The following is a 115343-nucleotide window of genomic DNA, read 5'->3' as shown; positions in this document are numbered from 1 at the left end:
TGATACGTGCATCCGGAAAGCGCTTTTTCAGCGCCCGGGCCGTTTCAATCTCCTGCTCGCCGGGCAGCACGCCGCCCTTCAGCTTGAAATCCTTAAAGCCGTAGCGATCCTGCGCGGCTTCGGCCAGCCGGACCACGGCCTCCCCGGAGAGCGCCTCCTGATGGCGCAGGTGATACCATTCGTGGCTGCCCGGAGAGTATTCCAGATAAGGCAGGTCGGTTTTAGTACGATCGCCAATGTAGAACAGGTATCCCAGCACCGTCACCGCATTGCGCTGTTTGCCAGGCCCCAGCAGTTCGCAGACCGGGACATTCAGCGCCTGGCCCAGTAAATCGAGCAGGGCCGCCTCCAGCGCGGCGACAGCGTTGACGCGCAGTTCGAACGTCCAGGCACCTTTACCGAACGTATCAAAGTCTGCCGACTGATTGCCCTTATGCACCCGCTGAACCACCTTGTTCAGACGGCCGATCTCCTGGCCCACCACCTGCGCAATAGCGTCGACCAGCGTCTGGTAAATCACCTCCCCGCCTGGCGCTTCGCCCACGCCGGTATTCCCTGCGCTGTCTTTCAGCACGACGATATTACGGGTAAACCAGGCATTATGGGCACCGCCAATATTGAGCAGCATGCTGTCCTGCCCGGCCACCGGAATGACCTTCATCTCCGTGACGATTGGGCTCGATTGCGTTGTCATCATCCACGCTCCGCAACAGGTTTAAGTTCGACGCGTTTGATATCTCCCACGAGCACCAGGTAACTCAGTACCGCCACCAGCGCATGCACACCTACGTAAATCAGCGCACCATTGAAAGAGCCGGTCGTGCCGACGATGTAACCGATAGCGATTGGCGTAACAATCCCAGAGATGTTGCCGAACATGTTGAACAGGCCGCCGCTCAGGCCGCTGATCTCCTTCGGTGCTGTATCCGCCATCACCGCCCAGCCCAGCGCGCCAATGCCTTTGCCGAAGAAGGCCATCGCCATAAAGCCGATAATCATCCACTCCGCGCTGACGTAGTTACAGAACACCATGGTCATGGAGAGCAGCATGCCGAGCACAATCGGCGTTTTACGCGCGATGTTCAGTGAACCCGTGCGGCGCATCAGCCAGTCGGAAATCACCCCGCCGAGCACGCCACCGACGAAGCCGCAGATTGCCGGGATCGAGGCAACAAATCCTGCTTTCAGAATCGACATACCGCGGGCCTGCACCAGGTACACCGGGAACCAGGTAATGAAAAAGTAGGTTAAGGCGTTAATACAGTACTGGCCCAGATAGATGCCGATCATCATCCTGGAACCGACGAGCTGTTTGATCTGCGCCCATTTCTGACTGAACGGGACTTTAGCCGCCGCGGCTTTCTGATCCATGTTGATCAGCGCTCCGCCCTCAGCGATGTATTCCAGCTCTTTTTTATTTACGCCAGGATGCTGGTTGGGTTCGTGGATCACTTTCAGCCAGACGAAGCTGATGACGATCCCAAGCCCCCCCATGAAGAAGAAGACGTGCGACCAGCCCACCTCATGCGTCAGCCAGCCCATAATCGGCGCAAAGATCACCGTTGCGAAATACTGGGCAGAGTTAAAAATAGCCACCGCCGTTCCCCTCTCCTGCGCCGGGAACCAGGCCGCCACAATGCGGCTGTTGCCGGGGAAGGAAGGTGCTTCCGCTAAGCCCACCAGGAAGCGCAGCGTGAAGAGCGCCACGATAATGCCGAAGCCGTTGAAGACATCGACGAAGCCCTGGAGCAGGGTAAAGGCAGACCAGATAAAAATGGACCAGAAATAGACGCGTTTAGAGCCAAAACGGTCCAGCAGCCAGCCGCCAGGAATTTGCCCGATGACGTAGGCCCATGAGAATGCGGAGAAAACGTAACCCATGCCCACGGGATCAAGGCCGATATCTTTTGCCATTTCCGAGCCGGCAATCGACAGCGTGGCGCGGTCACCATAGTTAAAGGATGTGACGATAAACAGCATCACCACTATCCAGTAGCGGGCATTGGTGCGCTTTTCAGCGCTGCTCGCTGCGTGGCTTAATGTACTCATTGTTGCACTCCTGAAACATAGCTTTCGCCTGGTTCATTCTGTACAGCACCGGTAGGGTAATCAGAATGAGATTTGTGTTTTGTCGTTTTGGTACGGCCTGAAGCCGTTTTATAGTGACCGGGAAAGTATATGAAGGAGTGACACGTTCCCTCACCGTGCAAAAACACAGTATTGAAGGGTGTTTGAGAGGTTGTTTATGGCATAAGCCCAGGGGAGTGGAAGGTGGTTCACGGAATTGGCGTTTGGTGCGGAGTGTATTGCCGGGTGGCGGCTACGCCTGACCCGGCCTGGAAAACTATTTAAGGAGCGTTGCCCAGTTCTCCACCCACGGGTTCGATTCGCTTTCGGGTTCAGGATGCTCACCGGCATCAATTAGCAGCATCTCGCCGACGCGCTGGGCGCTCTGTTCCTGCAGGAGCGCATCGAACTGCTTACCACCGCCGCAGAAGTTGGCGTAAGAGCTGTCGCCGAGGGCAATGATGCCGTAGTGCACGTCCGGCTGATAGCCAAGCTGGTCCTTAATTCCCTGGAATAGCGGCACGATGCTGTCCGGCAGATCGCCCTGCCCGGTGGTGGAAGTCACCACCAGAATGTATTTATCTTTATACTTTTCCCAGTCCGCCAGTTCCGGGTCTTCATAGACCGTGGCTTTATGGCCCTGGCTGGCGAGTATTGCCTCAGCCTCTTCCGCTACCAGCAGCGAGTTGCCGTACATTGTGCCGACAAAAATGCCTACTTCAGCCATGCTATTTTCCCATAATGAATGCGCTTACTGTTCATCCTGAACGTTGCCCGGTACAAACTCAACCCTTTCATTTTTGGGGAGTTGCCCCATCCAGCCAAACTGTGACAGGGCCTGCATCCAGACGTCATCCAGCCCCGCGTGGATAGTCAGCGGTTCACCGGTAAACGGGTGCGTCAGGCTGAGCTCGCTCGCGTGTAGCATCAGACGGCCGCAGCCAAAATGTTCGGCCGCACTGCGGTTCTGACGCAGATCGCCGTGTTTGCTATCGCCAATAATCGGGTGGCGCAGGTGCGCAAGATGCCGCCGCAGCTGGTGCTTACGCCCGGTTTTGGGCAGAAGCTCAACCAGGCTGTAACGTGTGGTCGGAAATTTGCTGGTGGCCACCGGCATTTCGGTCGTCGCCATGCCGCGATAATCCGTCACTGCGGGCTGCGGACCTTTGTCATCGCGGGCAAATTTATCGGCGATTTTGTCCAGCTCCTCTACCAGCGGGTAGTCCAGCGTGGCGGACTCGGTCAGCCAGCCACGGACGATCGCATGGTAGCGTTTCTGGATCTGGTGCTGTTCGAACTGCTGTGACAGCAGACGGCCTGCTTCGCTGGACAGCCCCATCAGCAGCACGCCGGAAGTCGGTCTGTCGAGACGATGAGCGGTAAAAACATGCTGGCCAATCTGATCGCGCACGGTCTGCATCACCACTACTTTCTCGTCGCGATCCAGCCAGCTTCGGTGCACCAGCCAGCCTGACGGTTTATTTACCGCTACCAGCCACTCGTCCTGATAGAGGATCTCAAGCGTCATGCATTTTCACCGGCAAACAGGACATCCAGTTTTTCCAGTTCGACCAGCATCACGTCGCGCGCAGGATGCGTCGCCTCGAGCGCCATTTCATAATAGGGAGAGACAGCAAATGCCTGCGGCAGCGGATGACCGCCCTCAAGCAAGGCGTGCATACGCGGAATTAACACCCACTGCAGCCATTCGAACGGTGCCAGCGTATCCAGGCAGAAGGGCTGAGTGCTCGCGAACGCTTCGGGCTGCGGCGCGGTCTCCTGCCACAGCTGATGTTGGCGCAAAAGGGCTTCGATGGCGTGCAACTGAGCACGAACGCTATCGTGTTGCGTCATGGTAACCTCAACTGAAAAAGTGAACGGCGCGCAGCATAGCATTGCGGACGGCAGAAATAAAAAAAGGGAGCACTGTAAAAACAGTGCTCCCGGTTCGTTTCGCAGCATTCCAGCTACAATTCGTGCTCCCTGCTCATCCGTGACAACTTTTCCTGAGCCCGAAGGCCTGGTCATCCGTAAACCTGTGCGTCATGCACACATCTTCCTGACGTGTTTGTTTCATCCTGAAACGTCCTGGTCTTCCTGACCCACCGACCATCCTGACCGGTTCTCGTTCTCCTTCCTGGAGGTGTCCCTTACGCATCCTGCGTTATCCCTTTGCTTCATCCTGAAGCCTTCCTGCAGCGCCATCCTGACGAGTCCTGAGTAAGAAACGCCATCATCCTGATGTTCGTTTCTCGTGTCGGCATCCTGTCGACGGAGATAGAATCCGCTATTCCGCTTCGTCTTACAACCCACCCTGTCAGCGTTGTGAGCCGTAAGAAACCCCTAAAAAAGAGCGTAAGAGCAAGTAATCCATTGAAAAACAGTGTGATATTAATCTGAATTAAATAAGGCGATACTGAATGTTCCAGCGATCTCTCACAAACCTTGTAAGAGATCTCTCACACGCGCTATAGCATCATGGATTACAGAAGTGGCTCAAGTCGGGTGAGGAAATCCGCAAGAGAGGGGGCGAGGGTCTCGCGATTGCGGGTGCCGATAGTCTCTTTAATGACTTCGCCGGACAGGTTACAGACAGAGATAACATCCAGTTCGCTGTCGAGCGTGGCGATAAAGAGCGTCGGAGAAAGCTTAAGGCGTTTTTGCGTGACCAGGTGACCAATCAGGTTTTCCTGAACACGCTGCAGATCGTCTTCGCTCCAGGTCTGCAACAGCGTCAGCGTGATATCAGCAAAGCGCGCGGGCATATCCCCTGCAAACTGCGTGGCATAAAACGCATGAACCGCTGATTGTACCACAAGGTCCATTGCCCGTTCAACCGCATTTACATTTTGCGCACCAGCATTGGGCTTTGGCTGCCAGATAACGTAATCGTCGGATGAAGAGATAATGCACGGCGAGGGGACGCCATATAAATCAGCGCTTTGCGGCCACGAGCCCTGCTTTTCATGCCATGCATCGCAATATCGGGTTGTGAAGGTAGTGAGGGCATTTGCAGTTTCGATGTCCACCGATTTCTCTCTTCTTGTCAGACAGGATAAACTCAGGCCATAAGTGTACCTGTAAAGTGGCTATGAAACATGTCTTACGAAAATCATCAGGCGTTAACCGGCTTAACGCTGGGTAAATCGACCGACTACCGCGATACCTACGATGCAAGCCTGCTGCAGGGCGTGCCGCGCAGCCTGAATCGCGATCCTCTGGGTCTGCATGCGGACGCGCTGCCGTTTGTCGGCGGTGATATCTGGACGCTGTACGAACTCTCGTGGCTCAACGCGCGCGGACTGCCGCAGGTGGCGGTGGGCCACGTTGAGCTGGATTACGCCAGCCAGAATCTGGTGGAATCCAAAAGCTTTAAGCTCTATCTCAACAGCTTTAACCAGACCAAATTCGCCCACTGGGACGATGTTCAGCACACCCTTGAACGTGATTTAAGCGCCTGCGCGCAGGGCAAGGTGAGTGTTTCACTGTATCGCCTGCACGAGCTGGAAGGCCAGCCGATTGCCCACTTCAACGGGACCTGCATCGACGATCAGGATATCGAGGTGGAGAATTATGAATTCAGCGCCGATTACCTCGAAAATGCGGCAAGCGGAAAGGTGGTCGAAGAGACGCTGGTCAGCCATCTGCTGAAGTCCAACTGTCTGATTACCCACCAGCCGGACTGGGGTTCAGTGCAGATCCAGTATCGCGGCCCGAAAATTGACCGCGAAAAGCTGCTGCGCTATCTGGTGTCGTTCCGCCATCACAACGAATTCCACGAGCAGTGCGTGGAGCGCATCTTTAGCGATATTCAGCGTTTCTGCCAGCCAGAAAAATTGAGCGTTTACGCGCGCTATACCCGCCGTGGCGGTCTGGATATCAACCCGTGGCGGACCAATACCGACTTTGTCCCTGCTACGGGCCGGCTGGTACGCCAGTAATATAAATATTTTCACAATATGCGCGGTATCTTCCGCGCTTTAGGTTGTGAAACGTCACGCGGCAGGGCTATTGTAATCAACAGGGAAAGACGATAATCGTCCCGTAAGGAGCTCACTTGATTACACATATTAGCCCGCTTGGCTCAATGGATATGTTGTCGCAGCTGGAAGTGGACATGCTTAAACGCACGGCCAGCAGCGATCTTTATCAACTGTTTCGTAACTGTTCACTTGCCGTACTGAACTCCGGAAGCCTGACAGATAACAGTAAAGAACTGCTGTCCCGCTTCGAAAGCTTTGATATCAACGTGCTGCGCCGCGAGCGTGGCGTGAAGCTTGAAGTCATCAATCCGCCGGAAGACGCTTTCGTCGATGGACGCATCATTCGTTCACTTCAGGCTAACCTGTTTGCCGTGCTGCGTGACATTCTGTTTGTAAACGGGCAGATCCATAACGCAGGACGTTTCCAGCATCTCGACCTGGAAAGCTCGGTCCATATTACCAACCTGGTGTTCTCTATTTTGCGCAACGCCCGTGCCCTGCACGTCGGCGAAGCGCCGAACATGGTCGTCTGCTGGGGCGGTCACTCCATTAACGAAACCGAGTATCTCTACGCCCGTCGGGTGGGGACGCAGCTCGGCCTGCGTGAGCTGAATATCTGTACCGGCTGTGGACCGGGGGCGATGGAAGCCCCCATGAAAGGAGCGGCGGTTGGGCATGCGCAACAGCGTTACAAAGAGGGGCGATTTATCGGGATGACCGAGCCGTCAATCATCGCCGCTGAGCCACCTAACCCACTGGTTAACGAGCTGATTATCATGCCGGATATCGAGAAACGTCTTGAGGCGTTTGTCCGTATCGCCCACGGTATTATCATCTTCCCGGGCGGCGTGGGCACAGCAGAAGAGCTGCTCTATCTGCTGGGTATTCTGATGAACCCGGCCAACAAAGATCAGGTTCTGCCGTTGATCCTGACCGGGCCAAAAGAGAGCGCCGACTACTTCCGCGTGCTGGACGAATTTATTGTGCACACCCTGGGCGAAGCCGCTCGTCGTCACTATCGCATCATCATTGATGATGCCGCGGAAGTGGCGCGTCAGATGAAAAAAGCGATGCCGCTGGTGAAAGAGAACCGCCGTGATACTGGGGATGCCTACAGCTTTAACTGGTCCATCCGTATTGCGCCGGATCTGCAGATCCCGTTTGAACCCTCGCATGAGAATATGGCGAACCTGAAACTCTACCCTGACCAGCCGGTGGAAGTCCTGGCGGCCGATCTGCGTCGTGCCTTCTCCGGGATTGTGGCGGGCAACGTCAAAGAGATGGGCATCCGCGCGATTGAGCAGTACGGTCCGTACAAGATCCACGGTGACCCGGAGATGATGCGCCGTATGGATGACATGCTGCAGGGCTTTGTCGCCCAGCACCGCATGAAGCTCCCTGGCTCCGCATACATTCCTTGCTACGAAATCTGCACATAACGCTTAGCAACATCTCATCAAAGCCGGGTCGCCCTGTCGCGCGTCCCGGCTTTTTTTATTACTGAGGTAATTCATACGCATCACTTATGTCTTTTACAAACTATGCGCAAACGCAAACGATTACCTGGTTTTTACAACCGTAAATTATCAGCCTTAATCCAAATTACCTGCCAGAAAATACTAAAAACCCATTTCTTTACAGCTAAAGACACCTATATCACTGGTCAGTCTTTCAGCTCACATGTCGTTGGTGGTAGCCTTCGCGCCCGTAAATTCTCTTTGATGTTTTTTTAACAGATAAATGGTCTAAAGATGCCCACATCATAAGTGGATTATTGCATTTGGGATCAGGATCACTGATAGATTCATAACTAGAATGTATCTTTCCGCCCGCCAATAGTTACGGGTGAAAATTATTAAAAAACCGTCACTGAACGAATTTCATATTACCGTCAGGCACTTTTTCATCGGATTTGACTAGAAACCTGACAATTTGCTTCCTCCAGGAGATACAGATGGAAACCACTCAAACCAGCACCGTTGCTTCGATTGAATCCCGAAGTGGTTGGCGCAAAACGGATACCATGTGGATGCTTGGCCTTTACGGCACAGCAATCGGCGCTGGTGTACTGTTCCTTCCTATCAACGCAGGCGTCGGCGGTCTGATCCCGCTGATCATCATGGCTATCATTGCTTTCCCGATGACCTTCTTCGCACACCGCGGTCTGACCCGCTTTGTGCTGTCCGGTAAAAATCCGGGTGAAGACATCACTGAAGTGGTTGAAGAGCATTTCGGCGTTGGCGCAGGTAAACTGATTACTCTGCTCTACTTCTTCGCGATTTACCCAATCCTGCTGGTCTACAGCGTGGCGATCACCAACACAGTTGAAAGCTTCATGACGCACCAGCTGCACATGACGCCGCCTCCGCGTGCGATTCTGTCTCTGATCCTGATTGTGGGCATGATGACCATCGTGCGCTTCGGTGAGCAGATGATTGTGAAAGCGATGAGCGTACTGGTCTTCCCGTTCGTGATTGCTCTGATGGTATTGGCCTGCTACCTGATCCCACAGTGGAACGGTGCAGCGCTGGAAACCCTGTCCCTGAGCAGCGCATCTGCAACCGGTAACGGCCTGCTGATGACCCTCTGGCTGGCGATTCCGGTGATGGTCTTCTCGTTTAACCACTCTCCAATCATCTCTTCTTTCGCCGTTGCGAAACGTGAAGAGTACGGTAATGGCGCAGAGAAGAAGTGCTCCAGCATCCTGGCACGCGCTCACATCATGATGGTACTGACCGTTATGTTCTTCGTCTTCAGCTGCGTACTGAGCCTCGCTCCGGCGGATCTGGCGGCAGCGAAAGAGCAGAACATCTCTATTCTGTCTTACCTGGCGAACCACTTTAACGCACCGCTGATTGCGTGGATGGCACCTATCATCGCGATTATCGCCATCACCAAATCCTTCCTTGGCCACTACCTGGGCGCACGTGAAGGCTTCAACGGTATGGTGATTAAATCTCTGCGCGGTAAAGGCAAGAGCATTGAAATCAGCAAGCTGAACAAAATCACTGCACTGTTCATGCTGCTCACCACCTGGGCGGTAGCAACGCTGAACCCAAGCATCCTGGGCATGATTGAAACCCTGGGCGGCCCGATCATCGCGATGATTCTGTTCCTGATGCCGATGTACGCGATTCAGAAAGTCCCTGCTATGCGTAAGTACAGCGGTCATGTAAGCAACGTCTTTGTGGTTATCATGGGGCTTATCGCTATCTCTGCGATCTTCTACTCCCTGTACACCATGTTCTGATTATCACCCGCGCCGTCCCCGGACGGCGCACTCCTTCCTCTCTGACTGAAAGCAATGGACGCATCATGATTAGCGTATTCGATATCTTCAAAATCGGTATTGGTCCTTCCAGCTCTCACACCGTCGGACCAATGAAAGCCGGTAAGCAGTTCACGGATGACTTGATTGCACGCGGCATCTTGCACGACATCACCCGCGTGGTTGTCGATGTGTACGGCTCGCTTTCCCTGACCGGGAAAGGCCACCATACCGATATCGCCATTATTATGGGCCTGGCGGGAAATCTGCCGGATACCGTTGATATTGATGCGATCCCAGGCTTCATCCAGGACGTCAATACTCACGGTCGCCTGCTGCTGGCAAACGGCGAACACGAAGTGGAATTCCCGGTTGACCACTGCATGAATTTCCATGCCGACAACCTGTCGCTGCACGAAAACGGTATGCGTATCACTGCGCTGGCGGGCGACAAAGCGGTATACAGCCAGACTTACTACTCTATCGGCGGCGGTTTTATCGTTGACGAAGACCACTTTGGTCAAACCAATACCTCATCTGTCGAGGTGCCGTATCCGTACAAAACGGCGGCGGATCTCCAGCGTCACTGCCAGGAGACGGGCCTGTCCCTCTCCGGTCTGATGATGAAAAACGAGCTGGCTCTGCACAGTAAAGAAGAGCTGGAACAGCACTTCACTAGCGTCTGGGAAGTGATGCGCGGCGGTATTGAGCGCGGTATCACCACCGAAGGCGTTCTGCCGGGCAAGCTTCGCGTGCCGCGTCGTGCAGCAGCGCTGCGCCGTATGCTGGTGAGCACCGACAAAACGACAACGGACCCGATGGCGGTCGTCGACTGGATCAATATGTTCGCCCTGGCGGTGAACGAAGAGAACGCTGCGGGTGGCCGTGTGGTCACTGCGCCGACCAACGGTGCCTGCGGCATCGTTCCAGCGGTGCTGGCGTACTACGACAAGTTTATCCGTGAAGTGAACGCGAACTCTCTGGCGCGCTACCTGCTGGTCGCCAGCGCGATTGGTTCCCTGTACAAGATGAATGCGTCCATTTCCGGTGCGGAAGTGGGCTGTCAGGGTGAAGTCGGCGTGGCGTGCTCCATGGCGGCGGCGGGTCTGGCAGAGCTGCTGGGTGCAAGCCCGACACAGGTGTGCATCGCGGCCGAAATCGGCATGGAACATAACCTGGGACTGACCTGTGACCCGGTTGCCGGACAGGTACAGGTACCGTGCATCGAGCGTAACGCGATTGCCTCCGTGAAGGCGGTCAACGCGGCACGTATGGCGCTGCGCCGCACCAGCGAGCCGCGCGTCTGTCTCGATAAGGTTATCGAAACCATGTACGAAACCGGTAAAGATATGAACGCCAAATACCGCGAAACCTCTCGCGGCGGCCTGGCGATGAAGATCGTGACCTGCGATTAAGCCTCTCAGGAAGCCTCGTTTTGCGAGGCTTCTTCCTGTTTTTCCTCACGCTATTCGTTTCCTCCTGCCGACAGTGATACCCTTTACCCATTAGATTTAAGGGAGATTATCTGTGGCTGTTCATTTGCTTATCGTCGACGCGCTCAACCTGATTCGCCGGATCCATGCGGTACAAGGCACGCCCTGTAAGGACACCTGTCTGCATGCGCTGGAGCAACTTATCCGCCACAGCGAACCGACACACGTCGTGGCCGTTTTTGATGATGAAGCACGTAACAGCGGCTGGCGACATCAGCGCCTGCCAGACTACAAGGCAGGACGCGCGCCGATGCCCGATGATTTGCACGCCGAAATGCCCGTTATCCGTGCCGCCTTTGAACAACGCGGCGTTCCCTGCTGGGGTGCGCACGGCAATGAGGCTGACGACCTGGCGGCGACGCTTGCGGTAAAGGTTGCCAGCGCCGGGCATCAGGCGACGATCGTCTCAACCGATAAAGGCTACTGTCAGCTCCTCTCCCCCACGATCCGCATTCGCGATTACTTCCAGAAGCGCTGGCTTGATGCCCCCTTTATCGCCAGCGAGTTTGGTGTCTCACCTGAGCAACTTCCCGACTACTGGGGTCTGGCGGGGATAAGTAGCTCGAAAGTGCCGGGGGTGGCAGGTATAGGGCCGAAGAGTGCTTCCCAGTTACTGACGGATTTTCAGAGTCTGGAGGGGATATACGCCAGGCTGGATGAGGTACCGGAAAAATGGCGCAAGAAGCTGGAAGCGCATAAAGAGATGGCGTTTATCTGCCGGGATGTGGCGACGCTACAGACGGATTTGCAGCTGGACGGGAATTTACAGCAGTTGCGGTTAGAACGCTAAAACGACTATACGGTTTTGTAGGCCCGGTAAGCGCAGCGCCACCGGGCAAAACAAGGCATGTACTATCGCTCGTCGCGACGCCCGCCTACGGCTGCCCACCAGCGACGAATATGCACCGTCACCTCTTCACGATCGTGGTACAGCTGACGCGCCTGAATGACCACGTTAATACCGTGTTCGTCCATCTGCTCCTGAATGTATGCCAGGTTCTGAGAGACTTCCTCGTAGCGCTTTTTCATCGGCAGCTTGAGGTTGAAAATCGTCTCACGACACCAGCCGTTCACCAGCCAGGAGGCCATCAGCGCGGCCACTTTTGCCGGTTTCTCAACCATATCGCACACCATCCACGAGATGTTGTTACGGTTCGGGCGATAGCGGAAGCCGTCTTCACGCAGCCAGGTGACCTGCCCGGTGTCCATCAGGCTTTGCGCCATTGGGCCGTTATCAACGGACGATACCCACATATTGCGTTTCACCAGCTGATAGGTCCAGCCACCCGGGCACGCGCCGAGATCGACGGCGTACATGCCGTTTGCCAGACGCTCATCCCACTCATCCGCCGGGATAAAGACGTGGAACGCCTCTTCCAGCTTGAGCGTGGAACGGCTTGGCGCATCGGCCGGGAAGCGCAAACGCGGGATGCCCATAAAGAAGGGAGAGTTGTTGGTGGTATACGAATAGCCTGTATAGCAGCAGCCCGGCGCGATAAAGAAGATATGCACCACCGGACGCTTCGGCGTTTCGTAGTTCGTCAGCACGCCCGCATCACGCAGCGCCGCACGCAGCGGCACGGTGAACTTACGGCAGAACTTCATCAGCTCTTTACTTTCGTTGGTATCCGCGACTTCAACGCGCAGATCGCCGCCCTTCTCCACCACACCCTGCAGCATGCCGACGATTGGCGTGATGCGATCTTCCTGCGGAAGATCCTTCAGCAGCTCGCCCGCGACAAACATCTGGCGGGCAAAGATCAGCGAGCTGAACGGCAGTTCGCGCGCCAGCTTATCGGCATCTTCAGGCTGATAGCATTCGAATATCACATAGCCCGCATTCTCTTTCACGCGTGCAAAGCCGAAGACTTCGCGCTTTGCCGCTTTGTCGGTAATTTCCGCGGCGCACTCTTTCTCAAACCCCGGGCGACAATATAAAACAACCTTATTCATGAACAACGCCCTTGCGTTTCAGACGGATAGCTCCGATAAACATTAATACCCAACCCGCCAGGAAGCTGACGCCGCCGACAGGTGTAACAAACGCCCACAGGCGTAAATGCGAAAGTGCCAGACAGTAAAGGCTGCCGCTGAAAAGCACCGTGCCCAGCGCCATAAAGACGCTGCTCCAGTAAAACCAGATGCTGATACGGCGCTGCATCGCCACCGCCAGCCCAAAAATAGCCAACGTATGGAACGCCTGATATTCAAGGCCGGTCTGGATCCAGCCCATCTCTACTGCGCCCAAAGACTTGCTTAATACATGTGCGCCAAAGGCGCCCAGTGCAACAAAAATAAAGCCACTCACCGCGGCAAAAATCAGCATGAATCGGCTGGTCATGTTTAAGTCCTGAATTGATGCGTGCCCGGCACACAAACGTTATTGCTCATACCTGAAGCGGAATTTTTCTTGCTCGCTTGCCGCTTTCGCCAGTATCCACTGCCGGAAAGCGGCTATTTTACCCAGTTCTGCCTGACTGTCATGACAAACCAGATAAAACGCATTCTTGCTGACCAGTACATCATTAAAAGGGCAAACCAGACGGCCTGCCTCAATTTCGGACTGCGCCATGACGTTGTTCGCCAACGCCACGCCCTGCCCGTGAATGGCAGCCTGTAACACCATCGCACTGTGGCTAAAAATGGGTCCCTGCTGCACGTTTATATGAGTAAGACCTAATTGACGGGTATAAGTTTGCCAGTCGCGGCGAGATGCATCATGCAAAAGCGTATGCTTAGCCAGGTCAGCGGGTGACTTCAGCGCCTTATCGCCCGTTAACAGCAGGGGAGAACAGACCGGCAGGAGATATTCTGCGTATAATTTCTCGACGCGCAAGCCCGGCCAGTTACCGCGACCATAAAAAATGGCGACGTCCACATCATCGGCCAGCTTGTCTTCCTGACGATCCACCGCCTGGATTCGAACGTCGATCCCCGGATAAGCTGAGTTAAAGCTTGAGAGTCTGGGCACCAGCCATTGAATGGCAAAACTGGGCAATAAACTGACAGTCAGGGCACCTTTAGCACTACGGGCCTGAAGCTTACGCGTGGCTTCAGTAAGCTGGGAAAAAATGTCTTTAATATCCTGAAAATAACTCTGCCCCTCTTCGGTCAACAGCAACGATCGGTTGCGTCGACGAAACAGCTTAAGGCCCAGAAAATCCTCCAGAGACTTGATTTGGTGACTTACTGCTGCCTGTGTCACAAAAAGCTCATCTGCTGCGCGGGTAAAGCTCAGGTGACGTGCTGCTGCATCAAAAACACGTAATGCATTGAGGGGTGGCAATCGCTTCGACATGGTTATCTGGCTTAGATGTTAACGGAATTTAACAAACAGGAAACAACGTTTAACCTATTAGTTTTTTTTATCTGAGCCATTATAATTTGTCCGTTGAGGAACTACCAGCAAATACCTATAGTGGCGGCACTTCCTGAGCCGGAACGAAGAGCTTTTTTCGGAATGCGTGTTCTGAAGGGCTTTTGGCTTACGGTTGTGATGTTGTGTTGTTGTGTTTGCAATTGGTCTGCGATTCAGACCACGGTAGCAACGCTACCAATTTTTCACTTCCTGTACATTTACCCTGTCTGTCCATAGTGATTAATGTAGCACCGCCAATTTGCGGTGCTTTTTTTTCGCCTGCGATCTGTTAATGCTCGATCTCTTTCATCTCTTTCACGTCCGTGCGGTTGATCTGCTGCTTGTTCCCGTTAGCATCTTTGTATGAAATCATCCCGGTATCGTTATCGGTTGTCGGTTTCCCTTCCGAAACGATAGAACGACCATCGTTGGTGTGCATCACGTAGTTGTTACCAGAACAGGCGCTCAGGGCAAAAGTAAACGCACAGGCAGAAATGATTGCAGCTGTCTTATTCATGATTATTCTCCTTTAGCAATTAATGCTATTCAAACCTCGATTTATAACAGGCTAAAACATCCGCCTAACACTATTTAGCATAACCTGCTTTTTCAGGGTCATTGGGATAAACAGACAATTCTGATAGATATCAACCTCCTTGCCCTGCCGCTGAAATTGCGCGACGATCGCATTATTGATATGAGGAATCCCATGAACGCTTTCAGTCCTGCGCAGTTCCGCGCCCAGTTTCCGGCGCTGGCCGATGCCGGTATTTACCTTGATAGCGCCGCCACCGCCCTTAAGCCACAAGCGGTGATTGAGGCGACGCAGCAGTTCTACAGCCTCAGTGCTGGCAACGTGCATCGCAGCCAGTTTGCCGAAGCGCAGCGATTAACCGCACGCTATGAAGCCGCACGCGATCAGGTCGCGCGCCTGATTAATGCCGAAAGCGGGAAAAACATCGTCTGGACGCGCGGCACGACCGAGGCCATCAATATGGTGGCCCAGTGCTACGCGCGCCCATTGCTTCAGCCGGGCGATGAGATCGTCGTTAGCGAAGCGGAACATCACGCCAACCTGGTGCCTTGGCTGATGGTGGCCGAGCAAACGGGTGCACGCGTGGTCAAACTCCCGCTGGGTGCAGACCTTCTGCCTGATGTGGCCCGCCTCCCTGAGCTGATTACCCCCCGCAGCCGCATTCTGGCGCTCGGGCAAATGTCGAACGTCACCGGCGGCTGCCCGGACCTGGCTCAGGCCATTCGCATCGCGCATGCCAGCGGCATGGTCGTGATGGTCGACGGCGCGCAGGGCGTGGTGCATTTCCCTGCAGACGTGCAGGCGCTTGATATCGATTTTTATGCCTTCTCAGGACATAAGCTCTACGGGCCAACCGGTATTGGGGCCCTGTACGGTAAGCCGGAACTGCTGGCGCAAATGACGCCGTGGCTCGGTGGCGGCAAAATGATTACCGAAGTGACCTTCGAGGGCTTTAAAACTCAGGAGATACCTTACCGTCTGGAGGCGGGTACGCCGAACGTGGCCGGCGTCATTGGCCTCAGCGCCGCACTTGAATGGCTCGCTGAAACAGACATTATTCAGGCTGAAAGCTGGAGCCGGGGACTGGCTACGCTTGCAGAGGAAGAACTTAAAAAGCGCCCGGGTTTCCGCTCGTTCCGCGTGCAGGACTCGAGCCTGCTCGCCTTTGATTTTGCGGGCGTGCATCATAGCGACATGGTGACGCTGCTGGCCGGGTACGGCATTGCCCTGCGTGCCGGCCAGCACTGCGCCCAGCCGCTTCTGGCGGCGCTTGGCGTGAGCGGTACGCTGCGCGCCTCGTTTGCGCCCTACAATACGCAAAGTGACGTCGACGCGCTGGTTGCGGCCGTCGATCGCGCCCTTGAGATACTGGTGGATTAATGACTCACGCAGATTTAGCCGGACATCCGTTTGGCACCGTCATCACAGAAGAGACCTTAAAGCAGACCTTCGCCCCGCTTTCGCAGTGGGAGGATAAGTATCGCCAGCTGATCCTTCTCGGCAAGCAACTGCCGACCCTGTCTGACGAATTCAGAGCGCAGGCAAAAGAGATCGCAGGCTGTGAGAACCGCGTCTGGCTGGGCGTAAGCGTCTCTGGCGAGAAGCTGCATTTCTTTGGCGACAGCGAAGGACGTATCGTACGCGGGTTGCTGGCGGTACTGTTAACCGCCATAGAGGGAAAAAGCGCGGCGGAACTGCTGACGCACTCGCCGCTGGCGCTCTTTGATGAGCTGGGACTGCGCGCGCAGCTGAGCGCCTCGCGCGGCCAGGGCCTCATTGCACTAAGCGAAGCCGTGCAGGATGCCGCACGTCAGGTTCAGGCCTGACGTTCAGCTTTCGCCATCATCTTCTTCAGAGCATGAGACACCGCCACAAAGCCAAAGGAAGCGGTCACCATGGTGGCCGCGCCAAAGCCTGAGGCGCAATCCATTCGTTTTGGCCCTTCCGCGGTGCTTTTCATCGCGCAGACTGAACCATCCGCCTGCGGGTAGACCAGCGCTTCGGTCGAGAACACGCAGTCAACGCCCAGCTTGCCTTTGCTGTTCTTCACGACGTTAAAGTCGCTCTTCAGGCGTTCACGCAGCTTGGCCGCCAGCGGATCCTGAATGGTTTTCGCCAGATCGGCCACCTGGATCTGCGTCGGATCGATTTGCCCGCCCGCGCCGCCGGTCGTCACCAGCGGAACCTTGTAACGACGACAGTACGCGATCAGCGCCGCTTTTGGACGCACGCTATCGATGGCGTCAATCACATAGCTATAGCCTTTACTCATGTATTCGGCGACGTTATCTGCCGTCACAAAATCATCAATCACCGTTACCCGACATTCAGGGTTGATCAGGCGAATACGTTCCGCCATGACCTCAGATTTTGCCAGGCCGACGCTATCACGCAAGGCATGGATTTGACGGTTGGTGTTGGTGACGCATACGTCATCCATATCAATCAGCGTGATTGCGCCAATACCGGTTCTCGCCAGCGCTTCTGCCGCCCACGACCCCACACCACCAATGCCCACGACGCAGACATGCGCATCCGCAAACAGCTGCAGGGCTTTTTCACCATAGAGACGTGCCGTACCGCCAAAACGCTGGCGCCAGGCATCGCTGATTACCACAGACATAAAACCTCAGATGTAAAAAGGGTGAGGTTTTTCCTCACCCTGAACAGTAATCCGTATTCCGCTCAGAATACCACAATCAGCCGCTGAATACGTTTCCGGCGCCAGGCGCTGCTTTCAGCACCCATACGCGTCCGTAGTGGTTATACCAGCCTGCACGGTGGCCAGCATCCGGGCCAATTCCCTGATAGATATCGAAGTGCTGGCCTTTAATCGCCCCGCCCACATCCAGCGCCACCATCAGACGCAGCTCATACTGACCGTTGAATTTGCCGTTATGATCCAGCAGTGGCACTTCCGCCAGCAGCGTAGTACCCGCAGGGATAATGGAACGATCCGATGCCACCGACGCCCGGCCAATCAGCGGAACGGCGCTGGCCCCTTTCACCGGGGCAAAGTTTTGCGGTTTGAAGAAGACGAACGACGGGTTCTGCTCCAGCAGCTCACGCACCTCGGCTTCACTGTGTTTTTCGCCCCACTCGCGGATCGCCTGCATCGACATGTCTTCTTTCTTCACTTCGCCGCGGTCGATCAGCACCTTGCCGATGCTGCGATAGGCGTGGCCGTTTTTACCAGAATAGCTGAAGAAGTTAAGCGGCGAACCATCGCCGAAATCAATGTAGCCGCTGCCCTGTACATCCATGATGAAGTTATCCATCAGGGAGTTGCTGTAGGCCAGAACGTAGTTTTCGCTCAGCGCACCGGCGTAAATCTCGGCGCGTGACGGCAGACGGCCGCGTTTTGGCGGCATACGGTAGATAGGATACTGGAACTCGCCCTGACGGGAGTGCCGTGCCTGGATAACCGGAGTGTAATAGCCGGTAAACTGAACGTTGCCGTAGTTATCGGCCCCTTCCATCTGCCAGGCATCGATACCAAACTGGCGCATGTTGCGCGTATCGCCGCCCGCACGCAGCCAGTCCTGTACCGCGCTATAAACACTGTTCTGTGAGCTATACAGACGCGGCGACGCGTTGCGGATCTGGTAGACCTGCTCGGAGAAATCACCGGCATTAATCGGTGCGCCGACAGCATCAGGCTGATTAACTAAAGAGAAAGGCTGGGATAACTTCCCGTCTTTATACTGTTGACCGCGATCGGTCGGTTTGGAAGAACAGGCCGCAAGAATCGCTACCATTGCGCCCGCCATCAGATACTTCGCCCAACGTCCTTTCATTATATCTCGTCTTTAAGTTGCCCATTTCCGCGTGATGAAGATAACAAACCGCCAGGGCTAATGAAATGCGATCGCATGCCCTTTGGCAAATTTTGCGCAAAAAATAGTCCAAACAGGGCCATGTCGTTCAATTTGCATACAAAATCATGATTTATGTGAAAAAGGGGTTGCATCACAAACCTATCCGAGTATAGTGCGCATCCACGGACGCGGGGTGGAGCAGCCTGGTAGCTCGTCGGGCTCATAACCCGAAGGTCGTCGGTTCAAATCCGGCCCCCGCAACCAATACTTCTAAAAACAATAAACACCCTCAAGGGTGTTTTTTTGTATCTGTCGTCTGTGAATTTGCCGGGCGTTTACCCGGCTGAAAGATTTACCCGCGTCGCGCCAGCGTCGCCCCGTCAGAGAAATACGCCCTTATCCCCGCCAGAATCGACTCCGCAACTTCCTGCTGGAATTTTGCCGTCTTGAGCTTACGCTCCTCTTCAACGTTACTGATAAACGCGGTTTCTACCAGAATAGACGGGATATCAGGTGCCTTGAGTACCGCAAACCCGGCCTGTTCAACGCTGTTTTTATGCAGCTTATTGATATTGCCCAACTTGCCCAGCACCGCTTTACCAAACTTCAGGCTGTCGTTAATGGTCAGCGACTGCACCATATCGAACATCGTGTGGTCGACGTAGCGGTCGCCGCTTTTGCTCACGCCACCAATGAGGTCAGAGGCGTTCTGGCTGTCAGCCAGAAATCTTGCTGCGGTACTGGTCGCGCCTTTAGTTGAGAGCGCAAACACTGACGAGCCGCTTGGCTGGCGGCTGGTAAACGCATCCGCATGGATCGACACGAACAAATCTGCGCGCTGCTTCTGCGCTTTCGCCACACGGACTTTCAGCGGAATAAAGACGTCTTCATTACGCGTCATATAGGCGCGCATATTGCCTTCTTTATCAATCAACGCCTTCAGACGACGGGCAATTTGCAGCACCACGTCTTTTTCACGCGTGCGATATTTGCCCACCGCACCTGAGTCTTCGCCGCCATGGCCAGGATCGAGCATGATCACAATCGGGCGATCGCGCCCTGCTTTCCCCGGCTGCGGGCCGCTTTGTGCAGGCGGAACCTGACGCTGCAGATCGCCTTTGTTGTAATCCTCCAGCAGCGCAAGCAGAGGATCCTGAATATCCGTCGCATTTGCCGGGTAGAGATCCATCACCAGACGTTCTTTGAACGTGGCGACAGGCGCGAGGGCAAACAGCTGCGGCTTAACGTTCTGCTTCAGCTCAAATACCATGCGCACGGTTTGCGGATCAAACTGCCCGACGCGCGCCGATTTAATAAACGGATCGTCGCCGCGGATCTGCGCCGCCATACCTTTCAGCACGGAGTTGAGGTTAACGCCTTCGAGATCCACCACCACACGTTCAGGGTTACTGAGGGCAAATTGCTTATATTTCAGCACGCGATTGGATTCGACCGTCACGCGCGTATAGGTCGACGACGGCCAGACGCGCACCGCCACTACCTGACTCGTGGCGGCAAGGCCGACCTGACTGACGCTAAGCAACCACATTGCCCCGGCCCCTTTTAACAAACGGCGGCGGCTTATTGCTGAATTGGATCCCGACATGCTTCTCCCGAGCAAGAACACTGACTGATATACAAAATGTCCAGATTGACCGAAAACTTTAACGAATGACGCATAAACTGTCATCTATAAAAGGGTAAACAATCATACGCTAACGCACGGATTACTTATCAATTTCTGTGGGTCGCGGAAAATTTGCGCTTGCACACACGCCCACAATCGAATAAAAATACAGAAATTACGAATAAACATTCATTAAGGGTTGTGCCATGGTGAAGGAACGTAGAACCGAACTGGTCCAGGGATTCCGCCATTCTGTTCCCTATATCAACGCCCATCGGGGAAAAACGTTTGTCATCATGCTTGGCGGCGAAGCCATTGAGCATGAAAATTTTTCCAGCATCGTCAATGACATTGGCCTGCTGCACAGCCTCGGGATCCGCCTGGTGGTGGTCTATGGCGCGCGTCCGCAGATTGATGCCAACCTGGCCGCTCATCACCACGAGCCGATTTACCACAAACACACCCGTGTGACGGACGCGAAAACCCTGGAACTGGTGAAACAGGCGGCGGGTCTGCTGCAGCTGGATATTACGGCTCGCCTGTCGATGAGCCTGAACAACACGCCGCTGCAGGGGGCGCATATCAACGTCGTGAGCGGCAACTTTATCATTGCCCAGCCGCTCGGCGTGGACGATGGCGTCGATTACTGCCACAGCGGCCGCATTCGTCGTATTGATGAAGAAGCCATTCACCGCCAGCTGGACAGTGGTGCCATCGTGCTGATGGGCCCGGTGGCGGTTTCCGTCACCGGTGAAAGCTTTAACCTCACCTCAGAAGAGATTGCCACGCAGCTGGCGATCAAGCTGAAGGCAGAGAAAATGATTGGATTTTGCTCCTCCCAGGGGGTCGTGAACGATGAAGGAGCGATCGTGCCAGAACTCTTCCCAAATGAAGCCCAGGCCCGTGTGGAAGCCCTGGAGGAAGAAGGAGACTACCACTCAGGTACCGTGCGTTTTTTGCGTGGTGCGGTGAAGGCCTGCCGCAGCGGCGTGCGCCGTAGCCACCTGATCAGCTATCAGGAAGACGGGGCCCTGCTGCAGGAGCTGTTCTCCCGCGATGGTATCGGCACCCAGATTGTGATGGAGAGTGCGGAGCAGATACGCCGCGCCACCATCAATGACATCGGCGGCATTCTTGAGCTGATCCGCCCGCTCGAACAGCAGGGTATTCTGGTGCGTCGTTCGCGCGAGCAGCTGGAGATGGAGATCGACAAATTCACCATTATTCAGCGCGATAACCTGACCATTGCCTGCGCCGCCCTTTATCCGTTCCCGGAAGAGAAGATCGGTGAAATGGCCTGCGTGGCGGTGCACCCTGATTACCGAAGCTCTTCGCGCGGCGAAATGCTGCTTGAGCGCGTGGCAGTGCAAGCGCGCCAGATGGGCCTGAGCAAGCTTTTCGTTCTGACGACGCGCAGTATTCACTGGTTCCAGGAGCGCGGATTTACGCCTGTAGATATCGATTCTCTGCCGGAAACGAAGAAAGAGATGTACAACTATCAGCGCCGCTCAAAAGTGCTGATGGCTGACCTGGGATAATATCTCCTTTGCCGGGTAGCGCTGCGCTTACCCGGCCTGTATTTCTGGCGTCGTTCAGAGGGACTCAAATATCGCACTCAGCCCGCTTCGGCGTTCCGTTCGGGTGGCGATCGCCTGCACCAGCACCCGTTCATCTGCATACAGCGACAGGCGCTGACGCGCGCGGGTAATGGCGGTATAGATCAGTTCGCGGGTAATGACGGGTGAAAGCTGCGTGGGCAGGATCAGCGCCGCATGGTTAAACTCGGAGCCCTGGGACTTATGCACCGTCATCGCCCATGCGGTTTCATGCTCAGGCAAACGGCTGGGCTGGAAAGACTTCACGCTACCGTCCGGCATCTGAAACCAGACGCGTAGCCCCTGACCGCGATCGAGCGCAACCCCGATATCCCCGTTAAACAACCCCAGCGCGCTGTCGTTGCGGGAGATCATCACCGGACGCCCTTCATACCAGCGCGAATGCGGGGTACGGTATATTTTACGCTTTTGCGCCAGCAGCTGTTCCAGCCTGTCGTTCAGGCCGCTGACGCCAAATGGCCCTTCTCGCAGCGCACAGAGCAACTGGTATTCGCCAAATGCGGCAATCACCTGCTCTGGCGAGCCTTGCTGTTGTACGCCCGTCAGGAAGTGCTGATACCCCAGCAGGGCATCATCAAGCATCGCCTGATACTCTTCTCCGCTTTGCAGCGATTTTTTCTCAATATCCGTAAAGGTGCCGTCAAATACCGCGCAGGTTGTGTGCCGGTCACCCCGGTTCACCGCTGCCGCAAGCTGGCCGATACCGGAGCTGCTGCCGAAACGGTAGCTCTTTTGCAGCAGACACAGACTGTCGCGCAGCGCCCCCGCAAGGGAATGGTTTTCTGAGACGAGCGAACACCCGGTAAGTCGGGCCAACTCCTGCGCGCGTTCAGCGGTATACCCCAGGCTGGCATACGTACAGATATCACCCAATACGGCTCCCGCCTCCACGGAGGCAAGCTGATCGCGATCGCCGAGAAAAATGACGCGCGCGTGGGGCGGCAACGCATCAATCAAACGCGACATCATCGTTAGATCAATCATCGATGCCTCATCCACCACCAGCACATCAAGGTGCAGGGGATTACCGGCGTGATAACGCAGACGCTGGCTGCCAGGCTGTGCGCCAAGCAACCGGTGCAGCGTGCTGGCTTCGTTGGGGAAAAGCGCAAGCTGATCAGCAGTAAGAGGCAGTTTTTGCAGCGCGCCGCCTAACGACTCCGTCAGACGGGCCGCCGCTTTACCGGTCGGGGCCGCCAGGCGAATACGGCATTTTTGCTCACCCGATAGCTGAATCAGCGCAGCGAGCAGTTTTGCCACGGTGGTCGTTTTCCCGGTGCCCGGGCCGCCAGAAATGACCGAGATCCGTCGCGTTAACGCCACGGCTGCCGCTACTTTCTGCCAGTCTGTTGCGTCATCAGAGGTAAACAGCGTATCCAGCACCTGTCGAAGCTGCGCTTCATCGCAGGGAAGCGGGGCGTTGGTCTCACTGAAAAAGCGCGCTACCGTCAGTTCGTTACGCCACAGCCGGTTAAGATACAGACGCTCGCCGATAAGGATCATCGGCGTCCCGGTATCGGTTCCGCTAACGGCAGGTGAACTGAGTAATACAGCTTCCCAGTTCACGGTTTCACCCAGCAGAGCGAAACAGGCCTGTAAAGCCGGCGGCATTTTCTCGTCCACCGCCAGACGCGACAGAGGCAGACACACGTGCCCTTCCCCCGCGTCTTTACTCAGAATCGCGGCGGCGAGCATCACGGCAGGCTCTTCGCCAGCCACCATCATGGCGAACTGCACGTCAAGGTGGCGCAGTAATCGTTGTTCAACCGCTTCCAGCAGTAGTAACTGCATCGTCATGCCACTTCCTCCGTGCTTGCAGCAAACAGGTTATCCATTTTTTCAATCAGTTCCGTAGCCGGACGCGTACTAAAGACGCCGGAATGCGGGTCGTTAGCATCCACGCCGCGCAGGAACAGGTAAATTACGCCGCCAAAATGGTCTTCGTAGCGGTAATCAGCGATGCGATGGCGCAGATAACGGTGTAGCGCCAGGGTGTAAAGCTGATACTGCAGATCGTAGCGATGCATTTGCATGGCTGATGCCATCGCCTGTTGGGTATAGGCTTCGCTGTTTTCACCCAGCCAGTTCGATTTGTAATCCAGCAGGTAATAACGCCCCTGATGGCGGAAAACCAGGTCGATAAAGCCTTTTAACATCCCCTGCACCTGGCGGAAATTCAGCGGCGGGCACCCGGCGGATAACGGATCGTACTCGCGGATAAGCGCATCAAGCGCCTCGGCCCTTAGCGGGCTGGCGATGGGGAGATAAAACTCCATCTCCACCTGTTTATCTTTGGCGGTCAACTGGCTGAGGGCGATCCCCTGCTCCGTGAGCGGAGCGTGCAGAACAGCGTGGATCCAGTCACGCAGAACCGGCTGCCATTGCGCGTCATAGCCTCCACTCTGTAACATTTTCAGCACCCACTCTTCACTGACAGGCTGGGTAAAATCCAGCTCTTCAAACAGGCTGTGCAAAAACGTGCCCGGAGAGGCGCCGCGCGGGAACTGGTGCGGCGTAAGCACCGGCTCAACGGGTACGCTACCGGTCCCCGCCGCATCCACGTCCAGTTTTGGCATCAGATCCTGCGCAATACTCTGTCCGTGCTGCTGTAAACCTGAGTAGCTGGTAACACGCCAGTCATCGGCAATCGTGCGGACAACCTGGCGGGCATACAACTCTGACTCATGCGACTCCGGCATTTGCCAGCGGTTATTATCAGGCCGTTCCGGAATATGCAGGGCAACATGCTCTGTGCAAAGCGATTCGATACACTGCCGCAGGCCCACTGCGTCTTTGGGTTCACCACGCTGAATAAGGCGCCCCAGCGCGCTCAGGTGAAAATCGCTCTCCCCTGTTTTTTCGCCACGACGGCGGAACAGAGGTGCAACGCCCAGGCTGCAGTGCCAGATCGAACGGGTCAGCGCCACGTAAAGCAGACGTAAATCTTCCGCCAGACGTTCGGCCTCTGCCAGCTCAACGCTGGACTCCGCGTTGCTGAGATCGAGCACCGCCTCGAACGACTCGCGATCGTGGTAAAAGGCCTGATCCTGCACGCGATAATTGGCGATAAACGGCAGCCAGACCAGCGGATACTCGAGCCCTTTTGACTTGTGGATGGTGACGATCTGAACCAGATGCTTATCGCTCTCAAGGCGCATCTGCTGGCTGGACGAATTGCTGTTCGGATCGGCAATCTGCTGCGCCAGCCAGCGCACCAGAGCGTGTTCGCTCTCCAGCTGAGTGCCCGCTTCCTGCAAGAGTTCGCTGATATGTAAAATATCGGTCAGCCGACGCTCGCCGCCCGCTGTCGCCAGCATATTCTCCGCAATGTGACGCTGCGCCATAAGCTCACGCACCATTGCCATCACGCCGCGCTTCTGCCATTTCTCCCGGTAGTGAACAAACTCTTCCACCACGGCATCCCACGCGGCCTCGTCATTGTTGAGCGCATCGATATCACGCGCGTTCAGCCCGAGCATCGCGCTGGCTAATGCGCTGCGCAGCGTGCTTTCCCGCTCCGGGGCCAGCACGGCCTGCAGCAGCCATAGCATCTCCTGCGCTTCCAGCGTTTCAAAGACGCTATCGCGGTTTGAAAGGTAGACGGAAGGAATATTCAGTAACGTCAGGGCATCACGGATAAGCGAGGCCTCCTGACGGCTACGCACCAGCACTGTGATATCCGATGCCTTTACAGGGAGTGCATCCTGGCCTTTCCAGAGTACCGCCTCGCCGCGAGCGCCCGCACTGAGCCAGTCACGGATTTGCGCGGCGCAGTGCTGGGCCATAGCATTTTGATAGTCGGCGACGCCGCAGCCTTCCCCGTCCAGCAGCCAGAAGCGCATGGCCGGTTGCGTCTCGCCGTTAAATTCGAAGCGCAACGAAGCATTTTTCTCAGCAAACTTTACCGGCTGGAACGGGATCTCCCGAAACATAAACGCCGTATCCATGCGGTTGAACAGCGCATTGACACTTTCCACCATGCCCGGAGATGAACGCCAGTTGGTATCCAGGGTGTAGTGTGCCTCAACTTCGCTGCGGGCCTTCATGTAGGTGAAAATATCCGCACCGCGGAAGGCGTAGATGGCTTGTTTAGGATCGCCGATTAACAGCAGCGCGGTGCCGGGCTGCTGGCGCCAGATACGGCGAAAAATACGGTATTGTTGAGGGTCGGTATCCTGGAATTCGTCAATCATCGCCACCGGAAAGCGGGTGCGAATCGCAGCGGCAAGCGCTTCGCCATTTTCACTGCACAGCGCCGCATCGAGGCGGCTCAGCATATCGTCAAATCCCAGTTCACCGCGGCGGCGTTTCTCACGGGCGACGGCTTCGCGGATCTCCGTCATGGCGCGGACGATCATAAGGTCATTGAGCGTTAAGGGCTCAGCCAGCAGGATTTCAATCGCCTCAAACAGGGGATGCTCGGGCACAATACCGTCAGGTTTGGTTCGCTCAACCAGGAAACGCCGGGAGAATTTCTCCAGCGCGTCCGGGAGCTGGTAGCCCCGCGTCTCTTCCTGCGCCCAGGCGCTGATCTTGTCGATCCATTTCCCCTGGTTGCCGCGGTTAAACTTACGACGGTCAATGCCGGAATTTTCGATGATTGCGTCAACTTCGCCGACTGACTCAATCCATTTTTGCTTGATGTCGACAATTCGCGCGATGATTTTTTCGTGGCGTGACGCCAGGGTTTCATCCGCCGGCGGCGGAGATTTGATCGCTGGCGCTTCCCCCTGAAGATAGCGATCGATCGCGCGCAGTAGCGCTTCAGGGCCTTTCCACAGCGCGTGTACCGCTTCGGCGATATCACGCTGTAACGGGTAGCAGTGGCGACGCCAGAAGTCCGCGCAGGCCTGATAGCGAAGCACGGTTTCATCTTCAATGAGCTGCTGTTCAAACAGCATGCCTGACTCAAACGCATTCAGGCTCAGCATGCGCTGGCAAAAACCGTGAATGGTGAAGACGGACGCTTCGTCCATCTGCCGTTCGGCCAGAAGCAGCCACTGTGCGGCCTGCTGCTTGTCGGTAATTTCTTCCAGAAGACTGGCGTAGAGGGGGTTATCCGTACTCTGACGCAGACAGGCGATGCGCAGCTCGTGGATATTGGCGCGAATACGGCCGCGTAGCTCTGCGGTGGCGGCCTCGGTGAAGGTCACCACCAGCAGCTCCTCCACGCTCAATGGACGGGGAAAAGCGGCGTTGCCGCCGAGCCCTAACAGCAGGCGCAGATAGAGCGCGGCGATGGTGAAGGTTTTTCCCGTTCCCGCTGAGGCTTCAATCAATCGTTCACCCTGCAGAGGTAAACGTAAGGGATCAAGGGGCTCAGCGGTATCGGTCATTCTTTCTTACTCCAGGGCATAGATTGCTGCAGCGCGCTGACGCTCTTCCAGACTTTCCAGCCATGCGGGTTAACGTACTCCGTTTTCCCGTTCTGGCTACCGGAAACCTGAGACAGAATCGTCATTCCCTGCGGTTTAATAACCGCCTGATGGAAGAAGTCGGCAACTTTCTGCGGCGTCAGCTGTTTTATCTCGGCCACTACTTTATCACGCGAATCAAATTTCAGATTACCGCGATCGAAATCTTTGCTCAGCTGCGAGGCTTCTTCACCCAGCGTTTGCGGCGGCTGCATCACCTGCGCGATGACGGCCTGCTGGATCTGGGCGAACTCTTCCGGCTTCATGGCACGCAGTTTTGCTTCCACCTGCGGGAAGAAAGCCTGATAACGCTTCCAGAGATACGCCGGTTGTTTATCGCTGCTTTGCAGCAGGAAACCCAGCCCCCACTGACGACCGACGTTCATGGAGAAAGCGAACACCGCGTAGCCAAGCTGCTCTTCCGTGCGTAACTGGTTATAGAACCACGGCTGAATAATTTGGCCCAGCACGGCACTCTGTGCCGAACTGGAGAATTCATCATAACCCGTTGGCACAAATACCGCGGCCAGGGCGGAATCCGTGCTATTACCCGCCTTTTCAAATATCACATTCTGTTTTTTCTCAACCAGTACATCCTGGTTGCGGCACCACTCGTCACCTTTCGAACCGAGCTGAGTGCGCACGTTCTCCGCCAGCGTTTTGGCCTGATCCTCGCTCATATTACCGACAATCAGGAACTCCGGACGCGTATTGGTTTTCAGCGCGTCACGGTAGGCCAGCACGTCTTTTAACGTGATAGAAGGCAGTAAGGCGCGGCGATCTTCCCGCTGGAAATAGGGAATTTGCGACAGCATTTGCGCCGGCATAAGCGCCAGATCGTAAGCTTTGCCCTTCTCCGCAGAATCCATCATCTGTGCATACCACGATTTGGCCTGCTCAAGCTGCTCCTGGGTCGGCGTGTAGCTGAAATAGCCCTGCAGCAATGCCTGGAACAGCTGAGGCAAACGCTGGGTATAGCCGTTTGCATTGAGCATCAAACCGTTGTTGGCGTTGGTGGAGAAACTAATCCCTCCAACAGCCGCCTGGTTGCTAAGCTGATCGAGCGCAATCCCGGCGAGATAATCATTGAGTGCGAACATCACCTGATTTTTGGCGCTGTTCATCGCTTTCGGGTTACGTAACACCACGCTGACGTCGGCCTTTGGCTCGCTGGCGAAATAGCGGCTTGGGGTATAGACCACGCGCAGCGTCGGCTCATCAATGATGAGCGCCGGGTGTGGATAATCTTTAGTCGTTTTGGTCAGCGAGAAGTCATCCGGAATATAGGGGTTCAGCTCCGGCAGCGTCAACGCAATCTCACCAGCCTTCTTCTGCCAGTCGGCGAAGGTCTGAGCGCTAATTTTATCCACCTGATAGGGGGCATCGACAAAATAAGCCGTCTTGTTATGCGGTTCGTTCGGGCTGATGTACCAGATACGGGCATTTTCCGGCGTCATCATCGCCAGGCGCGCTTTTACCGCATCGGCATCATACCGGTCGGCAATATTGACCGCGTCGAGGGTGTGTTCCACCGGCACGCGAATCATGGTATCCGCCAGCCACTCCACGTAATCCATGTCGCGGGTAATGGACGGGTAACGGAAATCAAGATCCAGCACGTGCGCGAGTTCATCAAAATAGTGTTTATCGACGCCTTTCTCACGCAGTAAAGAGAGGTAGCTGAAGATCGCCGCTACCACTTCATCACGGTTTGCCAGCCCTTTGTCGGTCAGGGTGGCGGAGATCGCCAGCACGCCGCTATTACCGTTCACCACCGGATCGGAGTCAGCGCGAATACTTTCAACCAGCCCCTGTTTTTGCAGCCAGTCAGAAAGTGTACCCGGGCTACGGTTACCAATCAGATAGGTCACCAGCTCATCTGTTTTACTGCGAAACTGCGCCGTGTTGTTATCAATGCGGAATTCAACGCGCAACACTTTGCGCGGCAGGGCGGGCACGTAGTGGATCACAATGCCTTTCTGCGCATCCGTCACCACCGGAACATTTATTTGCGGCAGGTCGATGTTTTTATTTGGCACCCGGCCAAACGTTTTGGCCGCCATGTCGGCCAGCTCTGGCAACGGTTTGTTGCTGTAGATGACCGCTTTCATCAGGTTGGCGGAGTAGTATTTATCGCGAAACGCGTGCAGGGCATCAAGCACCGGGCTGTTCGGTTTGTCGCTTAACGTCTCCAGGTTACCGCCGGAGAAACGCGAACCCGGGTGTGCAGGGTTGATGGTTTCGGCGCTCACCTGGGCCATGCGCATACCGTCTCGCGTACGGGCCATGGTCAGCTCGGCATTCACCGCATTGCGTTCACGGTCGGCGTATTTTTTATCCAGCAACGGGGCGGCGATGGAATCAGCAAGGCGATCGACCGCTCCTTCCAGCGCATCATTTTCGACTTCAAGATAAAAGGCCGTGCGGTACGGTGCCGTGCTGGCATTGTGGCTTCCGCCATGCATCTTGAGAAATTCAGACAGGCTATCTGGCTGCGGGTATTTTTTTGACCCCATCAGCGTCATATGTTCCAGATAGTGTGCAAGCCCAGGATGGGTTTCAGGATCTTCCAGCGACCCAATCGGCACCACCAGTGCAGAGAGCGATTTTACCGCCTGCGGATCGGAAACCAGCAGTACGGTCATGCCATTATCAAGACGAATAGCCTGATATTGGCGGGTATCTTTTTCGCTTTTACGAATAGTTTCCTGAACGGGTTGCCAACCGGTGTCTGCCTGAGTGACAGGTACCCAGAGGGCGAAAAACAAAACAAACGCTTTAAACAAGGTGCTACCTCTTTATCACGGCTACATCATTAACACATTGCGTGCTGGACACGCCAACATCTCTTTATTGGGTACATCAGTCCGTGATAAGAAGTGCATCATAAATGAACACCCTATGCTGCGCAATTTTTATACAGCGCTCAGGACTGATTAAATTTGAACAACGGTAACAGGTAGCGCTGCGCCTCTTCCTTGATAGTCTCGAAGTACTCTGGTTCAAGCGTGCGCCATAAGCGCTGATACCAGACATCTTCACCTTCGCCCCGCACCATCATGTTTCCTTCGTAGGCCTGCATAAATTTACTGCGCGCTTTCTGCAGTGACGCCTCGTCCGTTAACATCGCATCATTCTGCACGTCATAACAGGCTTTTATCCAGGCACCGCCGCTTTCCGGCAGCAGCAGGAGCGGTTTGTTCATTCCCTGACGGTAGCCCTCAATGTACAAAGACAGGTAACTTAACGCTTGCTCCGCCTCCATCGGCGGGAAGCGCCATTCGCCCTCTTTGCGCACGAAAATCCGGCTTTCGCCTTTATGACCACCCGCACTGTAGACAAGATGTTCCAGCCAGAGTTGCAACCCCTGAGACACGCTCAGCATAGAAGGCCGCCAGCGGAGCAGCCCATCTGGCTGAACCTGAGTTAACCAGCCCGTGAGCTGTACGCCGCTGCACCTGAGATCGATTTCAATACTTTTTCCGGGCTGTCGGCACTCTCTCACGCGCTCTGCCAGAGCGGTCATCTCAAGGCACTGCGCCTCCCAGACAATCTCCCCGAACGCTCCATAGGGCAGTTGCCCTGCCGCACGGTAGCGGCGGTAGAGTTTGTCAGCATCTTCCTCTTCAACCAGCGCATTCAGCAGCTGCAGATTTAACTGATAGCGCTCCAGCCCTTCCAGGGTGAAGGGTTCTGCATCAGGAATTTCGCTCTCTTCAGAACGGAAGTTAACCTGTAATCGTTGCTGGAAGAAAGCGCGCACCGGATGTGCCCAAAACCGCTGAAGCTGTTCGAAGGTCAGGGTATCAATCGGCCGCGGGTCAAGTTCCTGAATGAAATCGGTATGCGCGCTCCCCTCTTTTTTCGCCGCCGGTAGCCACTCCTGCGCATAGCTCTGGCGCTCGCTGGCAACGTAGTTCACCGGGTCAAACGGCATGCGGCTGTGTAAACAGGTGATATGGGCTTTCACCCTCTGCTCGCTTTCATCACAGTTGCGCTCTTCATCCCCCGGCAGGTAGTGGCTCTGGCCGATATAATCCACCAGCTCCTGCACCAGGACGGAAGGGAAACGCTCGCTGTTGTCCTGAATGGAACGGCCGATGTAGCTGATATAAAGCTTGTTCTGTGCAGAAATGAGCGCTTCAAGGAAGAGGTAGCGGTCATCATCGCGGCGGCTACGGTCGCCCCGCTTTGGATCTGCGCTCATCAAGTCGAACCCCAGCGGCGCCAGCGCACGTGGATAAACGCCGTCATTCATGCCCAGCAGACAAACTACTTTAAACGGGATAGAACGCATTGGCATTAGGGTGCAGATATTAATGGGGCCGGCCAGGAAACGCTGGCTGATTCGCTCCTGGTCAAGCCGCTGCGTCAGCTCATCTCTCAGCAGTGATAAAGGAATCGCCTCGCGATAGTGGGAATTTACACCCTCGTCGACGATAGCCTGCCACTGTGTTTCAATGAGCGCCATCGCCGCTTCGGTGTCGCTGTCCGGCAGGAAGAAATCAGTGAGTAACGCCCTGCAAACCGGGAGCCACTCTTCAAGCGCACGCGGCTGCATCAGCTCGCGACGCCAGCGGTTAAGCTGCATCAGTAGCGACGCTAAATGCCCCACCAGTTCAGCAATTAACCCACTGGATTCATCGTAAGGCAGTACCTCATTCCACTCGCCCTGGCTGCTTTCCATGGCGTAGCCCAATAACATACGCGTCAGGCCAAACCGCCACGTGTGTTGACCAGTTGGGGGAAGCTCAAACTCCTGGACGTTATCGTCGTCAATACCCCAACGCACGCCAGACTCGTTCACCCACTGGCGAAGGTAACGTAACCCCTCTTCATTGATGTTGAAGCGTGCGGCCAGCACGGGCACATCCAGTAACGCCAGGACATCTTCGGAGATAAACCGGCTATCCGGAAGGGACAGCAAAGTGATAAATGCCTGTAATACCGGATGAGATTGACGGGCGCGGCGGTCCGAGATGGCGTAAGGCAGGTATCGCTCGCCCGTCGCACTACCAAAGACGGCCTGAATGAAGGGGCTGTAGCTGTCGATATCCGACACCATCACCACGATGTCGCGCGGCGTCAGTTCGGGATCCTCCTGCAGCAGCGCCAGTAGCTGGTCGTGAAGCACTTCGACCTCACGCTGTGGGCTATGGCAAACGTGAAGACTGATACTGCGATCGTCAGCCTCCAGCTTCCGTTTCTTGTCGCTGCGTTCGAACTCGTTCGCCGTCACGCCCATGACGGCACGGTTTTCCAGATCCAGAATATCTAGCTGAATATTGTGCAGCAGGCTATCCGGAGCGATCTCGACAAAGGCATCCACGTCCCCTTCACCTGAGGACGTGATGTCGGACAACATATGAATATAATCACGCCCCAGTTTCCCCCATGAGGCAAGCAGTGGATTCGGCAGGTTCTGAATACCGTTTTCATCGAAAAGCTGCGCGGCAGAGGCTCCGTCTTTAAACAGGGGCACGGTACGCTCTTCAAAAAGGCGTCGCCTCTGGCGGGTCACAAGCCGGGAAAGCCAGCGACCATCCTGAATATCCCCCCAGTAGTGGCGACATGGATTCGTAAATAAAATATGAATGTCGATATGTTTACCCAGCGCGTTCAACGCCTGCAGGTAAACCGGTGGCAATGCCGAAATACCGCAGATAAACACGCGAGAAGGCAGTCGTGCCGGTCGTTCAGCGCTGTTTTGCAGAATGGAGATAAACCGTTGGTAGAGGTTGGCACGGTGCCACTTAGGCTGGCCAAGTTTCTCCGTATGTTCCACCAGCGCTTTCCACAGGGGAGCCTGCCAGATCTGCGCCTCCGGTAAACCTTCCACAAGCTCGCCGGCTTCCCAGTGAGTCAGCCATTCCGGACGGTATACCAGATACTGGTCATAAAGATCGGCGGTGCGCGACGCCAGCTGGAACAGCTTGCGTTTATCGGTATCGTCATTGAGGTAGTGGCGCAGCATGGCGAATTCATCGTGCTGCAGCATTTCTGGCAGCAGCGCCATCAGCTTCCAGCTCATGCCTTGCTTGTTGAAGGCGCTTTGCTCCGGAATGTCCGGCAACACACGGACAAACATCTCCCAGATAAAACTCGCGGGTAGCGGGAAATCAATATTCGCGGCTATACCAAATTTACGGGAGAGCGACATTTGCAGCCACTGTGCCATACCGGTGCTCTGCACCAGCACCATCTCAGGCTCAAAAGGATCGTCAAGCCGCTCATGCTCAACGATAAATTCCATCAGTGCTTCCAGCACATCCAGACGATTTGAGTGGTAGACCCTTAACATAGACGCTCCCGACTACTGGCTAACCGGGCAATGCAGACGCGTTATCTCACCGCGCCGCCCCAGAGGAGAAATAAGTGTAGCCGTGATGCTGACACATCCGGCGAGCGTTGTCTGCCCCCGACTGGCCTGCCAGTCTGCGGGGAGAACATTTGTTGAGAGCTGTGACTGGTTCCAGGCATGGTGCCAGAGCTGGCGATACTGATTAAACACGGTAAACCGCGCCGCCAGCACCCGGTGATAACCCGACAGTGCCGTTACGACAATCACCAGCAACATCATCGCCAACAGGACCTCAACCATGCTAAACCCTTTTTCTCGGCTCACGGCAACTGACATAACGCGCTCTCCTTTAGTGGACAAAAATCACTCCAGCCGTGAGGCGAAAAGCGAACCTCTCCGTTCATTATTTCTCCTGCGCGCCAGAGCAGCAGGTCGTTGCCGCCCGCAATCAGTAACACATGCGTCTCGCTAAGTCGCCGCAGACACACTCGCCAGGTTGATGCTTTTTTGCACTGAACCTGTGGTTCTGATGACCAGCTCTGAACACGTCCCCACTCAAGCGCGGACTGCACAGATGCCTGTTGCTGAAGTGAGTAGCTCTCACCGCCAACGAGCGCACTAAACGTTGTAAGCTGCTGATTGAGACCGGCGAGGATCAGGCTGCCAAGCACCAGTAAAAGCAGAACCAGTGCCAGCGAAGACATCCCGCGTTGTCGGTTCACAGGTTGTACCCCGTGACCGTATGCCAGGCCTGCCAGGGCTCCCCCTGTTCGCCTTTACGAATGGCAGCCAGTTCGATATTCAGTTCTGGCGCAAAACCGGCATGTTCAACTTTACTCACCACAAAGTGCGTGATTACAAGCCTGTCCGGGTCTGTCAGCTTTTCCCATCCTTTTCCTTCACACGAGGTTGCGCCACGCAGGGTTTCCAGCGCGCCCGATTCCAGACGAAAACCGGTGCTGTCATTTTCAGATGCTGTGCTATCCCATTTGCCGTTACTGTTGGCGTCCCACCGCACAATGACACAACTGCCCTGCCTTGCCGTCACCAGCGCTTGTCCCTGACAGTTACCCGCGCAGTATCCCGCGCGCTGAAGCTGTTTTCCGAGGGTAAACAGGCGTTGCCAGACCTCTTCTTCCAGCTCTCGCTGGCCGGATTGCAGTAATACAGCCCGCTGTAGCCCTGGCAAAAATCGCGATGCGCTTATCAGCAAAAGGCTGCTTATTGCCGTGGCTATCAGCACTTCAGTCAGTGAGAAACCGCGCTGTCTCATCAACATAAACCGCCCTCTGCGACCTTACACATCCTGATGCGCCCTCCGTTTGAGACAATAACCAGCCATTCTCCTGCCCGGCTTTGAACCCGTATCCGTCCTGCCCATGCCGTATTCCTTAATCCATAGAACCCTAAAGACGGCGTTAACTCGCTCACAGTGACGTCAGGCCAGAGTGGAATCAGTGCAAAGGGGCTGCCTTTCTCACAGCTTTGCAAAGCAGAACTCACCAGACAGTCTCTTTCTCCACTCCGCTGAAGGGTAATTTGATGATCGCGGTTATGCTGGTTGGCATGGTTGCGCAGGAACAGCAGGTAATCTCGCACCTGACAGGCGGTTTGCCACAGCTGCTGCTGCCGTTGCCAGCTGTCCCAGCCGTACAGTCCTGAGGCGCTGAGGATAACGACAAGCGAAATGGCGACCAGCGTTTCGATAAGCGTAAAGCCGTTCTCTTTTTTCATACCGGGAGTGTGGCGAAGCGCCGTGGACATGACGAGCAATGAATTATCGTTTTACGAGGCGTTATCCGCAGAATTGGGAGAGTTGCAGCGCGTTGCACGCTTTCTGGATAGCGTATCGGGAAACGGGATGAAGACGAAAAAAAACCGGCGCTAAACAGCACCGGTTGTGTCACGCTTTATCGCATCAGATAGCAACAGGTGCTTTGATGCCAGGGTGCGGGTCGTAACCTTCAATCTCAAAATCATCAAAGCGGTAATCGAAGATTGACGCCGGTTTGCGTTTGATAATCAGCTTCGGCAGCGCGCGCGGTTCGCGCGTCAGCTGGAGATGCGTCTGCTCCATATGGTTACTGTAGAGATGGGTGTCCCCACCGGTCCAGACGAAATCACCCACTTCCAGGTCGCACTGCTGCGCCATCATGTGGACTAACAGCGCATAGCTGGCAATGTTAAACGGCAGGCCGAGGAACACGTCGCAAGAACGCTGGTAGAGCTGACAGGAAAGCTTGCCATCCGCCACGTAGAACTGGAAGAAGGCGTGACACGGCGCCAGCGCCATTTTATCCAGCTCGCCCACGTTCCAGGCAGAAACAATGATTCGACGCGAGTCCGGATCGTTTTTCAACTGGTTCATGACGGTCGTGATCTGGTCAATATGGCGGCCGTCAGGCGTTGGCCACGCGCGCCACTGCTTGCCGTAAACCGGGCCAAGGTTACCGTTTTCATCTGCCCATTCGTCCCAGATTGAGACGTTATTTTCGTGCAGATACGCAACGTTGGTATCGCCTTGCAGGAACCAGAGCAGTTCATGAATGATCGAGCGCAGGTGGCAGCGCTTTGTCGTCACCAGCGGGAAGCCTTCTTGCAGATTGAAGCGCATCTGGTGGCCAAAAATGGAGAGCGTACCGGTACCGGTGCGGTCGTTTTTTGGCGTGCCCTCATCGAGCACTTTTTTCATCAATTCAAGATACTGTTTCATGGTTCCTCAGGAAAGTTGTTGCTGTGGACGACGACGATACGCCCAAATCATCATAATGGCACCCGCGACAATCATCGGAATGGAGAGGATCTGCCCCATGCTGATGTACTGTACCCATTCGCCGGTAAACTGCGCATCCGGCTGACGGAAGAACTCGACGATAATACGGAATGCGCCATAGCCAATCAGGAACAGGCCGGACACAGCTCCCATTGGACGAGGTTTGCGGATAAACAGGTTCAGAATGATAAACAGCACCACGCCTTCCAGCGCCAGCTCGTACAGCTGAGACATATGGCGCGGCAGAACGCCGTAGGTGTCGAAAAGGGACTGCCACTCCGGATGCGACGGCAGCAGCGCGATATCTTCTGCGCGGGAGCCCGGGAAGAGCATCGTGTACGGCACGCTCGGGTCGACGCGGCCCCACAGCTCACCGTTGATGAAGTTACCCAGACGACCAGCGCCGAGACCAAACGGGATCAGCGGTGCGATAAAATCTGACACCTGGAAGAAGTTGCGTTTGGTGCGTTTGGCAAAAATCACCATCACCAGGATCACACCAATCAGGCCGCCATGGAAGGACATGCCGCCGTCCCACACGCGGAACAGATAGAGCGGATCGTTCAGGAATACCGGGAAGTTATAGAACAGCACATACCCAATACGGCCACCGAGGAACACACCGAGGAAGCCCGCATACAGCAGGTTTTCAACTTCGTTTTTGGTCCAGCCGCTGCCAGGACGGCTGGCGCGACGGCCAGCAAGCCACATGGCAAAAATGAAGCCCACCAGGTACATCAGACCGTACCAGTGAAGCGAAACAGGTCCTACTGAGAAAATGACCGGATCAAATTCCGGAAAATGCAGATAACCACTGTTCATCTGTCACCACAAGATGTTGTTATTCCGCTGAAAGTGGACAGCGGTAGAAATGCGATTCTGCCGTAAGCAGAGGCTCCAAAGTTGCGAATCATAGCATAAGGCGGGCGCGGAGGATGCGCCAGAGATGTAAAAGATGTGTATAGGGTTTTATGCGCGCTGGTGCCCCCTCCCACAGGGAGGGGGCGAAAGACGATTAGCGGCCGCCGCGGATCAGGCCGCCCATACCGCGCCGTTCCATAAACGCAGCGACCTGATGACGGACCTCAGCGGCCAGCTGCGCGTCAAGGCTGCGTTCAGCCAGCTCGCGGGCGTCGTCGATATCGATATGCCGCAACAGATACTTCACGCGTGCAACGGCGCGGCCGTTCATCGACAGGTGGCGATACCCCAAACCAATCAGGATCGCGACGCACATTGAATCCCCCGCCATTTCACCGCACAGGCGTAAATCAATGTCGTGCTGCTCCGCTTCTCGGGCAATCATCGCCAGCGCGCGAATGATCGCCGGATGCAGGCTATCGTAGATACTGGCGACGCGGGTATTGTTACGGTCAACGGCCAGAATATATTGCGTCAGGTCGTTCGTGCCGACGGAGATAAAATCGACACGGTTTGCCAGCTGCGGCAGCATGAAGACCATGGAAGGCACTTCGAGCATCACCCCAATTCGCGGTTTCGGGATCGCATAGCCAATCATCTCTTCCACTTCACGGCCCGCACGTTCGATCAGTCGACGTGACTCGTCGATCTCATCAATGCTGGTGACCATCGGCAGTAAGATGCTGAGATTGCCCGTCGCCGCGTTGGCGCGCAGCATGGCGCGCACCTGGATCAGGAAGATCTCAGGCTGATCGAGCGTAATGCGGATCCCACGCCAGCCCAGACACGGGTTTTCTTCGCTGATCGGCATATAGGGCAGCTGTTTATCTGCCCCGACGTCAAGGGTACGCAAGGTGACAGGTTTGTCGTTAAACATCTGCAGCATTCCCTGATACTGCGCCACCTGCTCCTCTTCGGAGGGAAAACCGCTCTGCAGCATGAACGGGATTTCTGTACGGTATAAGCCGATACCGTCAATGCGGCTGCCGAGCTTTTCTTCGTGCTCGGGGCTTAAACCGGCATTGAGCATGACTTTGATCCGCTCACCGCTCTTAAGCTGTGCGGGCAGGTTAACGTCATCTTCTGCCAGCTTGCTTAATTCATTCTCTTCGCTGATAAGACGCTGGTATTCCTGGAGCAGAACCGGCTCAGGATCGACCAACAGCTCACCGCGGTAGCCGTCGACCACCAGCGTAAGGCGATGCAGTACCGACGGCTGGATATCCGCCCCCATAACGGTGGGAATACCCAGCGCGCGCACCATAATGGCGGCATGTGAGTTGGCTGCACCATCGCGCACCACGACACCGGCCAGCCTGTCCTGAGGCAGTTCAGCCAGCGTCGTTGCTGAGAGTTCGTCGGCGACCAGAACAAACCGTTTTGGCCAGGCATTCGCCCCCTGAATGGTGTCATCAAGGTGGAACAGCAGGCGTTGTCCGAGGGCCCGCAGGTCCCCTGCCCGCTCTTTCAGGTAACCGTCGGTCAGCGCCGCGAATTGGTCGGCAAATTTTTCGATAACCTTCTTAACCGCCCACTCCGCGACCGAGCCTTTATCCACTTCTGCAAAAAGCTCACGGCGCAGACGCGCATCGGAGAGCAGGTGCGAATAAAGGTCAAAAATAGCCGCCGTCTCTTTTTGTGCGCCTGCGGCAAAACGCTTGCTGTAACGACGAAATTCATTCGCCGCCTCTTCCAGCGCGGCGGTAAGGCGCTCGCGCTCAAGCGCTTCATCAAGCGTAGAGGCTTCGTAAACCTGCTCCATTAACGGCAGCGTGGCGTCCATCCAGCCTTCGGCAATCGCAACGCCTGGCGATGCCGGAAGGGCACGAATGCGCGTATGCCGGTACTGGCCAAAAAGCGCGGCAAGCTGAGACTGAGAGAGGATCGCCGCCATCTGCGTGGCCAGCGTCACGAGGAAAGACTCTTCGCTTTCATCGTACTGACGTAGCTCGCGCTGCTGGACAACCAACACGCCGAGCAACTGGCGACGCTGGATAATCGGCACGCCAAGGAAAGCGCGGAAGCGCTCTTCTTTTACGGAAGGGATGTATTTAAAGCTGGGGTGTTTTTGCGCGTCAGCAAGGTTGATAGGTTCAGCCAGCCGTCCAACCAGGCCCACGATACCTTCGTCAAATGCGAGCGTGACGGTGCGTCCACGTGGTTTTTTCAAACCACGGGTTGCCATCAGGTAATAGCAGCGCCGATCGTGGTCGGCCAGATATACCGAACAGACCTCGGTCTCCATAGCAAGACAGATGTCAGTGACCAGAATATTCAGCGCCTCGTTCAGACGCGGAGCACTGGCCACCTTCTCGACTATTTCTCGCAAGCGGGTGAGCATGATTTGCGTAGCTTAACCTCTTTTACGTCGCCAGGCAGGTGTGCTCTGCGGCTTAGGCGGGATCTCCTGAAGCTGCATCACCACACTTGCAAACTCTTTCATCACCCTACGGTAAACATCGCGTTTAAATGACACGACCTGACGAACAGGATACCAATAGCTCACCCAGCGCCAGCCATCAAACTCCGGCGTACTGCTGGTTTGCATATTGATGTCTGAATCGTTGCCCACCAACTGCAACAAAAACCACTTCTGTTTCTGGCCGATACAAACCGGCTTTGTGTCCCAACGCACCAAACGTTTCGGTAACTTGTAACGCAACCAGTTGCGGGTCGAAGCCAGGATGCGAACATCTTTACGGCTTAAACCGACCTCTTCAAAAAGCTCCCGGTACATCGCTTGTTCTGGGGACTCTCCCGGATTGATCCCGCCTTGCGGGAACTGCCAGGAGTGCTGACCATATCGCCGGGCCCACATTACCTGGCCCTGACGATTACAAATTACTATTCCTACGTTCGGGCGGTAGCCATCGTCATCAATCACCGGACTACCCCAAACTAAACCTTATATATGAATGATTGTTTCACACTACAGGGAGGCGGTAAACCACTCTCTTTCAGGGCTGCAACCTAATAACATTTGAATAACTCACAAATAAGTGCTGAGTTATGAACAGATGAGCGACAGTGAAGGGAATTTTATTCACCTTTTCTGTGGATATAGTTGTGAAGAAGTGTCTGATTACCGATGAACAACCTTCATCGCCGCCTGACTCCCTCTTAAATCATATTTATATAAAATCATTATTTTCATATAGTTAAACATGTTTTCATCTACAAAAATCAGAATAGCGTGACGATCATCACATCAGGGATCGTCGTGCTGATGAAAGATCGAACAGCGTCGGTTTTATCCACAGATTGTGCCAATAAGTTAGTCACAATTTGTCTGAAAATTCGATTTTCATCGCACGTCAAGGCTGTAAATTGAAACAGTAGTCAGGGTTATACCCAGTTATCCCATTTTTCTGTGGATAACATGGTGTAAGATCCTGTTCATTGTCAGTGACCAGATTTGAACAACCCGTTTTCTGACGCGAGTGAAACGATTTCAAGCCGATAAAAAATCCTATAAATCATAGAGATATCATATTGGTACAGAAAAAGTTAAACTCCATCCACAGGGGACAAATTCTTCGTTTATTTTTTAATCAAAAGGTTACCTCCATGCATCCGCTTACACCCTTGCTCTTACCTCCCTCTAGCGAGAACCTGTTGCTACAGCAGGCACAGCGCCTGGCAGGCTTTTCGCTTGGCGAGCTGGCGGCAATAGCGGGGCTTCAGATCCCGAAGGATCTGAAGCGGGATAAAGGCTGGATCGGCATGCTGCTTGAGTTGTGGCTGGGTGCCAGCGCAGGGAGCAAACCTGAGCAAGATTTTGCCGCTCTTGGCGTAGAGTTAAAAACCATTCCTGTAGACCGCCAGGGGAAGCCCCTTGAAACCACCTTCGTCTGTGTTGCGCCATTAACCGGCAATACTGGCGTGACCTGGGAAACCAGCCATGTTCGCCACAAGCTAAAGCGCGTCCTGTGGGTACCGGTTGAAGGTGAGCGTCAGATCCCGCTGGCTGACCGCCGCGTTGGCGCACCGCTGCTCTGGAGTCCGAACGACGATGAGGAACATCAACTGCGTCTGGACTGGGAGGAACTGATGGACATGATTGTTCTTGGGCAGGTTGAGCGCATCACCGCCCGACACGGAGAAGTGTTACAGCTGCGCCCAAAAGCGGCCAATAGCAAAGCGCTCACCGAGGCAATCGGTGCACAGGGCGAGCCAATACTGACCTTGCCGCGCGGTTTTTATCTCAAAAAGAATTTCACCGGCGCGCTTCTTGCCCGCCATTTTCTCTTAAAAACATAGTTTTTTACTTATTTTGCGAGCTCTCAAACATAATCACCTGGTTTTTAAGATTTTACCGCTTTCTCCTCTTGCCATATCGGGTTAAAACTAGACTATGATTTGATACGAGCCAGATGAGGACGATAACGATGAAAAAATGGGCAGTGTTAGTTTCAGCAGTCGGTTTAGCATTTGCCGTATCGGGCTGTAGTAGCGATTACGTCATGGCGACAAAAGATGGTCGAATGATCCTGACTGACGGTAAACCCGAAGTCGATGATGATACCGGTCTGGTCAGCTACCGCGACCAGGAAGGCAATAAAATGCAGATCAATCGCGACGAAGTGTCGCAAATTATCGAGCGATAATCAGAGAGAGGTCAGTAGCTTGCTGGCCTTTTTGATTTTTTTCTTCCCCTTTTGCTTCCCCTCTGCCATGTTTATATTCCTTTGTCGGGTACACCCTGACGCGGTCTATATGTCTTATGAGGAAGCCGGCTATGCATTATCACCGTATCCCCCACAGCGCACTGGAAATAAGCCAACTGGGGTTGGGCACGATGACATTTGGTGAACAAAACAGCGAAGCCGATGCCCATGCTCAACTCGATTATGCCGTCAGCCAGGGCATTAACCTGATTGATGTCGCAGAGATGTACCCTGTTCCGCCACGTCCGGAAACGCAGGGACTTACCGAAACCTACGTCGGTAACTGGCTGGCAAAACACGGTAACCGTGAAAAGCTGGTGATTGCCTCAAAAGTCAGCGGTCCCGCGCGCAACAACGATACCGGGATCCGTCCGAACCAAGTCCTCGATCGCAAGAATATCCGCGCCGCGCTGGATGCAAGCCTGAAGCGTCTGCAAACCGACTACCTCGACCTCTACCAGGTGCACTGGCCACAGCGCCCAACCAACTGCTTCGGTAAGCTCGGCTACAGCTGGAATGAGAGTGCCCCCGCCGTTACGCTACTGGAAACGCTGGAAGCGCTGACCGAGTGCCAGCGCGCGGGAAAAATTCGCTATATTGGCGTGTCTAACGAAACGGCCTTTGGGGTAATGCGCTATCTGCACCTGGCGGATAAACACGATCTGCCTCGCATCGTCACCATCCAGAACCCGTACAGCCTGCTTAACCGCAGCTATGAGGTAGGCCTGGCCGAAGTGACGCAATATGAAGAAGTGGAACTGCTCGCCTATTCCTGTCTCGGCTTTGGCACGCTGACGGGGAAATACCTGAACGGCGCGAAGCCGGCCGGAGCGCGTAACACCCTCTTTAGCCGCTTTACCCGCTACAGCGGCGAGCAGACGCAGAAAGCCGTTGCAGCCTATGTGGATATCGCAAAGCGTCACGGTCTTGACCCTGCGCAGATGGCGCTTGCCTTCGTGCGTCGTCAACCGTTTGTTGCCAGCACCCTGCTGGGCGCGACCACCCTGGAACAGCTGAAAACCAATATTGAGAGTTTCCATCTGAACCTGAGTGAAGAGGTGTTAGCGGAGATTGAAGCGGTGCATCAGGTATACACATACCCGGCACCATAGCTGGACGCTTTTGCCGGGTGGCGGCTTCGCCTGACCCGGCCTACGTTTCGTGATGTTTGCTGATTTTGCAGGCCCGGTAGGGCGAAGCTGCCACCGGGCATAGAGATCAACGGCGACGCTGCCAAAGCCATAATCCGGCAATCGCCAGTGCGAACAGCCCACCAAATCCGACGCCAATCCCCACAACCGGCACACCGACTTTTACCGCCAGTGAATAGAGCCCCAGCATCAACAGCATCGCCAGGTTTTCACCCAGGTTTTGTACCGCAATGGCATTCCCCGCCCCGACGGTCTGCTTGCCACGTTCCTGCAGTAACGCGTTCAGCGGCACCACAAAGAAGCCCCCCAGAATACCAATCAGGACGAGGAGGACATACGCAGGCAATAAAGCATGCTGCAGCGAGAAAATAAGCACCACGACGCCAATCAGGATCCCTGCCGGCATGCAGCGCGCTACCGTTTCGAGCGTCACCAGCTTCGCCGCAGCACCTGCCCCAACCACAATGCCGATAGCCACCATTGCATTGAGATAGGTCGGCGTCGCGTTGTCAGTGATCCCCAGCGCCACCGGCACCCACAGGACCAGCAGGAAGCGCAGCGTAACGCCCGCGCCCCAGAACATACTGGTTCCCATCAGGGAGAAACGCGTTTCACCGTTACGCCACAACACACGGCAGGCATTAAAGAAACTGCCGGTCATCGGTTTAAAACGCCAGGATTGCCCCGGGCGAGCCACCGGAAGTTTCGGAATGAACAGGTTAGCGACGACCGCGCCGCCATATACCACCGCACACACGCCCAGTGCCGCCAGGACATGCCAGTCGGCCAGTACGCCGCCCGCAACGGAGCCGAGCAGGATAGCGGCAATAGTTGACGACTCCATCAGGCCATTAGCTTTCACCAGCTTATCGCCCGTGGTCAGTTCTCCGAGGATGCCATACTTCGCCGGGGAGTAGGCGGCGGCGCCAATGCCCACCAGCGTGTAGCCAATAAACGGATTGAAACCAAAACAAATACTGGCGGCGCCCAGCAGTTTGAGACCGTTGGCAAACATCATTACCCGGCCTTTAGGGAAACTGTCCGCCACCTGCCCCACAAACGGAGCAAAGACAATGTAAGCGCCCACAAACACCATCTGCAGGATCGGCTGACTCCAGTCGGGGTAAAACTCAGCTTTCAGCAGCGCCAGAGTGGCAAACAACAGCGCGTTATCGCCGAACGCAGAGAGAAACTGCGCGGCAATAACGGCCATCATGCCTTTTGACCGGAGCGATGTGTTAGTGTGTACTGACTCACGCATTTTGCTGTTCCGCCTCTTCAACCATGCCTTTCAGGGTCACGAAATCGGGCTTCCCGCTCCCCAGCACCGGGAGCTGCTTCAGGTAGCGAATATCGCGCGGCACTGCCAGTTCAGGAATACCATGTTCACGCGCATAGCTAAGTAACCTGTCTCGCTTAAGCTCGCTGTCTGTCGTGAACAGCACCAGCGCCTCACCTTTGCTGATATCACTCTTCACCACGGTTGCATGCATCTTATCGGCGGATACGGCCGTCGCCAGTTGCTCAACCATTTCCAGAGAGACCATTTCGCCGGCAATTTTGGCGAAGCGTTTTGCGCGTCCCTGAATCTGAACAAAGCCTTGTTCATCAAAACGGACAATATCACCGGTGTCGTACCAGCCGGTTTCAATCTCGCCGTTGACGTTTTCCGCTGTCGGCACCTCCAGCCGGCCTGGGTTTTCCACGCGCAGATAACCGTTCATCACGTTTGGCCCCTTCAGCTGCAGACGGCCGCCGTCCTCAATGCCCGGCACGGCCAGCAAACGCGCGTCCATCCCCGGCAGAATTCGGCCAACCGTACCCGGTTTCGCCGCCATCGGTACGTTAATCGAGACCACTGGCGCACACTCGGTAACGCCATAGCCTTCAAGAATGCGCAGGCCAAACTTGTCCTGCCAGATCTGACGCGTGCTCTCCTGCAGTTTTTCCGCGCCAGCCACCACATACCGCACGCGATAGAAATCATACGGATTGGCAAAACGCGCATAGTTACCCAGGAAGGTTGAGGTCCCGAACAGGACGGTGCAGTTACGGTCATACACCAGCTCAGGCACAATGCGGTAATGCAGCGGGCTTGGATAGAGGAACACTTCTGCACCGGTTAGCAGTGGCGTAAACAGCCCCACCGTCAGGCCAAAGGAGTGGAACAGCGGCAGCGCCGACATAAAACGGTCATCCGCAGTAAAGTCGGCAATGCTTTTGATCTGCTCAACGTTCGCCAGAATACTCTTGTGGCTATGGACAACGCCCTTCGGGTTGCCCTCTGAACCCGACGTGAAGAGAATAATCGCGTCATCTTCCGGCTGCTGTTTGACCTGGGCCAGACGCGGCATCAGCAGGTGAGCAAAAATCCACAGCTTGTCGCCGGTGGTCACGTCCGCTTTCAGATCTTCCAGGAAGACCCAGCGCACCTGGGTGAGCTGCTCGGGAAGATGCCAGAGTTTGCCTTTGTCCAGGAACTGACGGGAGGTAAAGACGGTATTAATCTGAGCGGCGGTAATGGCGCTGGTCAGCCCTTTAACACCCGCCGTATAGTTCATCATTGCCGGAATACGGCCCCGTGAAACCGCACCAAAAATCACCGCCGCGCTGATGCCCGCGTTAGGCAGCATCAGGCCAATCTTTTCGCCCTGCTTGCTGTACTTCTCAAGAATACGGCCCACAAACAGGGTTTTGGTCAGCAGTTTGCGATAGGTATCCGGGGTAAAGTTGATGTCTTCGATACAGTTTTTCTTCGCGCCATAGCGGTGCTGCGCGGAAAGCAGAGATTCGTACAGCGTTTCGCGCGGGCGAACAGCCATACGCGCTTCCATCATAATCTGATGCAGCATTTCCCCGGCGATTTTACGGCGATCGCGGGCACGCGGCGCATCGGGCATCGGTAGCGACGTTGGCGGCAGAAGATGCAGCGTGATTTTTGGGAACAGACGCTGTTTCACCAGCCCCTTCAGACGGCTGAAATGGGTCAGCTCTGCCCCTTCAATACGCAGCGGCACCACGGTCGCCTTTGACTTCGCCGCGACAAACCCCGCGCCATCGTAGATCTTCATCAGTGAACCGGTCACTGAAATGCGCCCTTCCGGGAAAATCACCACCGGACGCCCCTGCTCTACCAGACGCACCAGATGCTTAATCATCATCGGCTTTGTCGGGTCGAGCGGCACAAAATCAATCAACGGCGTGAGCCAGCGCATGTACCACTGCTGGCTAATGGAGGTATACACCGCAAACACCGGACGCACGGGCAAAAACAACGCCAGCAGGATGCCATCGATAAAGGAAACATGATTTGGAGTGATTAAAACGCGTTCGCCGCGAAGCGCCTGGGCATCGCCAGTGACGCGGATGCGAAAGAGAATACGGAAAAGTGTACGGAAGAACCCAAATAGCATCTCAACTCCCTTTGCCAGCCAGTGTGGAGGGTTGATAGTAAATGGTGGCAGATTACACGAGAAGTGATACGGGAGCGACAGCAAAAATGGAGGCGAAAAAAAACCTGCGCATCCGCGCAGGTTGGTGCAAGAGATGAGTACGAAACCGTACTAAGAATTCTCACCAATCAATACCTCTGGGATCTCGACTGTATCAATCTCGTTAACATCCTCGCTATCGGATAATCGCAACAGCCTGAGGCAAAGTGTAACTAAAGGTTCAGAATGACATTTTCCAGACATGACTACGCGTGTAACGATTACACTATCAGGGTTGTCCTGCGTCACGTTTGTGGAGAACGGAAATCCACTCCCCTTGAATGCGCGCCACTTTTCCGCAACACTATTTGGTGTGTAAACGCTTACCCCCAATAAGAAGGTAATGAATGGCGACAATAAAGGATGTGGCCCGTCTGGCAGGTGTGTCGGTGGCAACCGTCTCGCGTGTGATTAACAACTCCCCAAAAGCCAGTGACGCATCACGCCAGGCGGTACAAAGCGCCATGGAATCCCTGAACTATCATCCCAATGCCAACGCCCGCGCACTCGCCCAGCAGTCCACAGAAACCATTGGGCTGGTGGTCGGCGATGTTTCTGACCCCTTTTTCGGCGCGATGGTAAAAGCGGTTGAGCAGGTTTCTTATCAGACAGGTAATTTTTTGCTGATCGGCAATGGCTATCATAATGAACAAAAAGAACGCCAGGCCATCGAGCAACTGATCCGCCACCGCTGCGCGGCGCTGGTTGTTCACGCCAAAATGATCCCGGATGCCGAACTGATTCATCTGATGAAGCAGATCCCCGGGATGGTAATCATCAACCGTATTATTCCCGGGTTTGAAAAACGCTGCGTAGCGCTCGACGACCGCTACGGCGCGTGGCTTGCTACCCGTCATCTGATTCAGCAGGGGCATACCCGGATTGGTTATCTCTGTTCAAATCACCCAATTTCTGATGCGGAAGACCGCCTGCAGGGCTACTACGATGCCCTGCGTGAAAACGGTCTGCCGTGCAATGACCGTCTGGTGGCCTACGGTGAGCCAGATGAGAGCGGTGGTGAACAGGCCATGACCGAGCTGCTGGGCCGCGGACGGAATTTCACGGCGGTGGCAAGCTATAACGACTCCATGGCCGCTGGGGCAATGGGGGTGCTGAATGACAATGGGGTTGAGGTGCCGGCAGAAATCTCGCTGATTGGCTTTGATGATGTGCTGGTCTCCCGCTACGTACGCCCTCGCCTGACCACCGTACGCTACCCTATCATCACGATGGCAACGCAGGCCGCAGAGCTGGCGTTAGCGCTGGCAGAGCAACGCCAGCCGCCGGATATTACCCATCTCTTCAGCCCAACCCTGGTACGCCGTCACTCCGTTGCGTCGCCTGCAGAAGCGCAGAGCGAATAGCGGTAAAGGTGTACCGTCTTGTTCGGGTATTCGAGCGCATCGCCAATGTACTGCCAGCCGTAACGTTCATAGAAGTCACGGCAGGCAGACCACAGGTAGAGCTCCTCGTACCCGGCCTGCCTGGCACAGTTCATAACATGCTGCTGAAGCTGCCCAGCCAGCCCTTTTCCGCGCGCCGCGTCGTCGACGTACAGCGCCGCCAGCCACGGAAAGAGATCCTGTCGGGTGATTAAATCGCAGCGCCAGAGCCCCACAGTGCCGAGAAGTTGTTCGTCTTCTATGGCAATAAAGGTCAAAGGTAATGCCCCCGGCGTCTGGCTGTGCTCTATGATGCTGTGGAAAAATTCCCGAGGAAGCCCCTCGCCAAAGGCCTGCCAGATCCAGTCTGTCACCTGCTCCGCATACTGAGGCGCGGCGTAAAGAGGCACAATCGTCATACCAGTTTCCCCTGGAAAATCGGTACGGACTCAAACAGATAGCCGTCAAAATCTGGCGCATCTTCATCCGAGAGTTCAAGTAAGCTCTTTTTGACATTTTCTAGATGCTGGAACATCGCCTGCCAGGCCCCCATCACGTCACGACGACGGAGCGCCGCAAGGATAGTTTGCCTGTCACCCAGCCATTTCAGACGGTATGCACGGCTGGCGATGTGTACATTAAACTGCTGCCATAGCGGGCTGCTGTCCATGTGGTGCCAGATGCTTTCCACCGTCGCCAGCAGCATCTGGTTTTGCGTTGCGCCCGCCAGCACCAGGTGGAACATCTTGTTGTTATCCTGGCTGTTATCGTCGGCGGCTATCGCGCGCTGCTCCTGCTCGATGATTCGGCGCAGGTTGTCGATATCGGCACGCGTCGCCATTTTGGCGGCAAACGCGGCAATGTTGCTCTCAAGAAGCTGGCGCGCCTGCAGGATCTCAAACGGCCCCACGTCGCTGTTAAGAAAACGCTCTTCTTCGTTTTCGTGTTCTTCCGGGATGCGCATGACATACACGCCAGACCCCTGACGGATATCTACGGTACCCTGTAACTCCAGCATCAGCAGCGCCTCGCGCACGATGGTGCGGCTCACGCCATACGTCTCAGCGATATTTCGCTCCGGCGGCAGACGGGAACCAACGGGGTAGTGCCCCTGGATAATCTGCGCCCGCAAATCCTCGCCAATTTCCTGGTACTGTTTTTTTTCCGGCAGGATGACAGCCTTATCCACGTTACCACCTGTTTTTTCAGTTAATGCGCAGGCCGGGCGTCCTCCCGGCCAGTTTGTGCACTATTTTACCAGAACCCGCATGGTTTTCGCTTACTTCCATTCATCGTCAACGCTGAGCGTGAGGACGCGCGTATCGCGCAGCTGACGAAACCAGGTTGCCGATTTTTTCGCCCGCCGGGCGCGGTTGTTCCCGAGGTCGATCTCAATCAGCCCGTAGCGATTTTTAAAAGCATTCATCGGTGAGACATTATCCGTGAACGCCCACAGCATATAGCCGTGGCAGTTCGCTCCCTCCTCCCGCGCCAGCAGCGCGTAGTAAAGGTGCTCGCTGATAAACACAATGCGGTAGCTGTCGTCGATGATGCCGTCATCGTTGCGAAACTGCGCTTCGTTTTCCACGCCCATCCCGCTCTCCGCCACGAACCAGTCGATGTTGCGGTATTCCTGTTTAATCCGCATCGCCATGTCGTAGATAATGCGCGGGTAAATTTCCCAGCCGCGGGAGGAGTTCATCCGCCGCCCCGGCAGCTCAAACGGCTCGTAGTAGTAGGCCGGGTGGAACGGGGTTTCCGGGTGCCAGGCACGGGAAGGCGCTTTCACGCGGTGCGGGTAATACAGGTTGATTCCCAGCTCATCAACGGTGTTTTCCGCTATTAGCGCCAGCTCGTCTGCCGTGTAGTCCCACTGAACCTGATGCTGTTCCAGCAGGGTAAAGAGCGCCGATGGATAATGCCCGTGCACCAGAGGATCGAGAAAAACGCGGTTGTAGAACAGATCGTACATTTCTGCCGCCCGCACGTCATGCGGTGCGCGGGAGCGCGGATAGGTCACTTCTGGATTAAGGATACAGCCCACCGAGCCGCGGTAGCCTTTGGCGCGAAACAGCTTCACAACTTTCGCCGTCGCCAGCACCTTGTGGTGATTCCACTGCATCCAGGTGCTGGTGTTCTGCTCATACGGCCAGCGCAGCGCGTCAAGATAAACACGGGTCTGGACCACAATCGGCTCGTTGAAGGTAAACCAGCGGGTCACTTTGCCGTGGAAGCGTTCAAACACCTTCTCCGCATAGCGGACAAACAGCTCAACCACATGCTTCGACGCCCAGCCGCCGTATTTTTCAAGCAGCACGCCGGGAAGCTCGTAGTGTTCCAGGCAGATCATCGGCTCAATGCCCTGACGGTGCATTTCATCGAACAGGGCGGCGTAATACGCGGCGTACTCCTCATCTACCGTCACGTTTTCATAATCGGTCAAAAAACGGGACCAGTTTATCGAGGTCCGGTAGTGCGTCAGCCCCGCCTGTTTCATCAGCGCCACATCTTCGCGAAAGCGGTTAATAAAATCGGTTGCCACCGCCGGGCCATAACCGTTGTGCCAGACGTGACGATCGTTCTTGTACCAGAGGTCTATCCACGAATCCTGACCCGGCTTTTTGCCGCTCCAGCCTTCGGTTTGCCAGGCTGACGCCGCCGCGCCGAGAAGAAAGTCCTGCGGAAGAGTTATCTTTTTTATGCTCATTGCATCCTCACACGTTATCGGTGGCTTGCTGCAGCGCGGCCTGTTCTGCGCGGCGTGAGGCAATCTTCACAAACGGCAGATAGATAATGACGGCAGTGACGATGCAAATAAGCTGGGTGATCACCGCCCCCATCGACCCTGCGGTGGAAAGCCAGGCGTTAATCAGCGGCGGCGTAGTCCACGGCACCATCACCACGGCTTTACCGGCAAAACCGGTTACCGTCGCAAAGTAGCCAATAGATCCGGTCACCAGCGGGGTGATGATGAAGGGAATAGCGAGGATCGGGTTAAGCATGATTGGCATACCGAAGATCACCGGCTCGTTGATGTTAAAGATGCCGGGGCCGATAGAGAGTTTTGCGATCTCCTTCATCTCTTTACGTTTGGTGCCGATCATGACCGCAATCAGCAAACCGATAGTGAGCCCCGAGCCACCGATGCTCATATACACGTCCCAGAACGGCATGGTGATGATGTTAGGGACCTCTTTACCCTGCTCAAAGGCGCTCATGTTGACGGTGATCGCCCCCAGCAGCAGCGGCTCTCGGATAGGCTTAATCATCTGGTTGCCATGGATCCCAATCACCCAGAACAGCTGAGCCACAAACATCAGCAGCAGAATGCCCGGCAGACTTTGCACCACACGCTCCAGCGGCTGTTGCACCACCTGATAGACCGCATCGTAAAGATACATGCCCGTGATTTGATGGAATACGAAACCAAACGTGGCAATGGCAGTGGTCGTGATGATCGCCGGGATCAACGCGGAGAACGACGCGGCCACGTTAGGCGGCACGGTATCCGGCATTCTGATCTTTAGCCCTTTGCGGTTTTCCAGCCAGCAGTAGATTTCTACAGAAAGAATGGCGATAAACATGCCGAGGAACAGGCTGCGGGTATCGGAGAACTGACGCAGCAGGACATCCTTCACCACGTGCATTTCGCCATCCACCAGCATTTCTACCGTAGTCGGCGTCACGCAGATAAAGCAGATCACCGCCAGGAGACCGGGGAACAATGATTTTATGCCGTTAATACGTCCCAGTTCGATGCCAATTAAAAACACCGCGCCAATATTGAGGAAATTCAGGGTCGCGTAATTAAGCGCACTGGTTATGGGTTTTAGCACCGCGAGGAATGACAGGGACTGGAAGCTCGCCAGGCCGTTTTTCGGATCCAATACCATGTTGGAGATCAGCACAGAAAATGCGCCAACGATGATGACCGGCATTAAGGTAATGAAGGCAGACTTGATCGCCATAATGTAGCGATAGCTGTTGAACCTGGTGGCGAAACTGCCCAGAGCGTCGATCAGTTTTTCCTGTAATGCCATAGGGTAATACCTCAGTAAAAGGGCTTTTATGGAATAAGAGGGTCAGCCGGATACTATTGGCATACCAAAAATAGCTTTAAGGGGCTTTACGTTCTGTGATTAAGTTCGCAACGAGGCAAGAGGTATTCCAGATGAATATTTTTGACCATTTTGGCATACCACTTAAAGACGTTTATCCCGCGCTGAACGATCCTTACCAAAAAGCGTGATCGTGGCAGAATTTTTGCGCCTCCCGCGTCGCTTATACGCCGTGAGGTCTGTGTTAAACTGCAGACCATTACGTGGAATCAGGAATGTAGAATGGCAACAATGCTGGATGTCTCACTGCGTGCGGGCGTGTCAAAGGCCACGGTATCGCGCGTGCTGAACGGCACAGGTCAGGTTAAAGAGAGTACGCGCCAGCAGGTGTTTGCTGCGATGGAAGAGCTGGGCTACCGCCCAAACTTTCTCGCGCGCTCGCTGGCAAACCAGACCAGCAACAGCATTGGTCTGGTCGTCTCCACCTTCGATGGCTTTTATTTTGGTCGCCTTCTGCAACAGGCGTCGCGGCAGACCGAAACCCACGGGAAGCAGCTTATCGTCACCGACGGCCACGACGCGCCGGAACAGGAAGAGCAGGCGGTGCAGATGCTGGCCGATCGCCAGTGCGATGCCATCGTGCTTTACACGCGCTATATGAGCGAAAAAGCGATCATCAAACTCATGAACACCGTGCAAACGCCGCTGGTGGTCATTAACCGTGAAGTCAGCCTGGCACCGGATCGCTGCGTGTTCTTCGAACAGCAGGATGCCGCGTTTAAGGCCGTGGATTACCTGATCAATCAGGGCCACCGGGAGATCGCCTGTATCACCGTCCCCATCCACACCCCCACCGGGAAAGCGAGGCTGATGGGCTATCGCAAGGCGCTGGAAAAGCACGGCATACGTCTTGACGAACGTCGGATAAAGTACGGCGATGCGGGAATGACGCGGGGATATGAGCTATGCAAAGAGTTGATTGCCGACGGCGTTTCGTTCAGCGCCCTGTTTGCCTGTAACGATGATATGGCGCTGGGTGCGTCCAAAGCGTTGCACCAGGCGGGGCTGAAAATCCCGCAGGATATTTCACTGTTCGGCTTTGACGATGCCCCAAGCGCGAAATGGCTGGAGCCTGCGCTCTCATCGGTGTATCTGCCTATCGACAATATGATTGTCACGGCCATCGATCAGGCGATCCGGCTGGCAAAAAACCAGCCGGTCGATGCCATCCCGCCGTTTACCGGTACGCTGGTATTACGCGATTCGGTCACCACCGGGCCCTACTTTACTCAAACAAGCTCCAGCGCCAGCAGCTCCTGAATGGTCTGACGACGTCGGATCAGCCGTGCCTTGCCGTTATCAAACAGCACTTCAGGCAGCAGCGGGCGGCTATTGTAGTTAGATGACATAGACGCCCCGTAGGCTCCGGTATCATGCAGCACAAGATAATCATCCGGTTTGACCTCTGGCAGCGCGCGGGTTTCTACCTTGCCGCCTTCCTGCTGGGTAAACACGTCGCCCGACTCACACAGCGGCCCCGCAACGACCGTCTCAACGCGCGGCGCCTGCGTTAAATCGCGGCCGTCGGCAGCCAGCGCGGTAATGTGATGATAGCTGCCGTACATCGACGGACGCATCAGATCGTTAAAACCTGCATCAATCAATACGAAGTGGCGAGACCCCATCTCTTTCACGCTGCGCACCTGCGAAACCAGTACGCCGGCCTCGGCCACCAGGAAACGACCCGGTTCAATTTCCAGCTTCACCGCGTGGCCCAGATGCGCGGCGATTTGGTCACGCGCGGCGCTCCACAGGCCGTAATAGTGATCGGTATCGATCGCCTCTTCCCCTTCGCGATAAGGAATAGAGAGACCGCCGCCGGCAGAGATCGCCTCCAGATCCTGCCCAAAATCAACCACCTGGCGTACCATCGCACCGCAGACCTGCTCAAGGTGGCCATAATCCACGCCTGACCCAATGTGCATATGAATGCCCACCAGCTTCAGGTTGTAACGCTGGAGCACCTCCAGCGCGGCAGGCATATCGGCATACCAGATCCCATGCTTGCTGTTTTCACCGCCGGTGTTGGTTTTTTGGCTGTGGCCATGACCAAAGCCCGGGTTCACGCGCAGCCAGACGCGGTGGCCAGGGGAAACCTGTCCAAGCTGCTCCAGCATATCCACAGAACCCGCATTCACCGGGATCTGCAGTTCGTGAACGCGTGTCAGGGTGGCATCGTCGATGACGTCGGCGGTAAAGACGATCGCATCGCTATCAGCTTTCGGATCGAATCCGGCCGCCAGCGCGCGCTCGATTTCGCCGAGCGAAACAGAGTCAACCTTTACCCCCTGCTCACGCATAAGGCGCAGAATATGAATATTGGAGCATGCCTTCTGGGCAAAACGCACCACGTCAAACTGATGCAGTGCCGCAATCTTCTCGCGAACTATCTGCGCGTCGTAGACCCATACGGGGCAGCCAAACTCGGCAGGCAGGCGCAGCAGGTTATCGGCGTTCAAATCTGTATCAGTCTGGTTCAGCGGGCGTGGCATGGTCTTCTCCGGGTAAATGCGTTTTGATGATTACGCCACAGTGCGAAGAGAATAAAAAATATCGTTTTATCGCGAGTCTATGCAAAAATGATATGGATGTTATTACATTTTCAGGTGCCCTATGCCCGCCGTCAACTTACGCCATATCGAGATTTTTCATGCCGTCATGACCACCGGCAATCTCACGGAAGCCGCGCAGATGCTGCATACCTCGCAGCCGACGGTCAGCCGCGAGCTGGCGCGCTTCGAGAAGGTGCTGGGGCTGAAGCTGTTCGAACGTACCCGTGGCAGGCTTCACCCGACTGTACAGGGGTTGCGCCTGTTCGAAGAAGTGCAGCGTTCGTGGTACGGGCTGGACAGAATAGTGAGTGCAGCGGAAAGCCTGCGCGAATTTCGCCAGGGCGAGTTGTCCATCGTCTGCCTGCCCGTCTTTTCGCAGTCGTTCCTGCCCATGCTGCTGCAGCCTTTTCTGGCGCGATATCCGGAGGTCAGCCTCACCATCGTGCCGCAGGAATCTCCCCTGCTGGAAGAGTGGCTTTCGGCACAGCGTCATGATTTAGGGCTGACGGAAACGCTCGCGACGCCTGCAGGTACGGAGCGCACGGAGCTACTCTCTTTAGATGAAGTCTGCGTGTTACCCGTCGGACATCCGCTTGCCAGTAAAAGCGTGCTGTCACCGGCAGATTTCCATGGTGAAAACTACATTAGCCTTTCGCAGACCGACAGCTATCGACAGCTTCTGGATACGCTATTTGCCGAGCATCAGGTGAAGCGCCGGATGGTGGTAGAGACGCACAGCGCGGCGTCGATTTGCGCCATGGTGCGTGCAGGCGTTGGAATATCGATCGTCAACCCGCTGACAGCTCTGGACTATGCACAAAATGGAATTATTCTTCGCCGCTTCAGTATCTCCGTCCCGTTTAACGTCAGTCTTATCAGACCATTACATCGCCCTTACTCGGCGCTGGTGGCTACATTTTCAGATTTTATGATTAAGGAAATCCCTAAACTAATCTCACCCTTAATCAAAATATAATTCATATTGAGTGTTTTACGGTTACATTTAGTTATCCTGTTGAAATTATTATAACAACATGTAATTCAAAACATCTTGCATTAAATTATCTTAAACATAATATTATTTTAATTAAACCCATCCTTGTTTTTTATCTATATACTTCCTCTATCGAACTTACCGGGTGAGCATATAATATTATTCACCCTATTATTCATCATGGATATGAATAATAAGCAGCATCTACAGGGAGCGTTTATGAAACTTTACTATCTATTCGGGTGGATTTTGGCTGCGACTATCGTGCCAGCCGCTCACGCCAATATGTCTGTCTACCCTATGGCTGTGGATATGAACGACCAGGGCGAAGGCAGTGTCCGAGTTATTTCCAGAACAAATGAAGTTCAATATATTAAATCGACTGTACTCAGCATCTCCGGCCGCAATACACCGCAGGAAAAAGAGATTGAAGCCCCTGTTGGCGGCGCTACAGGTCTTGTAGTCATGCCACCAAAGTTCGCGCTTCCAGCAGGCTCCAGCAAAATGGTTCGTCTGGTATCAATGGAACCCGTACAGGAAGAAACCACCTGGCGCGTAAAATTTGAAGCGGTACCACAATTGGATGATGAAGCAGTTGCGGATAAGAGTGTTAAAACGCAACTGACGTTAAATTTGATTTGGGGTGTATTAGTTAGTGTGCCCCCTGCACACCCTCAACTTAAAATGAGTTTGCAATCTGCAGGGCAGATCAGAAACGACGGTAATCAACGTTTTAAAATATTAAAAATCGGTTTGTGTAAAAAGTCACAAGCTGAAAAAGATTGTGTATGGCAAGAAGTTAATCAGAATATTTATCCTCGTGCCAGTTTTACACCAAAGAACATATTGAATTATGACAAGGTCGTTATTCAATATTGGGACTGGATTGGCAAGTCAACCAATAAAAAAGACTTTGCAATTCATTAATTTGTTTTATTAAATGGAATATTAGTAAATGAATCGTGTTATTACCAAATCTTTACTCGCGCTGGCAATGTTTTCTGTGATGGGCTCTGCAATGGCGGTCCAGAAAGATATCACCGTTACAGCTACAGTTGATGCGGCGCTGGACATGACCCAGTCAGACGGAACTGCACTGCCAAAAAATATCGACATGCAGTACTTCCCAGGAACAGGTCTGGCACCCGTTTCACTACAGACTAAAATCTGGGCAAACGATGTTGCTAAAGACGTGAAAATGCGTCTGGCAAATGACTTCACTCTGGTGAATAACCTGGGCGGCGCAACTGTACCGATGTCGGTGAAATGGGGCAACCAGGTTCTGACTACGACTGATGCGACAATGAAAGCAACCGATCTGTTCCCTAATACCAGCACAGCGCTGAAAACTGGCTCCGTAGCCAAACCACTGCTGATTTCTCAGGCTACACAAGAAGCCCTTGAAACCGGTACATATCAGGGTGTTGTCAGCATCTATCTCTATCAGTAATCCGTGAAGCAGTACCCTAATGAATCGAAGGGCTACCTTCGATTCATTTTTTTTCACATCAGGGACGATGACTAGCCATGAAAAAGACAATTTTGGGTTTATTAATTTGTTCTATTATCAGTAGCGCAAATGCCCGCACAGATAAAATACCACCAGGGTTTGAAGTTATCGTTCTGGGTCAGAAAGAGTACGTCGACGTGTATTTAGCCGGTCGCAATCTGGGCAAATACTACGCAACAGTGAATCTTGATACTGTAAAATTCGACCAGCCTGAAAAGATCCTTGATGCGATGGATCTTAGCGAAGATAACGCTACCAAAAAACAGATCGCCGCTAAGCTAAAGCTGCCGCTGGAAAGACATGGTGAACTTTCATGTTCAGCTGTAAATACCAGTGCGGGTTGCGACTATCTCAAAACAAACGATGTCGCCCTCATTTATAATGATGAAAAGAATGCAGTGAATCTGTTCCTGAATGAACAGTGGTACCCCAATAAAGCAAACTCTTCTCTTTATCTCAAACCAGGCAATGACGAAAACGTCGTCAACGCATTTATCCACCAGCAAGACATTAACGTTGCGGTCGATCAAGACTTTAAATCAGCCTATTTGCAAGGAACCGGCGCACTGGGTGTGACGGAAAATAGCTACATCGGGGCTTACTGGAACCTTAACGGTTATGAAAGCGACGGTGAAACCCAGACTGACGCCGAGGTTAATGAACTTTATTACCGCCATGACATTCTCAGCCGATTTTATGTCCAGGGCGGACGCATGGACAGTCGAAGCCTGTTCAGTGCAGATGGTGGCAACTTCAATTTTTCATTCCTGCCACTTAGCGCAATGAACGGCGTGCGTGCAGGTTCAACGTTAAGCTATTTGAACAAGGAGCAAGCCAGCCAGGGTACGCCGGTTAGTATTTTGCTCTCTCGTAGCTCGCGGGTTGATGCGTATCGCGATAATCAACTACTGGGCTCTTTCTATTTGTCAGGTGGCAACCAGTCGCTGGACACCTCATCTTTTCCGTCAGGGAGCTACTCCCTGCAGTTAAAAATTTATGAGAGCAACCAACTCTCCCGTACCGAAGTGGTTCCGTTTACTAAAACGGGCAGCTTAAATGATGGTCACATTCAGTGGTTTATCCAGATGGGTCAACTTGCAGATGATTCATCCTCAATGGCTGATGATAAAAATGCGTCATCGGCGCAGGCCGGGGTTCGCGTCCCGGTAACCGCTCAAAGCGAAATAACGCTCGGCGCTGCCTCTGTGGATAACCATTTTTCCTCGGAAGTCGGTGGACGCCTTGTACCAACCCTCGGGAAGTTTGGCAACGCCGAATTGCAGACTGGTCTCTTCTATAACGATCAGGGCGGTCGCGGTAATCTTCAACAGGTAAACTGGAACGCAGAAAACTGGCCGTCTTTGAGTTTCTATCGCAAAGACACCCAAGGGGGGCAGTGTTCAGGTGACACCGATTCGAACGACTACGATCTCAACTGCTTTGAAAGCATAAGTGCAGGGATATCGCAAAACATCCTGAGCTGGAACCTCTCGCTGAACTGGAACCGAACCCGCAATCATGCGGATTACCATACCCGCTGGGATGAAGAAGAAAACTTTGCCGACAACTTTTTTAGCCAAACTGATGCAAACACGACATCAGATAACATTCAACTCAGTGCTACCCGTGCGTTTAGCCTGACAAACTGGATGGTAAACACCAGTATTGGCCTCTTTACCCGTGACGACAACAGCAGTAGCGGGAACGACCACGGTGCCTATGTGATGCTCACATTCAGTGAAACACCACGGATGGATTCTGATGCGCGTAGCCGGACAACGACTTTGAGTGCAGATTATCGTACCAGCAAAGACGCAGCCGATCAGACCGCCTGGAACCTCTCCCGTACCTGGTACGATGACAACGTTAATCACCGTGAAATGGGTATCAACCTTGGTGGAATTAACACCGATACGCTGGACAGCGGCATCAATGGCCGTATAAACGGTCTGTATGGCAATCTCAGCGCCAACCTTACTGATAGCTATGACCGCAGAAATCAGGAGCATTCAACCGCCTTTACGGGGAGTTACAGCTCAACGTTGGCAGTAAGCCGTTACGGCGTGCAGATCGGCCAGCCAGGTTACGGTGACCCTTCGGCCGCAGTTCTGGTTGAGGTGAAAAATATTGATGATGAATCAACCGAACCGCTTTCTGTCGACGCAACCGCGAATGGAAATAGAGCCAATCTCACCGGGAATGAATCCGTACTCTTCCCGTATACAGGCTATGAAATGGGCTATGTCGAAATCAGCGACAGTGCCCGTAAACACCAGAGCGGTACAACCAACCTGATCGCCGGTTCGGGTAAAAATAGCCTGATGCTGTTGCCAGGCAAGCTGCGTTATCGCGAAGTGTCAGCGACATTTAGCTACAACTACATTGGCAAATTGATATTGCCAGGGGACGTGAAGCGATTCCCGGTCATTGGGCTGAACAGCACCATGCTGCTTTTGGCAGAAAATGGTGGATTCACGCTGGAAATGCCAGGTTCATCGCGCGATCTCTACGTACTTGCCGGGCAAACATTCCTGAAATGCCCGCTGAAAGTTCTGAAGAAACGCGCAAGTATTCGTTACACCGGAGATATCCAGTGTTCGACCGTTGCCTATAACCAATTACCTGCGCCAATACAGGTTCAGGCCCATCTAAAACAATCGCTGCGTAAACAGGCGCTAGAAACCGCACAAAGGGAGAGTGTGCAATGAAATTAAAGACTTTTTTGCTCATGTGTGCGTTAACCGCGAGCAGCCATGTACAATCACAAACCCTTGTGGGTCCTACGCCTTCGGTAACCACCTCTCAGGACTATGAGCTCCCTTCAGGCGCGCCGGCCGACGACTACTTATGGACTGAGGATTATCCTGGCCAGCAAGGTTACGGTCCTTCTTACGGATATTATGTCTGTTCATACCCAAACGATGGTCAAACATGTACGCATCAAAATTCAGGCTCGACAATATCGCTGACGTTGACTGAAAAACGTAGTGGAATGAAACATCAAATTAAAATTCAGGGTTATCAGGAAGCTTTTCATAATGATCCTAACAACCCTGATGCCGCAAAGAGTTGTGCAGGAAAAAGACCGCTTAATGACCAGAACAGTTGGAATTGCGGCGGTAGTAGTAGTTCATTTTCAACAAACACAAAAGCATTGACCGTCTGGATACCTCAGAGCGAAATGAACAATCTTCCCGTTGGTGGTGTATGGGAAGGGAAACTCAAATTAAAATTTACTTCATATTCTGGTGGGACCCCTGTGAATTACACAGCCAATATTACCCTTAAAGGCAAAACCATTGGCAAACAGGATATCTACTTCCCGGAATTTAACGGCGCTAACCCGCTAGTCCAGCTTGATCTGCACCCAACCGGTTCGGTTACCGGCAACAGCTTTGTCGAAGATGTAACAACGCTGGATATGTGCCTGTATGACGGTTTTAACTCTAACAGCGACAGCATGCGGCTGTCGTTTAAAGATGAAGGGCGCGCGGGCGCGGGTCGCAAAGAGGGGTATTTCTCTATTTATAATACTGCCTCAGCTGCGACAGAAGATAGCGAACGTATTGATTACCGTCTGGAGATGTTTGATCCTCACAGTAAAGGCTGGATGTCGGTTAAAAATAACGATGCCTTCACCTTATCCGCAGGGACAAATGGTCAGGATCAGATACGCCCGGTACGGTTACCCTCCATTAATTATCCTGTGCTTTGTGCCCCGGCACCGCTGCGGCTGATTGTGGATAAATTCCGCGTCGCGGACAAAACCGCCGGGTACTATAAAGGAATACTGACCGTTGAATTCAGTCCGAGTCTGAACAGCCTCTAAGAATACAGGCCGGATAAGTGCGCACGCTATCCGGCCTGTATTCCTCAGGAGAGCATAAACGCCACGGCATCCGCTGCATGGATCGCTGTGGTATCAAACACAGGAATTGGGCTTCGCTCAACCGGCACGAGTAAGCCAATTTCCGTACAGCCGAAGATCACCGCTTCAGCCCCTTGTTGTGCGAGTTTTTCAATCACGCTGACGTAATACGCCTGGGAAGATTCGCTGAAGGTGCCGAGGCAGAGCTCGTCAAAAATAATCTGGTTGATGCGCGCCCGGTCTTCCTCATCAGGTATCAGGCTTTCGATCCCAAATTGACTACGCAAACGCCCGCGATAAAAATCCTGTTCCATGGTGTAGCGTGTGCCCAACAGCGCTACGCGGCGCATCCCGGATGCCGCAATCGCACGTCCGGTCGCGTCAGCGATGTGCAGGAACGGCAGCGAGCAGCGGTCCTCAATATGCGACGCCACTTTGTGCATGGTATTGGTACAAAGCAATATACCCTCGGCACCGGCACGCTCCAGTCCCAGCGCCGCCTGGGCCAGTATCTCCCCGGCTTTATCCCACTCGCCGCTCGACTGACAGGCTTCTATTTCATGAAAATCAACGCTGTGCAGCAGCAGGCTCGCAGAATGCAGACCACCCAGGCGCTGCTTTACCCCTTCGTTAATCAGGCGGTAATACGGGATTGTTGATTCCCAGCTCATTCCACCTAACAGGCCAATCGTTTTCATCATCCCTCCTTATCTCTGGTCTCTCTTTCTAGCACAACCAACGCCAATAAAAAAAGGCGCTGTATTCAGCGCCTTTTTTAAACTGAGAGTTTATTCCGTCACCGGCTCCGGCAGAGGATTACGGGTGAGCATCGCTTCACGCAGTAAAACGCTACCGCAGGCAAACAGCCCACCCAGGAGCGCCGCCAGAAGGACAATCAGGGCTTTGCCCGGGCCATCTTTTTTCACCGGCATGGAAGGAGAAAGCTGGTACCTGAATGGCTCAATTTTGACATCGGCAAAGGAGAGTTTTTTCAGCTGCGCCAGATAGTATTCCCGGTTCTGGAACTCCGCATTCAGCTCGGTCACGTCCTTCAGGTTTTTTTCAATCTGCAGTTTTTGCGCGATCCCGTCAGCGCCGAGCGAAACAGAGTAATCCGGGTCATCTTTCACCGCCTGGCCGTTACTGTAGACCGGTTTCTTGATGCCAGCGGCATTCGCCACTTCCAGAGAATAATTCAGTCGTTGCAGGTTGGTATTGTGAATATTGGTCAGACGGACGCGATCCAGTTCCAGCTGCTGCTCAACAACGTTCGTTTTCAGGGCGATCTGGTTGCGGATATTCTGCACCGTCTCTTTCTCGACAAGAGCCGCGATATAGTTGATATATCCCTCCAGAACGGTTTGCGCATCGCCTGCCGTCGGCGCGGTGAAGCTTAATGTCCAGGAGACAAAAGGCGCTTTATCCACGTCTTTTCCCTGGGCGTCATTCACCGCTTTCATTCTTTCTGAGATGTTGACTATCGCCCGATGCAGTTCAAGCGGATCCACCTCGGCGTCTTTAAGCTGCCCCATCACGTAAGGAGAGGATTGCAGATACTCTTCGAGCAATGACTGCGACTGAAACTTTTTAATAAACAGGTCAAAAACTTCCGGGCGGGTAATCTGCGCGTCCACGTCAAGCACCTGTAGGGCAACCATCATCTGGCGCAGCGGGTTCCACTGCGACTGTTCCGCCTGGGTAATCACCGCTTTACTGGTCCACTTCTGCGGCAGTAAAAATGAAATGGCCACCCCCACCAGTGCAAACGCAAGGGTAACGGCGACGATGCGCTTTTTCGCCGCCATAATAACCGCTAATAGACCCAAAAGATCTATCTCTTTAGCGTGTACAGCCGGGGGGTCATAACGGGGAAAATCAAGATCGGTACTTTTTTTGATATCCATCTCAGACATATGAATTATTTTTAGGATGCAGTGCATCTTTGCTCAAGCGTTAGCGGTGGAACGATGATACAGCACCTTAAGAATTATCCTAAGTTTAAATCTCTTGATTTATCTGTCCCCTGCCAAAATTAGTAGTGAATTTCACCACGCGATTATTGTGATTAAGCGCCACCTTTGCCCTTCCGGCATACATTGTAAGCGCTTAAACAGGCAGACAATCACACGCCGATATTTCGCAGTTTCTCCCCTGCCATCAGCTTGCGCTCGATATGTTCCAGCGTCACGCCTTTGGTTTCTGGGATCAGCCAGAACGTAACGCCAATAAACGCCACGTTCAGCACCGTATAGAGCCAGAACGTTCCCGCAGCGCCAATCGCGTCCAGCAGCGTCAGGAAAGTCGCGCCGATGATCATGTTGGACACCCAGTTGGTGGTCGTGGAACAGGTAATGCCAAAGTCACGGCATTTGAGCGGCTGAATTTCGGAGCACAGGATCCACACCACGGGCGCGGCGCTCATCGCATATCCTGCAATACACATCATAGTCATCCCAACAGAAAGCCAGGAGAGTCCGCTTGAGGCCGTGCCGTTATCAAACTGCATCAGGCAGTAGCCAAGGATCAGCGTGCCGAGCGCCATCACGCTGAAGCCAATTTTCAGTGCCGGTTTACGTCCGGCTTTATCCACGGTAAATACCGCGATAAAGGTGGCGAACATGAAGGTCAGCCCCACCACCAGGGTAGCTATCATCTGCTGTTCCGTGGTGGTGAACCCGGCCATTTTGAAAATGCGTGGCGCGTAGTACATGATGATGTTCATGCCGGTGAATTGCTGCATCGCCTGCAGCAGCATGCCGAGGAAGACCGCGCGGCGTACGTTGGGGTTGATCTTAAACAACGCCCAGCCCCCCTGCTTCAGCTTCAGGCTTTCGCGGATCTCATTCAGCTCTTCACGCGCTTTTTCCGAGGTATCGCGCAGCATGCGCAGTACCTCTTCCGCCTCCACATGGCGCCCTTTTTGCGCCAGCCAGCGCGGACTGTTTGGCAGGAAAACCACCAGCACAATCAGCACCAGCGCCGGTAACGCCAGCACGCCCAGCATTGCGCGCCAGTTGCCGCTGTAGCTGAAGTACGTGTCGGACAGGAACGCCAGCACAATACCCAGCGTGACCATCAGCTGATACATGCTGATCATCTTCCCGCGCACGTTCTCACTCGCCATTTCGGAGAGATAAAGCGGCGCCGTGTAAGAGGCAATTCCCACCGCCACGCCCAGCAGCACGCGGGAGAGCAGCAGCACTTCAATGCTGGAGGCAAAGGCGGAGCCAATAGAACCCGCAACAAACAGAACCGCCCCGACCATCAGGCTGTATTTACGCCCCAGGCGAAACGAGAGCCAGCCGTTGAACAGCGCGCCGATAGCCGCGCCGAGCATCATGCTGCTCACCACCCACTCCTGCAGGCGGCTGCTCAGGGTAAAGTGATCGGTAATAAACGGTAATGCACCGGCAATCACACCGATATCCAGTCCGAATAACAGGCCCGCCACGGCGGCGGCAATGGAGACAAACTGGTTCATGCGGCGCGTATCACGCAGCGCAGCGGGCATAAGGGTAGAGTCATTTATAGATGTCATGCTTTCCTGCCTGAACAGTGAAATTCGTTATGTGAAATTACGAGATAGCGAGAAAAAGTGTCAGGTGGGAAAAGGTGAAGATATGGATTATTTCGCTGCGACATAGCGATCTGTGATGGACATTACAATTTCAACTAATGCTGAATAATCACATTCTTTTACTAATATCTTCATTTTTAAGCATTAAAAGTGTGATGGCAGTCATTAGTGATATTTCAATATGGATTTTTCGTGTTTATCGATATGGACTTTGACAATTTTTGAGCAAAAAAAACCTCCGCCCGAAAGCAGAGGTATTTGCCCTGAAACGGGTTACCGCGCCAGCCAGCCGCCATCGACCGCCACGGTGTAGCCGTTGATATAGTCCGATGCCGACGAGGCCAGAAAGACCACTGGCCCCATCAGATCGCGCGGTAGGCCCCAGCGCCCTGCCGGAATGCGGTCGAGGATTTCCGCGCTACGCTGCTCGTCTGCGCGCAGCTGCTGCGTGTTGTTGGTCGCCATGTAACCCGGCGCAATGGCATTCACATTGATATTATGTTTCGCCCATTCGTTTGCCAGCAGACGGGTCACGCCCATCACAGCGCTTTTGGACGCGGTGTAAGACGGCACGCGGATGCCGCCCTGGAACGAGAGCATGGAGGCTATATTTACGATCTTGCCGCCTTTCCCCTGGGCAATAAAATGCTTTGCCGCCGCCTGGGACATAAAAAATACGCTCTTGATGTTCAAATCCATCACGTCGTCCCAGTCACGCTCGCTGAAGTTGATCGCATCTTCGCGGCGAATCAGTCCGGCATTGTTCACCAGAATGTCGATATGACCGAATTCAACCACCGCGCGCTCCAGCAGTTCAGGAATGGCGTCGATTTTACGCAGGTCTGCGGTCAGGCTCAGGAAACGGCGGCCAAGAGCCGTCACGCGCTCGATGGTTTCCGTCGGCTCAACGATATTAATCCCGACGATATCGCAGCCCGCTTCCGCCAGGCCTAACGCCATCCCCTGACCCAGCCCGGTGTCACACCCGGAAACCACGGCCACTTTACCCTGCAGAGAGAATGCATCCAGAATCATGTTTGTTCCTTACTCTTTGAGAGCCTGTCACTCACAGGCAGGTTTTTACTTCACCGCCCGCGACTAGCGCAGATCGCTGACCGTAACATGGTCCATGTCATCAAAGACCTGGTTTTCACCCACCATTCCCCAGATAAAGGTATAGGCTTTCGTCCCTACGCCGGAGTGAATGGACCAGCTCGGCGATATGACCGCCTGCTCGTTGTGCATCACGATATGGCGCGTTTCCTGCGGCTGTCCCATCATGTGGAACACGCAGGCGTCTTCGTCCATATTGAAGTAGAAGTAGACTTCCATCCGGCGCTCGTGGGTATGGCACGGCATGGTGTTCCACAGGTTGCCCGGCGCAAGCTCGGTCAACCCCATGCTGAGCTGGCAGGTCTCCAGCACGTCCGGCACGAAGTACTTATTGATGGTGCGGCGGTTGCTGGTGAGGTTGTCGCCAAGCGTCACGGGCGCGACGTCTGCCGGGGTCACTTTTTTGGTTGGACAGGTGACGTGAGCCGGCGCGCAGTTGTAGTAAAACTTCGCAGGCCTGCTGCCGTCGATGCTGGCAAAGACCACGTCTTTCGCGCCTTTACCCACGTACAACGCCTCGCGATGGCCAATCTCATAGCACTGGCCGTCTACGGTGATGGTGCCCGGCCCGCCGATGTTAATTACCCCGAGCTCGCGACGCTCAAGGAAATAACTCACGCCCAGCTGTTTACCGACTTCACCGCCCACGGAGACGGCTTTCGCGACGGGCATAATCCCGCCCACAATAATGCGGTCGATATGGCTATAAACCATGGTGTACTTATCGGCCTCGAACACCTGTTCGACTAAAAACGCATTGCGCAGCCCCTGAGTATCCAGCGTTTTGGCGTGCGCACTGTGGATGCTTTCTCTGACGTCCACGGTAACCTCCAGATGTGGTCATGCCCTAAGGCAGAAATAAACGAAACAGCGTTCCGTTTTTCGTAATAAACACATACTATCGGCATAAAGTGGGCTTTTCAATTATATTTAAAACAACGTTTCATTTTTATTTTTGTTTATAACGAAAATGATGTCCGGATCACGATAAAACCGCCGGGAGAAAAACAGCACGATAAAAAAAACCTCCCGGAGGAGGTTTTTTCAATGAGGAAAGATTAGCGTTCGATGGCCAACGCCACCCCTTGCCCACCGCCTATACAAAGGGTGGCAATCCCTTTACGGGCGTTGCGCTTCTTCATTTCATGGACCAGCGAAACCAGGATTCGGCATCCGGACGCGCCTATAGGATGTCCCAGCGCGATCGCCCCACCGTTAACGTTGACCCGCAGCGGATCCCACTCCAGCATTTTGCCGACCGAAATCGCCTGCGCGGCAAAGGCTTCGTTCACCTCGATCAGATCCACATCAGCAAGCTGCCACCCCGCGCGATCCAGGCAGCGGCGCGTCGCGTAGACCGGCGCGATCCCCATTAAGGCAGGATCAACCCCCACGCTGGCGAAGGCCTTAATGCGCGCTAACACGGGAAGATCGAGTTCGAGGGCTTTGCTTTCGCTCATCATCATGACGGCCGCAGCGCCGTCGTTAATGGAAGAGGCGTTTCCCGCCGTGACCGATCCCTGCGTTTCAAAAGCAGGATTCAGCCTCGCCAGGCCTTCAGCACTGGCGTCGGTGCGCGGTTGTTCATCGGTGTCCACGACCATAACCTCGCCGCTCTGACGCCGGGTGCTGACCGGGACAATTTCGTCGCGAAAACGACCGGAATCAATCGCCGCACGCGCTTTTTGCTGCGAGCTTAGCGCATATGCATCCTGCAATTCACGGCTGATGCCGTACTCGCGCGCCAGGTTTTCCGCCGTCACGCCCATATGGTAGTCGTTGAACGCATCCCACAGTCCGTCATGCACCAGGCTGTCGAGCAGCTGGCTGTTGCCCAGCTGCGCGCCGGTACGGCTGTCGGTCAATACGTGCGGCGCGCGGCTCATATTCTCTTGTCCGCCAGCAATGACCACATCCGCTTCGCCACACTGAATGGCTTGCGTGGCAAGATGCAGCGCTTTTAATCCCGATCCACAGACGTCGTTGATGGTAATAGCGGAGACGGTATTGGGCAGCCCGCCTTTCAGCGCCGCCTGGCGCGCAGGGTTTTGCCCGGCGCCGGCCGTGAGAACCTGTCCCAGGATCACCTCATCCACTTCATGTGCTGCGATCCCGCTGCGTTCCACCAGCGCTTTCACCACCACGCTTCCCAGGTCAACCGCCGAGTGACGCGCAAGCGCTCCCTGAAAACAGCCGATAGCTGTACGCAACGCACCCACTATTACGACATCTTTCATCACGACCTCTGTGTTAAATGACATGACGATAGTAGAGGATTGTTACTGGCAATTATCTTAATTGTTTAAAAATAGTGAGTTTAATCACAAGGTTCAGCGCGCATCCTGCAGATACTGCCGCAGCCAGCTTCCGGCCACGCCGGGAGGGGATCGTTTATTCCACAGCAGATCGATACCGATCGCCCGCGGCCAGCCTGGAACATTGAGCTGTACCAGAGATTTCGCGGCAGCAAATTCATTCACCAGCGCGCACGGTAACACGCACCAGCCAAATCCCTGTACCGCCATACTCAAGAGTAACAGGTAATTCGGTGCTGACCAGACGGGCCCGCGCGCGATCTCAGCCTCGCGCTCAAGATAGGTGCTAAGCCGCAGCTCCCGCCAGCCGTGCAGCTCGTCATGCTGAACGTCATCTTGCTCCGCCAGCGGGTGCGTAGTCGCGACATAGATCGCCATGCGGGTCTGCATCGGCAGCCGGGTGACGCCGATATCGGTGGGGTAGCTGTCCCGCGCTTCCGTCAGACCAATCTGCGCTCGCTCCTTTTGCAGCAGGTCGATCACGTCCTCTTCCTCGCCAATCAGGCATTCGAATTCCGTATGGGGAAAGCGCGCGTCAAACTGTTTCATCATCTCTTCCAGCACGTCCGGGTTGAGGGTATCGGAAAGGACAAACGTCAGACGCGCCTCCGTTTGCGCCGTTAACGACACCGCCAGCTCATCAAGCCGCGTGCTGGCAGCGAGGATGGCCTGCACATAGCCCAGTACCTGTTCCCCCTGGGCCGTTAATACCGGCTGGCGCGCCGAGCGGTCAAACAGATCGAATCCCAGATCGGCTTCAAGATTTGCAATGGACGTGCTGATCGTCGACTGGCTTTTACGCAGTCGGCGTGCGGCAGCCGAAAAAGAACCCGCCGCAACGGTCTCAACAAAGGCGGTAAGGGCTTCGGGTGAATAGCGCATAACCTATCTACTTTAACGATGGATACTATCTTTAATATATCAGCTTTAGCGATGAAAATAGGCTGCATCAACGCCCATACCGGCGAATTAATGAGGTCTATGACTATGCAACATCAGGATGCACTCCAACGTAAACTGCCGGAGCGGATCTTTCACGCTGTCTGTTTCGAAGGGCTCGCGACGGCTATCCTCGCCCCCACGGCGGCGTGGCTTATGCAGCGTTCCGTGGTTGAAATGGGTGGGTTGACCATTATTCTGGCCACCACGGCCATGGTCTGGAACATTATTTATAACTTCGGCTTCGACCGTTTCTGGCCCGTTCAGCGCGTAAAACGAACGGCAAAAGTGCGTGCGCTGCATGCCCTGGGGTTCGAATGCGGGTTCATTGTGATTGGCGTGTCGATTGTCGCCGCCGTGCTGGGCGTCACGCTGCTCCAGGCATTCACACTGGAAATAGGTTTCTTCCTTTTCTTCCTGCCGTACACCATGTTCTACAACTGGGCGTACGATAACCTGCGCGAAAGATTTCTTAAGCGTCGCCAGCAACGACGCGCCCTGGCAGGCTAAATCCCCTCTGGCCGGACGCCCGTTCCGGCCAGAGGCTTTCGAAGCAACTGCGCTCTCCACGCATAACTATGGTAAATTGCACTCCATTCCGATGGTTTGATAGTTGATACGTTGCTCTAATGTCGAAAATTTGGTCAAAAGATGAGACTCTCTGGAGTTTCGCTCTCTACGGCACGGCCGTGGGCGCAGGAACGCTTTTCCTGCCCATTCAGCTGGGCTCTGCAGGCGCTATCGTCCTGTTTATTACCGCCCTTGTGGCTTACCCATTAACCTACTGGCCGCACCGGGCGCTGGCGCAATTTATCCTGTCGTCGAAAACAAAAGGCAATGAAGGGATCACCGGCGCCGTTTCGCACTATTACGGCAGGAAGATTGGTAATCTGATCACCACGCTCTATTTCATCGCCTTCTTTGTGGTGGTGCAGATTTATGCGGTGGCCATCACTAACTCGTTGACGGAACAACTGGCGAAACACCTGACGGTGGATACCACCGTTCGCGTGCTGGTCAGCCTGGGCGTGGTGTTAGTCCTGAATCTGATCTTCCTGATGGGGCGGCATATCACGATAAAAGTGATGGGCTTCCTGGTATTTCCGCTGATTGCCTATTTCCTGTTTGTTTCGCTCTATCTGACCGGCAGCTGGCAACCCTCGCTGCTCACCAGCCAGATGGCCGTCGATCGCCATACGCTGCATCAGGTATGGATTTCAATTCCGGTGATGGTGTTCGCGTTTAGCCACACGCCGATTATCTCAACGTTTGCCGTTGACCGTCGCGAGAAGTTTGCCGACGCCGCCATGGATAAATGCAAGAAAATCATGAAGGTGGCATACCTGATTATCTGCCTGAGCGTGCTGTTCTTTGTCTTCAGCTGCCTGCTCTCTATCCCGCCGTCGTATATTGTGGCTGCCAAAGAGCAAGGGGTAACAATCCTGTCAGCGCTGTCGATGATGCCTTCTTCTCCGGCATGGCTGGGCATTTCCGGGATTATCGTGGCGATTATTGCGATGTCGAAATCGTTCCTCGGCACCTATTTTGGGGTGATTGAAGGGGCAACGGAGATCGTGAAGTCGTCGCTCAATCAGGTGGGCGTGAAAAAAAGCCGCGCCTTTAACCGCGCGATTTCCATTATGGGGGTGTCGTTAATCACCTTTGCCGTCTGCTGCATTAACCCGAACGCCATTTCGATGATTTACGCTATCAGCGGCCCGCTTATCGCCATGATCCTGTTTATCATGCCGACGCTGTCGACGTATCTGATCCCCTCCCTGAAACAGTACCGTTCCATTGGCAACCTGCTGACGCTGATCGTCGGCGTGCTCTGCGTGTCGGTGATGTTTGTAGGCTAATTCCCTTTCCTGCCCGGCGTTCTGCCGGGCAGGCCATTCAGTCCCGGCCTGCTGCTTACAGCGGAAAAGGCCTGTCCTGCACCACCGTTTTCATGACAAGCGTTGAGCGAAGATGCTGCACGCCGGGCATGGCGGAGAGCTTCTCGTCGTAGAGTTTCTGGAAAGCGGAAAGGTCGCGGGTCACGACGTGCATCAGATAATCAGGATCGCCAAATAAACGCTGGGCCAGCACGATCTGCGGGATCTCTTCCACTGCCTCTTCAAACGCGCTAACCGCCTTGCGGTCACCCTCTTTCAGCGTCGCGAACACTATCGCGAGGAAGTTAAACCCCATTTTGGCGGGGTCGAGGCTGGCCCGGTATCCCGTTATGGCCCCGCTTTGCTCCAGCGCCCGCACGCGACGATGGCACGGCGAGAGGCTCAGATTCACCCGCTCAGCCAGCTCGGTAAGCGACAGGCGGCCGTCAGACTGCAGTTCAGCAAGAATTTTTCGATCGATGCTATCCATGTGGAAGATTTTCTCATTTTTACCGTGTTATGAGCATAACATTGAAAGCCTATTTCGCAGGGTTAGCGATATTCTTTTTCGCAACGTTTGACGCACTGCGGGAGTTTTCTGGACGATGGAAATGAGTATTGTGGCCGGCTTTTGGGTGGTTTCCTTTCTGCTCATCATGACCCCTGGCGCCGACTGGGCCTACGCTATTAGCGCCGGGATTAACGGCCGCCGCGTGGTCCCGGCGGTTATGGGGCTGATGTCCGGGCATCTGTTAGCCACGTTGATTGTGGTGGCGGGCGTAGGGGTATTGATTGCTCAGCATCCGCTGGCGTTAGCGGGGCTGACCGTAGCGGGAGCCCTGTATCTTCTGTGGCTTGGCATCACGTTGCTGCGTCACCCGGCCGCACCGGAAAAGGCTACCCGCCATACGGGAAACTGGACGCAGTGGGCGGTGAAAGGGCTCTGCATCAGCGGCCTAAACCCGAAAGTTTTTTTGCTGTTCCTGGCCCTGCTTCCGCAATTTACAGACCCAACCGGAAGCTGGTCGCTAGCGATGCAGATGTCTGCGCTTGGGATGATGCATCTTATCACCTGTACCCTGGTGTACCTGCTGGTGGGGTATGGTTCGAAAGCGGTGCTGGCAACCCGGCCACAGGCGGCGCGTCTGGTAAGCAGGGCCTCGGGAGGGTTGATGGTGGTGATAGCGTTGGTTTTGCTGTTTGAGCAGGTGAGATAAAAAAACACCGGCCATCGCCGGTGTTAGTTACGCCCGAATATCGTCATATTCACGCGTTTTATCAAATTCATGTTTCGCGAACGGACACAGCGGGATAATTTTACGGTTCTCACCGCGCATCTTCTCCACCACTTTCGCCACCAGCTGTTTACCGACGCCCTGCCCTTTCAGGCTCTCATCCACATCGGTATGTTCAATGATGCTCAGGTGCTCGCCGGTCGGCACGAAGACAATCTCCGCGACCTGATTGCCGTTCGCATCATTCACGTAAAACTTATTATGGCCTTCCAGAATATCCATGGTTCCTCGCTTATTTTTGGCGATACTTCAGCGCACCGCTCGGGCAGGTATCAATCACGCGTACAACCGTTTCAACGTCCACTTCATCGGGAATAATCCACGGCTTACGTTTCAGATTAAACAGCTTTGCGCTCCCACGCACGCAGTTACCTGAGTGTTTGCAGATCCCGGTGTTGAAGTAAACGTCAATTTTCTCGCCGGTATAGGCCCGGTAACCCGCATCCAGTAGTTCTTTATCCATGACATTGCCTCTGTAATTATTATCGTGCTGAATGAAGCATAGCCTTACGGGATCCTGATGGCTATAACACCGAAAACGAAAAGCCAGGTCACAACTCTTTTCTCGCCAGATTGCGTCCGCTATGAGCCCATGTCAGGCTCCGCAAATGTCTCACTTATATGGCTACCGCAGGTTGAATGAAACGCAGACTCTCTTTTCAGGTAAAGCTGTTTTTAGCGCTGGTGTGCTTCTCCTGCCTGCTGTTAGTTCTGCTGGGAACGATCCTGTTTCATTTTATTGACCGGCAGCTTCATCACGATCTCGGCCAGCGCGCCCGGGTTCAGGCCAGCCAGATCGCGCTGATGCCGGGCCTGGCGGCAATGGTAGCGGCCAGAGATATTCCGGGGATAGCTCGGTTAATTCAGCCGCTGCGAGCCGAAAGCGATGCCAGCTATATCGTAATTGGCGATACGCAGGAGCAGCACCTTTATCATTCAGAATCACCAGAGCGCATAAATTTACCGATGATCGGTGGGGATAATGCGGAGGTGTTAAAAGGCAAAACCATTATTTCCGTACGTCAGGGCGGGATCGGCGTGTCGCTGCGCAGCAAAGCGCCCATCTTCAACGCACAGCATCAGGTGATTGGCATTGTCTCGGTCGGCTATCTGACGTCGTATATTGCCAATATTAACGCCCGCATACTTTGGCAGTCCGGGCTGTACGGCGTTGCGCTTCTGCTGCTGCTGTTTATTTTCTCCTGGCTGTTTACCCGCAATTTAAAAAAACAGATGTTCCGACTTGAGCCGAAGGATATCGCTCAGCTGGTTTTGCAGCAAAGAGCGCTACTGGAAGCCATGTATGAAGGGGTATTTGCCGTCAATCAAGAGAAGCAGCTGATTTTAATTAACCGAGCCGCACGCGAGATGCTGGATATTCGGCAAAGTGAGAAAGACCTTATCGGCAAACCGCTGGAAGACGTTCTGCAGACGTCGCCGGGGTTTTTATCCCAGCGCTACGCCTCGGTGAGCGCTGGCAGCCACGACCAGATTGCCGTGCTGAACCAGCGGGAGGTGATCGTCAACCGCGTCGCGATTGAGGTCGAGCCCGGCGTTGAAAGCGGTTGGGTGTATAGCTTTCGCGACAAAAATGACATTAACACGCTCAGCAGCCAGCTTAGTCAGATCAAACGCTATGCGGATAACCTGCGCATTATGCGCCACGAACAGCTGAACTGGACCGCCACGCTGGTGGGGTTGCTGCAGATGAAACACTATGACGAGGCGATCCGCTACATCCAGGTTCAGTCAGAAGGCGCACAGCGCGTGCTGGACTTTGTCTCTGCCCGCTTTGTCTCCCCGGCGCTGTGCGGGCTGCTGCTGGGAAAATACGTCAGCGCGCGTGAAAAAGGTATTGAGCTGCTGTTTGATCCCGCCTGCCAGCTCACCCGCATGCCAGCCGCGCTTAATGAAACCGAGCTGATGTCTGTGATTGGTAATTTGCTGGATAACGCCGTGGATGCGACCCTCAACGCACCGGTCCCCGCGCCGGTAGAACTCTACATTTCTGACCGCAATCAGGAGCTGTTGATAGAGGTGGCCGACAGAGGCTGCGGTGTGGACGATGCGATGAAGCCGCATATTTTTCGTCAGGGGTTCAGCAGCAAGCCGGAACGTGAAAACGACATTGTGGGTACAGAGCACGGTATTGGCCTGTTTCTGGTGGCAGGATATATCGATAAGGCCGGCGGCAGTATTGAGATTGCCGACAACACGCCACAAGGGACTATTTTTTCTGTGTTTATTCCGAATGGGCTAAAGCATGACCCGAGCACTTGATGTTGTGATCGTTGAGGATGAGCCGCACCTGGCGGAGCTGCATCGCGAGTATATCGAGCAGAATTTTCATTTGCGCGTGGTGGGCATCGCCGCGTCAATCGAACAGGCGCACAGCCTGATCCGCCAATATCAGCCGCGGCTTATCCTGTTGGATAACTATCTCCCGGACGGCAAGGGAGTGGAGTTAATCGATAACCCGCTGCTGAAAAGCTATGAATGCTCGGTGATCTTCATCACCGCCGCCAGCGATATGCAAACCTGCAGCCATGCCATGCGCAGCGGCGCGTTTGACTACCTGATTAAGCCCGTCTTTTTCCAGCGTCTGCACGCCTCGCTGGAGCGGTTTATGCGCTTCATCCACACCGTGCAGCAGGTGAAGGTGGTCGATCAGCATGCGCTGGATCGCTTGTTTAACCTGCCTGCCGCGGAATCCTCGCTTACGCCGTCGACGAAGGGCATTGAGCCCCAGACGCTGGAGCGGATTAAACGCCTGTTCGCCGACCGTCCAGACAGTGCGATGTCGGTTGAAGAGGTGGTGGAAAGCGTGGGGATTAGCAAAACCACGGGGCGTCGCTATCTTGAGTACTGCGTGGAGAGCGGGTTAATCAGCATCGAAATGCTGTATGGCAATATTGGTCATCCGCGAAGGTTATACCGCAAAGCCCCCGATAAACCGTAATCCGAAACCGTTCACAGGCTAACGTTCGCGGATTTTATGGTGTTAATTGCTGAAACGACGGCGACAATCACACTTCGGAACCATTACCCGCTCCCCCCTATTGTGGGTGGAGCCCACTGCGCTATGTTGACAATTAGTTCCTCAAATGTAACTAAAAGGTTAACTATAATGTCGAACACATTCCGAATTTCTCTGATTACCGCTACTGTACTGTTCTCTGCTTCTGCACTGTCTGCCTTGCCGCAGGGCTATCCTGCTGAGTATCAAAAAGTTGTCGATGCCGCGACAAAAGAGGGCAAGGTTGTTATTTACTCTACCACCGACATCAAAGCGGCCGGACCGCTGATCCAGGGCTTCGAAAAAACCTACCCGGGCATTAAAGTTGAATACAACGACATGAACAGCACCGAGCTGTACAACCGTTTCATCAGCGAACAGGCCTCCGGTGGCGTGAGCGGCGACGTGGTCTGGAGCTCCTCTATGGACACCGGGCTGAAGCTCGCCACCGACTATGCCATGGAGTACAAATCTCCGGAGCAAAGCCAGCTGCCGAAATGGGCGGTCTGGAAAGATAAGGCCTACGGCACCACCTATGAGCCGGTGGTCTTTATCTACAACAAGCGTCTGATCCCGGCCGGCGACGTACCGGATTCTCACGCCGCGCTGGCAAAACTGATTGCCAGCCAGACGGACAAATTCAAGGGTAAAGTCACTACCTACGATATCGAAAAATCGGGTCTGGGCTTTATGCTCTCGGTCCAGGATCACAACGCCGATCCTAATTACTTTAAAACCCTGGCCGACGTCGCCAAAGGTGGCTTATCGGTGCAGTCGTCTACCGGTACCATGATGGAGCGCGTCTCCTCCGGGGAAAACCTGATCGGCTTCAATATCCTCGGATCCTATGCTGAGGCGCGTGCGAAGAACGATCCGTCGCTCGGCATCTCCTATCCAAAAGATTACACCCTGGTGCTGTCGCGCGTGTCGTTCATCAGCCAGCAATCGCAAAACAGCAATGCGGCAAAACTGTGGCTGGACTATGTGCTGTCTGAACAAGGGCAAAACATTCTGGCCAATCAGGCGGACATTCCGTCGATTCGTAACGATATCGAAGGGAAAAATGATATCGACGGCCTGACCAAAATCCTCGGCAACGCGCTGAAGCCGATCCCGGTTGATGAAACACTCCTGGAATACCTGCAGCCGAAAAAACGCCTGGAGTATATCAAAGAGTGGCGTACCGCCGCCGGCAAATAAGCGTCTGAGCGCGGCGCAGGCCGCCGCGCTCCCTTATCGACTGAGTTCGTTTTTCTGGGCTGCAATACCAGGGATACCCCATGAATACATTACGCAGAAAGTGGCAAAGCCTGCCGCGAGGCATCGTCGTGCTGATAACCGCCCTGGTTATCTACACGCCGCTGTCGTTTATCGTGATACAGAGCTTCCTGTCCGCCCCGTTCTTTTCTCCGTCAAAAGAGTGGAGCTTTGAATCATTTGACTTTATTTTCACCGATCCTGACTTTTATAAGGCCCTGAAAAGCGGCTTTATTCTGGCCTTCGGACTGGTGTTTATCTCTATCCCGCTGGGCGGCGTGCTGGCGTTTCTGATGGTGCGTACCGACCTGCCCGGTCGCCGGTTGATTGAGCCGCTGATCCTGGTCCCGATTTTCGTTTCACCGATGGTGTTAGGCTTCGGCTACGTGGTAGCCGCCGGTCCGGTGGGCTTTCTCTCCCAGTGGGCTGAGGCGCTGATTGGCTTTGTGCCGTGGAATATCTACGACATGTCGAGCATTGTGGTCATTGCCGGCCTGACGCACGTCCCGCACGCCTATCTGTATATCTCGTCAGCGCTGCGCAGCGTAGGCTCCGATGTGGAAGAGGCCGCGCGCACCGCGGGGGCGTCTCCCTGGCAGGTGATGACCTCCGTCAGCCTGCCGATGGTGCGCCCGTCAATCCTGTACGCCACCGTGCTGCTGTTCTTCCTCGGGCTGGAAGTGTTCGGCCTGATGCTTGTGCTCGGCGACCCGGAAGGCAACATGGTGCTGGCGACCTATCTCTATAAGCTGACGAACAAGATGGGTACCCCATCCTATAACCTGATGGCGGCGGTTGCCGTGGTGCTGATCTGCATCACCATCCCGCTGGTGATGCTCCAGCGTCGCCTGATGCGCACCGCCAACCGCTTCGTCACCATGAAAGGAAAGGCCTCCCAGGCTCGCGCGTTACCACTGGGTAAATGGCGCTGGGTGGCTGGCGGAGTGATTGCCTTCTGGCTCACCGTGACTATCGGCGTTCCGCTGCTCGGGGTGGTATTGCGCGCGTTTATCTCCAACTGGGGCGTGGGCGTTTCGCTGTGGGATGAACTTTCGCTGAATACCTTCCGCACCATCTGGTCCCAGCCCAACCTGCTGCGCGCCATCGTCAACTCCATGGCGATTGGGGTGATTGGCGGTGCGCTGGCGGTGGCCTGCTACCTCTTTGTCGGCATTGCCATGCACCGCAAGCCGGACAACACCACGCGTTTCCTGGACTACAGCGTGCTGGTGCCGCGCGCCGTGCCTGGCCTGCTGGCGGGTCTGGCATTCCTGTGGGTGTTCCTGTTCCTGCCGATGTGGCTCGATAACTCGCTGAAATCAGGCTGGCTTTCCGGGTTCGCCTGGACCGACTGGATGCGAGAAAACGTCATCGTCTGGCTGCGCTCGCTTCGCAGCACCATTTTCAGCGTCTGGCTGGCCTATACCGTGGTGTGGATGGCCTACGGATTGAGGCTCATCTCTTCCACGCTGTTACAGGTGGGGCCGGAGCTTGAAGAGGCAGCGCGCAGCACCGGGGCGACGCGCGGGCAGATCACCCGCCACGTCACCATTCCGCTCTCCCGCTACGGTCTTATCGGTTCGTGGCTGCTGATGTTCCTGATCTTTGAACGCGAATACTCAACGGGTGTGTACCTGCTTTCACCCGGCACGGAGACCATCGGCTCGATGCTGGTTTCCCTCTGGGCCGCGGGTGCCATCGATATTGTAGCGGCGCTCTCTTTCATTAACATCCTGCTGGTCGTGGTGGGTCTGGGCATTGCCCTTCGTTTCGGAGTGAAAATACATGATTGAATTAGCGGTTGACGATCTGCACTTAACCTACGGCGACAATCCTGTTTTAAAAGGTGTCTCCATGAACCTGAAGCGCGGCGAAGTGGTCTCCCTGTTAGGCCCCTCCGGCAGCGGCAAAACCACCCTGCTGCGCGCGGTAGCAGGGCTGGAAAAACCAACCCAGGGCTCGATTGTCATTGGTAAAAATAAAGTTTTCGACGGCACGCCGCGCAGCGAGATCCCGGCGGAAGAGCGCAACCTGGGGCTGGTGTTCCAGTCCTATGCCCTGTGGCCGCACAAAACCGTTTTTGAAAATGTGGCCTATCCGCTCAAGCTGCGCAAAGTGCCGGCCAAAGAGCTCCAGCAGCGCGTGCAGGACGTGCTGGACCAGCTTGGTCTGGGCCATCTTGGCAAACGCCATCCGCACCAGCTCTCCGGTGGACAGCAGCAGCGCGTGGCGATTGGCCGTGCGCTGGTGTACAACCCGCCGGTGATTTTGCTGGACGAGCCGCTTTCAAACCTCGATGCCAAGCTGCGCGAAGAGGCCCGCGTGTTCCTGCGCGAGCTGATTATCAAACTCGGGTTATCTGCGCTGATGGTGACGCACGACCAGAACGAAGCGATGTCCATTTCCGACCGCATCCTGCTGCTTAACAACGGCAAAATTGAGCAACAGGGCACGCCGCAGGAGATGTACGGCTCGCCGAAAACGCTGTTTACCGCCGAGTTTATGGGCAGTAACAACCGCCTGCACGGCAAGGTCACCGAAGTACGCGACGGCAAAGCGCGCATCGAGGGGAAAGGCTGGGTGCTGTGGGGCCAGGCCGGTGAAGGGGTGCAGAGCGGAGATGAAGCCACGGCGGTGATCCGCGTCGAGCGCGTGGCGGTGGTTGAGGGGCCTGGGGAAAATCAGCTTGAGCTGCCGCTGCTCACCAGCATGTATCTCGGTGACCGCTGGGAATACCTGTTCCGCACGGCGGGGGATGATTTTGTCATCCGCGCGTATGGGCATGAGGTTCGGGATCCGCAGCATTGCCATCTTTCGCTGCCTGAGAAATATGTTTGGGTGTTCCCTAAAAACTGATAGCAAAGGCTGCGTAATGCAGCCTTTTTTACGTTAGAAAACAAGAACACTGAATCAAAGCTCCACTCTTTTTATAATACATTTAGCGATCGGCCTGGGGAGCAATACCCCCCCTTTTCTTTGGGATAAGACGTTTCAGCAGTGACCAGATGTGACTTCGAATGGACTGACCCCGCCCAGGGTTAGTAAAGGCCTCTTAGCGCCATAGTATGGCCAGATATCTGGGTTGTGAGTCAGCGGGCTGAGAAACATTGCTAATTTAAAGAGCCAGGCACTCTAGCGTTAAGGTAGAGCAACTGGTCGAATTCCCGATCAGTGCGAACGTTCACCAGACGAAATTGCCCTCTGTTGTGCTGGCGTACTCAGCTGAAACATATCCGGCATCGCGTTCGCTGAGGTACGCGCCGGAGTTGTTTCTACCCCAACAATTACATTTCGTCTTCATGGCATGTTGTAGTTCCTTTTGGAACTCTGAGTATGATCCCCGCGATTATGTCGAACAAGAAACGTCGGTAGTTTATCATCGTGTCACATTCTGCTCCTGCAGTGATTAACGGAGATGCAGATACCGCTCGAATTCATTCGGTAAAATCTTGATAGTGGGGGTGATATCCCGCTGCCCTGTGGAACGTTTTTACTTGCTGTCCGAAAGAGACCATCATCAATATGTGCGGCCTGGATGATTTTCTTCTGCAGAACCCGGATAATCTGGAATGATGGCGGTACAGCTTGCGGGGTTATAAATGCCGGGCTGGTTCCTGTTAATATTTACCTCCCCACTTAACCGGATGTTATCGCAAAACGATTCATCCGCAACAATACATCCATCCACAATTATTAACATGAAACCACAATATAAAACCCGCATACTCAAATGACACCATTTTATTATTGTAATAAACTAAGAATGGTTTATTAAAAATTCAACTCCCTGCTAACAACACCTTTCCGTGATGGTTTTTCATGGTGATTATTTCCCATGTAAAACAGTAAATTACACTGACACGCCTTTTTTATAATCGCTTATAACGATCATTTCACCAAAATTCAATAGGTAGCAACTATAACTTTTACGACATCGATCGGCATTGACTATTAAACAGTCAGAATTCAGAATTCTCTACATCAGCTACTGCACAGATTAAACCATGAGTCGTACCGCCCAGCAGTAACTAAAATGGCACACGGCTACGTTCAGTAATATTTCCGCCATAAGGGGTTACCGGTGATTAAAAAGAGGGTGGAATGAATTAATCATGATGAACGAAAGACTGAATGCCAATAAATCAACCCTGTTCCTGGTGAATCGATGAGTTATTTTAAGAAACCTTTAATTTTTACAGGCGCTATTGTTTTAGCACTGTCCGTATTTTCCCTTGCATACGCCACGCCGGTTATTGGCATTGGCAGTATGTACGACGTACTGACGCCGGATATGCAGAGTATGACCAAGCGGATTTATAACACCGGGGACTCTACGGCCTTTGTGCGCGTTGAGCTGCTTGAAATAAAACCCGGGCGTAAGAACGGGGAAACGGAAGTCGTGCAGAAAGAATTATCCGGGACAACCCCGGAGCGTAACCGTCTTATTGTCACGCCCCAGCGGCTTATTATTCCGCCGGCAGGTTTTCAGGCTGTGCGTATTCTGTGGCCGGGAGAACGGGGAAGCGAACGGTATTTTCGTGTCAGGTTCACCCCGGTCATGCCTGAGGCTGATGACAGCTTTGGGCTAGATAAAAAGGCGGTGAGTGAGTATCGCAAAGACACTCTGCATGCCGGACTTAATGTACTTACGGGCTACGGTACGATAGTGATTGTCCAGCCCGAAAAACCGCAGTTTAACACGGTGATCGACAGTGCCAGTGCGGCAGGGATCATCATAAAAAATAACGGTAATGCCACAGTGTCACTGGACAATATCCGACAGTGCAGAACAGCGAATACCGACTGCGGTGCCGTCTCCCGCGAATTTATTCTCCCCGGAAGAACGCATACCGTGGGCAAAAAAGCCGGATATAAAACGAATTTCACTCTTATTGAGGGGAATAACAAGCGGGCGTTGAGTTATTAACACCCGGAATACCAGTACCGGTTACGCAAATCCGCCTGACCGTTATGGATTAACTTCAAACCTTAGGGAATATAGTAAAATGAAACGTAATTTTTCTGTTCTGAATAAATCTCTTGCTGCCGCCCTGTTTTCCTGTGCAGTTTTCGGCGGCGTTGCCGCGCACGCTGCAGACAGCCAGAGCTATACCATCAAACTGAGCGCCACAGTCCCCTCTGACTCTTTTCAGGTTATCCCGGTAGACGCGGGCTGGATTGACCAGACCCAGGATATGGGCTACGACATCGCGACCAGCAAACTGAGGGTGTTTGAGAAGCCGTTCCAGTACAAAAATACTGCAGGCGGTATTCAGGCAACCCTGACCGGGAACCTGTCCACCGATGGCAAACCCCAGCTGTCAAACGGAACTGACGTTATTCCTCTGGCTGTCAGCTTCAATAACGTTGCGCTCAGCCAAACGGCCACCACCGTGGTCGAGGCAGCGGCGGCAAAAGCTGGCGGGCGTACCGCGCTGAGAATCGCACAGGCGGACGATAAGGCACTGGACGTGAACGGTTCATTTACCGGAAGCGTGTCGATGATTTTCGAGCCAGTAGTGGTTACGCCGGAAGCATAACAACGCCTGTCCTTTCATGTGAGATGGAGGCCGCGGCAGGCGACTGCTGCGGCTTTTTTTATGAAGAAACGCTTGCTTATCCTTGCCCTGTTCCCCCTGACTGCACCGGCGGCGGATATGACGCTGGCTGCCAATATGCGGGGACTGCCGGAAGACTTCCGCCGGTATTTTTATGACTCTGAGCTGATTGTTCAGGTTTACCTGAATGACATGCGGCTGTTTGATGCTGCAGTGGCTCTGAAAGAGAATGGTGACATCCGTCTGATACGTACCCTTGATGATGCAGAGGATACGGACCCGGAAACCCGGGCTCTGTGGAACGGTGTGCTGGAGAAGGGCGTATCGACTGGACAATGTGCGAAAGACTGCCCTTCAGGACTGATGGCGGTTCAGTACCGCCTCGACAACTCCGTGCTGAAACTTTACACCGCAAACTATGAGACCGCCCGGACCAGGAGCGCCTATATTGCCATGCCGGCAGATACGCCGGGTGGTGTCATTATGTACAACGATGCATCCGTAACAAACACGGCATCCACGCGCAGCTGGGGTATAAATTCATCCCTGACGTCGTCCCTGGCAGGCTGGAGCCAGAGAGCGTCTTTCCAGTCATCCGGCACGGAGGGCGAGTACCGATACAGCAGCGCCAGCCTGTACGAGCTTTACACCCAGAAAGAGCTTCAGGGTAGTTTCGTCCGGCTGGGTTTTTTTACCCCTGACAGTGATACCGGTAATGTGCAGACAGCCGGTTTCGGTTACGACACCGTGGCGGGGGTGATGTGGGGGACCTCTGATGCGCTTCTGGTCAGTACTGACAGCGTAAGCGCCTGGCCGGTTTATGTGACCGGACGCAATCAGTCCATCGCAGAAGTCTGGCGTGATGGTCGCCTGGTTCATACCCAGCAGTTACAGGCGGGTGTACAGGCGCTGGACACACGGCCGTTACCGGGTGGTATTTATGACATCACCATCAAGATTATTGAAAATGGTCAGACCGTCGACACGCAGCAGGCGCAGATTTACAAACCACAGGGGTGGTCTGACCCGAACCGGCGCTGGCGCATGAATCTGTGGAGTGGTCAGCACAGGACGCTGGCCACGGGTGAAGGACAGGTGCGTGAGGATAATCCTTTCTCATTTGGCGGGGGGATTGATCTCCTGGCGCATCCGCGGGCTGTTCTGGGGCTCAGCGGTGCGGCAACGGAAAAAGAACACCAGGTCAGGACGCGGGCAAACATCACGCTTTCACCTGATGACGCCCTGTTTGCTCAGTACACGCTGGGTAACACTGAATATCAGTTAAATCAGAATACCGACATCCGTTATTACCGCAATATTCCCGGTGGTGGCTCAGCCAGTCTGTTCTGGCGCTCAACCACGACGGACATCTACGGGCACAGAACCGCATCACGTCAGCAGGGGGACACCTGGGGCAGTTCCCTGTCGCTGCGACTACCGCGGTCAACGTCTCTTATCGTCAACGGGCAGTATATAGATACGGCCTGGCGCAGTGGGTTTGGTGCCGATATGTCGGTGACCACGCTGGCCACCCTGTTGGGACGCGACATGAACTTCCGTGTGAGCGCATATGACCGCCCAGGCTTTAATGACCGCCGTCGCGACCACGGGGTCGCATTTGGCGTCAGCATCTCGCTGGCCCCGGCGGCACGGCACACCCTGTCGGCAGAAACGGGCATGAACCAGAATCAGGGTTATTCCAGTCTGAACTATCAGTGGCAGCCGGGAGATGACAGCAGCATCCGCTCTCTGGGCGGAGGAGTGTCCTACAGCCCGCAGAATACCGTTATCAGCGGTAATGCCTCCGTTGATACCCCGTACGTCAGCGGGGATGGTTATGTGCAGCATAACACCCGCGGTAGCACGAACACGGCTGGGGGTAACCTGAGCCAGGTGCTTGTTATGGGCGGCGGCAGAGTGGCCTCCGTGAACGGCAACAACAGCCGCAGCATGGAGTCCGCGCTGATTGTGGATGTGGATTCAGATGATGAAACCGCGAATGTACTGGCTTCCGGCCAGATGGCCGAAACGCAGCTGAAAGCAGGCCGCAATATCGTTCCGGCTGAGCTGTGGAAAAAAAGTACCGTTCAGTTCACTGCCAGCGGGGGAGAAAGTGTGCAGGTGTTCCCGCCCGCCAGCAGCGTGCAGATGCGACGCGGCAGCGTGAAATACATCAGCGTGAAGGCGGTGAAAACCTTCACTGTAGTGGGGATGCTGCAGGACGAAAACGGAAACGTACTGAAGAACCGCTACGTGAACAGCGACGTCTCCGGCGGGATGATAAACGCCGAGGGGGTGCTGACCCTGGATTCCGGTATTGCAAACCGGAAACTTACTGTCAGGGCAGAAAATGGACAGCCGGCAATGCAGTGCGCACTGCCGGCGGAGATGGACAAAGACAAGAGCGTGCAGTTTGTCAGTGCAGTGATATGCCGGACAGACGGCGCAGGAGAAGATAAATGAATAACTTGATATTGCGAACGCTGGCGGGCATGTCGCTGCTTGCGGTAAGTACAGCAAATATGGCGGCGACGATGGACATCACGGCGTCGTTTGCACCGTCAATGGAGAAGCCGGAAAATAACAGCTTCACGAACACCACGCCGCAGAGCGGGTATTGCAGTATTTGGCCGCATCGTTGTAACCCCGGGGACTTTAGCATCAACCTTCCTTTAACGCTGACCAGAACTAAAACTATTGAAGCTAATGCATCCCCAAGAGATGGAATATACTTTAAAATCCCATCAGGGAATCGAAAGGTTACATTGACGAACAGTAACGGCTCTACATTTACTGGTTCTTTCAGGATGAGAATTTTTTCAGCACGGTATATTGATTCCGGCGATAACTACACCTGGGATGGAGGTCGCCATCTTGCGGTAGGTATGCCGCCTTGTTCAGAAGCTGCACCGGCGTTGGGAGCAGGAGGAGCGCATCCATGGCTTCATTTTGCATGGAATTATCCGACAAGCGATGTTGCCTGTTATCGTATATCAACCGTTGATTACACAGATGCATTCAACCGGATTGAACAACTTAGTATATCTTACGATTTTATCGTGCCCAGTCCCTTACATATTGATTCTGGAATATATACCGGAGTACAGGTATTAAGCGTTGGTCCGGGCGGTGATTTTGACTTTGGTGACAACTTCCAGGCGTCAGACACGGAACTGACAATCAATTTTACCCTGTCGGTAAACCACGAACTCAAACTCACCACTACCGCAGATGACCAGGCCGTATCGCTGCAGCCCTGTGCTTCAGGCCGGGTCTGCACTACTGATGAGGGCCAGGCCAACTGGGAGCGCTGGATGGTCACGCGTATCACCCCACAGCTGACAGGCAGGAGTAACTTCAATTTGTCCAGCTCAGGCGAATTTACGGTTTATCTTGAATGCGAGCAGCAGAGCGGCCCGGACTGTGCCCTCAGAAGCGATAAAATGCCCTCACAGACGGTCCCGGTCAGGACGCTCCTGACATTACCCGATAACATCGTTGATAGCGTCACCGGGTCCGGCGTGTTCAAACGGCCGCTGGCGGCAGGACCTGATTTGACGAAAAATGTTTTTGTGACAAAGACGTTTGGTCAGAACAAGGCCGGAAGTATTGATTTTCAGGTCAGTCAGAAAGACGTTGATACCATGCTGACAACACGTCCGGATACCTATCGCGGGGCGGTAACCGTAATTTTCGATCCAAAAATTCACTGAGACTATGCAATGACCCGATATCCGTTACCGGGAGATGCAGGCGACAGGCATGCCCACGTCGGGCCCATGCCGGAGAACTCATTCACATTGAGGGCAGTGAGCATCACTGGTTCTAAGATCGTGGACATGTTATTTGGAAGCCAGTGTGACCAGGATCACCGGCCAGCCGTGTATGACATCAATTATATTTCATTATTTTTGTCGCTCTACACTATCACTGGACCATTACCTTTATATTTAAACAAATTACCTGGTGTCATTTGAACTTCCGTATTTCATGCTATCACCTAATGTAATCTCACTGAGCATTTCTATTTATTTAAGTGTTAAATTACGGACCTGATTTAAATATAAGTAAATTAGAGTAACTTTATTATTTTGAGATTGCTTTACTATGGAGAAATAGGTACTTTAGCGTCTAGATAACAACACGGAAATAAAGGGTATTTTATGAGAAAATTATCATGTTTTATTGGTTCACTGCTGCTTATTTCAGGATCCACCTGGGCAGCAACAACACCAGCTACAGATTGTGTTAAAGCAGACAAGGCTGCGATTGAAGGATTATTTGATCGGTGGAATGCGTCACTAAAAACAGGTGATGCAAAAAAAGTTGCTGACACTTATTTGACGGATGCAGTCTTATTACCTACTGTCTCTAATCAGGTTCGACTGACGGACGCAGAGCGAGTGGATTACTTTGAGCATTTCCTGAAAAAGAAACCCGTTGGTAAAATTGACTCGAGAACCATTCGCATTGGTTGTAATAAAGCCATTGATACTGGCACTTATACCTTTACTTTTGCCGATAAGACAACTGTTTCTGCTCGTTATACTTTCACATACGCCTGGGATGGCAGCGACTGGAAAATATCCTCTCATCACTCTTCAGCGATGCCTGAATCCTGATCGAAATAAAAGTAAGGTGGCAACAGCAGTTGCCACCTTTTTATTACATTGAATCGATTTAAGACAGAATCGCCACGGATAAAGGCGTACCTCTGCCTATCCGACTACTCTTTGTCAGTGAAAGAATCCGGCTTGGCCTGTACTTCTTTATCGAGGGGTAAAGACTTTGGGTGGTGATATCGAGACGTGTTGTAACACTGGAAACAGAATGACCGCGATCAACATATCATTTTTAAAGAGTCATAAAATTTAACGTCAAACTACAATTTCTGTAAGAACCTCCATTGATTTAAGGTTAGTTTTCATCAACTATAAGCCTGCCATCCTTTAAATTAATACACCCGGTTTCTTTCATTCTTTTAATAATTCTGGCTGCTGTGCTTTTTGACATAAAAGTGCTATTTGTGATGAAGAACAAAAGCGATATTTTTTTCTTGATATGACATGGATGGTACTTCCATCGGTCCACTAAAGTTCGCACATATTTTTCATTATTTTCATTATGACTATTAATGAATTTCATTAGATCAGTATGATATCCAGACATCACTGTCATTGCATCCGGAAGTAATCCCTGGTAGTTAACCAAACTCCAAAAATAATGATAGTCAATAGATTTTATTTTCCCATAGTCTATCATCTCTATAAACACAGGCAGTGGTTCAAGCGATGGCATTGCCCCGATGACAAAAGGAGCTGAAATGACTTTAATTATCTTTCCAGTTTCAGATGAACGGAGAAAAAAATCCCCCTCAATGATAAAGAATACGCGTTTTACATCATTGCAGCTAAAGTTATAAATACGTTTACCTCTGGATAATCTGTCTACTTTCGCAGGCTCTGCATAGTCATTTAGCTTTTTGATTATGTTAAGGTGATTAACTATAATTTTTTTAGACATGGAGTAACCTTTTAAATAGGATTAAAGTTTATGACACAGATATTCCTCACCAGATGGTAAAAAACCATTATACTGGTGATGTTTTCAGAAGCATTACCGTCTAAAACTGAATAAGTAAATGAGTTAACGTATTATCATCACTGCTCTTCAACAATAAACTTAAACATTGTTATCCAACGTTGCTGAATTTTTGTCTCTTCTCTAATACCGAACAGACAAAACATATGCCTTAAGAATTTCCTTTGCCATACAGGCATGCAATTGAATTTATACAATCCCGCCCCTTTTAAGAACATATATCTCAAATACAACCATATTTAGATAGAAATCCTAAAATTAGATGTATTCTCAGCATAAATATCTGAAAGAATAAAAAAATACAGCCCTGACTTAAGCGCTCAGTAATTGAGTCATCCTCATTTTTCGATATATTTAAACCCAACACTTACAGATTTAAAATCTATACAACATAAACAATTAAGCATAAAGCACTATATATACTATTTTTTATTATATATGTGTCTAATTCATTTTCTTTAATGCATGCTTGGCATCAACATTTCATTCACTGGAAAACACTGTATGGGCATCTTATCGGGAATAAAAGACTTACTTAGACAAGACCCCCAGGTTGATTTGTCAAATAACATGTTCAACAAACCATCAAAAAAAAACGCCCCCGCTCTTCTGAAATTGATGATATGCAGAAACGCCATCATCTATAGATTGCATAAATATGGTTTCATTGAAGTCACTGTTCTAATAGAATTTCTCAAAGCATTTTGTGATGATGTCCCGGATCGCGCGAGCTATCTTTATATTAAAGAGAAACTTAAGGAATGCCTCGACATACACGACAACGGAAGCGATTATTTCTACGATATGCACAGACTACTCGTGGACATAGAACATGTTATTGCTATTGAAGGACCATTATTGTGAGAGATAAAGAATGATTCCCAACTATCTTATTCTCTTACACCAGCGATTCCTGAGAGAATTGTCACCCTGAATTTTTATCACTGTCGCCTTCGGATTTTCATTCTCACGAAAGAATGCAGCTCAATGCTTTTGAATTGAAAAATACAAGATTTCTTTGGCAACCGCCGCGATACCGACCATCTCCACCGGGATTCAGTGGATGGACTGTAAGAGGTAATAAAATGACAAGACTGGCATTATTCTATTTATGTATATCTATATTAATGGAGGTTGTAGCGACAACCTCACTAAAACTGTCAGACAGTTTTAGTCGATTAGTGCCGAGTGTCGTGGCAATTGCAGGATATGCCATTGCCTTTTACTGTCTGACTGTACCGATGAAAACTATACCCACAGGGATTATTTATGCTATCTGGTCAGGAGCAGGCATTGTATTGATTGCTTTTTCGGGTTGGATATTTTCAGGACAAAAATTGGATATTCCTGCACTGACAGGTATTGGTCTCATCCTGTGCGGCGTTATAGTTATCAATCTCTTCTCAAAAAGCGTAATGCATTAGCTCAGTAGTTAGGGTGGGTTCAAATGAAAGATCATCATTGTAACCTGATTAGGTGTTGCTCCCCCCACCGTTGTGGCTGGCGCTTTTATTAACCCTGTGTATTAATAACATTCTGTAATCAAAAATACGCGCGATGGAGATTTGCTGTGCAGTACATCATAAACAGTACTATTGTTTTCGACAGCGGAGACGGCACTCTCAGGCATCCAGATACTGATGACGTCTTTCAGCTTCCGCTGCCTGCTCAGCGATTACTTCAGATCTTACTGGAATCAGAATGTGAAGTTCTGACACGTGATTTTCTCTTCAGGGAGGTATGGGATAAGTACGGTCTCACAGGGTCAAATAGCAATCTTAATCAGTATCTGAGCCTTCTGCGACGGAGTATGGTGGTATATGGGTGCGAAAACTTTGTCATCACCATTCCGAAGGTGGGGATAAGGCTTGATGAACATGTCAGTATCGTAAAGAAAACCGATAAAGAACCGCAGTATGAAATTGTGACGTCGAAATCGGTTGAATCACAGCAGACAAAAAAACCTGAAAAATACTCTCTGCGCCTGCTACTGCCTGGGCTTACAGTGCTTACCCTCATTACTCTGGCAAGTACATGGATTATTAGCTCCAGAAGTACGGGACGCGATCCAGTATTCACCTCTCACACGTTACAAACGGGGTGTGTGATCCATACAGTTAAGTCAGAAAGTGAATACTATAAAGAAAAGGTCGAAGCGCAGGTATCAAAGCTGCTGCAAGAGAATAACCTTGCCTGCCGAAAAGGATTTAACGTTTACTTTGACTATTACACTTCAGACGTACCCCAGACCTATGGTCGAACCATGTTATCGGTGTGTCGGGCAGGTGCCGATGGAGTGAACAGATTATGCGACAACGTTTACTATACCAATCGGAACGAAATCAATGATTAAAAAAGCCTTTTTCGTTGTCGTAGCTGTACTGGTACTGGTCATCCCTGTCATTGTGAAGAAGCTTCACGATAGTATTAATACATTTAATAATCTGCCCTTTAAATGTCAGACCTTTACAAGATATGTGCTGGAAGACAACGGCAGAACCGTCTATATAAACGTCGCCCAGGATTTGAGGCTGTATTCCTCCAAAAGGGGGTATTTCCTGCTTACCGGAACCGTTCAGGATGAAGGAAAAACCAGCAGAATCAGCCGAACGATCCGCCTTGACAGCGGTTCCCTCACGCAAGGCAAAACGTTCGATTATCAAATTAAAAGTATTGAAAAGCTGGATAGCGATAACAGTGATGACAATATATTCCAGCTTCTTCTAAATGAATACAGGACAGGAAGTCATGAGTTTCAGATTGATGTGTTCAGAATTGATAAACTGACCTGGTTAGTGGGTGGCCCTTACGCTTTTGTTAACACCTGCACACGTTATTAGGTGTACATATGCAGTAACTGAACAATACACAACTGACACAGGTCACAGGCCAATTGGCTATGGCGTTAAGTACATGATGAAGGGCATTTTCCGGGTCCACACCGAAGGTCTGGCTAAGGATGATTTACGGTACATCTGGCGTTTCCCCCCATCCATACCCTCACATTGAGCCTGGCCCAGGGAAGTACAATTGAGTTCAATAGAATTGAAGAATGCTATAATTGCTTGTTTATCAATGAAAAATAGAGTTTGGAAGACTTGAGTTTGGAGCGGGCGAAGGGAATCGAACCCTCGTATAGAGCTTGGGAAGCTCTCGTTCTACCATTGAACTACGCCCGCTTTGAGGTGCGTAGGGCATTATAGACCTTACACACCTTCATACAAGCCTCTTCATAACTAACTGGCAATTAAATAATCACTTAGCACTTTGGTTTGCTGCCGGGCGCAGGAAGATAACGCTGCGGATCGATGGCCGTCGCCTTATAGCGAATCTGGAAATGCAGCTTCACCGCATCCGTGCCGGTGCTGCCCATAGTGGCAATCTTCTGCCCGGCTTTTACGTTCTGTCCGTTGTTGACCAGCATCGTATCGTTGTGCGCATAGGCCGTGATGTAGTCTTCGCCATGCTTAATCATGATCAGGTTACCGTAGCCGCGCAGCTGGTTACCGACGTAAACCACCTTCCCGGCACCGGATGCATAAACCGGCGTACCGCGCGCGGCAGCGATATCGATGCCTTTGTTACCGCCCTCAGACAGGGAGTACGGCAGCACCACTTTTCCGCTGGCAGGCCATATCCAGCAGCGTTGACCGACCGGCGGCCAGGATGACTGCGGCACCGCGTAAGACGGTGTTACCTTAGCTGTTTTGCCCTTCGAGGAAGATTTTTTGCCTGAGGACGATCCGCCGCTAACCTTCAGCTGCTGCCCCACCTCGATGGTGTAGGGCGGAGAGAGATTATTCAGCCGCGCCAGATCCTTCACGCTGGTCCCCGTTGCGCGCGAAATTCGATACAGCGTATCCCCGCGCTTAACGGTATAGACCGAACCGGAATAGCTGCCCATATCCGACGATTTGCTTCCTGAACAGCCTGCCAGGAATAGCGTCAGCGTCAGGTAAAAAATGGCGGTGATGGGGTTTCTCGTCAGGCTTCCTGCAAACAAAACAGATCCTCGGTCAGCGTGAATGGCGCTCTATGATACCAGCCCGGAGAGATAAGGGTCAGCCCTTTTCCGCTCCTGGAGACAAACCGTTCGTATAAGAATGCCGTATAATACTGCACTGCTGATGGTGCAGAACCATCCGCATCGTTGGCACTGGAGCAGGAATGAGTATTCAAGAACACGTTATTTTGGTAAATGACCAGGGAATGGTGATTGGCACTCAGGAAAAATACGCCGCACACACGACCCAAACCCCTCTGCATCTGGCGTTCTCCTCCTGGCTGTTTAACGCCAGCGGTGAATGCCTGGTGACCCGACGCGCGTTAAGCAAAAAAGCCTGGCCGGGCGTCTGGACGAACTCCGTCTGTGGACATCCGCAATCGGGTGAAGCAACGGAAGAAGCCATTATCCGACGCTGCCGCTTTGAAATCGGCGCTGAAATTACCGATATCACCCCCGTGGCGGCCGAGTTTCGTTACCGCGAAACCGATCCTTCCGGGATCGTTGAAAACGAGATTTGCCCGGTGTTCGCGGCCCGCATCACCAGCGAACTGCGGATTAATCACGATGAAGTGATGGCGTTTGAGTGGGTTACGCTGGAATCGTTATTCCGCGCCCTGGATGCCGCCCCCTGGAGCTTTAGCCCGTGGATGGTGCTGGAAGCGACGGCCGCGCGAGACGCCCTCAGGGCGTTCGCCGCGCAATAAAAAAGCCCCTTTCGGGGCTTTTTTCACATCTTAACGTCTTATTTCACCGGGCGCATCGCCGGGAACAGGATCACGTCACGGATGGTGTGGCTGTTGGTGAACAGCATGACCATACGGTCGATACCAATACCCAGACCCGCCGTTGGTGGCAGACCGTGCTCCAGCGCGGTCACGTAGTCTTCGTCGAAGAACATCGCTTCGTCGTCGCCTGCCGCTTTCGCGTCAACCTGATCCTGGAAACGCTGAGCCTGGTCTTCCGCATCGTTCAGCTCGCTAAAGCCGTTGCCGATTTCACGGCCGCCGATGAAGAATTCGAAACGATCGGTAATTTCCGGGTTCTCGTCATTACGACGCGCCAGCGGAGAGACTTCAGCCGGGTATTCGGTGATGAAGGTCGGCTGAATCAGGTGCGCTTCGGCCACTTCTTCGAAGATCTCGGTCACGATACGGCCCAGACCCCAGCTCTTCTCAACCTTGATACCGATGCTTTCCGCGATTGCTTTCGCAGAATCGAAGTTATCCAGATCCGCCATGTTGGTTTCCGGACGGTATTTCTTGATCGCTTCACGCATGGTCAGTTTTTCGAACGGCTTGCCGAAGTCGAAGACTTCTTCACCGTAAGGTACCTGCGTGGTGCCCAGAATATCCTGCGCCAGCGTACGGAACAGGGATTCAGTGAGTTCGATCAGATCTTTGTAATCCGCATAGGCCATATAGAGTTCCATCATGGTGAACTCAGGGTTATGACGAACGGAGATACCTTCGTTACGGAAGTTACGGTTGATTTCGAACACGCGATCGAAACCACCAACCACCAGACGCTTCAGGTACAGTTCCGGCGCGATACGCAGGTACATGTCCAGGTCCAGGGCGTTGTGATGGGTGATGAACGGACGCGCAGACGCGCCGCCAGGGATCACCTGCATCATCGGGGTTTCTACTTCCATAAAGTCGCGGTTAACCATGAACTGGCGAATACCGGCCATGATCTGGGAGCGAATTTTAAAGGTCTTGCGGGAGTCATCGTTAGAGATGAGATCCAGGTAGCGCTGACGATAGCGCGCTTCCTGATCCTGCAGGCCGTGGAATTTGTCCGGCAGCGGGCGCAGGGCTTTGGTCAGCAGACGCAGCTCGGTGCAGTGGATAGACAGTTCACCGGTCTTGGTTTTGAACAGCTTACCTTTCGCGCCCAGGATATCGCCCAGGTCCCACTTCTTGAACTGCTCGTTGTAGATGCCTTCCGGCAGATCGTCACGGGAAACGTACAGCTGAATACGGCCGCCAACGTCCTGCAGAGTCACGAAGGAGGCTTTACCCATAATACGACGGGTCATCATACGGCCTGCAACGGCCACTTCGATGTTCAGCGCTTCCAGCTCTTCGTTCTCTTTAGCGTCGAAGTCTGCGTGCAGTTGGTCTGAGGTGTGGTCACGACGAAAATCGTTCGGGAACGGCACGCCCTGCTCACGCAGCGCTGCCAGCTTCTCGCGGCGGGTTTTCAGTTCGTTGTTAAGATCGACTACCGCGTCAGCGCCCTGTGCTTGTTGTTCAGACATGTTGGTTCCTCATAACCCTGCTTTCAAACTTGCTTCGATAAATTGGTCCAGGCTGCCGTCCAGCACCGCCTGCGTGTTGCGGGTTTCAACCCCGGTACGCAGGTCTTTGATGCGGGAGTCATCAAGGACGTAAGAACGGATCTGGCTGCCCCAACCGATGTCAGACTTGTTATCTTCCATCGCCTGTTTCTCAGCATTTTTCTTCTGCATCTCCAGCTCATAAAGCTTCGCTTTCATCTGCTTCATGGCCTGGTCTTTGTTCTTATGCTGGGAACGGTCGTTCTGGCATTGCGTTACCAGCCCGGTTGGAATGTGGGTAATACGCACCGCAGATTCCGTACGGTTAACGTGCTGACCACCCGCGCCGGATGCGCGATAAACGTCAATACGCAGGTCCGCCGGGTTAATTTCAATATCGATATCGTCTTTCACTTCCGGGTAGACAAACGCGGAGCTGAAAGAGGTATGACGACGGCCGCCGGAGTCGAACGGGCTCTTACGCACCAGGCGGTGAACGCCGGTTTCGGTACGCAGCCAGCCGTATGCGTAGTCACCGATGATCTTGATGGTGACGGATTTCAGACCCGCAACTTCACCTTCAGACTCTTCGATAATTTCGGTTTTGAAGCCGCGCGCTTCTGCCCAACGCAGATACATACGCGTCAGCATACTGGCCCAGTCCTGAGCTTCGGTACCGCCAGAACCTGCCTGAATATCGAGATAGCAGTCAGCGCTGTCGTATTCGCCGGAGAACATACGACGGAATTCAAGCTGCGCCAGCTTCTCTTCCAGTACATCGAGTTCTGCCACGGCTTCGTTAAAGGTTTCTTCGTCGTCAGCTTCTACTGCCAGCTCCAGCAAACCGGAAACATCTTCCAGCCCCTGAGCCATTTGATCCAGCGTATCTACAATCGCTTCGAGAGAGGAACGCTCTTTACCCAGCGCCTGTGCGCGTTCAGGTTCGTTCCAGACGTCCGGCTGTTCCAGCTCGGCGTTTACTTCTTCAAGACGCTCTTTCTTGGCATCGTAGTCAAAGATACCCCCTAAGAACGTCAGAGCGCTCCGTGAGGTCCTGAATACGGTTTTTTACCGGATTAATTTCAAACATGGTCTGTTTTCTTTTATGGACTTGTCAAAATGCGGTGATAAGAGCGGGATTGTACCGAATCCACGCCCTTTTTTATAGAGATTACTGCCGCTAAATTGGCCAGATATTGTCGATGATGATCTGAAGGGTGCGGTTACCGCGAAACTCGTTGATGTCCAGTTTGTACGCCAGCTCGACCTCGCGCACGCCGTTGTCCGGCCATACCGCCGTGTCAACGTTGAAGGCAATGCCGTCCAGCAGCGGTCCACCGCCCACGGGCTCGACCATCACTTTCAGATGACGCTCGCCGACGATACGCTGCTGCAACAGACGGAAACGGCCATCGAACAACGGTTCCGGGAACATTTGCCCCCAGGGGCCGGCATCGCGCAGCATTTGCGCCACGTCCATCGTCATCTCAAGCGGTGAGAGCTCACCATCGGATACCACTTCCCCCTGCAACAGGGCCGGGTCAATCCAGTCGGTAACCAGCTCACCAAACAGACGCTGAAACTCGTCGAATTTCGCCTCTTCCAGCGACAAGCCCGCCGCCATCGCATGGCCGCCGAACTTAATCATCAGACCCGGATACAGCGTATCAAGCCGCTCCAGCGCGTCGCGCATGTGCAGCCCCTGTATCGAACGGCCAGATCCTTTCAACGTGCCGTCGCCTGCGGGGGCGAACGCAATCACCGGACGGTGGAAACGCTCTTTAATGCGCGACGCCAGAATGCCGACCACGCCCTGGTGCCACTCAGGATGGTACATCGCCAGGCCGCCCGGCAGCGTATCGCCGCTGCGCTCCAGCTTTTCGCACAGGGTCAGCGCTTCGGCCTGCATTCCCTGCTCAATCTCTTTACGGGTCTGGTTCAGGGCGTCCAGCTCGTTGGCCAGCACGCGCGCTTCACCAATGTTGTCGCACAGCAGCAGCGCGACCCCAACGGACATATCGTCCAGCCTTCCGGCAGCGTTCAGGCGCGGCCCGAGGGCGAAGCCCAAATCGCTTGCAGCCAGCTTGAGCGGATCGCGGTTGGCAATCTCCAGCAGCGCCTTGATCCCCGGACGGCACTTGCCTGCCCGAATGCGGCTTAAGCCCTGCCAGGTCAAAATACGGTTATTGGTATCGAGCGGCACCACGTCCGCTACGGTACCCAGCGCCACCAGGTCGAGATATTCAGCCAGGTTCGGTACGGCAATACCGCGAGAGTCGAACCAGCCCTTATCGCGTAACAGGGTACGCAACGCCAGCATCAGATAAAACGCCACGCCCACACCGGCGAGAGATTTCGAGGGGAAATCGCAGTCGCGCAGGTTTGGGTTGATGATCGCTTCCGCAGCTGGCAGCGTTTCGCCCGGCAGGTGGTGATCGGTGACCAGTACCGGGATCCCCAGCTGATGGGCATGATCGACCCCCGCATGGGAGGAGATGCCGTTATCCACGGTCATGATCATCTGCGCACCGCGGGCGTGGGCCTGATCGACCACTTCCGGGCTGAGGCCGTAGCCGTCTTCAAAACGGTTCGGCACCAGATAAGTGACGTTATCGCAGCCCAGCGCGCGCAGGCTGAGTACGCTCAGCGCGGTGCTGGTTGCGCCGTCGGCATCGAAATCCCCTACCACCACAATGCGCGTGCCTTCGCGTAGCGCGTTGTAGAGCATTTCAGTGGCTTTTTCGATACCGTTCAGCTGCTGCCAGGGCAGCATCCCTTTCACGCTGCGTTCAAGATCCTCAGCGGAACGCACGCCACGGCTGGCGTAGAGGCGCTTCAGCAGCGCAGGGAGATCGTCCGGCAAATCAACCTGCTCAACCGCCTCGCGGCGGCGCAATTTTATGGGGGCTTTCACGCGGATTATTTACCACCAAACTGTTTCTGGTGCGCGTCGAGGAACTCTTTCATCTCTTTTGGTCCCTGATAGCCCGGAACAACATAGCCGTTGCTCAGGACAATCGCTGGAGTACCGCTCACGCCAAACTGCACGCCCAGCGCGTAGTGGTTAGCAATGTCAATGTCGCAGGAAGCGGGTTTAACCCCTTTACCGTTCATCGCATCATCAAACGCTTTGTTGCGGTCTTTCGCACACCAGATAGCCTTCATGTCCTGCTCCGGCTGGCTCTGCACGCCCGCGCGCGGGAAGGCCAGGTAACGCACGGTAATGCCCAGTGCGTTGTAATCTTTCATCTCTTCATGCAGCTTGTGGCAGTAGCCGCAGGTGATGTCGGTGAAGACGGTAATAACGTGCTTTTCCTGCGCCGCTTTATAAACGATCATCTCTTTTTCGAGCGCGTTCAGGTTTTTCATCAGCAGCTGGTTGGTGACGTTGACCGGCTGTGCGCCGCTCACGTCGTACATTGGCCCCTGAATAATGTGTTTGCCGTCTTCGGTGACGTACAGGACGCCGCTGTTGGTCAGCACCGTTTTCATGCCGGCAACCGGTGCAGGCTGAATATCGCTACCGGTGACGCCAAGCTTAGCCAGCGACTGTTTGATGGCGGCGTCGTCAGCATGGGCGAAACCGGTAAATGAGGCTGCCAGCAGGGTGAACAGCGCGAAAGACTTTTTCATATTTGATCCTGTTACAATTCGTCGGCACTCACGCACGAGGGTGGTGCTGTTGGTGTAGCTGCCGCAGGCGTTCCGTCGCGACATGGGTGTAAATTTGCGTCGTGGAAAGATCGCTGTGTCCCAGCAGCATCTGCACCACGCGTAAATCAGCGCCGTGGTTTAACAGATGCGTCGCGAAGGCATGACGCAATACGTGCGGCGACAGCTTTTCACTGTCGATACCGGCCAGTGTGGCGTAATGCTTAATGCGATGCCAGAACGTTTGCCGGGTCATCTGCTGCGCGCGCTGGCTCGGAAACAGAACGTCGATAGACACGCCATTGAGCAACCACGGGCGACCATGCTCCAGATACGTTTCCAGCCAGTAAACCGCTTCTTCCCCCAGCGGTACCAGTCTTTCCTTGTTTCCTTTACCGATGACGCGCACCACGCCCTGACGCAGGCTAATGTCGCTCATCGTCAGGCCAACCAGTTCCGAAACGCGCAAGCCGGTAGCATACAATAGCTCAAGCATGGCTTTATCGCGTAACTCCAGCGGCAGGTCAACCGCCGGTGACTGTAATAATCTCTCAACTTGTGCTTCGCTGAGATCTTTCGGCAGCCGCTGCGGGAGTTTGGGGGATGCCAGCAGCGCGCTGGGATCGTCTTCGCGAATTTTCTCACGGTAGAGGTGCTGGAACAGGCGACGCATTGCGCTGAGCAAACGCGCGGAGCTGGTGGCTTTGTAGCCCCCCGCGATACGTTCCCCGAGCAGCGCCTGCAGGTCGTCACTTTGCGCGCTCGCAAGGGATAACCCGCGGTGCGCAAGCCACTCCACCAGCATGGTGAGATCGCGACGGTAGGCACTGAGCGTATTCTCGGCCAGATTTTTCTCCAGCCACAGTGCATCGAGAAATTGTTCGATCAGTGCGAGATCCTTTTCCACATCAGCCCCTTTGATTCAGCAGTCAGGCCATTATGCCTGATTGCGACCTGTTTCTGGTACACTACGCGCAAAGTCAAAGCAAGAATTGAGATAGATACGCGATGAATATTGGTCTGTTTTATGGTTCCAGCACCTGCTACACCGAAATGGCGGCAGAGAAAATTCGCGACATCATTGGCCCGGAACTGGTGACGTTGCATAACCTGAAAGACGACGCGCTCACGCAGATGGAGCAGTACGACGTGTTGATCCTCGGCATCCCGACCTGGGATTTCGGCGAGATACAGGAAGACTGGGAAGCAATCTGGGACCAGCTTGATACGCTCAACCTCGACGGCAAAATCATTGCCATGTACGGCATGGGGGATCAGCTGGGTTACGGGGAATGGTTCCTGGATGCGCTCGGCATGCTGCACGACAAACTGGCACCGAAAGGGGTGTCGTTCATCGGCTACTGGCCAACTGAAGGCTACGAGTTCACCAGTAAAAAACCGATTATTGCCGACGGCGAGCTGTTTGTTGGACTCGCGCTGGATGAAACCAACCAGTACGATCTCAGTGATGAGCGCCTGCAAACCTGGTGCGAGCAGATTCTGGGCGAAATGGCAGAAAAGTTTAGCTAACGCGCATTACCCCTGCGTCGTCTGTTGCAATAACATCCGGCGCAGGTCTCGCCACTCGGCAGCATCCATACTGTCAGCCGCCAGCCACAAATGCTGGCAACGCCCGCCGTCCACCTTGCGTAACCGTAACATCATGCCGGAGTTGAGCATCCAGGGCATACCGAGAATATCCCACTCTTTTCCCTGCCAGCGCAGGCGGGAATCCATCAGTAATTTGATCTCTCCCTGACGGGCATGGATGCGGCGCTGACTGCGTACGCTGTCAAAAACGACAAACGAGAGTAGCAGCAGCCACAGAGGCGTATAGCTCAGCGGCCATGGCATCAGTAACACAAAGGCCGCGACCAGGCCGTGGAGCAATAAAGACATCCACTGCGAGCGCCACGAGACGCGAAGATCAGATTGCCACAGGACCACGTTCCCGATTCCGTGTTTGAATTAATTGCACCATCCGTTGCAACTCGGTGTCGGCGGGTTTGCCGTGGTTCATCAGCCAGTTGAATAAATCCGGATCGTCAGACTCAAGCAGACGAACAAACAGACGCTTATCCTCATCGCTTAAGCTGTCATACTCATATTCGAAGAAAGGCATGATGGAAATATCAAGTTCACGCATGCCGCGACGGCACGCCCAGTGAATACGGGCCTTGTTGTTAATATCCATGTTCAGTTTCCTGCATTACGTTTGGCACAGTCGGCACCCCGTTCCGTGTTCTTAATTTCTCTACGGGGACACCAGCTAGTGTAACGTGTTTTTGACCGTTTCTTTACTGGAATATTGCGATCAACGAGCAGCCTTCCAGAATAAACCCTACAAAGACAGCGGATTACATTATTTTGCGTGGCGCTACGCATAACGGGTTTATGGCACAAATGGCCTGCTGAAAGCGCTTGCATTGCCTGCAGGCTCTTTTACCATTAGGCATTATCAAAGCGTTAAGCAATTCAGGATATCGTTATGGCATTTACACCATTTTCTCCTCGCCAGCCCGCCGCCTCTGCGCGTCTGCCGCTGACGCTTATTTCTCTTGATGACTGGGCGCTGGCAACGCTCACCGGTGCCGACGCCGAAAAATACCTGCAGGGCCAGGTGACAGCGGACGTCAGCCAGATGACCGAACACCAGCACCTGCTGGCGGCGCATTGCGATCCAAAAGGCAAGATGTGGAGCAACCTGCGTCTGTTCCGTCGTCAGGACGGATTTGCCTTGATTGAGCGCCGCAGCCTGCGTGATGCACAGCTCAAAGAGCTGAAAAAGTACGCCGTCTTTTCCAAAGTCACCATCGCCGCGGACGACGAACATGTCCTGCTGGGCGTGGCGGGCTTCCAGGCTCGTGCAGCATTGAAAAATCTCTTCAGCGAACTGCCGGATGCAGAAAAGCAGGTGGTCAGTGAAGGCGCGACCTCGATCCTGTGGTTTGAACACCCGGCGGAGCGTTTCCTGTTAGTCACGGATACCGCCACTGCCGAACGCGTGACCGAGGCGCTGCGCGGCGAAGCGCAGCTGAACAACAGTCAGCAGTGGCTGGCACTGAACATTGAAGCGGGTTTGCCGGTCATTGACGCCGCAAACAGCGCGCAGTTTATTCCGCAGGCAACCAACCTGCAGGCGCTGGGCGGCATCAGCTTTAAAAAAGGCTGTTATACCGGCCAGGAGATGGTCGCGCGGGCAAAATTCCGCGGAGCAAACAAGCGTGCGCTATGGACGCTTGCGGGCCATGCCAGCCGTGTACCCGAAGCAGGTGAAGATTTAGAGCTGAAAATGGGTGAAAACTGGCGCCGTACCGGCACCGTTTTGGCCGCCGTAAAGCTGGATGATGGACGTATTCTGGTGCAGGCCGTCATGAACAACGACATGGAAGCCGACAGCGTGTTCCGCGTGCGTGACGACGCGAATACGCTGAGTATTGAGCCGCTGCCGTATTCTCTGGAAGAGTGATGTTGTATCGCCCGGTGGCGCTGCGCTTACCGGGCCTACAGATCCCGTAGGTCGGGTAAGGCGAAGCCGCCACCCGACAAAAAACTACACCTGCCCCACATACAAATAAATCGCCAGAAAGTGGCACACGCTACCCCCAAGCACAAAGCCGTGCCAGATGGCATGGTTGTAGGGAATACGCTTGCAGACGTAGAAAATTACGCCGAGCGAATACACTACACCGCCTAAGGCCAGAAGCGTCACGCCCCCTACCGCCAGTTTGATTGCCAACTGATACACTACAATCAGCGACAGCCAGCCCATCGTCAGATAGGTGACCAGCGACAACACCTTAAAGCGGTGTGCAATGGTCAGCTTAAACAGGATCCCCAGCAGCGCCAGGCTCCAGATAACAATCATCAGGCCACGCGACAGCGGCGAATTGAGCCCCACCAGCAGAAACGGCGTGTAGGTGCCTGCAATAAGAAGATAGATAGCGCAGTGGTCAAATTTCTTGAGCCACATCTTGGCCCGCTGATGCGGAATCGCGTGATACAGGGTCGACGCCAGGAACAGCAGGATCATACTCCCGCCATACAGGCTGTAGCTGGTAATGGCCATCGCGCTGGCATTGGCGTCAACCGCCTGCACCAGCAATAACACTAAACCGACAATCCCAAACACCAGGCCAATGCCGTGGCTGATGCTGTTGGCTATTTCCTCAGCCAGAGAATATCCCTGTGCGATTAATGGTCTACTCACCATACAAAACTCCGGGAAAACAAAAGATGATTATTCATCGCATAACTATGCTAACTGAGAATGATTCCAGTGAACACCTGTTAGCTAAAATAAAGTTAAACATAACATTTCTAAATTACAATCAGACAGTTACATTTTAATTTCAGCGAACGCGCGTTTCGAATTAAATTATAGACGTTTAAAATCAATCACATAAAACTGGTTCTGGTTGGGGTAGATCTCTGCGATCACGCTTTTCAGTGTAGCCAGGGTCATATTCTCCTGTTCAGCATGTTTTTTCGTCAATGTGGCGAGCGTAACGGTTGACGTCCCTGTGACTTCGATGGTGCAAAAGTAACCATCATCCTCATAACGCCCCACCCGCAGGATGTCGCCGGTTTTGAAATGGGATTCACTTTTATCCCGGATAGTGATGGTTTTACGCCCGGCCAGAATGTCGTCCTGAAAGCGCTGAAAAAAAGTGATGTCGTTTGGCTGCATGTTATTATTCCCTGAAGAAAAGTCTGATGAGTGAGTGTAGTCATTGTGAGCATGTTCTCCCATTCCGCCATTGCCAGCCTCAATAACCTGGAGATGATGGTCTACAACTATGTCATTAAAAACCGTGACAAAGTGATGTACATGACCATCCGCGAACTGGCGGATGCGGCGGGCGTCTCAACCACCACTATCCTGCGCTTTTGCCGCAAGCTCAACTGCGAAGGCTACTCGGAGTTTCGCGTACGCTTTAAGCTCTATTTAGAGCAAAATGAGCCACAGCAGGCTAACTTTGGTGCCAGTGAAATTATCAGCTTCTTTAAAAGCGTTAACAATGAAGAGTTCGATACATTATTAGATGAGGCGGTGGAGATTATATTGTCTTCCGAGCGAATTATATTTGTCGGTGCGGGAACATCGGGCTCGCTGGCAAAATATGGCGCACGTTTCTTTTCTAATATTGGCAAATTCAGCAACCATATTGATGACCCTTATTTCCCGGTCACCAATGATATGGCGAAAAATGCGCTGGCGATTGTGCTCTCTGTTTCGGGCGAGACCGAGGAGATCCTGCGCTTCGCCAGCCAGTTCAGCCTGCATCACTGCAAGGTGCTCTCCATTACCAGCCACGAGCACTCGCGCCTGGCAAAACTGGCGGACTTTAATCTCTCCTGGCATGTGCCCCAGACGCGTATTGGGGGCGTCTACGATATTACCACGCAAATTCCCGTCATCTATATTCTGGAATCGCTCGGGCGTAAACTGGCGAAGAAACTCACAGAATAAAACACCCTGTTTTTTAGATGTAACAAATCACATTATGCACATATTGTTATATCGTGACATTTAATTTCGCTTTGCTAGACTCGACGCCAATAAGCCATTTATTGAGAATAGCAGCGATGAAAAAATTGACCTTACCAAAAGATTTTTTATGGGGTGGCGCCGTTGCCGCTCACCAGGTTGAAGGCGGCTGGAACAAAGGCGGTAAAGGGCCTAGCATTTGCGACGTGCTTACCGGTGGCGCCCACGGCGTGCCGCGCGAAATCACGCAGGATGTGGTGCCGGGTAAATATTACCCGAACCATGAAGCCATCGACTTCCACGGCCACTATAAAGAAGACATCAAGCTATTTGCCGAGATGGGCTTCAAGTGTTTCCGCACCTCTATTGCCTGGACGCGCATCTTCCCGAAGGGTGACGAAACACAGCCAAACGAAGAAGGGCTGAAGTTCTACGACGACATGTTCGATGAGCTGCTGAAATACAACATCGAACCGGTGATCACTCTCTCCCACTTCGAGATGCCCCTGCACCTGGTGCAGGAGTACGGTAGCTGGACCAACCGCAAAGTGGTCGATTTCTTTGTGCGTTTTGCGGAAGTGGTTTTTGAGCGCTACAAAAACAAGGTCAAATACTGGATGACCTTCAACGAAATCAACAACCAGCGCAACTGGCGTGCGCCGCTGTTCGGCTACTGCTGCTCCGGCGTGGTCTATACCGAACACGAAAATCCGGAAGAAACCATGTATCAGGTGCTGCACCACCAGTTTGTGGCCAGCGCCCTGGCGGTGAAAGCCGCGCGCCGTATTAACCCGGAGATGAAAGTCGGCTGCATGCTGGCCATGGTGGCGCTCTATCCGTTCTCCTGCAAACCGGAAGACGTGATGTTCGCCCAGGAATCGATGCGCGAGCGCTATGTCTTTACCGACGTCCAGCTTCGTGGTTACTACCCGTCTTACGTCCTGAATGAATGGGAGCGTCGCGGGTTCTCCATCAAGATGGAGGCAAACGACGAGCAGATCCTGCGTGAAGGCACCTGCGATTACCTGGGTTTCAGCTACTACATGACCAACGCGGTGAAAGCGGAAGGCGGTACCGGGGATGCGATTTCTGGCTTTGAAGGCAGCGTGCCAAACCCGCACGTGAAGGCGTCCGACTGGGGCTGGCAGATTGATCCGGTAGGCCTGCGCTATTCTCTGTGCGAACTGTATGAGCGTTACCAGAAGCCGCTGTTTATCGTGGAGAACGGTTTCGGCGCTTACGATAAAGTTGAAGAAGACGGCAGCATCAACGATGACTATCGTATCGACTACCTGCGTGCCCACGTAGAAGAGATGATCAAAGCCGTGACGCACGATGGCGTGGATCTGATGGGCTATACGCCATGGGGCTGTATCGACTGTGTGTCGTTCACTACCGGCCAGTACAGCAAGCGCTACGGCTTTATCTATGTGAACAAACACGACGACGGTACAGGCGACATGTCGCGCTCCCGCAAGAAAAGCTTCGAGTGGTATAAAGGCGTGATTGCCAGCAACGGCGAGTCGCTGTAATTTTTGCCCGGTGGCGCTACGCTTACCGGGCCTACGATTGATCCCCTCTCCCTTTGGGAGAGGGTTAGGATGAGGGGTTTACTTCCCGCCCGCTAGCTCAATAAAACTTCCCGTCACGTACGACGCCTTCTCGCTCAGCAGCCAGACAATCGCCTGGGCCACCTCTTCCGGCTGGCCGCCGCGCTGCATCGGCAGCAACGATTTCACGCGATCCACGCGCCCCGGTTCCCCGCCTGAGGCATGGATGTCGGTATAAATCAGTCCCGGTCGCACGCAATTTACGCGAATGCCCTGCGCCGCCACCTCCAGCGCTAAACCGGTTGTCAGAGAGTCAACGGCACCCTTGGACGCGGCATAATCCACATATTCACCCGGTGCGCCCAGGCGGGACGCCGCTGACGAGACATTCACTATCGCCCCGCCCTTGCCGCCATGTTTGAAGGACATGCGTTTTACCGCTTCACGACAGCAGAGGAAATAGCCCGTGACGTTGGTCGCCAGTACGCGGTTAATGCGCTCTGCGGATAGATTTTCGATAGTCGATTGCTCAAACAGAATCCCCGCATTATTGACCAGCGCGGTAAGCGGCTCGCGTTCACGATCGAGGCTGTCAAACATCGCCAGCACCTGGGCTTCATCGCTAATGTCTGCGCGAACGGCGAAGGCTTTACCGCCCGCATCGACAATCTGCCTGATAACGTCCGTCGCAGCCTTAATGTTGTGGTGATAATTCACCGCGACGGTGTAGCCTTCTGCTGCAAGCTGCAGCGCGGTGGCTTTCCCAATGCCGCGGCTGGCGCCGGTCACAAGTGCAATTGCCATTCACAACCTCCGAATAAAAAAAAGCCGGGTGGCGGCTTCGCCTTACCCGGCCTTCGTTACTGCATAAGTGCGGTTACTGGTATTCGCTCATCGGTACGCAGGAGCAGAACAGGTTACGGTCGCCGTATACGTCATCAAGGCGCTTCACGGTCGGCCAGTATTTGTTTGCCACGCCTGCCGGGAAGACCGCCAGCTCGCGGGAATAGCCGTGGTTCCACTCTGCCACCATTTCGTGCTGGGTGTGCGGAGCGTTAACCAGTGGGTTATCTTCCAGCGTCCATTCGCCGTCCTGCACTCGGTCAATCTCCATGCGGATGGCCAGCATCGCGTCGATAAAGCGGTCCAGCTCGGCTTTGCTTTCAGACTCCGTTGGCTCCACCATCAGCGTACCCGCTACCGGGAACGACATGGTTGGCGCGTGGAATCCGTAGTCGATCAGGCGCTTGGCGATATCCAGCTCGCTAATGCCGGTCTGCTCTTTAAGCGGACGAATATCCAGAATGCACTCGTGCGCCACGCGACCATCGCGGCCGGTATAGAGCACCGGGAAGGCAGACTTCAGGCGAGTCGCAATGTAGTTGGCATTCAGGATCGCCACCTGGCTCGCCTGCTTCAGCCCTTCCGCGCCCATCATGCGAATGTACATCCAGCTGATTGGCAGGATAGAGGCGCTGCCGAACGGTGCCGCAGAGACCGCGCCCTGACGGGTCAGCATGCCTTCGATCTGCACAACGCTGTGGCCTGGAACAAACGGTGCCAGGTGCGCTTTCACGCCGATAGGCCCCATGCCCGGGCCGCCACCGCCGTGCGGAATGCAGAAGGTTTTGTGCAGGTTCAGGTGCGACACGTCCGCACCGATAAAGCCCGGAGAGGTAATCCCCACCTGCGCGTTCATGTTCGCGCCGTCGAGGTAGACCTGACCGCCGAACTGATGCACCACTTCGCACACTTCGCGGATGGTCTCTTCGTATACGCCGTGGGTGGACGGATAGGTCACCATGATGCAGGAAAGCTTGTCACCCGCCTGCTCGGCTTTCGCACGCAGGTCGGTCAAATCGATGTTGCCATTCTTATCGCACGCCACGACCACCACTTCCATGCCCGCCATCTGGGCAGAGGCCGGGTTGGTGCCGTGGGCGGAGCTCGGGATCAGGCAGATATCGCGGTGCCCTTCGTTGCGGCTTTCGTGATAATGACGGATCGCCAGCAGGCCCGCGTATTCCCCCTGCGCACCGGAGTTTGGCTGCATGCAGAGCGCGTCATAGCCAGTCAGCTTCACCAGCCAGTCGGAAAGCTGGTTGATCATCATATGATAACCTTCCGCCTGCTCTGGCGGGCAGAACGGGTGCAGCTCGGAGAATTCAGGCCAGGTGATAGGGATCATCTCTGCCGCAGCGTTCAGCTTCATGGTACAGGAGCCCAGCGGGATCATCGCCTGATTCAGCGCCAGATCCTTGCGCTCCAGAGAGTGCATATAACGCATCATCTCGGTTTCGCTGTGGTAGCGATTAAAGACCGGGTGCGTCAGGATGGCATCGTTACGCAGCATGCTTTCCTGAATGGAGCGGCTGTCGAGCGCGACCTCTTTGTCGAGCGCATCAATATCCAGACCGTGCGCGTCACCCAGCAGCACGCTGAACAGGTTCAGGATATCGTCACGAGTGGTGCTTTCATCCAGCGTAATGCCGACGGCGTTGTGGATGTCGCTGCGCAGGTTGATCTCTGCCGCATTTGCGCGGGCCAGCACTGCCGCTTTGTCTGCCACTTCCACACACAGCGTGTCGAAGTAGTGGGCATGGCGCAGCTTAAGGCCTTTCTGCTGCAGGCCGCAGGCCAGAATATCGGCCAGACGGTGAATGCGGCTGGCAATGCGTTTCAGGCCAGCCGGGCCGTGGAACACGGCGTACAGGCTGGCGATGTTGGCCAGCAGCACCTGAGAGGTACAGATGTTGGAGTTCGCTTTCTCGCGGCGGATGTGCTGCTCGCGAGTCTGCATCGCCATGCGCAGCGCGGTGTTACCGGCAGCATCTTTTGAGACGCCGATAATACGGCCAGGCATGGAGCGTTTGAATTCATCTTTTGCGCCGAAGAACGCCGCGTGCGGGCCACCGTAGCCCATCGGCACGCCGAAGCGCTGCGCTGAACCGAATACGATATCCGCGCCCTGTTTGCCCGGCGCCGTTAGCAGGACCAGCGCCATAAAATCGGCGGCGACGCTGACAACCACTTTGCGGGATTTCAGCTCGGCAATCAGCGCGCTGTAGTCGTGAACTTCGCCGGTGGTGCCTACCTGCTGAAGCAGCACGCCGAAGACGTCCTGGTGATCCAGCACTTTGTCAGCATCGTCGACAATCACGTCAAAGCCGAAGGTTTCCGCACGGGTACGCACCACGTCCAGCGTCTGCGGATGTACGTCCGCCGCGACGAAGAAGCGGTTGGCATTTTTCAGCTTGCTGACGCGCTTAGCCATCGCCATGGCTTCAGCGGCGGCGGTCGCTTCATCCAGCAAAGACGCGGAAGCGATATCCATACCGGTCAGATCCAGCGTTACCTGCTGGAAGTTCAGCAGCGCTTCCAGGCGGCCCTGGGAGACTTCTGGTTGATACGGGGTATAGGCGGTATACCAGCCCGGATTTTCCAGCATGTTGCGCAGGATGACCGGCGGCAACTGTACGTTGGTATAGCCCATGCCAATGTAAGACTTAAAGCGCTTGTTCAGGCTGGCGATAGCCTTCAGCTCCGCCAGCGCGGCGAATTCCGTGGTAGCTTCACCCACCTGAGGCGGCGTGGCAAGCTGGATGTCTTTTGGCACAATCTGGCCGATCAGTGCGTTTAATGAATCCGCGCCAACTGTCTTCAGCATCTCCTGCTGTTGCTGAGCATCCGGCCCAATGTGACGTTCAATGAAGGCGCCACGGTTTTCAAGCTGGCTTAAAGTCTGTGTCATGAGCGATGGTTCCTGAAACGTGCAGTGAATCGTAGTTATCTGTAACGCTGTTGCCCGGTGGCGCTAACGCTTACCGGGCCTACGTTGACCTGTAGGCCGGATAAGCGCAGCGCCATCCGGCACAACGTTATTCGTCTTCCAGTAGTGCTTCGTACGCGGTCGCATCCAGCAGCGCGGCGACCTGAGATTCGTCGCTGGCTTTGATCTTGAAGATCCAGCCGCCTTCATAAGGCTCGCTGTTGACCAGCTCCGGGGAGTCGCTCAGCGCGTCGTTGACGGCGACAATTTCACCGCTAACAGGTGCGTAGATGTCGGATGCTGCTTTTACGGACTCCGCTACGGCGCAGTCGTCGCCCGCGCTAACGGTCGTGCCCACGTCAGGCAGGTCAACAAACACCATGTCGCCCAGCAGCTCTTGCGCGTGCTCGGTGATCCCTACGGTGTAAGTGCCGTCCGCCTCTTTGCGCAGCCACTCGTGTTCTTTGCTGTATTTCAGTTCTGCTGGCACATTGCTCATTGAAGTTCTCCTGATAAAAAATGATTAGGCGACCGGCTTACCGGCGCGAACAAAAATCGGTTTGGTCACGTTGACCGGCATTTCGCGGTTGCGGATTTGCACCACCGCCGTTTCGCCAATGCCCGCCGGCACGCGTGCCAGTGCAATACTGTAACCCAGCGTCGGAGAGAAGGACCCGCTGGTGATCACGCCTTCACGCGGATTGCCATCAGCATCGGTAAAACGTACAGGCAGTTCACCGCGCAGCACGCCCTTCTCGGTCATCACCAGACCCACCAGTTGTTCAGTGCCCTTCTCGCGCTGCATCTCCAGCGCTTCACGGCCAATAAATTCACGGTTAGTCGGTTCCCACGCGATAGTCCAGCCCATATTGGCCGCCAGCGGAGAGACGCCCTCATCCATCTCCTGACCGTAGAGGTTCATGCCCGCCTCCAGACGCAGCGTATCGCGCGCGCCCAGGCCCGCTGGCTTCACGCCCGCTTCTACCAGCGCACGCCAGAAATCAGCAGCTTTTTCGTTTGGCATCGCAATTTCGTAGCCCGCTTCACCGGTGTAGCCGGTGGTGGCGATGAACAGCTCCCCCGCCTGTACGCCGAAGAACGGCTTCATGCCTTCTGTGGCTTTACGCTGCTCGTCGTTGAACAGAGACGCGGCTTTCGCCTGCGCGTTTGGCCCCTGCACGGCGATGAGTGACAGATCGTCACGGACGGTGATGTCGATGGCATACGGTTCGGCGTGTTGGGTGATCCAGGAGAGGTCTTTTTCGCGGGTGGCGGAGTTTACAACGAGGCGGAAGAAATCTTCAGTGAAGTAATAGACGATAAGGTCATCAATCACGCCGCCGGAGGCATTCAGCATGCCGGTATAGAGCGCTTTACCCGGCGTCTTCAGTTTGGCGACGTCGTTTGCCAGCAGATAACGTAAAAACTCCCGGGTGCGGCTGCCGCGCAGATCGACAATTGTCATGTGGGACACGTCGAACATACCGGCATCGGTGCGCACCGCGTGGTGCTCATCAATCTGCGAGCCGTAGTGCAGCGGCATCATCCAGCCGTGGAAGTCCACCATGCGGGCGCCGCATAACACGTGTTGTTCGTACAAAGGAGTCTGTTGAGCCATCTTGTCCTCGTTGAAAAAATTCACCGTGAAACCCGGTATCGGCCCCGTTATCAGGCACCGACGCAAACGTTCTCTTTAACCTGAACTTACCACCGAAACCGGCGGTTAACCATAAGGCAAAACGGGTCATCACATTAGCTTATGACCAAAAAACGCTAAAAAGCCTACAGAGTTATTCACTGGAAAAATGCGATTAAACCCGCACAAAATTAACAATGATCTAACAGGATTTAGCACATGGTGATATTTCATGCGGAAAAACGGGCCGAATTTCCGTGACGGGAAAAACACGACATTAGATTATCTAATGCGAAAAAAGCAGTGAAATTAGATTATTTCAAACGAGGGAATTTCCCCGGCACAGAGGCCGGGAAAATAAAGTGTGACGAGGGTCTAAATTAGCGTAGCCAGTCCGGGAGGTCGTTAAGACCCATTGCCTGACGAAGGAGCTGAGGCTTAACACCCGGAAGGGTGTCGGCAAGCTTGAGGCCGATGTCGCGCAGCAGTTTTTTCGCCGGATTGGCACCGGCAAACAGCTCGCGGAAGCCCTGCATGCCCGCCAGCATCATCGCCGCGCTGTGCTTGCGGCTGCGTTCGTAGCGACGCAGATAGAGATGCTGGCCGATGTCCTTCCCTTCGCGATGCAGACGACGCAGTTCTTCCACCAGCTCCGCCGCGTCCATAAAGCCAAGGTTAACGCCCTGCCCGGCCAGCGGATGAATGGTATGGGCCGCATCCCCCACCAGCGCCAGACGGTGCGCCGCGAACTGACGCGCATAGCGGCCGGTTAACGGGAATACCTGCCGTTCGCTTTCAAGCGTGCACAAGCCAAGGCGGTTATCAAACGCCACGCACAGCGCCTGGTTAAAGGCGTCCGGTGTAGCCTCCTGCATCAGCCGGGCTTTCTCCGGCACCAGAGACCAGACAATCGAGCACAGGTGAGGATCGGCAAGCGGCAGGAATGCCAGAATACCGTCGTTGTGGAAAATCTGCCGCGCCACGCCCTCGTGCGGCTCTTCGGTACGGATCGTCGCCACCAGAGCATGATGGCGGTAATCCCAGTAAGTCAGCGGAATATCGGCCTTGTTGCGCAGCCAGGAGTTCGCGCCATCAGCCCCCACCACCAGACGCGCAGTCAGCATGTCGCCGCTTTGCAGGGTGATAAACGCCTCGTTTTCGCCCCACGCCACCTGCTGGATTTGCGCAGGTGCCATCAAAGTGACATCGCTACAGGACTGCGCTTTTTGCCACAGCGCATGGTGGATCACCGCGTTTTCGATGATGTGGCCCAGGTGGCTATAGCCCATGCTTTCATCATCAAACACAATATGACCAAAGCTGTCTTTATCCCACACTTCCATGCCGTGATAGCAGCTGGCGCGCTGCGCCACGATATCTGACCAGACGCCAAGGTGCGTCAGCAGCTTTTCGCTGGCCGCATTTATTGCCGAGACGCGGAGTTCCGGCGGTGCATCCTGGGCAACGGGCTGGGGCTGCTTTTGCTCCAGCACCGCTACTCGCAGGCCGCTGCCCTGTAAACCACAGGCCAGCGCCAGTCCTACCATTCCGCCGCCAACGATAGCGACATCAACATTTTGCACGGTGATAACTCCTTAACGCGCGACCCAACCGAGGGTCCGCTGCGCCAGCACGTCACGTGCCGGAATGAATAATTCCATCGCCATCAGCCCGAGGTTGCGGCCCGCAACCAGCGGCGCCCAGCGATTGGCAAACAGATGAACCAGGCCATCGGTGACACCAATCGTCGCCTCTTTATCCGCCTGGCGGCGCTTCTGGTAATGGCTGAGCACCGGGTATGCACCACAGTCTTTTTGCTCGCCCCACGCCTGAGAAAGCGTTTCCGCCAGACTCATCACGTCGCGTAACCCAAGGTTGAACCCCTGACCCGCGATGGGGTGCAGCGTCTGCGCAGCATTACCGACAAGCGCCAGGCGATGGGAGATGGACTGCGAGGATGTGGTCAGCGAGAGCGGGTATACCGTCCGCTTTCCGGCATGGGTAATACGCCCCAGCCGCCAGCCAAAGGCTTTTTGCAGCTCGGTACAAAAACGTTCGTCTGACCAGGCCTTAACCTCTTCAGCCCGATCCTGCGGGTGGCACCAGACCAGGGAGCAACGCCCATCCGACATCGGCAGCATCGCCAGCGGGCCATGCTGCGTAAAGCGCTCAAACGCACGGCCGTTGTGTTCAGCTGCGGTAGAGACGTTCGCAATGACCGCCACCTGCCCGTAAGGCTGCTGACGCCATTCCACACCACACTGGGTGCCGAGCGCCGAGCGCGAACCATCCGCGGCAACCAGAAGCTGGCAATCAAGCACGGTGCCGTTTTCCAGCGTCACGCTGACCGACGATTCACTGCGGCTCACGTTGGCCACACGTGCCGGACAATGCAGCGTGACGCCCGGCGCGTCCTTAAGCAGACGGAACAGGCGTAATCCAACGTCGTGTAGCTCAACGACCTGCCCCAGGGCATCAATACGGTAATCCTGCGCGTCCAGCGTGACAAAGCCAGCATGGCCGCGATCGCTGACGTGAACGGTATCGATCGCGGTGGCACGGTCGGCTATCGCCTGCCAGATACCAATGCGCGAAAGCTGCTGACATGTTCCCTGCGCCAGCGCAATGGCGCGGGCATCAAAACCAGGATGGTTCGACGCCTCTGGCGCAACGGCTTCCACCAGATGCACCGGAAGCTGGCCCTGCGTCAAATGCGAAATGGCCAGCGCCAGCGTGGCCCCGGTCATGCCGCCGCCAACGACGATCACGCTCATGCGCGCGCCGCTGCCATCAGCGCCTCGATATCGTCAGCGTTTTTCACGACGCCCGCGGTCAGGTTTTCGTTACCGGTTTCTGTAATAACGATGTCGTCTTCAATACGAATGCCAATCCCGCGGTACTCTTCAGGCACGTCGGCATCCGGGGCGATATACAGACCAGGCTCCACGGTTAACACCATGCCCGGCTCCAGCACGCGCGATCGGTCGGTGCCATACGCCCCAACGTCATGCACATCCAGCCCCAGCCAGTGGCTCAGGCCGTGCATAAAGTACGGTCGATGCGCATTTTCAGCAATCAGGGTGTCCACATCGCCTTTCAGGATACCGAGCCTGACCAGACCGGTAATCATGATGCGCACCACTTCGCCGGTCACTTCCTGCATGGAGGTCCCGGGGCGATACAACCTGAGCGCCGTTTCAAGCGATTCCAGGACGATGTCGTAAATCGCGCGCTGTGCCGGTGAGAATTTACCGTTTACCGGGAAGGTACGGGTGATGTCCCCCGCGTAGCCCTGATACTCGCAACCGGCATCGATGAGCACCAGATCGCCGTCGCGCAGCGCACTTTCGTTTTCGGTGTAGTGCAGAATGCAGCCGTTTTCCCCGCCACCGACAATGGTGTTGTAGGAGGGATAACGCGCGCCGTGGCGGTTAAATTCGTGGAGGATTTCGCCTTCCAGCAGGTATTCGAACATACCAGGACGGCACTTCTCCATGGCGCGAGTGTGCGCCAGGGCGCTGATTTCGCCCGCACGACGCATCACGTTCAGCTCTTCTTCAGACTTGAACAGGCGCATCTCATGCACCACCGGACGCCAGTCCGTGAGGGTCGCGGGCGCGGACAGGTTCTGCCGCGAGCCTTTGCGCAGCTTATCCAGCGCGTTAAAGACAATCTCATCGGCATAGGCATATTCGCCCTGCGCGTGATAGAGCACGTCGAGGCCATTAAGCAGTTGATAGAGCTGCTGATTGATTTCGCTAAACGCCAGCGCGCGATCGACGCCGAGCTTCGCCGGTGCGGCCTCCTGGCCCAGGCGGCGGCCAAACCAGATTTCGGCCGTCAAATCGCGCACGCGGTTGAAAATCACGCTGTGGTTGTGGGTGTCATTGCTCTTAATCAGCACCAGTACCGCTTCCGGCTCGTTAAAGCCGGTGAAATACCAGAAATCGCTGCTCTGGCGATAGGGATATTCGCTGTCGGCGCTGCGCGTCACTTCGGGCGCAGCAAAAATCAGCGCGGCGCTGCCCGGCTGCATTTTCGCCAGCAGCGCCTGACGGCGGCGCGAATACTCTTGACTCGAGATAACCATGACACCCTCCTGTGCGTTATTTTTATTAATGTAAGGTTGGCTTGCGGACTTCCGGCGCGGTCGGCTGCGAGCGCGTAAAGTTGTCGTGGCACAGCAGTGCCGCCACACGCACGTACTCGATAATCTCTTCGAGAGACATTTCCAGCTCTTCCTGGTCTTCGTCTTCATCGTAGCCAAGCTGGGCAATGTTGCGCAGGTCGTCGATCGCTTCACCCGCTTCGCCGGTCACTTTATCCAGTTTAGGCTGCGTTACGCCCAGACCCAGCAGATAGTGGTTTACCCAACCCGCCAGCGCATCGGCGCGATCGAACACGCTGACGTCGTCGCCTTCAGGCAGATAAAGCTGAAAAAGGAAGCCATCGTCTTCCAGCGAATCGCTGATAGCGGCGTGCATTTTACGCAGCGCTTCCGCCAGCTCGTGACCAAACGCCAGCCCTTCATTCGTGAGGTCGTGGATCAGCGGCTGCCATGAGCTGTCGCTGTTTCCGCCACACAACATGCCACTGATCAGACCGTGCATTTCGGCAGAGGTTAAACCGATTCCCTGCTGGTTCAGTAACTGGTTTAAATCCTTGTAACCAGGCATTTCGTTCTGTATAGACATGAGCATTCGTCATCAAAGGGGGAAGTTTCATGATATGCTACCACTTTGGACCCTGGTGATACCAGAAAAGGGCTTGTATCTTCACATCAGGGTAGCTATAGTGTCGCCCCTTCGCAGCCCCCGGGGCAGTAAGCGAAGGCAGCGCAGTCAATCAGCAGGAAGGTGGCATGTCTGCACAACCCGTCGATCTCCAGATTTTTGGCCGTTCACTGCGAGTGAATTGTCCGCCTGAACAAAGGGATGCTTTGAATCAGGCAGCGGACGATTTGAATCAGCGGTTGCAAGATCTAAAAGAACGCACTAGAGTCACAAATACTGAGCAGCTGGTTTTCATCGCCGCGTTGAACATCAGCTATGAACTGACTCAGGAAAAAGCGAAGACCCGCGACTACGCGGCAAGCATGGAGCAACGTATTAAAATGCTCCAGCAGACCATAGAACAGGCATTGCTTGATCAAGGTCGCACTCCCGAAAGACCGGGACCAAAGTTTGAATAACACTTCTCAGTTGACTATGGTAGAGTAACTGTGAAGACAAAATTTCTCTGAGATGTTCGCAAGCGGGCCAGTCCCCTGAGCCGATATTTCATACCACAAGAATGTGGCGCTCCATGGTTGGTGAGCATGCTCGGTCCGTCCGAGAAGCCTTAAAACTATGACGACACATTCACCTTGAACCAAGGGTTCAAGGGTTACAGCCTGCGGCGGCATCTCGGAGATTCCCTCTCTTTTCTTCTACCGACTACCATGACTCAATTCCCTGAAGTTTCTGCTTCACGCCAGGACATCCGTCAGTTAATTCGTCAGCGCCGTC

102 protein-coding genes, 2 tRNA genes, 1 other RNA gene and 1 pseudogene (2 of these 106 running past the window's edge) are annotated in these 115343 nt (G+C 54.2%); 43 read left to right on the top strand and 63 right to left on the bottom strand.

Annotated features, from left to right (window positions below):
- The 6 genes from E3U32_RS11465 to syd form a co-directional block, all read right to left on the bottom strand.
- Positions 1-694, bottom strand: partial view of an enolase C-terminal domain-like protein gene (locus E3U32_RS11465; RefSeq protein ID WP_134348927.1) — the 5' portion only. 647 nt of this gene lie to the left of the window's left edge; 694 of the gene's 1341 nt are visible here — the first part of the coding sequence; it begins with the start codon at positions 692-694; its stop codon lies beyond the left edge, outside the window.
- Entirely contained in the window at positions 694-2049 is a 1356-nt protein-coding gene (locus tag E3U32_RS11460) for an MFS transporter (RefSeq protein WP_134348880.1), read from the bottom strand. The genes E3U32_RS11465 and E3U32_RS11460 overlap by 1 nt, the downstream gene beginning before the upstream one ends.
- Before the next feature lie 295 nt (positions 2050-2344).
- A complete protein-coding gene (locus tag E3U32_RS11450; protein ID WP_023333248.1) occupies positions 2345-2794 on the bottom strand; it encodes a flavodoxin in 450 nt (149 codons plus the stop codon).
- Positions 2795-2818: 24 nt separating this feature from the next.
- Complete coding sequence (gene truC / locus E3U32_RS11445; protein WP_134348879.1) at positions 2819-3595, bottom strand: tRNA pseudouridine(65) synthase TruC; 777 nt, start codon at positions 3593-3595, stop codon at positions 2819-2821.
- Positions 3592-3921, bottom strand: a complete 330-nt coding sequence (locus tag E3U32_RS11440; RefSeq protein WP_134348878.1) for a YqcC family protein — start codon at positions 3919-3921, stop codon at positions 3592-3594. Before E3U32_RS11440 ends, truC begins: the two co-directional genes overlap by 4 nt.
- Positions 3922-4550: 629 nt before the next feature.
- Positions 4551-5096, bottom strand: a complete 546-nt coding sequence (gene syd, locus E3U32_RS11435) for a SecY-interacting protein (RefSeq protein WP_134348877.1) — start codon at positions 5094-5096, stop codon at positions 4551-4553.
- Positions 5097-5165: 69 nt separating this feature from the next.
- Here syd and queF point away from each other — a divergent pair, with 69 nt between their 5' ends.
- The 5 genes from queF to xni all read left to right on the top strand — a co-directional run bounded on the left by queF (position 5166) and on the right by xni (position 11601).
- The gene (gene queF, locus E3U32_RS11430; protein WP_134348876.1) at positions 5166-6008 is read left to right on the top strand and encodes an NADPH-dependent 7-cyano-7-deazaguanine reductase QueF; all 843 of its coding nucleotides are present in this window, start codon (positions 5166-5168) and stop codon (positions 6006-6008) included.
- A 116-nt stretch (positions 6009-6124) separates the two neighbouring features.
- The gene (gene ppnN / locus E3U32_RS11425) at positions 6125-7489 is read left to right on the top strand and encodes a nucleotide 5'-monophosphate nucleosidase PpnN (RefSeq protein WP_134348875.1); all 1365 of its coding nucleotides are present in this window, start codon (positions 6125-6127) and stop codon (positions 7487-7489) included.
- A 515-nt stretch (positions 7490-8004) separates the two neighbouring features.
- Entirely contained in the window at positions 8005-9300 is a 1296-nt protein-coding gene (locus E3U32_RS11420; RefSeq protein ID WP_134348874.1) for an HAAAP family serine/threonine permease, read from the top strand.
- A gap of 65 nt (positions 9301-9365) precedes the next feature.
- Positions 9366-10733, top strand: a complete 1368-nt coding sequence (locus E3U32_RS11415) for an L-serine ammonia-lyase (protein ID WP_134348873.1) — start codon at positions 9366-9368, stop codon at positions 10731-10733.
- Between the two features lie 112 nt (positions 10734-10845).
- Positions 10846-11601 (top strand): flap endonuclease Xni, encoded by a 756-nt coding sequence (gene xni, locus E3U32_RS11410; protein ID WP_134348872.1) that lies wholly within the window; start codon positions 10846-10848, stop codon positions 11599-11601.
- 62 nt (positions 11602-11663) lie between these two features.
- Here the strand turns inward: xni and rlmM are convergent, their stop codons facing one another.
- The 4 genes from rlmM to E3U32_RS11390 form a co-directional block, all read right to left on the bottom strand.
- Positions 11664-12764, bottom strand: coding sequence for a 23S rRNA (cytidine(2498)-2'-O)-methyltransferase RlmM (rlmM, locus tag E3U32_RS11405; RefSeq protein WP_134348871.1), 1101 nt, complete (start codon positions 12762-12764; stop codon positions 11664-11666).
- A complete protein-coding gene (locus tag E3U32_RS11400) occupies positions 12757-13152 on the bottom strand; it encodes a DUF423 domain-containing protein (protein WP_028014272.1) in 396 nt (131 codons plus the stop codon). Before E3U32_RS11400 ends, rlmM begins: the two co-directional genes overlap by 8 nt.
- Before the next feature lie 39 nt (positions 13153-13191).
- On the bottom strand, positions 13192-14109 hold the full coding sequence (gene gcvA, locus E3U32_RS11395; RefSeq protein WP_134348870.1) for a glycine cleavage system transcriptional regulator GcvA: 918 nt from the start codon (positions 14107-14109) through the stop codon (positions 13192-13194).
- A 349-nt stretch (positions 14110-14458) separates the two neighbouring features.
- Positions 14459-14686, bottom strand: coding sequence for a YgdI/YgdR family lipoprotein (locus tag E3U32_RS11390; protein ID WP_008499648.1), 228 nt, complete (start codon positions 14684-14686; stop codon positions 14459-14461).
- A 192-nt stretch (positions 14687-14878) separates the two neighbouring features.
- Between E3U32_RS11390 and csdA the strand changes: the two genes are divergently transcribed.
- Together csdA and csdE are read left to right on the top strand one after the other, a co-directional pair.
- On the top strand, positions 14879-16084 hold the full coding sequence (csdA, locus tag E3U32_RS11385) for a cysteine desulfurase CsdA (protein WP_134348869.1): 1206 nt from the start codon (positions 14879-14881) through the stop codon (positions 16082-16084).
- Positions 16084-16530 carry a cysteine desulfurase sulfur acceptor subunit CsdE gene (gene csdE / locus E3U32_RS11380; RefSeq protein WP_134348868.1) on the top strand — a complete coding sequence of 149 codons (447 nt, stop codon included), beginning with the start codon at positions 16084-16086 and terminating at the stop codon, positions 16528-16530. The genes csdA and csdE overlap by 1 nt, the downstream gene beginning before the upstream one ends.
- Here csdE and tcdA read toward each other — a convergent pair.
- On the bottom strand, positions 16521-17327 hold the full coding sequence (gene tcdA / locus E3U32_RS11375) for a tRNA cyclic N6-threonylcarbamoyladenosine(37) synthase TcdA (RefSeq protein ID WP_008499651.1): 807 nt from the start codon (positions 17325-17327) through the stop codon (positions 16521-16523). The genes csdE and tcdA overlap by 10 nt on opposite strands.
- 76 nt (positions 17328-17403) lie before the next feature.
- Positions 17404-18501 carry a murein transglycosylase A gene (gene mltA, locus E3U32_RS11370; protein ID WP_134348867.1) on the bottom strand — a complete coding sequence of 366 codons (1098 nt, stop codon included), beginning with the start codon at positions 18499-18501 and terminating at the stop codon, positions 17404-17406.
- Positions 18502-18709: 208 nt separating this feature from the next.
- Here mltA and E3U32_RS11365 point away from each other — a divergent pair.
- A tRNA-Met gene (locus E3U32_RS11365) sits at positions 18710-18786 on the top strand.
- Positions 18787-18874: 88 nt separating this feature from the next.
- Here E3U32_RS11365 and amiC read toward each other — a convergent pair.
- Complete coding sequence (gene amiC / locus E3U32_RS11360) at positions 18875-20128, bottom strand: N-acetylmuramoyl-L-alanine amidase AmiC (RefSeq protein ID WP_134348866.1); 1254 nt, start codon at positions 20126-20128, stop codon at positions 18875-18877.
- Positions 20129-20355: 227 nt separating this feature from the next.
- Between amiC and argA the strand changes: the two genes are divergently transcribed.
- On the top strand, positions 20356-21687 hold the full coding sequence (gene argA / locus E3U32_RS11355) for an amino-acid N-acetyltransferase (protein WP_134348865.1): 1332 nt from the start codon (positions 20356-20358) through the stop codon (positions 21685-21687).
- 54 nt (positions 21688-21741) lie between these two features.
- On the opposite strand, the gene recD is transcribed toward argA, so the two are convergent.
- From recD to rppH, 12 genes are all read right to left on the bottom strand, one after another.
- A complete protein-coding gene (gene recD / locus E3U32_RS11350) occupies positions 21742-23562 on the bottom strand; it encodes an exodeoxyribonuclease V subunit alpha (protein ID WP_134348864.1) in 1821 nt (606 codons plus the stop codon).
- Positions 23559-27101 (bottom strand): exodeoxyribonuclease V subunit beta, encoded by a 3543-nt coding sequence (gene recB / locus E3U32_RS11345; protein WP_134348863.1) that lies wholly within the window; start codon positions 27099-27101, stop codon positions 23559-23561. The genes recD and recB overlap by 4 nt, the downstream gene beginning before the upstream one ends.
- Entirely contained in the window at positions 27098-29965 is a 2868-nt protein-coding gene (gene ptrA / locus E3U32_RS11340) for a pitrilysin (protein WP_134348862.1), read from the bottom strand. Before ptrA ends, recB begins: the two co-directional genes overlap by 4 nt.
- Positions 29966-30105: 140 nt before the next feature.
- Positions 30106-33480, bottom strand: coding sequence for an exodeoxyribonuclease V subunit gamma (recC, locus tag E3U32_RS11335; protein ID WP_134348861.1), 3375 nt, complete (start codon positions 33478-33480; stop codon positions 30106-30108).
- 12 nt (positions 33481-33492) lie between these two features.
- Positions 33493-33816 carry a prepilin-type N-terminal cleavage/methylation domain-containing protein gene (locus E3U32_RS11330; RefSeq protein ID WP_134348860.1) on the bottom strand — a complete coding sequence of 108 codons (324 nt, stop codon included), beginning with the start codon at positions 33814-33816 and terminating at the stop codon, positions 33493-33495.
- The gene (locus E3U32_RS11325) at positions 33801-34202 is read right to left on the bottom strand and encodes a DUF2509 family protein (RefSeq protein ID WP_134348859.1); all 402 of its coding nucleotides are present in this window, start codon (positions 34200-34202) and stop codon (positions 33801-33803) included. The genes E3U32_RS11330 and E3U32_RS11325 overlap by 16 nt, the downstream gene beginning before the upstream one ends.
- A complete protein-coding gene (locus tag E3U32_RS11320; protein WP_134348858.1) occupies positions 34199-34759 on the bottom strand; it encodes a prepilin peptidase-dependent protein in 561 nt (186 codons plus the stop codon). Before E3U32_RS11320 ends, E3U32_RS11325 begins: the two co-directional genes overlap by 4 nt.
- A complete protein-coding gene (locus E3U32_RS11315) occupies positions 34753-35214 on the bottom strand; it encodes a prepilin peptidase-dependent protein (protein ID WP_134348926.1) in 462 nt (153 codons plus the stop codon). Before E3U32_RS11315 ends, E3U32_RS11320 begins: the two co-directional genes overlap by 7 nt.
- A 184-nt stretch (positions 35215-35398) precedes the next feature.
- Entirely contained in the window at positions 35399-36193 is a 795-nt protein-coding gene (gene thyA, locus E3U32_RS11310) for a thymidylate synthase (protein WP_014885081.1), read from the bottom strand.
- 6 nt (positions 36194-36199) lie between these two features.
- Positions 36200-37075 (bottom strand): prolipoprotein diacylglyceryl transferase, encoded by an 876-nt coding sequence (gene lgt / locus E3U32_RS11305; RefSeq protein ID WP_047347987.1) that lies wholly within the window; start codon positions 37073-37075, stop codon positions 36200-36202.
- Between the two features lie 193 nt (positions 37076-37268).
- Positions 37269-39515: a phosphoenolpyruvate--protein phosphotransferase gene (ptsP, locus tag E3U32_RS11300; protein WP_134348857.1), complete on the bottom strand. Its 2247-nt coding sequence runs from the start codon at positions 39513-39515 to the stop codon at positions 37269-37271.
- A 12-nt stretch (positions 39516-39527) separates the two neighbouring features.
- The gene (gene rppH, locus E3U32_RS11295) at positions 39528-40058 is read right to left on the bottom strand and encodes an RNA pyrophosphohydrolase (RefSeq protein ID WP_029883214.1); all 531 of its coding nucleotides are present in this window, start codon (positions 40056-40058) and stop codon (positions 39528-39530) included.
- A gap of 683 nt (positions 40059-40741) precedes the next feature.
- Here rppH and mutH point away from each other — a divergent pair.
- From mutH to E3U32_RS11280, 3 genes are all read left to right on the top strand, one after another.
- Positions 40742-41434, top strand: a complete 693-nt coding sequence (gene mutH, locus E3U32_RS11290) for a DNA mismatch repair endonuclease MutH (RefSeq protein ID WP_134348856.1) — start codon at positions 40742-40744, stop codon at positions 41432-41434.
- 128 nt (positions 41435-41562) lie between these two features.
- Positions 41563-41781, top strand: a complete 219-nt coding sequence (locus E3U32_RS11285) for a YgdI/YgdR family lipoprotein (protein ID WP_008499668.1) — start codon at positions 41563-41565, stop codon at positions 41779-41781.
- 131 nt (positions 41782-41912) lie between these two features.
- On the top strand, positions 41913-42953 hold the full coding sequence (locus E3U32_RS11280) for an NADP(H)-dependent aldo-keto reductase (RefSeq protein ID WP_134348855.1): 1041 nt from the start codon (positions 41913-41915) through the stop codon (positions 42951-42953).
- 106 nt (positions 42954-43059) lie between these two features.
- On the opposite strand, the gene lplT is transcribed toward E3U32_RS11280, so the two are convergent.
- The gene (gene lplT, locus E3U32_RS11275; RefSeq protein ID WP_134348854.1) at positions 43060-44253 is read right to left on the bottom strand and encodes a lysophospholipid transporter LplT; all 1194 of its coding nucleotides are present in this window, start codon (positions 44251-44253) and stop codon (positions 43060-43062) included.
- Entirely contained in the window at positions 44246-46405 is a 2160-nt protein-coding gene (gene aas, locus E3U32_RS11270; protein ID WP_134348853.1) for a bifunctional acyl-ACP--phospholipid O-acyltransferase/long-chain-fatty-acid--ACP ligase, read from the bottom strand. The genes lplT and aas overlap by 8 nt, the downstream gene beginning before the upstream one ends.
- A 425-nt stretch (positions 46406-46830) precedes the next feature.
- Between aas and galR the strand changes: the two genes are divergently transcribed.
- Positions 46831-47847 carry an HTH-type transcriptional regulator GalR gene (gene galR / locus E3U32_RS11265; protein ID WP_047347980.1) on the top strand — a complete coding sequence of 339 codons (1017 nt, stop codon included), beginning with the start codon at positions 46831-46833 and terminating at the stop codon, positions 47845-47847.
- On the opposite strand, the gene E3U32_RS11260 is transcribed toward galR, so the two are convergent.
- The 4 genes from E3U32_RS11260 to E3U32_RS11245 form a co-directional block, all read right to left on the bottom strand.
- Positions 47808-48284, bottom strand: a complete 477-nt coding sequence (locus E3U32_RS11260) for a GNAT family N-acetyltransferase (protein WP_134348852.1) — start codon at positions 48282-48284, stop codon at positions 47808-47810. The two genes, galR and E3U32_RS11260, sit on opposite strands and share 40 nt — an antisense overlap.
- Positions 48281-49054 (bottom strand): GntR family transcriptional regulator, encoded by a 774-nt coding sequence (locus tag E3U32_RS11255; protein ID WP_095441237.1) that lies wholly within the window; start codon positions 49052-49054, stop codon positions 48281-48283. Before E3U32_RS11255 ends, E3U32_RS11260 begins: the two co-directional genes overlap by 4 nt.
- 90 nt (positions 49055-49144) lie before the next feature.
- The gene (locus E3U32_RS11250; protein ID WP_134348851.1) at positions 49145-50572 is read right to left on the bottom strand and encodes a glycoside hydrolase family 1 protein; all 1428 of its coding nucleotides are present in this window, start codon (positions 50570-50572) and stop codon (positions 49145-49147) included.
- 7 nt (positions 50573-50579) lie between these two features.
- Positions 50580-51905, bottom strand: a complete 1326-nt coding sequence (locus E3U32_RS11245; RefSeq protein ID WP_134348850.1) for a PTS sugar transporter subunit IIC — start codon at positions 51903-51905, stop codon at positions 50580-50582.
- Between the two features lie 300 nt (positions 51906-52205).
- On the opposite strand from E3U32_RS11245, the gene E3U32_RS11240 reads away from it, so the two are divergent.
- Positions 52206-53243 (top strand): LacI family DNA-binding transcriptional regulator, encoded by a 1038-nt coding sequence (locus E3U32_RS11240; protein ID WP_047347975.1) that lies wholly within the window; start codon positions 52206-52208, stop codon positions 53241-53243.
- Here the strand turns inward: E3U32_RS11240 and lysA are convergent.
- On the bottom strand, positions 53213-54475 hold the full coding sequence (lysA, locus tag E3U32_RS11235) for a diaminopimelate decarboxylase (RefSeq protein ID WP_134348849.1): 1263 nt from the start codon (positions 54473-54475) through the stop codon (positions 53213-53215). The two genes, E3U32_RS11240 and lysA, sit on opposite strands and share 31 nt — an antisense overlap.
- Positions 54476-54596: 121 nt before the next feature.
- Between lysA and E3U32_RS11230 the strand changes: the two genes are divergently transcribed.
- From E3U32_RS11230 to E3U32_RS11210, 5 genes are all read left to right on the top strand, one after another.
- Positions 54597-55511, top strand: a complete 915-nt coding sequence (locus E3U32_RS11230) for a LysR family transcriptional regulator (RefSeq protein WP_134348848.1) — start codon at positions 54597-54599, stop codon at positions 55509-55511.
- A gap of 237 nt (positions 55512-55748) precedes the next feature.
- Complete coding sequence (locus tag E3U32_RS11225; protein ID WP_166790930.1) at positions 55749-56456, top strand: fimbria/pilus periplasmic chaperone; 708 nt, start codon at positions 55749-55751, stop codon at positions 56454-56456.
- Positions 56457-56484: 28 nt separating this feature from the next.
- A complete protein-coding gene (locus tag E3U32_RS11220) occupies positions 56485-56979 on the top strand; it encodes a CS1 type fimbrial major subunit (RefSeq protein ID WP_134348847.1) in 495 nt (164 codons plus the stop codon).
- 77 nt (positions 56980-57056) lie between these two features.
- The gene (locus E3U32_RS11215) at positions 57057-59747 is read left to right on the top strand and encodes a TcfC E-set like domain-containing protein (protein WP_134348846.1); all 2691 of its coding nucleotides are present in this window, start codon (positions 57057-57059) and stop codon (positions 59745-59747) included.
- On the top strand, positions 59744-60868 hold the full coding sequence (locus E3U32_RS11210; protein WP_208527910.1) for a CfaE/CblD family pilus tip adhesin: 1125 nt from the start codon (positions 59744-59746) through the stop codon (positions 60866-60868). The genes E3U32_RS11215 and E3U32_RS11210 overlap by 4 nt, the downstream gene beginning before the upstream one ends.
- A 44-nt stretch (positions 60869-60912) precedes the next feature.
- Here E3U32_RS11210 and E3U32_RS11205 read toward each other — a convergent pair whose 3' ends face one another.
- The 7 genes from E3U32_RS11205 to E3U32_RS11175 form a co-directional block, all read right to left on the bottom strand.
- Positions 60913-61605 carry an aspartate/glutamate racemase gene (locus tag E3U32_RS11205; RefSeq protein ID WP_134348923.1) on the bottom strand — a complete coding sequence of 231 codons (693 nt, stop codon included), beginning with the start codon at positions 61603-61605 and terminating at the stop codon, positions 60913-60915.
- A gap of 90 nt (positions 61606-61695) precedes the next feature.
- Positions 61696-62820, bottom strand: a complete 1125-nt coding sequence (gene wzz(fepE) / locus E3U32_RS11200) for an LPS O-antigen length regulator Wzz(fepE) (protein ID WP_134348845.1) — start codon at positions 62818-62820, stop codon at positions 61696-61698.
- Positions 62821-63029: 209 nt separating this feature from the next.
- A complete protein-coding gene (gene araE, locus E3U32_RS11195; protein ID WP_286164306.1) occupies positions 63030-64463 on the bottom strand; it encodes an arabinose-proton symporter AraE in 1434 nt (477 codons plus the stop codon).
- A gap of 294 nt (positions 64464-64757) precedes the next feature.
- Positions 64758-65519 carry a 2-dehydro-3-deoxy-D-gluconate 5-dehydrogenase KduD gene (gene kduD / locus E3U32_RS11190; protein ID WP_134348843.1) on the bottom strand — a complete coding sequence of 254 codons (762 nt, stop codon included), beginning with the start codon at positions 65517-65519 and terminating at the stop codon, positions 64758-64760.
- 63 nt (positions 65520-65582) lie between these two features.
- Positions 65583-66419, bottom strand: a complete 837-nt coding sequence (kduI, locus tag E3U32_RS11185; RefSeq protein ID WP_134348842.1) for a 5-dehydro-4-deoxy-D-glucuronate isomerase — start codon at positions 66417-66419, stop codon at positions 65583-65585.
- Positions 66420-66655: 236 nt separating this feature from the next.
- Positions 66656-67834, bottom strand: a complete 1179-nt coding sequence (locus E3U32_RS11180; protein WP_134348841.1) for an acetyl-CoA C-acetyltransferase — start codon at positions 67832-67834, stop codon at positions 66656-66658.
- A gap of 93 nt (positions 67835-67927) precedes the next feature.
- Positions 67928-68794: a LysR family transcriptional regulator gene (locus E3U32_RS11175; protein ID WP_134348840.1), complete on the bottom strand. Its 867-nt coding sequence runs from the start codon at positions 68792-68794 to the stop codon at positions 67928-67930.
- Between the two features lie 105 nt (positions 68795-68899).
- On the opposite strand from E3U32_RS11175, the gene E3U32_RS11170 reads away from it, so the two are divergent.
- Both E3U32_RS11170 and E3U32_RS11165 read left to right on the top strand, forming a co-directional pair.
- Positions 68900-69361: a multidrug/biocide efflux PACE transporter gene (locus E3U32_RS11170; protein ID WP_134348922.1), complete on the top strand. Its 462-nt coding sequence runs from the start codon at positions 68900-68902 to the stop codon at positions 69359-69361.
- 119 nt (positions 69362-69480) lie between these two features.
- Positions 69481-70710, top strand: a complete 1230-nt coding sequence (locus tag E3U32_RS11165; protein WP_134348839.1) for an amino acid permease — start codon at positions 69481-69483, stop codon at positions 70708-70710.
- A 55-nt stretch (positions 70711-70765) separates the two neighbouring features.
- Here E3U32_RS11165 and E3U32_RS11160 read toward each other — a convergent pair whose 3' ends face one another.
- Positions 70766-71218 carry an Lrp/AsnC family transcriptional regulator gene (locus E3U32_RS11160; RefSeq protein ID WP_021242030.1) on the bottom strand — a complete coding sequence of 151 codons (453 nt, stop codon included), beginning with the start codon at positions 71216-71218 and terminating at the stop codon, positions 70766-70768.
- 115 nt (positions 71219-71333) lie between these two features.
- Here E3U32_RS11160 and E3U32_RS11155 point away from each other — a divergent pair, with 115 nt between their 5' ends.
- A complete protein-coding gene (locus E3U32_RS11155) occupies positions 71334-71945 on the top strand; it encodes a LysE family translocator (protein WP_134348838.1) in 612 nt (203 codons plus the stop codon).
- Positions 71946-71972: 27 nt separating this feature from the next.
- Here the strand turns inward: E3U32_RS11155 and E3U32_RS11150 are convergent, their stop codons facing one another.
- Both E3U32_RS11150 and yjdI read right to left on the bottom strand, forming a co-directional pair.
- A complete protein-coding gene (locus tag E3U32_RS11150; RefSeq protein WP_008499687.1) occupies positions 71973-72245 on the bottom strand; it encodes a GNAT family N-acetyltransferase in 273 nt (90 codons plus the stop codon).
- A 10-nt stretch (positions 72246-72255) separates the two neighbouring features.
- Positions 72256-72486: a 4Fe-4S mono-cluster protein YjdI gene (gene yjdI / locus E3U32_RS11145; protein WP_008499689.1), complete on the bottom strand. Its 231-nt coding sequence runs from the start codon at positions 72484-72486 to the stop codon at positions 72256-72258.
- Between the two features lie 176 nt (positions 72487-72662).
- On the opposite strand from yjdI, the gene E3U32_RS11140 reads away from it, so the two are divergent.
- From E3U32_RS11140 to E3U32_RS11095, 10 genes are all read left to right on the top strand, one after another.
- Positions 72663-74303, top strand: coding sequence for an ATP-binding protein (locus E3U32_RS11140; protein WP_134348837.1), 1641 nt, complete (start codon positions 72663-72665; stop codon positions 74301-74303).
- The gene (locus E3U32_RS11135) at positions 74287-74982 is read left to right on the top strand and encodes a response regulator (protein WP_134348836.1); all 696 of its coding nucleotides are present in this window, start codon (positions 74287-74289) and stop codon (positions 74980-74982) included. Before E3U32_RS11140 ends, E3U32_RS11135 begins: the two co-directional genes overlap by 17 nt.
- Positions 74983-75150: 168 nt before the next feature.
- Entirely contained in the window at positions 75151-76239 is a 1089-nt protein-coding gene (locus E3U32_RS11130; protein WP_134348835.1) for an ABC transporter substrate-binding protein, read from the top strand.
- Between the two features lie 80 nt (positions 76240-76319).
- A complete protein-coding gene (locus E3U32_RS11125; protein WP_134348834.1) occupies positions 76320-78089 on the top strand; it encodes an ABC transporter permease in 1770 nt (589 codons plus the stop codon).
- On the top strand, positions 78082-79152 hold the full coding sequence (locus E3U32_RS11120) for an ABC transporter ATP-binding protein (RefSeq protein WP_134348833.1): 1071 nt from the start codon (positions 78082-78084) through the stop codon (positions 79150-79152). Before E3U32_RS11125 ends, E3U32_RS11120 begins: the two co-directional genes overlap by 8 nt.
- 1309 nt (positions 79153-80461) lie before the next feature.
- Positions 80462-81223, top strand: a complete 762-nt coding sequence (locus tag E3U32_RS11115) for a hypothetical protein (RefSeq protein ID WP_134348832.1) — start codon at positions 80462-80464, stop codon at positions 81221-81223.
- Positions 81224-81302: 79 nt separating this feature from the next.
- Complete coding sequence (locus E3U32_RS11110) at positions 81303-81836, top strand: CS1 type fimbrial major subunit (protein ID WP_134348831.1); 534 nt, start codon at positions 81303-81305, stop codon at positions 81834-81836.
- A 60-nt stretch (positions 81837-81896) separates the two neighbouring features.
- Complete coding sequence (locus E3U32_RS11105; RefSeq protein WP_134348830.1) at positions 81897-84317, top strand: TcfC E-set like domain-containing protein; 2421 nt, start codon at positions 81897-81899, stop codon at positions 84315-84317.
- A complete protein-coding gene (locus tag E3U32_RS11100) occupies positions 84314-85567 on the top strand; it encodes a hypothetical protein (RefSeq protein WP_134348829.1) in 1254 nt (417 codons plus the stop codon). The genes E3U32_RS11105 and E3U32_RS11100 overlap by 4 nt, the downstream gene beginning before the upstream one ends.
- A 450-nt stretch (positions 85568-86017) precedes the next feature.
- Positions 86018-86476 carry an SgcJ/EcaC family oxidoreductase gene (locus E3U32_RS11095; protein WP_134348828.1) on the top strand — a complete coding sequence of 153 codons (459 nt, stop codon included), beginning with the start codon at positions 86018-86020 and terminating at the stop codon, positions 86474-86476.
- Between the two features lie 106 nt (positions 86477-86582).
- Here the strand turns inward: E3U32_RS11095 and E3U32_RS23955 are convergent.
- Together E3U32_RS23955 and E3U32_RS11090 are read right to left on the bottom strand one after the other, a co-directional pair.
- Positions 86583-86699: pseudogene (locus tag E3U32_RS23955) on the bottom strand (IS3 family transposase); the annotation flags it as partial.
- Positions 86700-86771: 72 nt separating this feature from the next.
- Positions 86772-87377: a hypothetical protein gene (locus tag E3U32_RS11090; RefSeq protein ID WP_134348827.1), complete on the bottom strand. Its 606-nt coding sequence runs from the start codon at positions 87375-87377 to the stop codon at positions 86772-86774.
- A gap of 1163 nt (positions 87378-88540) precedes the next feature.
- Between E3U32_RS11090 and E3U32_RS11085 the strand changes: the two genes are divergently transcribed.
- The 3 genes from E3U32_RS11085 (at position 88541) to E3U32_RS11075 (ending at position 90295) form a co-directional block, all read left to right on the top strand.
- Positions 88541-88879, top strand: coding sequence for a DMT family transporter (locus tag E3U32_RS11085; protein WP_063925945.1), 339 nt, complete (start codon positions 88541-88543; stop codon positions 88877-88879).
- A 146-nt stretch (positions 88880-89025) separates the two neighbouring features.
- Positions 89026-89808: a winged helix-turn-helix domain-containing protein gene (locus tag E3U32_RS11080; protein ID WP_166790929.1), complete on the top strand. Its 783-nt coding sequence runs from the start codon at positions 89026-89028 to the stop codon at positions 89806-89808.
- Positions 89801-90295 carry a FidL-like protein gene (locus tag E3U32_RS11075; protein ID WP_134348825.1) on the top strand — a complete coding sequence of 165 codons (495 nt, stop codon included), beginning with the start codon at positions 89801-89803 and terminating at the stop codon, positions 90293-90295. The genes E3U32_RS11080 and E3U32_RS11075 overlap by 8 nt, the downstream gene beginning before the upstream one ends.
- A 265-nt stretch (positions 90296-90560) precedes the next feature.
- Here E3U32_RS11075 and E3U32_RS11070 read toward each other — a convergent pair.
- Positions 90561-90634, bottom strand: a tRNA-Gly gene (locus E3U32_RS11070).
- 80 nt (positions 90635-90714) lie between these two features.
- Positions 90715-91458 (bottom strand): amidase activator ActS, encoded by a 744-nt coding sequence (actS, locus tag E3U32_RS11065; protein WP_134348824.1) that lies wholly within the window; start codon positions 91456-91458, stop codon positions 90715-90717.
- 164 nt (positions 91459-91622) lie between these two features.
- Between actS and idi the strand changes: the two genes are divergently transcribed.
- Entirely contained in the window at positions 91623-92165 is a 543-nt protein-coding gene (gene idi / locus E3U32_RS11060) for an isopentenyl-diphosphate Delta-isomerase (protein WP_134348823.1), read from the top strand.
- 38 nt (positions 92166-92203) lie between these two features.
- On the opposite strand, the gene lysS is transcribed toward idi, so the two are convergent.
- The 5 genes from lysS to xerD form a co-directional block, all read right to left on the bottom strand.
- Positions 92204-93721, bottom strand: a complete 1518-nt coding sequence (gene lysS, locus E3U32_RS11055; protein ID WP_023333300.1) for a lysine--tRNA ligase — start codon at positions 93719-93721, stop codon at positions 92204-92206.
- A 9-nt stretch (positions 93722-93730) separates the two neighbouring features.
- A protein-coding gene (gene prfB, locus E3U32_RS11050; RefSeq protein ID WP_014071648.1) for a peptide chain release factor 2 occupies positions 93731-94829 on the bottom strand; the annotation gives its coding sequence in 2 pieces (ribosomal slippage) (positions 93731-94753 and positions 94755-94829; 1098 coding nt in all).
- A 90-nt stretch (positions 94830-94919) separates the two neighbouring features.
- Positions 94920-96653 carry a single-stranded-DNA-specific exonuclease RecJ gene (gene recJ, locus E3U32_RS11045; RefSeq protein ID WP_134348822.1) on the bottom strand — a complete coding sequence of 578 codons (1734 nt, stop codon included), beginning with the start codon at positions 96651-96653 and terminating at the stop codon, positions 94920-94922.
- Between the two features lie 5 nt (positions 96654-96658).
- A complete protein-coding gene (gene dsbC / locus E3U32_RS11040; RefSeq protein WP_029740340.1) occupies positions 96659-97372 on the bottom strand; it encodes a bifunctional protein-disulfide isomerase/oxidoreductase DsbC in 714 nt (237 codons plus the stop codon).
- 28 nt (positions 97373-97400) lie between these two features.
- Positions 97401-98297, bottom strand: coding sequence for a site-specific tyrosine recombinase XerD (xerD, locus tag E3U32_RS11035; protein ID WP_047347949.1), 897 nt, complete (start codon positions 98295-98297; stop codon positions 97401-97403).
- Positions 98298-98398: 101 nt separating this feature from the next.
- On the opposite strand from xerD, the gene fldB reads away from it, so the two are divergent.
- Positions 98399-98920: a flavodoxin FldB gene (gene fldB / locus E3U32_RS11030; RefSeq protein WP_134348821.1), complete on the top strand. Its 522-nt coding sequence runs from the start codon at positions 98399-98401 to the stop codon at positions 98918-98920.
- A 6-nt stretch (positions 98921-98926) separates the two neighbouring features.
- On the opposite strand, the gene E3U32_RS11025 is transcribed toward fldB, so the two are convergent.
- Positions 98927-99337 (bottom strand): protein YgfX, encoded by a 411-nt coding sequence (locus E3U32_RS11025; protein WP_134348820.1) that lies wholly within the window; start codon positions 99335-99337, stop codon positions 98927-98929.
- A complete protein-coding gene (gene sdhE, locus E3U32_RS11020; RefSeq protein ID WP_013098615.1) occupies positions 99318-99584 on the bottom strand; it encodes an FAD assembly factor SdhE in 267 nt (88 codons plus the stop codon). The genes E3U32_RS11025 and sdhE overlap by 20 nt, the downstream gene beginning before the upstream one ends.
- Positions 99585-99878: 294 nt before the next feature.
- On the opposite strand from sdhE, the gene ygfZ reads away from it, so the two are divergent.
- Positions 99879-100859, top strand: a complete 981-nt coding sequence (gene ygfZ / locus E3U32_RS11015) for a tRNA-modifying protein YgfZ (RefSeq protein WP_134348819.1) — start codon at positions 99879-99881, stop codon at positions 100857-100859.
- A gap of 84 nt (positions 100860-100943) precedes the next feature.
- Here the strand turns inward: ygfZ and trhA are convergent, their stop codons facing one another.
- Entirely contained in the window at positions 100944-101603 is a 660-nt protein-coding gene (trhA, locus tag E3U32_RS11010) for a PAQR family membrane homeostasis protein TrhA (RefSeq protein ID WP_134348818.1), read from the bottom strand.
- 165 nt (positions 101604-101768) lie between these two features.
- Positions 101769-102080, bottom strand: coding sequence for a N(4)-acetylcytidine aminohydrolase (yqfB, locus tag E3U32_RS11005; protein ID WP_134348817.1), 312 nt, complete (start codon positions 102078-102080; stop codon positions 101769-101771).
- A 51-nt stretch (positions 102081-102131) separates the two neighbouring features.
- Here yqfB and E3U32_RS11000 point away from each other — a divergent pair, with 51 nt between their 5' ends.
- Positions 102132-102863, top strand: a complete 732-nt coding sequence (locus E3U32_RS11000) for a MurR/RpiR family transcriptional regulator (RefSeq protein WP_047347943.1) — start codon at positions 102132-102134, stop codon at positions 102861-102863.
- 116 nt (positions 102864-102979) lie between these two features.
- Positions 102980-104413, top strand: coding sequence for a 6-phospho-beta-glucosidase BglA (gene bglA / locus E3U32_RS10995; RefSeq protein WP_134348816.1), 1434 nt, complete (start codon positions 102980-102982; stop codon positions 104411-104413).
- A gap of 78 nt (positions 104414-104491) precedes the next feature.
- Here bglA and E3U32_RS10990 read toward each other — a convergent pair whose 3' ends face one another.
- From E3U32_RS10990 to E3U32_RS10955, 8 genes are all read right to left on the bottom strand, one after another.
- On the bottom strand, positions 104492-105235 hold the full coding sequence (locus tag E3U32_RS10990; protein ID WP_134348815.1) for an SDR family oxidoreductase: 744 nt from the start codon (positions 105233-105235) through the stop codon (positions 104492-104494).
- A gap of 73 nt (positions 105236-105308) precedes the next feature.
- Positions 105309-108182, bottom strand: coding sequence for an aminomethyl-transferring glycine dehydrogenase (gene gcvP / locus E3U32_RS10985; RefSeq protein ID WP_134348814.1), 2874 nt, complete (start codon positions 108180-108182; stop codon positions 105309-105311).
- A gap of 127 nt (positions 108183-108309) precedes the next feature.
- Entirely contained in the window at positions 108310-108699 is a 390-nt protein-coding gene (gene gcvH / locus E3U32_RS10980; RefSeq protein WP_008499718.1) for a glycine cleavage system protein GcvH, read from the bottom strand.
- A gap of 24 nt (positions 108700-108723) precedes the next feature.
- Complete coding sequence (gene gcvT, locus E3U32_RS10975; protein ID WP_134348813.1) at positions 108724-109818, bottom strand: glycine cleavage system aminomethyltransferase GcvT; 1095 nt, start codon at positions 109816-109818, stop codon at positions 108724-108726.
- Positions 109819-110216: 398 nt separating this feature from the next.
- On the bottom strand, positions 110217-111419 hold the full coding sequence (gene ubiI, locus E3U32_RS10970) for an FAD-dependent 2-octaprenylphenol hydroxylase (protein ID WP_134348812.1): 1203 nt from the start codon (positions 111417-111419) through the stop codon (positions 110217-110219).
- 12 nt (positions 111420-111431) lie between these two features.
- Complete coding sequence (gene ubiH / locus E3U32_RS10965; protein WP_134348811.1) at positions 111432-112610, bottom strand: 2-octaprenyl-6-methoxyphenyl hydroxylase; 1179 nt, start codon at positions 112608-112610, stop codon at positions 111432-111434.
- On the bottom strand, positions 112607-113920 hold the full coding sequence (gene pepP, locus E3U32_RS10960; RefSeq protein ID WP_134348921.1) for a Xaa-Pro aminopeptidase: 1314 nt from the start codon (positions 113918-113920) through the stop codon (positions 112607-112609). Before pepP ends, ubiH begins: the two co-directional genes overlap by 4 nt.
- Before the next feature lie 31 nt (positions 113921-113951).
- The gene (locus E3U32_RS10955) at positions 113952-114530 is read right to left on the bottom strand and encodes a YecA family protein (RefSeq protein ID WP_072250677.1); all 579 of its coding nucleotides are present in this window, start codon (positions 114528-114530) and stop codon (positions 113952-113954) included.
- 167 nt (positions 114531-114697) lie between these two features.
- On the opposite strand from E3U32_RS10955, the gene zapA reads away from it, so the two are divergent.
- The 3 genes from zapA to E3U32_RS10940 all read left to right on the top strand — a co-directional run.
- Positions 114698-115027 carry a cell division protein ZapA gene (zapA, locus tag E3U32_RS10950; RefSeq protein ID WP_014071673.1) on the top strand — a complete coding sequence of 110 codons (330 nt, stop codon included), beginning with the start codon at positions 114698-114700 and terminating at the stop codon, positions 115025-115027.
- 41 nt (positions 115028-115068) lie between these two features.
- A non-coding RNA gene (ssrS, locus tag E3U32_RS10945) (6S RNA) lies at positions 115069-115252 on the top strand.
- A gap of 24 nt (positions 115253-115276) precedes the next feature.
- Positions 115277-115343 carry the 5' end (the start) of a 5-formyltetrahydrofolate cyclo-ligase gene (locus E3U32_RS10940; protein WP_134348810.1) on the top strand. Its footprint extends 530 nt past the window's final position, so the window shows 67 of its 597 coding nt (coding positions 1-67); its start codon is at positions 115277-115279; its stop codon lies beyond the right edge, outside the window.

It is taken from the genome of Lelliottia nimipressuralis (assembly GCF_004402045.1).
In the GTDB taxonomy this organism is placed as follows: domain Bacteria; phylum Pseudomonadota; class Gammaproteobacteria; order Enterobacterales; family Enterobacteriaceae; genus Enterobacter; species Enterobacter chinensis.
Note: the sequence above shows the minus strand (reverse complement) of the source record. Positions and strands in the feature narration are given on the sequence as shown.

Coding starts and splice junctions, on each gene's coding strand:
- E3U32_RS11460 (WP_134348880.1), bottom strand. CDS start 2,049: ATGAGTACATTAAGCCACGCAGCGAGCAGCGCTGAAAAGCGCACCAAT.
- E3U32_RS11450 (WP_023333248.1), bottom strand. CDS start 2,794: ATGGCTGAAGTAGGCATTTTTGTCGGCACAATGTACGGCAACTCGCTG.
- truC (WP_134348879.1), bottom strand. CDS start 3,595: ATGACGCTTGAGATCCTCTATCAGGACGAGTGGCTGGTAGCGGTAAAT.
- E3U32_RS11440 (WP_134348878.1), bottom strand. CDS start 3,921: ATGACGCAACACGATAGCGTTCGTGCTCAGTTGCACGCCATCGAAGCC.
- queF (WP_134348876.1), top strand. CDS start 5,166: ATGTCTTACGAAAATCATCAGGCGTTAACCGGCTTAACGCTGGGTAAA.
- E3U32_RS11420 (WP_134348874.1), top strand. CDS start 8,005: ATGGAAACCACTCAAACCAGCACCGTTGCTTCGATTGAATCCCGAAGT.
- E3U32_RS11415 (WP_134348873.1), top strand. CDS start 9,366: ATGATTAGCGTATTCGATATCTTCAAAATCGGTATTGGTCCTTCCAGC.
- rlmM (WP_134348871.1), bottom strand. CDS start 12,764: ATGAATAAGGTTGTTTTATATTGTCGCCCGGGGTTTGAGAAAGAGTGC.
- E3U32_RS11400 (WP_028014272.1), bottom strand. CDS start 13,152: ATGACCAGCCGATTCATGCTGATTTTTGCCGCGGTGAGTGGCTTTATT.
- gcvA (WP_134348870.1), bottom strand. CDS start 14,109: ATGTCGAAGCGATTGCCACCCCTCAATGCATTACGTGTTTTTGATGCA.
- E3U32_RS11390 (WP_008499648.1), bottom strand. CDS start 14,686: ATGAATAAGACAGCTGCAATCATTTCTGCCTGTGCGTTTACTTTTGCC.
- csdA (WP_134348869.1), top strand. CDS start 14,879: ATGAACGCTTTCAGTCCTGCGCAGTTCCGCGCCCAGTTTCCGGCGCTG.
- csdE (WP_134348868.1), top strand. CDS start 16,084: ATGACTCACGCAGATTTAGCCGGACATCCGTTTGGCACCGTCATCACA.
- tcdA (WP_008499651.1), bottom strand. CDS start 17,327: ATGTCTGTGGTAATCAGCGATGCCTGGCGCCAGCGTTTTGGCGGTACG.
- mltA (WP_134348867.1), bottom strand. CDS start 18,501: ATGAAAGGACGTTGGGCGAAGTATCTGATGGCGGGCGCAATGGTAGCG.
- amiC (WP_134348866.1), bottom strand. CDS start 20,128: ATGTCGGGATCCAATTCAGCAATAAGCCGCCGCCGTTTGTTAAAAGGG.
- argA (WP_134348865.1), top strand. CDS start 20,356: ATGGTGAAGGAACGTAGAACCGAACTGGTCCAGGGATTCCGCCATTCT.
- recD (WP_134348864.1), bottom strand. CDS start 23,562: ATGACGATGCAGTTACTACTGCTGGAAGCGGTTGAACAACGATTACTG.
- recB (WP_134348863.1), bottom strand. CDS start 27,101: ATGACCGATACCGCTGAGCCCCTTGATCCCTTACGTTTACCTCTGCAG.
- recC (WP_134348861.1), bottom strand. CDS start 33,480: ATGTTAAGGGTCTACCACTCAAATCGTCTGGATGTGCTGGAAGCACTG.
- E3U32_RS11330 (WP_134348860.1), bottom strand. CDS start 33,816: ATGTCAGTTGCCGTGAGCCGAGAAAAAGGGTTTAGCATGGTTGAGGTC.
- E3U32_RS11320 (WP_134348858.1), bottom strand. CDS start 34,759: ATGTTGATGAGACAGCGCGGTTTCTCACTGACTGAAGTGCTGATAGCC.
- E3U32_RS11315 (WP_134348926.1), bottom strand. CDS start 35,214: ATGAAAAAAGAGAACGGCTTTACGCTTATCGAAACGCTGGTCGCCATT.
- thyA (WP_014885081.1), bottom strand. CDS start 36,193: ATGAAACAGTATCTTGAATTGATGAAAAAAGTGCTCGATGAGGGCACG.
- lgt (WP_047347987.1), bottom strand. CDS start 37,075: ATGAACAGTGGTTATCTGCATTTTCCGGAATTTGATCCGGTCATTTTC.
- ptsP (WP_134348857.1), bottom strand. CDS start 39,515: ATGCTCACCCGCTTGCGAGAAATAGTCGAGAAGGTGGCCAGTGCTCCG.
- mutH (WP_134348856.1), top strand. CDS start 40,742: ATGCATCCGCTTACACCCTTGCTCTTACCTCCCTCTAGCGAGAACCTG.
- E3U32_RS11285 (WP_008499668.1), top strand. CDS start 41,563: ATGAAAAAATGGGCAGTGTTAGTTTCAGCAGTCGGTTTAGCATTTGCC.
- E3U32_RS11280 (WP_134348855.1), top strand. CDS start 41,913: ATGCATTATCACCGTATCCCCCACAGCGCACTGGAAATAAGCCAACTG.
- lplT (WP_134348854.1), bottom strand. CDS start 44,253: ATGCGTGAGTCAGTACACACTAACACATCGCTCCGGTCAAAAGGCATG.
- aas (WP_134348853.1), bottom strand. CDS start 46,405: ATGCTATTTGGGTTCTTCCGTACACTTTTCCGTATTCTCTTTCGCATC.
- galR (WP_047347980.1), top strand. CDS start 46,831: ATGGCGACAATAAAGGATGTGGCCCGTCTGGCAGGTGTGTCGGTGGCA.
- E3U32_RS11260 (WP_134348852.1), bottom strand. CDS start 48,284: ATGACGATTGTGCCTCTTTACGCCGCGCCTCAGTATGCGGAGCAGGTG.
- E3U32_RS11250 (WP_134348851.1), bottom strand. CDS start 50,572: ATGAGCATAAAAAAGATAACTCTTCCGCAGGACTTTCTTCTCGGCGCG.
- E3U32_RS11245 (WP_134348850.1), bottom strand. CDS start 51,905: ATGGCATTACAGGAAAAACTGATCGACGCTCTGGGCAGTTTCGCCACC.
- E3U32_RS11240 (WP_047347975.1), top strand. CDS start 52,206: ATGGCAACAATGCTGGATGTCTCACTGCGTGCGGGCGTGTCAAAGGCC.
- lysA (WP_134348849.1), bottom strand. CDS start 54,475: ATGCCACGCCCGCTGAACCAGACTGATACAGATTTGAACGCCGATAAC.
- E3U32_RS11230 (WP_134348848.1), top strand. CDS start 54,597: ATGCCCGCCGTCAACTTACGCCATATCGAGATTTTTCATGCCGTCATG.
- E3U32_RS11225 (WP_166790930.1), top strand. CDS start 55,749: ATGAAACTTTACTATCTATTCGGGTGGATTTTGGCTGCGACTATCGTG.
- E3U32_RS11220 (WP_134348847.1), top strand. CDS start 56,485: ATGAATCGTGTTATTACCAAATCTTTACTCGCGCTGGCAATGTTTTCT.
- E3U32_RS11215 (WP_134348846.1), top strand. CDS start 57,057: ATGAAAAAGACAATTTTGGGTTTATTAATTTGTTCTATTATCAGTAGC.
- E3U32_RS11210 (WP_208527910.1), top strand. CDS start 59,744: ATGAAATTAAAGACTTTTTTGCTCATGTGTGCGTTAACCGCGAGCAGC.
- E3U32_RS11205 (WP_134348923.1), bottom strand. CDS start 61,605: ATGAAAACGATTGGCCTGTTAGGTGGAATGAGCTGGGAATCAACAATC.
- kduD (WP_134348843.1), bottom strand. CDS start 65,519: ATGATTCTGGATGCATTCTCTCTGCAGGGTAAAGTGGCCGTGGTTTCC.
- E3U32_RS11180 (WP_134348841.1), bottom strand. CDS start 67,834: ATGAAAGATGTCGTAATAGTGGGTGCGTTGCGTACAGCTATCGGCTGT.
- E3U32_RS11175 (WP_134348840.1), bottom strand. CDS start 68,794: ATGCGCTATTCACCCGAAGCCCTTACCGCCTTTGTTGAGACCGTTGCG.
- E3U32_RS11170 (WP_134348922.1), top strand. CDS start 68,900: ATGCAACATCAGGATGCACTCCAACGTAAACTGCCGGAGCGGATCTTT.
- E3U32_RS11165 (WP_134348839.1), top strand. CDS start 69,481: ATGTCGAAAATTTGGTCAAAAGATGAGACTCTCTGGAGTTTCGCTCTC.
- E3U32_RS11160 (WP_021242030.1), bottom strand. CDS start 71,218: ATGGATAGCATCGATCGAAAAATTCTTGCTGAACTGCAGTCTGACGGC.
- E3U32_RS11155 (WP_134348838.1), top strand. CDS start 71,334: ATGGAAATGAGTATTGTGGCCGGCTTTTGGGTGGTTTCCTTTCTGCTC.
- E3U32_RS11150 (WP_008499687.1), bottom strand. CDS start 72,245: ATGGATATTCTGGAAGGCCATAATAAGTTTTACGTGAATGATGCGAAC.
- yjdI (WP_008499689.1), bottom strand. CDS start 72,486: ATGGATAAAGAACTACTGGATGCGGGTTACCGGGCCTATACCGGCGAG.
- E3U32_RS11140 (WP_134348837.1), top strand. CDS start 72,663: ATGAAACGCAGACTCTCTTTTCAGGTAAAGCTGTTTTTAGCGCTGGTG.
- E3U32_RS11135 (WP_134348836.1), top strand. CDS start 74,287: ATGACCCGAGCACTTGATGTTGTGATCGTTGAGGATGAGCCGCACCTG.
- E3U32_RS11130 (WP_134348835.1), top strand. CDS start 75,151: ATGTCGAACACATTCCGAATTTCTCTGATTACCGCTACTGTACTGTTC.
- E3U32_RS11125 (WP_134348834.1), top strand. CDS start 76,320: ATGAATACATTACGCAGAAAGTGGCAAAGCCTGCCGCGAGGCATCGTC.
- E3U32_RS11120 (WP_134348833.1), top strand. CDS start 78,082: ATGATTGAATTAGCGGTTGACGATCTGCACTTAACCTACGGCGACAAT.
- E3U32_RS11115 (WP_134348832.1), top strand. CDS start 80,462: ATGAGTTATTTTAAGAAACCTTTAATTTTTACAGGCGCTATTGTTTTA.
- E3U32_RS11110 (WP_134348831.1), top strand. CDS start 81,303: ATGAAACGTAATTTTTCTGTTCTGAATAAATCTCTTGCTGCCGCCCTG.
- E3U32_RS11105 (WP_134348830.1), top strand. CDS start 81,897: ATGAAGAAACGCTTGCTTATCCTTGCCCTGTTCCCCCTGACTGCACCG.
- E3U32_RS11100 (WP_134348829.1), top strand. CDS start 84,314: ATGAATAACTTGATATTGCGAACGCTGGCGGGCATGTCGCTGCTTGCG.
- E3U32_RS11095 (WP_134348828.1), top strand. CDS start 86,018: ATGAGAAAATTATCATGTTTTATTGGTTCACTGCTGCTTATTTCAGGA.
- E3U32_RS11090 (WP_134348827.1), bottom strand. CDS start 87,377: ATGTCTAAAAAAATTATAGTTAATCACCTTAACATAATCAAAAAGCTA.
- E3U32_RS11085 (WP_063925945.1), top strand. CDS start 88,541: ATGACAAGACTGGCATTATTCTATTTATGTATATCTATATTAATGGAG.
- E3U32_RS11075 (WP_134348825.1), top strand. CDS start 89,801: ATGATTAAAAAAGCCTTTTTCGTTGTCGTAGCTGTACTGGTACTGGTC.
- idi (WP_134348823.1), top strand. CDS start 91,623: ATGAGTATTCAAGAACACGTTATTTTGGTAAATGACCAGGGAATGGTG.
- lysS (WP_023333300.1), bottom strand. CDS start 93,721: ATGTCTGAACAACAAGCACAGGGCGCTGACGCGGTAGTCGATCTTAAC.
- dsbC (WP_029740340.1), bottom strand. CDS start 97,372: ATGAAAAAGTCTTTCGCGCTGTTCACCCTGCTGGCAGCCTCATTTACC.
- fldB (WP_134348821.1), top strand. CDS start 98,399: ATGAATATTGGTCTGTTTTATGGTTCCAGCACCTGCTACACCGAAATG.
- sdhE (WP_013098615.1), bottom strand. CDS start 99,584: ATGGATATTAACAACAAGGCCCGTATTCACTGGGCGTGCCGTCGCGGC.
- ygfZ (WP_134348819.1), top strand. CDS start 99,879: ATGGCATTTACACCATTTTCTCCTCGCCAGCCCGCCGCCTCTGCGCGT.
- trhA (WP_134348818.1), bottom strand. CDS start 101,603: ATGGTGAGTAGACCATTAATCGCACAGGGATATTCTCTGGCTGAGGAA.
- yqfB (WP_134348817.1), bottom strand. CDS start 102,080: ATGCAGCCAAACGACATCACTTTTTTTCAGCGCTTTCAGGACGACATT.
- E3U32_RS11000 (WP_047347943.1), top strand. CDS start 102,132: ATGTTCTCCCATTCCGCCATTGCCAGCCTCAATAACCTGGAGATGATG.
- bglA (WP_134348816.1), top strand. CDS start 102,980: ATGAAAAAATTGACCTTACCAAAAGATTTTTTATGGGGTGGCGCCGTT.
- E3U32_RS10990 (WP_134348815.1), bottom strand. CDS start 105,235: ATGGCAATTGCACTTGTGACCGGCGCCAGCCGCGGCATTGGGAAAGCC.
- gcvP (WP_134348814.1), bottom strand. CDS start 108,182: ATGACACAGACTTTAAGCCAGCTTGAAAACCGTGGCGCCTTCATTGAA.
- gcvH (WP_008499718.1), bottom strand. CDS start 108,699: ATGAGCAATGTGCCAGCAGAACTGAAATACAGCAAAGAACACGAGTGG.
- gcvT (WP_134348813.1), bottom strand. CDS start 109,818: ATGGCTCAACAGACTCCTTTGTACGAACAACACGTGTTATGCGGCGCC.
- ubiH (WP_134348811.1), bottom strand. CDS start 112,610: ATGAGCGTGATCGTCGTTGGCGGCGGCATGACCGGGGCCACGCTGGCG.
- E3U32_RS10955 (WP_072250677.1), bottom strand. CDS start 114,530: ATGTCTATACAGAACGAAATGCCTGGTTACAAGGATTTAAACCAGTTA.
- zapA (WP_014071673.1), top strand. CDS start 114,698: ATGTCTGCACAACCCGTCGATCTCCAGATTTTTGGCCGTTCACTGCGA.